Source organism: Pseudomonas sp. dw_612, from assembly GCF_018449725.1.
In the GTDB taxonomy this organism is placed as follows: Bacteria; Pseudomonadota; Gammaproteobacteria; order Pseudomonadales; family Pseudomonadaceae; genus Aquipseudomonas.
In genome coordinates, this window is the sequence record NZ_JAAVVC010000024.1 from 1 (window position 1) to 113586 (window position 113586).

The 113586-nt window shown below is 57.5% G+C and carries 113 protein-coding genes, 4 tRNA genes and 1 pseudogene; 83 read left to right on the top strand and 35 right to left on the bottom strand.

The window, feature by feature from the left end:
* Positions 1–87: 87 nt before the first annotated feature.
* The 50 genes from birA (at position 88) to bfr (ending at position 36666) form a co-directional block, all read left to right on the top strand.
* On the top strand, positions 88–1047 hold the full coding sequence (gene birA / locus HB680_RS27470) for a bifunctional biotin--[acetyl-CoA-carboxylase] ligase/biotin operon repressor BirA (RefSeq protein WP_213941520.1): 960 nt from the start codon (positions 88–90) through the stop codon (positions 1045–1047).
* The gene (locus HB680_RS27475) at positions 1037–1786 is read left to right on the top strand and encodes a pantothenate kinase (protein WP_213941521.1); all 750 of its coding nucleotides are present in this window, start codon (positions 1037–1039) and stop codon (positions 1784–1786) included. The genes birA and HB680_RS27475 overlap by 11 nt, the downstream gene beginning before the upstream one ends.
* A 7-nt stretch (positions 1787–1793) precedes the next feature.
* On the top strand, positions 1794–2234 hold the full coding sequence (locus tag HB680_RS27480; protein ID WP_213941522.1) for a hypothetical protein: 441 nt from the start codon (positions 1794–1796) through the stop codon (positions 2232–2234).
* A gap of 142 nt (positions 2235–2376) precedes the next feature.
* Positions 2377–2461, top strand: a tRNA-Tyr gene (locus HB680_RS27485).
* A gap of 24 nt (positions 2462–2485) precedes the next feature.
* Positions 2486–2559, top strand: a tRNA-Gly gene (locus HB680_RS27490).
* Positions 2560–2585: 26 nt separating this feature from the next.
* A tRNA-Thr gene (locus HB680_RS27495) sits at positions 2586–2661 on the top strand.
* Positions 2662–2746: 85 nt separating this feature from the next.
* The gene (gene tuf / locus HB680_RS27500) at positions 2747–3940 is read left to right on the top strand and encodes an elongation factor Tu (protein WP_019693885.1); all 1194 of its coding nucleotides are present in this window, start codon (positions 2747–2749) and stop codon (positions 3938–3940) included.
* A gap of 53 nt (positions 3941–3993) precedes the next feature.
* Positions 3994–4069 (top strand) — tRNA-Trp (locus tag HB680_RS27505).
* 45 nt (positions 4070–4114) lie between these two features.
* The gene (gene secE / locus HB680_RS27510) at positions 4115–4483 is read left to right on the top strand and encodes a preprotein translocase subunit SecE (RefSeq protein ID WP_008145488.1); all 369 of its coding nucleotides are present in this window, start codon (positions 4115–4117) and stop codon (positions 4481–4483) included.
* Between the two features lie 9 nt (positions 4484–4492).
* Positions 4493–5026, top strand: coding sequence for a transcription termination/antitermination protein NusG (nusG, locus tag HB680_RS27515; protein ID WP_054052239.1), 534 nt, complete (start codon positions 4493–4495; stop codon positions 5024–5026).
* 117 nt (positions 5027–5143) lie between these two features.
* Positions 5144–5575 (top strand): 50S ribosomal protein L11, encoded by a 432-nt coding sequence (rplK, locus tag HB680_RS27520; protein WP_003228756.1) that lies wholly within the window; start codon positions 5144–5146, stop codon positions 5573–5575.
* Entirely contained in the window at positions 5575–6270 is a 696-nt protein-coding gene (rplA, locus tag HB680_RS27525; RefSeq protein WP_007896626.1) for a 50S ribosomal protein L1, read from the top strand. The genes rplK and rplA overlap by 1 nt, the downstream gene beginning before the upstream one ends.
* Before the next feature lie 198 nt (positions 6271–6468).
* Positions 6469–6969 (top strand): 50S ribosomal protein L10, encoded by a 501-nt coding sequence (rplJ, locus tag HB680_RS27530; protein WP_028621539.1) that lies wholly within the window; start codon positions 6469–6471, stop codon positions 6967–6969.
* An 80-nt stretch (positions 6970–7049) separates the two neighbouring features.
* Entirely contained in the window at positions 7050–7415 is a 366-nt protein-coding gene (gene rplL / locus HB680_RS27535) for a 50S ribosomal protein L7/L12 (RefSeq protein WP_008145490.1), read from the top strand.
* 220 nt (positions 7416–7635) lie between these two features.
* Positions 7636–11709: a DNA-directed RNA polymerase subunit beta gene (gene rpoB, locus HB680_RS27540; protein WP_150658338.1), complete on the top strand. Its 4074-nt coding sequence runs from the start codon at positions 7636–7638 to the stop codon at positions 11707–11709.
* 64 nt (positions 11710–11773) lie between these two features.
* The gene (gene rpoC / locus HB680_RS27545) at positions 11774–15973 is read left to right on the top strand and encodes a DNA-directed RNA polymerase subunit beta' (protein ID WP_123509957.1); all 4200 of its coding nucleotides are present in this window, start codon (positions 11774–11776) and stop codon (positions 15971–15973) included.
* A gap of 216 nt (positions 15974–16189) precedes the next feature.
* Positions 16190–16561, top strand: coding sequence for a 30S ribosomal protein S12 (gene rpsL, locus HB680_RS27550; RefSeq protein WP_002555494.1), 372 nt, complete (start codon positions 16190–16192; stop codon positions 16559–16561).
* 118 nt (positions 16562–16679) lie between these two features.
* The gene (gene rpsG, locus HB680_RS27555) at positions 16680–17150 is read left to right on the top strand and encodes a 30S ribosomal protein S7 (protein WP_002555493.1); all 471 of its coding nucleotides are present in this window, start codon (positions 16680–16682) and stop codon (positions 17148–17150) included.
* 30 nt (positions 17151–17180) lie between these two features.
* Complete coding sequence (fusA, locus tag HB680_RS27560) at positions 17181–19286, top strand: elongation factor G (protein WP_064680057.1); 2106 nt, start codon at positions 17181–17183, stop codon at positions 19284–19286.
* A 31-nt stretch (positions 19287–19317) separates the two neighbouring features.
* A complete protein-coding gene (tuf, locus tag HB680_RS27565; protein WP_008145495.1) occupies positions 19318–20511 on the top strand; it encodes an elongation factor Tu in 1194 nt (397 codons plus the stop codon).
* 141 nt (positions 20512–20652) lie between these two features.
* Positions 20653–20964, top strand: coding sequence for a 30S ribosomal protein S10 (gene rpsJ, locus HB680_RS27570; RefSeq protein WP_003186070.1), 312 nt, complete (start codon positions 20653–20655; stop codon positions 20962–20964).
* Between the two features lie 80 nt (positions 20965–21044).
* Entirely contained in the window at positions 21045–21680 is a 636-nt protein-coding gene (rplC, locus tag HB680_RS27575) for a 50S ribosomal protein L3 (protein WP_003186059.1), read from the top strand.
* Between the two features lie 12 nt (positions 21681–21692).
* Entirely contained in the window at positions 21693–22295 is a 603-nt protein-coding gene (gene rplD / locus HB680_RS27580; protein WP_007896707.1) for a 50S ribosomal protein L4, read from the top strand.
* On the top strand, positions 22292–22591 hold the full coding sequence (gene rplW, locus HB680_RS27585) for a 50S ribosomal protein L23 (RefSeq protein WP_002555488.1): 300 nt from the start codon (positions 22292–22294) through the stop codon (positions 22589–22591). The genes rplD and rplW overlap by 4 nt, the downstream gene beginning before the upstream one ends.
* Before the next feature lie 14 nt (positions 22592–22605).
* Positions 22606–23430: a 50S ribosomal protein L2 gene (gene rplB, locus HB680_RS27590; RefSeq protein ID WP_003176423.1), complete on the top strand. Its 825-nt coding sequence runs from the start codon at positions 22606–22608 to the stop codon at positions 23428–23430.
* 16 nt (positions 23431–23446) lie between these two features.
* On the top strand, positions 23447–23722 hold the full coding sequence (gene rpsS / locus HB680_RS27595; protein WP_002555486.1) for a 30S ribosomal protein S19: 276 nt from the start codon (positions 23447–23449) through the stop codon (positions 23720–23722).
* A 13-nt stretch (positions 23723–23735) separates the two neighbouring features.
* On the top strand, positions 23736–24068 hold the full coding sequence (rplV, locus tag HB680_RS27600) for a 50S ribosomal protein L22 (protein ID WP_003103908.1): 333 nt from the start codon (positions 23736–23738) through the stop codon (positions 24066–24068).
* Positions 24069–24081: 13 nt separating this feature from the next.
* Positions 24082–24768 carry a 30S ribosomal protein S3 gene (rpsC, locus tag HB680_RS27605; RefSeq protein ID WP_003176422.1) on the top strand — a complete coding sequence of 229 codons (687 nt, stop codon included), beginning with the start codon at positions 24082–24084 and terminating at the stop codon, positions 24766–24768.
* A gap of 12 nt (positions 24769–24780) precedes the next feature.
* Positions 24781–25194, top strand: coding sequence for a 50S ribosomal protein L16 (rplP, locus tag HB680_RS27610; protein WP_008145497.1), 414 nt, complete (start codon positions 24781–24783; stop codon positions 25192–25194).
* On the top strand, positions 25194–25385 hold the full coding sequence (rpmC, locus tag HB680_RS27615; RefSeq protein ID WP_008030901.1) for a 50S ribosomal protein L29: 192 nt from the start codon (positions 25194–25196) through the stop codon (positions 25383–25385). The genes rplP and rpmC overlap by 1 nt, the downstream gene beginning before the upstream one ends.
* 2 nt (positions 25386–25387) lie before the next feature.
* Complete coding sequence (gene rpsQ / locus HB680_RS27620; RefSeq protein WP_003176419.1) at positions 25388–25654, top strand: 30S ribosomal protein S17; 267 nt, start codon at positions 25388–25390, stop codon at positions 25652–25654.
* Between the two features lie 23 nt (positions 25655–25677).
* Positions 25678–26046, top strand: a complete 369-nt coding sequence (rplN, locus tag HB680_RS27625) for a 50S ribosomal protein L14 (RefSeq protein ID WP_002555479.1) — start codon at positions 25678–25680, stop codon at positions 26044–26046.
* Between the two features lie 11 nt (positions 26047–26057).
* Complete coding sequence (rplX, locus tag HB680_RS27630) at positions 26058–26372, top strand: 50S ribosomal protein L24 (protein ID WP_003176416.1); 315 nt, start codon at positions 26058–26060, stop codon at positions 26370–26372.
* 20 nt (positions 26373–26392) lie between these two features.
* Positions 26393–26932: a 50S ribosomal protein L5 gene (gene rplE / locus HB680_RS27635; RefSeq protein WP_003176415.1), complete on the top strand. Its 540-nt coding sequence runs from the start codon at positions 26393–26395 to the stop codon at positions 26930–26932.
* A 13-nt stretch (positions 26933–26945) separates the two neighbouring features.
* Positions 26946–27251 (top strand): 30S ribosomal protein S14, encoded by a 306-nt coding sequence (rpsN, locus tag HB680_RS27640; protein WP_003176414.1) that lies wholly within the window; start codon positions 26946–26948, stop codon positions 27249–27251.
* Positions 27252–27460: 209 nt separating this feature from the next.
* Positions 27461–27853 carry a 30S ribosomal protein S8 gene (gene rpsH / locus HB680_RS27645; protein ID WP_003186040.1) on the top strand — a complete coding sequence of 131 codons (393 nt, stop codon included), beginning with the start codon at positions 27461–27463 and terminating at the stop codon, positions 27851–27853.
* A gap of 12 nt (positions 27854–27865) precedes the next feature.
* A complete protein-coding gene (gene rplF, locus HB680_RS27650) occupies positions 27866–28399 on the top strand; it encodes a 50S ribosomal protein L6 (protein WP_007896774.1) in 534 nt (177 codons plus the stop codon).
* Between the two features lie 10 nt (positions 28400–28409).
* A complete protein-coding gene (gene rplR / locus HB680_RS27655; RefSeq protein WP_003186037.1) occupies positions 28410–28760 on the top strand; it encodes a 50S ribosomal protein L18 in 351 nt (116 codons plus the stop codon).
* A gap of 3 nt (positions 28761–28763) precedes the next feature.
* Positions 28764–29264: a 30S ribosomal protein S5 gene (rpsE, locus tag HB680_RS27660; RefSeq protein ID WP_007943782.1), complete on the top strand. Its 501-nt coding sequence runs from the start codon at positions 28764–28766 to the stop codon at positions 29262–29264.
* 2 nt (positions 29265–29266) lie between these two features.
* On the top strand, positions 29267–29443 hold the full coding sequence (rpmD, locus tag HB680_RS27665) for a 50S ribosomal protein L30 (protein ID WP_003186033.1): 177 nt from the start codon (positions 29267–29269) through the stop codon (positions 29441–29443).
* A gap of 3 nt (positions 29444–29446) precedes the next feature.
* Positions 29447–29884 (top strand): 50S ribosomal protein L15, encoded by a 438-nt coding sequence (rplO, locus tag HB680_RS27670; RefSeq protein WP_007896782.1) that lies wholly within the window; start codon positions 29447–29449, stop codon positions 29882–29884.
* The gene (gene secY / locus HB680_RS27675; RefSeq protein ID WP_003228718.1) at positions 29885–31213 is read left to right on the top strand and encodes a preprotein translocase subunit SecY; all 1329 of its coding nucleotides are present in this window, start codon (positions 29885–29887) and stop codon (positions 31211–31213) included.
* A gap of 27 nt (positions 31214–31240) precedes the next feature.
* The gene (gene rpmJ / locus HB680_RS27680) at positions 31241–31357 is read left to right on the top strand and encodes a 50S ribosomal protein L36 (RefSeq protein ID WP_002555468.1); all 117 of its coding nucleotides are present in this window, start codon (positions 31241–31243) and stop codon (positions 31355–31357) included.
* Between the two features lie 130 nt (positions 31358–31487).
* Positions 31488–31844 (top strand): 30S ribosomal protein S13, encoded by a 357-nt coding sequence (gene rpsM / locus HB680_RS27685; RefSeq protein WP_003186020.1) that lies wholly within the window; start codon positions 31488–31490, stop codon positions 31842–31844.
* A 30-nt stretch (positions 31845–31874) separates the two neighbouring features.
* On the top strand, positions 31875–32264 hold the full coding sequence (gene rpsK, locus HB680_RS27690; protein WP_002555466.1) for a 30S ribosomal protein S11: 390 nt from the start codon (positions 31875–31877) through the stop codon (positions 32262–32264).
* Positions 32265–32282: 18 nt separating this feature from the next.
* Positions 32283–32903 carry a 30S ribosomal protein S4 gene (gene rpsD, locus HB680_RS27695; protein ID WP_003210056.1) on the top strand — a complete coding sequence of 207 codons (621 nt, stop codon included), beginning with the start codon at positions 32283–32285 and terminating at the stop codon, positions 32901–32903.
* 22 nt (positions 32904–32925) lie between these two features.
* On the top strand, positions 32926–33927 hold the full coding sequence (gene rpoA / locus HB680_RS27700; RefSeq protein ID WP_003186012.1) for a DNA-directed RNA polymerase subunit alpha: 1002 nt from the start codon (positions 32926–32928) through the stop codon (positions 33925–33927).
* 42 nt (positions 33928–33969) lie between these two features.
* Positions 33970–34356, top strand: coding sequence for a 50S ribosomal protein L17 (rplQ, locus tag HB680_RS27705; RefSeq protein ID WP_007896790.1), 387 nt, complete (start codon positions 33970–33972; stop codon positions 34354–34356).
* Positions 34357–34597: 241 nt separating this feature from the next.
* Positions 34598–36046, top strand: a complete 1449-nt coding sequence (locus HB680_RS27710) for a catalase (protein WP_213941523.1) — start codon at positions 34598–34600, stop codon at positions 36044–36046.
* Between the two features lie 155 nt (positions 36047–36201).
* On the top strand, positions 36202–36666 hold the full coding sequence (gene bfr / locus HB680_RS27715; RefSeq protein WP_007933692.1) for a bacterioferritin: 465 nt from the start codon (positions 36202–36204) through the stop codon (positions 36664–36666).
* 75 nt (positions 36667–36741) lie between these two features.
* Here bfr and uvrA read toward each other — a convergent pair whose 3' ends face one another.
* Positions 36742–39576, bottom strand: a complete 2835-nt coding sequence (uvrA, locus tag HB680_RS27720; RefSeq protein WP_213941524.1) for an excinuclease ABC subunit UvrA — start codon at positions 39574–39576, stop codon at positions 36742–36744.
* Between the two features lie 191 nt (positions 39577–39767).
* Between uvrA and HB680_RS27725 the strand changes: the two genes are divergently transcribed.
* Both HB680_RS27725 and HB680_RS27730 read left to right on the top strand, forming a co-directional pair.
* Complete coding sequence (locus tag HB680_RS27725) at positions 39768–41165, top strand: MFS transporter (protein WP_213941525.1); 1398 nt, start codon at positions 39768–39770, stop codon at positions 41163–41165.
* 9 nt (positions 41166–41174) lie between these two features.
* On the top strand, positions 41175–41705 hold the full coding sequence (locus tag HB680_RS27730) for a single-stranded DNA-binding protein (protein WP_213941526.1): 531 nt from the start codon (positions 41175–41177) through the stop codon (positions 41703–41705).
* A gap of 73 nt (positions 41706–41778) precedes the next feature.
* On the opposite strand, the gene HB680_RS27735 is transcribed toward HB680_RS27730, so the two are convergent.
* From HB680_RS27735 to HB680_RS27765, 7 genes are all read right to left on the bottom strand, one after another.
* Entirely contained in the window at positions 41779–43983 is a 2205-nt protein-coding gene (locus tag HB680_RS27735; RefSeq protein ID WP_213941527.1) for an OsmC domain/YcaO domain-containing protein, read from the bottom strand.
* A gap of 134 nt (positions 43984–44117) precedes the next feature.
* Entirely contained in the window at positions 44118–45275 is a 1158-nt protein-coding gene (locus HB680_RS27740; protein ID WP_213941528.1) for a glutathionylspermidine synthase family protein, read from the bottom strand.
* A 12-nt stretch (positions 45276–45287) separates the two neighbouring features.
* Positions 45288–46019, bottom strand: coding sequence for a DUF1190 domain-containing protein (locus HB680_RS27745; protein WP_213941529.1), 732 nt, complete (start codon positions 46017–46019; stop codon positions 45288–45290).
* A gap of 21 nt (positions 46020–46040) precedes the next feature.
* Entirely contained in the window at positions 46041–46469 is a 429-nt protein-coding gene (locus HB680_RS27750) for a DUF350 domain-containing protein (protein ID WP_213941530.1), read from the bottom strand.
* Positions 46470–46484: 15 nt separating this feature from the next.
* Positions 46485–47165: a DUF2491 family protein gene (locus HB680_RS27755; RefSeq protein WP_213941531.1), complete on the bottom strand. Its 681-nt coding sequence runs from the start codon at positions 47163–47165 to the stop codon at positions 46485–46487.
* Positions 47152–48186, bottom strand: coding sequence for an ion channel (locus HB680_RS27760; RefSeq protein ID WP_213941532.1), 1035 nt, complete (start codon positions 48184–48186; stop codon positions 47152–47154). Before HB680_RS27760 ends, HB680_RS27755 begins: the two co-directional genes overlap by 14 nt.
* A gap of 59 nt (positions 48187–48245) precedes the next feature.
* Complete coding sequence (locus tag HB680_RS27765; RefSeq protein ID WP_213941533.1) at positions 48246–48809, bottom strand: rhomboid family intramembrane serine protease; 564 nt, start codon at positions 48807–48809, stop codon at positions 48246–48248.
* 58 nt (positions 48810–48867) lie between these two features.
* Here HB680_RS27765 and HB680_RS33150 point away from each other — a divergent pair.
* A pseudogene (locus tag HB680_RS33150) lies at positions 48868–48966 on the top strand (metal ABC transporter ATP-binding protein); the annotation flags it as partial.
* A gap of 15 nt (positions 48967–48981) precedes the next feature.
* Here HB680_RS33150 and HB680_RS27770 read toward each other — a convergent pair.
* From HB680_RS27770 to HB680_RS27780, 3 genes are all read right to left on the bottom strand, one after another.
* Positions 48982–49680, bottom strand: a complete 699-nt coding sequence (locus tag HB680_RS27770; protein WP_213941534.1) for a PspA/IM30 family protein — start codon at positions 49678–49680, stop codon at positions 48982–48984.
* Positions 49681–49702: 22 nt separating this feature from the next.
* Positions 49703–50284, bottom strand: a complete 582-nt coding sequence (locus tag HB680_RS27775; protein ID WP_213941535.1) for a YjfI family protein — start codon at positions 50282–50284, stop codon at positions 49703–49705.
* A 308-nt stretch (positions 50285–50592) separates the two neighbouring features.
* On the bottom strand, positions 50593–51147 hold the full coding sequence (locus tag HB680_RS27780; protein WP_213941536.1) for a cysteine hydrolase family protein: 555 nt from the start codon (positions 51145–51147) through the stop codon (positions 50593–50595).
* A gap of 101 nt (positions 51148–51248) precedes the next feature.
* On the opposite strand from HB680_RS27780, the gene HB680_RS27785 reads away from it, so the two are divergent.
* From HB680_RS27785 to HB680_RS27795, 3 genes are all read left to right on the top strand, one after another.
* Positions 51249–52244, top strand: coding sequence for a GlxA family transcriptional regulator (locus HB680_RS27785; RefSeq protein WP_213941537.1), 996 nt, complete (start codon positions 51249–51251; stop codon positions 52242–52244).
* Positions 52245–52545: 301 nt separating this feature from the next.
* The gene (locus tag HB680_RS27790) at positions 52546–53655 is read left to right on the top strand and encodes a DUF3182 family protein (protein WP_213941538.1); all 1110 of its coding nucleotides are present in this window, start codon (positions 52546–52548) and stop codon (positions 53653–53655) included.
* A complete protein-coding gene (locus HB680_RS27795) occupies positions 53645–54403 on the top strand; it encodes an alpha/beta fold hydrolase (protein WP_213941539.1) in 759 nt (252 codons plus the stop codon). The genes HB680_RS27790 and HB680_RS27795 overlap by 11 nt, the downstream gene beginning before the upstream one ends.
* A gap of 99 nt (positions 54404–54502) precedes the next feature.
* On the opposite strand, the gene HB680_RS27800 is transcribed toward HB680_RS27795, so the two are convergent.
* The 5 genes from HB680_RS27800 to HB680_RS27820 form a co-directional block, all read right to left on the bottom strand.
* Positions 54503–55501 (bottom strand): lysylphosphatidylglycerol synthase domain-containing protein, encoded by a 999-nt coding sequence (locus HB680_RS27800; RefSeq protein ID WP_213941540.1) that lies wholly within the window; start codon positions 55499–55501, stop codon positions 54503–54505.
* On the bottom strand, positions 55488–56780 hold the full coding sequence (clsB, locus tag HB680_RS27805; RefSeq protein ID WP_213941541.1) for a cardiolipin synthase ClsB: 1293 nt from the start codon (positions 56778–56780) through the stop codon (positions 55488–55490). Before clsB ends, HB680_RS27800 begins: the two co-directional genes overlap by 14 nt.
* Positions 56777–57574 (bottom strand): endonuclease/exonuclease/phosphatase family protein, encoded by a 798-nt coding sequence (locus HB680_RS27810; protein ID WP_213941542.1) that lies wholly within the window; start codon positions 57572–57574, stop codon positions 56777–56779. Before HB680_RS27810 ends, clsB begins: the two co-directional genes overlap by 4 nt.
* The gene (locus HB680_RS27815) at positions 57571–58497 is read right to left on the bottom strand and encodes a DUF72 domain-containing protein (RefSeq protein WP_213941543.1); all 927 of its coding nucleotides are present in this window, start codon (positions 58495–58497) and stop codon (positions 57571–57573) included. The genes HB680_RS27810 and HB680_RS27815 overlap by 4 nt, the downstream gene beginning before the upstream one ends.
* A gap of 185 nt (positions 58498–58682) precedes the next feature.
* The gene (locus tag HB680_RS27820) at positions 58683–59885 is read right to left on the bottom strand and encodes an MFS transporter (protein ID WP_213941544.1); all 1203 of its coding nucleotides are present in this window, start codon (positions 59883–59885) and stop codon (positions 58683–58685) included.
* A gap of 479 nt (positions 59886–60364) precedes the next feature.
* On the opposite strand from HB680_RS27820, the gene HB680_RS27825 reads away from it, so the two are divergent.
* On the top strand, positions 60365–62485 hold the full coding sequence (locus HB680_RS27825) for a mechanosensitive ion channel family protein (protein WP_213941545.1): 2121 nt from the start codon (positions 60365–60367) through the stop codon (positions 62483–62485).
* Positions 62486–62591: 106 nt separating this feature from the next.
* On the opposite strand, the gene HB680_RS27830 is transcribed toward HB680_RS27825, so the two are convergent.
* Positions 62592–66908: a DEAD/DEAH box helicase gene (locus tag HB680_RS27830; protein WP_213941546.1), complete on the bottom strand. Its 4317-nt coding sequence runs from the start codon at positions 66906–66908 to the stop codon at positions 62592–62594.
* Between the two features lie 300 nt (positions 66909–67208).
* Here HB680_RS27830 and HB680_RS27835 point away from each other — a divergent pair, with 300 nt between their 5' ends.
* Both HB680_RS27835 and HB680_RS27840 read left to right on the top strand, forming a co-directional pair.
* Positions 67209–68093 carry a sugar nucleotide-binding protein gene (locus HB680_RS27835; RefSeq protein ID WP_213941547.1) on the top strand — a complete coding sequence of 295 codons (885 nt, stop codon included), beginning with the start codon at positions 67209–67211 and terminating at the stop codon, positions 68091–68093.
* Entirely contained in the window at positions 68086–69015 is a 930-nt protein-coding gene (locus tag HB680_RS27840) for an NAD-dependent epimerase/dehydratase family protein (RefSeq protein ID WP_213941548.1), read from the top strand. Before HB680_RS27835 ends, HB680_RS27840 begins: the two co-directional genes overlap by 8 nt.
* Positions 69016–69162: 147 nt before the next feature.
* On the opposite strand, the gene HB680_RS27845 is transcribed toward HB680_RS27840, so the two are convergent.
* From HB680_RS27845 to HB680_RS27865, 5 genes are all read right to left on the bottom strand, one after another.
* Positions 69163–69861, bottom strand: coding sequence for an OmpW family outer membrane protein (locus HB680_RS27845; protein WP_213941549.1), 699 nt, complete (start codon positions 69859–69861; stop codon positions 69163–69165).
* A gap of 233 nt (positions 69862–70094) precedes the next feature.
* On the bottom strand, positions 70095–70607 hold the full coding sequence (locus HB680_RS27850; RefSeq protein WP_213941550.1) for a DUF3299 domain-containing protein: 513 nt from the start codon (positions 70605–70607) through the stop codon (positions 70095–70097).
* An 11-nt stretch (positions 70608–70618) separates the two neighbouring features.
* Entirely contained in the window at positions 70619–71884 is a 1266-nt protein-coding gene (locus tag HB680_RS27855; protein WP_213941551.1) for an ABC transporter permease, read from the bottom strand.
* A 1-nt stretch (position 71885) separates the two neighbouring features.
* A complete protein-coding gene (locus tag HB680_RS27860) occupies positions 71886–72596 on the bottom strand; it encodes an ABC transporter ATP-binding protein (protein ID WP_123404426.1) in 711 nt (236 codons plus the stop codon).
* A gap of 139 nt (positions 72597–72735) precedes the next feature.
* On the bottom strand, positions 72736–73323 hold the full coding sequence (locus HB680_RS27865) for a DUF2796 domain-containing protein (protein WP_213941552.1): 588 nt from the start codon (positions 73321–73323) through the stop codon (positions 72736–72738).
* A 135-nt stretch (positions 73324–73458) separates the two neighbouring features.
* On the opposite strand from HB680_RS27865, the gene HB680_RS27870 reads away from it, so the two are divergent.
* Positions 73459–73809 (top strand): hypothetical protein, encoded by a 351-nt coding sequence (locus HB680_RS27870; RefSeq protein WP_213941553.1) that lies wholly within the window; start codon positions 73459–73461, stop codon positions 73807–73809.
* A gap of 120 nt (positions 73810–73929) precedes the next feature.
* Here HB680_RS27870 and trxA read toward each other — a convergent pair whose 3' ends face one another.
* From trxA to HB680_RS27885, 3 genes are all read right to left on the bottom strand, one after another.
* A complete protein-coding gene (gene trxA / locus HB680_RS27875) occupies positions 73930–74802 on the bottom strand; it encodes a thioredoxin (RefSeq protein WP_213941554.1) in 873 nt (290 codons plus the stop codon).
* A 137-nt stretch (positions 74803–74939) separates the two neighbouring features.
* A complete protein-coding gene (locus tag HB680_RS27880; protein ID WP_213941555.1) occupies positions 74940–75596 on the bottom strand; it encodes a 50S ribosomal protein L11 methyltransferase in 657 nt (218 codons plus the stop codon).
* A complete protein-coding gene (locus tag HB680_RS27885) occupies positions 75593–76057 on the bottom strand; it encodes a hypothetical protein (protein ID WP_213941556.1) in 465 nt (154 codons plus the stop codon). The genes HB680_RS27880 and HB680_RS27885 overlap by 4 nt, the downstream gene beginning before the upstream one ends.
* Before the next feature lie 117 nt (positions 76058–76174).
* Here HB680_RS27885 and nrdR point away from each other — a divergent pair, with 117 nt between their 5' ends.
* The 12 genes from nrdR (at position 76175) to HB680_RS27945 (ending at position 85100) form a co-directional block, all read left to right on the top strand.
* Positions 76175–76639 carry a transcriptional regulator NrdR gene (gene nrdR / locus HB680_RS27890; RefSeq protein WP_003228656.1) on the top strand — a complete coding sequence of 155 codons (465 nt, stop codon included), beginning with the start codon at positions 76175–76177 and terminating at the stop codon, positions 76637–76639.
* Positions 76636–77769, top strand: a complete 1134-nt coding sequence (gene ribD / locus HB680_RS27895) for a bifunctional diaminohydroxyphosphoribosylaminopyrimidine deaminase/5-amino-6-(5-phosphoribosylamino)uracil reductase RibD (RefSeq protein WP_213941557.1) — start codon at positions 76636–76638, stop codon at positions 77767–77769. Before nrdR ends, ribD begins: the two co-directional genes overlap by 4 nt.
* A 46-nt stretch (positions 77770–77815) precedes the next feature.
* Positions 77816–78493 (top strand): riboflavin synthase, encoded by a 678-nt coding sequence (locus HB680_RS27900; RefSeq protein ID WP_213941558.1) that lies wholly within the window; start codon positions 77816–77818, stop codon positions 78491–78493.
* 16 nt (positions 78494–78509) lie between these two features.
* Positions 78510–79601, top strand: a complete 1092-nt coding sequence (gene ribBA / locus HB680_RS27905) for a bifunctional 3,4-dihydroxy-2-butanone-4-phosphate synthase/GTP cyclohydrolase II (protein WP_054052341.1) — start codon at positions 78510–78512, stop codon at positions 79599–79601.
* A gap of 91 nt (positions 79602–79692) precedes the next feature.
* Positions 79693–80169, top strand: a complete 477-nt coding sequence (ribE, locus tag HB680_RS27910) for a 6,7-dimethyl-8-ribityllumazine synthase (RefSeq protein WP_003185938.1) — start codon at positions 79693–79695, stop codon at positions 80167–80169.
* Positions 80166–80666, top strand: a complete 501-nt coding sequence (nusB, locus tag HB680_RS27915) for a transcription antitermination factor NusB (protein WP_123509921.1) — start codon at positions 80166–80168, stop codon at positions 80664–80666. Before ribE ends, nusB begins: the two co-directional genes overlap by 4 nt.
* 18 nt (positions 80667–80684) lie before the next feature.
* Complete coding sequence (gene thiL / locus HB680_RS27920; RefSeq protein WP_213941559.1) at positions 80685–81650, top strand: thiamine-phosphate kinase; 966 nt, start codon at positions 80685–80687, stop codon at positions 81648–81650.
* Entirely contained in the window at positions 81647–82150 is a 504-nt protein-coding gene (locus tag HB680_RS27925; protein ID WP_213941560.1) for a phosphatidylglycerophosphatase A, read from the top strand. Before thiL ends, HB680_RS27925 begins: the two co-directional genes overlap by 4 nt.
* A 22-nt stretch (positions 82151–82172) precedes the next feature.
* Positions 82173–82907, top strand: coding sequence for a transporter substrate-binding domain-containing protein (locus HB680_RS27930; RefSeq protein WP_213941561.1), 735 nt, complete (start codon positions 82173–82175; stop codon positions 82905–82907).
* A 359-nt stretch (positions 82908–83266) separates the two neighbouring features.
* Positions 83267–83884, top strand: a complete 618-nt coding sequence (gene ribA / locus HB680_RS27935) for a GTP cyclohydrolase II (RefSeq protein WP_054052350.1) — start codon at positions 83267–83269, stop codon at positions 83882–83884.
* On the top strand, positions 83881–84300 hold the full coding sequence (locus tag HB680_RS27940; RefSeq protein WP_213941562.1) for an MFS transporter: 420 nt from the start codon (positions 83881–83883) through the stop codon (positions 84298–84300). The genes ribA and HB680_RS27940 overlap by 4 nt, the downstream gene beginning before the upstream one ends.
* The gene (locus HB680_RS27945; protein WP_213941563.1) at positions 84300–85100 is read left to right on the top strand and encodes a cobalamin-binding protein; all 801 of its coding nucleotides are present in this window, start codon (positions 84300–84302) and stop codon (positions 85098–85100) included. Before HB680_RS27940 ends, HB680_RS27945 begins: the two co-directional genes overlap by 1 nt.
* A gap of 109 nt (positions 85101–85209) precedes the next feature.
* Here the strand turns inward: HB680_RS27945 and HB680_RS27950 are convergent, their stop codons facing one another.
* From HB680_RS27950 to HB680_RS27965, 4 genes are all read right to left on the bottom strand, one after another.
* On the bottom strand, positions 85210–87093 hold the full coding sequence (locus tag HB680_RS27950; protein ID WP_213941564.1) for a TonB-dependent receptor: 1884 nt from the start codon (positions 87091–87093) through the stop codon (positions 85210–85212).
* Between the two features lie 157 nt (positions 87094–87250).
* Positions 87251–89149 (bottom strand): 1-deoxy-D-xylulose-5-phosphate synthase, encoded by a 1899-nt coding sequence (gene dxs / locus HB680_RS27955; protein WP_213941565.1) that lies wholly within the window; start codon positions 89147–89149, stop codon positions 87251–87253.
* 91 nt (positions 89150–89240) lie between these two features.
* Positions 89241–90128, bottom strand: coding sequence for a (2E,6E)-farnesyl diphosphate synthase (ispA, locus tag HB680_RS27960; RefSeq protein ID WP_213941566.1), 888 nt, complete (start codon positions 90126–90128; stop codon positions 89241–89243).
* On the bottom strand, positions 90125–90367 hold the full coding sequence (locus HB680_RS27965) for an exodeoxyribonuclease VII small subunit (protein WP_007894317.1): 243 nt from the start codon (positions 90365–90367) through the stop codon (positions 90125–90127). Before HB680_RS27965 ends, ispA begins: the two co-directional genes overlap by 4 nt.
* 519 nt (positions 90368–90886) lie before the next feature.
* On the opposite strand from HB680_RS27965, the gene HB680_RS27970 reads away from it, so the two are divergent.
* The 10 genes from HB680_RS27970 to HB680_RS28015 all read left to right on the top strand — a co-directional run bounded on the left by HB680_RS27970 (position 90887) and on the right by HB680_RS28015 (position 108186).
* Complete coding sequence (locus HB680_RS27970; RefSeq protein ID WP_213941567.1) at positions 90887–91678, top strand: DUF2135 domain-containing protein; 792 nt, start codon at positions 90887–90889, stop codon at positions 91676–91678.
* Positions 91679–91729: 51 nt separating this feature from the next.
* Positions 91730–93445 (top strand): DUF2138 domain-containing protein, encoded by a 1716-nt coding sequence (locus HB680_RS27975; RefSeq protein ID WP_213941568.1) that lies wholly within the window; start codon positions 91730–91732, stop codon positions 93443–93445.
* Positions 93446–93477: 32 nt separating this feature from the next.
* Positions 93478–94080, top strand: a complete 603-nt coding sequence (locus HB680_RS27980) for a DUF1175 family protein (protein WP_256735635.1) — start codon at positions 93478–93480, stop codon at positions 94078–94080.
* A complete protein-coding gene (locus tag HB680_RS27985) occupies positions 94077–98642 on the top strand; it encodes an alpha-2-macroglobulin (protein ID WP_213941570.1) in 4566 nt (1521 codons plus the stop codon). Before HB680_RS27980 ends, HB680_RS27985 begins: the two co-directional genes overlap by 4 nt.
* A 1-nt stretch (position 98643) precedes the next feature.
* Positions 98644–100263, top strand: coding sequence for a DUF2300 domain-containing protein (locus HB680_RS27990; RefSeq protein ID WP_213941571.1), 1620 nt, complete (start codon positions 98644–98646; stop codon positions 100261–100263).
* A gap of 3 nt (positions 100264–100266) precedes the next feature.
* Positions 100267–101076 (top strand): DUF2135 domain-containing protein, encoded by an 810-nt coding sequence (locus HB680_RS27995; RefSeq protein WP_213941572.1) that lies wholly within the window; start codon positions 100267–100269, stop codon positions 101074–101076.
* 1139 nt (positions 101077–102215) lie between these two features.
* Positions 102216–103517, top strand: a complete 1302-nt coding sequence (locus HB680_RS28000) for a DNA cytosine methyltransferase (RefSeq protein WP_213941573.1) — start codon at positions 102216–102218, stop codon at positions 103515–103517.
* 4 nt (positions 103518–103521) lie between these two features.
* Positions 103522–104679 carry a DNA (cytosine-5-)-methyltransferase gene (dcm, locus tag HB680_RS28005; protein WP_213941574.1) on the top strand — a complete coding sequence of 386 codons (1158 nt, stop codon included), beginning with the start codon at positions 103522–103524 and terminating at the stop codon, positions 104677–104679.
* 15 nt (positions 104680–104694) lie between these two features.
* On the top strand, positions 104695–106344 hold the full coding sequence (locus tag HB680_RS28010; RefSeq protein ID WP_213941575.1) for a hypothetical protein: 1650 nt from the start codon (positions 104695–104697) through the stop codon (positions 106342–106344).
* A 6-nt stretch (positions 106345–106350) separates the two neighbouring features.
* Positions 106351–108186 (top strand): DUF2357 domain-containing protein, encoded by a 1836-nt coding sequence (locus HB680_RS28015; RefSeq protein WP_213941576.1) that lies wholly within the window; start codon positions 106351–106353, stop codon positions 108184–108186.
* Positions 108187–108324: 138 nt separating this feature from the next.
* On the opposite strand, the gene HB680_RS28020 is transcribed toward HB680_RS28015, so the two are convergent.
* From HB680_RS28020 to HB680_RS28035, 4 genes are all read right to left on the bottom strand, one after another.
* Positions 108325–108666: a hypothetical protein gene (locus tag HB680_RS28020; protein WP_213941577.1), complete on the bottom strand. Its 342-nt coding sequence runs from the start codon at positions 108664–108666 to the stop codon at positions 108325–108327.
* Complete coding sequence (locus HB680_RS28025) at positions 108663–109052, bottom strand: phage holin family protein (protein WP_213941578.1); 390 nt, start codon at positions 109050–109052, stop codon at positions 108663–108665. Before HB680_RS28025 ends, HB680_RS28020 begins: the two co-directional genes overlap by 4 nt.
* 2 nt (positions 109053–109054) lie before the next feature.
* Positions 109055–109369, bottom strand: coding sequence for a YqjD family protein (locus HB680_RS28030; RefSeq protein WP_213941579.1), 315 nt, complete (start codon positions 109367–109369; stop codon positions 109055–109057).
* A gap of 1545 nt (positions 109370–110914) precedes the next feature.
* Complete coding sequence (locus HB680_RS28035) at positions 110915–111550, bottom strand: hypothetical protein (protein WP_213941580.1); 636 nt, start codon at positions 111548–111550, stop codon at positions 110915–110917.
* 123 nt (positions 111551–111673) lie between these two features.
* Between HB680_RS28035 and HB680_RS28040 the strand changes: the two genes are divergently transcribed.
* A complete protein-coding gene (locus HB680_RS28040; RefSeq protein ID WP_346657420.1) occupies positions 111674–112039 on the top strand; it encodes a helix-turn-helix transcriptional regulator in 366 nt (121 codons plus the stop codon).
* Here HB680_RS28040 and HB680_RS28045 read toward each other — a convergent pair.
* Together HB680_RS28045 and HB680_RS28050 are read right to left on the bottom strand one after the other, a co-directional pair.
* A complete protein-coding gene (locus HB680_RS28045; protein ID WP_213941581.1) occupies positions 112031–112222 on the bottom strand; it encodes a hypothetical protein in 192 nt (63 codons plus the stop codon). The genes HB680_RS28040 and HB680_RS28045 overlap by 9 nt on opposite strands.
* 68 nt (positions 112223–112290) lie before the next feature.
* Positions 112291–113259 carry a DUF932 domain-containing protein gene (locus tag HB680_RS28050; RefSeq protein WP_213941582.1) on the bottom strand — a complete coding sequence of 323 codons (969 nt, stop codon included), beginning with the start codon at positions 113257–113259 and terminating at the stop codon, positions 112291–112293.
* Positions 113260–113586 lie beyond the last annotated feature (327 nt).

Sequence of the window (113586 nt, forward strand, 5' to 3'; positions counted from 1 at the left end):
CCCGAAGAAAAATCCGCTCAATAGGGTTTCTATGCAACGGCTCGGCGCATGGCTATCATTCGGGCCTCATTGTGAGGCGAGACTTGCATGCTGACGTTGTTAAAGCTTCTCAAGGATGGCCGGTTCCATTCGGGTCAGGCCTTGGGCATCGCTCTGGGTATTAGTCGTAGCGCCGTATGGAAACAGCTCCAGCATCTAGAGGCTGAGCTGGGTTTATCAATCCATAAAGTGCGCGGACGCGGCTATCAATTGGCTGCCCCATTGACGCTGCTCGATCCTGTTGAAATAAGTGCCAAGTCGCCCGTTTGCGGCTGGCCTGTCCAGGTCTTCGATTCTATCGACTCTACCAACGCCGAAGCTCTGCGCGCCATCGAGCGAGGGCAGGCTGCGCCTTTTTTAGTAGTTGCAGAGCGGCAGACGGCTGGTCGCGGGCGGCGAGGTCGTAAATGGGTGAGTCCATTCGCGGAAAACATCTATTACAGCCTGGTGCTGCGCATTGAAGGTGGAATGCGGCAGTTGGAAGGCTTGAGTCTGGTCGTTGGCCTCGCCGTAATGCACGCCTTGCGAAAGCAAGGTGTTCCGGGTGTGGGGTTGAAGTGGCCTAACGATCTTCTTGTGGGGCAAAAAAAAATCGCCGGCATACTGCTCGAGCTGGTGGGTGATCCCGCAGACGTGTGCCACGTAGTGCTAGGTGTGGGAATCAATGTAAACATGCAGCTGGCTGATGAGGTTGATCAGGAGTGGACATCCATGCGGCTTGAGTCCGGCCAGGTATTTGATCGCAATCAGCTCGTGGCGGAGCTAGGGTTGGTGCTCCAGGCTTACTTGAATCGTCATCAGATCGATGGATTTGCTGCTATCCATGCGGAGTGGGAGCAAAACCATCTATGGCAGGGGCGCTCAGTGTCGTTGATTGCCGGCGTTAACCGGATAGATGGCGTTGTAATGGGTATCGATAGCCAGGGTGCCCTGCGCTTGAAGGTGGGTGATGTGGAAAAAATCTTTAGTGGTGGTGAGCTCAGTTTGAGGTTGCGTGATGATTCTTGAGCTCGACTGCGGAAACAGCTTTATCAAGTGGCGTGTGCTCGGTGCGGACGTCCGGTTGGTGGTCGCCGAAGGCGTGGTCGATTCGGATCTTGCGTTGCTGGAGAGTTTGAATCAGCTCGGTGGCTTGGCTCTCAAGCATTGTCGCCTGGTAAGCGTCAGAACTGGCGAAGAAACTGGCGCCCTGATTTCCCTTCTGTCTGACGCATTCGGGGTGTCTGTGACATGCGCGGCACCCGCTCGTGAAATATCCGGCGTGCGCAATGGCTACGAAGATTACGAAAGGCTCGGTCTCGATCGCTGGCTCGCGATGCTCGGTGGGTTTCATCTGGCTTCGGGAGCTTGTCTGGTGTTGGATTTCGGTACGGCGGTCACTGCTGACTTCATCGCTGGTGATGGAGAGCATCTGGGAGGATTCATTTGTCCGGGCATGCCTTTGATGCGCAATCAGTTACGCACTCACACCCGGCGAATCCGTTATGGGGATCTGGCGGCTGAGCGTGCTTTGGAAAGTCTTGTTCCTGGTCGGACAACTGTCGAGGCGGTTGAGAGAGGGTGTTCCTTGATGCTTCGAGGTTTTGTTCTGACCCAGCTCGAATTGGCGCGTAGGTACTGGGGGGAGGGTTTCACTGTATTCCTCACTGGTGGTGATGCGGACCTGGTTTCTGAGGTCGTGCCTGAGGCTAGAGTAGTCCCTGATCTGGTGTTTGTAGGTTTGGCTATGGCGTGTCCTTTGCCCTGAGGTTTTTATGCGTTGGTTGTTTCTGCTGCTGCTTGTGCTCAATGTGTTTTATTACGTGTGGCATCAACAAGAGGCGCCACTTCGTGCGAAAGACGTAACGCCTTTAAGTCTGTATCGAGGTTCCCAGCAGGATATTCGCTTGTTGAGCGAGGCGACTGACACCGCTCGTGACAAGGGAAAGCCTCTCCAGGCGGACAATGATTGTCTCTATGTCGGAGGTTTTGCTCGGCAGGACATCCAGCAGGCAGTTGAGCGTCGATTAAATAGCATGGATATCAAGGTTCAGTCGTTGCCGAAGGACTCCCCTGAATCTGGAGGATTTTGGGTTCGCGTGGCGCCCGAAAGCCGGCGTTCGCTGGATGACTCGAAGCTTCAAAACCTTTCCAAAGAATTCAATGAGTTAAAACATAAAATAATGCCGTGCCAGGGGGTTGCACCTGTCGAATAGTTTGCATAGAATGGCGCCCGCTTCGCAGTGAAGACCTTTAACGGTAAGCACTGCGAAACGAGGTCAACGCAGCTAACCTCAGGTTTTTAATGAGAAAATGCTTGACAGAAGGCTGGCATGATATAGAATGCCGGCTCGCTTAGGAGGGGTTCCCGAGCGGCCAAAGGGATCAGACTGTAAATCTGACGTCTACGACTTCGAAGGTTCGAATCCTTCCCCCTCCACCATTTTTAGCGAGAGCTGCAAGCTCCGCGGGTATAGTTTAGTGGTAGAACCTCAGCCTTCCAAGCTGATGATGCGGGTTCGATTCCCGCTACCCGCTCCAAGTTTGCAGGTCCTGCAAAGTGTTTTGCTCTTGTAGCTCAGTTGGTAGAGCACACCCTTGGTAAGGGTGAGGTCAGCGGTTCAAATCCGCTCAAGAGCTCCATATAACAAGGCAGATATGAAAATATCTGCCTTTGTTTTAATGGCTGATGTTACTTGCTCAATTCTTCTGCTGGGAGTTATTTTCGATGGCTAAGGAAAAGTTCGAACGTAATAAGCCGCACGTCAACGTGGGCACCATTGGTCACGTTGACCATGGCAAAACTACTTTGACCGCAGCCTTGACCCGCGTTTGCTCCGAAGTTTTCGGTTCGGCAAAGGTTGACTTCGACAAGATCGATAGCGCCCCAGAAGAAAAAGCTCGTGGCATCACCATCAACACCGCTCACGTTGAGTACGATTCGGCCGTGCGTCACTACGCACACGTTGACTGTCCAGGTCACGCCGACTACGTAAAAAACATGATTACCGGTGCTGCTCAGATGGATGGCGCGATCCTGGTTTGCTCGGCCGCTGATGGTCCGATGCCGCAAACCCGTGAGCACATCTTGCTCTCTCGCCAGGTTGGCGTTCCGTACATCGTTGTCTTCCTGAACAAGGCTGACATGGTTGATGATGCGGAGCTGCTCGAGCTGGTTGAGATGGAAGTGCGTGATCTTCTGAGTGCTTACGATTTCCCGGGTGATGATACTCCTATCATTATCGGTTCTGCGCTGATGGCGTTGAACGGTCAAGACGACAACGAGATGGGCACGACTGCCGTCAAGAAGTTGGTTGAGACTCTGGATAGCTACATTCCGCAGCCTGAGCGTGCTATTGACAAGCCGTTCCTGATGCCGATCGAGGATGTATTCTCGATCTCCGGTCGCGGTACCGTTGTGACTGGTCGTGTTGAGCGTGGCATTGTTCGCATTCAGGAAGAAGTTGAGATTGTTGGTCTTCGTGACACTGTCAAAACTACTTGCACTGGTGTTGAGATGTTTCGCAAGCTGCTCGACGAAGGTCGTGCTGGCGAGAACTGCGGTGTGCTGCTGCGCGGCACCAAGCGTGATGATGTTGAGCGTGGCCAGGTTCTGGTCAAGCCGGGCACTGTCAAGCCGCACACCAAGTTCACTGCAGAGGTTTACGTTCTGAGCAAGGAGGAGGGCGGTCGTCACACTCCGTTCTTTAAAGGCTACCGTCCACAGTTCTACTTCCGTACTACGGATGTGACCGGTAACTGCGAATTGCCAGAAGGCGTTGAAATGGTGATGCCGGGTGATAACGTTCAGATGACCGTTACCCTGATCAAAACCATCGCGATGGAAGATGGTCTTCGTTTCGCTATCCGTGAGGGCGGTCGTACCGTCGGCGCTGGTGTCGTAGCTAAAGTCATCGAGTAAGTTGTTGTAATGTCTTTTTCGGGCCGGCATAATGGTCGGCCTGATTTTGTTTTAGGTCAGTAGCTCAATTGGCAGAGCGACGGTCTCCAAAACCGTAGGTTGGGGGTTCGATTCCCTCCTGACCTGCCAGATTCACTTGGTGTGTCTGGCTTTCTTTTCACAGGATCTTCATAGATGACTCCTAAAGCTGAAGCTCAAGGCTCTCGCTTCGATCTGCTCAAGTGGCTAGTAGTAGTCGCTTTGGTGGTTGTTGGCGTTGTTGGCAATCAGTATTACTCTGCTTCGCCGATCCTGTACCGCGTACTAGCTTTGCTCGCCATTGCTGCTGTAGCTGCCTTTGTAGGCCTGCAAACAGTCAAGGGCAAGTCTTTCTTTGTACTGGTTAAGGAAGCTCGCACCGAGATTCGTAAAGTCGTATGGCCAACTCGCCAAGAAACCACGCAGACCACGTTGATTGTTGTGGCTGTTGTTCTGGTTATGGCGTTGCTGTTGTGGGGGCTTGATTCCCTGCTCGGCTGGCTTGTTTCCTTGATTGTCGGCTAAGGGTGTCCCGTGGCTAAGCGTTGGTACGTTGTGCATGCTTACTCCGGTTACGAGAAGCATGTCATGCGCTCGTTGTTAGAGCGCGTAAAGCTGGCTGGCATGGAAGATGGCTTCGGCGAAATTCTGGTTCCCACTGAAGAAGTGGTTGAAATGCGTAATGGCCAGAAACGCAAAAGCGAACGTAAATTCTTCCCAGGTTACGTGCTGGTCCAGATGGACATGAATGAGGGTACTTGGCACTTGGTCAAGGATACTCCTCGGGTGATGGGTTTTATCGGCGGTACCGCTGACAAGCCTGCGCCAATTACAGATAAAGAGGCAGAAGCGATTCTGCGTCGCGTTGCTGATGGTAGCGACAAGCCGAAGCCGAAGACTCTCTTCGAGCCGGGCGAGTCGGTTCGAGTCAATGACGGGCCGTTTGCTGATTTTACCGGCACGGTTGAAGAAGTTAACTACGAAAAGAGCCGGATCCAAGTGGCAGTGCTCATTTTCGGTCGCTCTACTCCGGTAGAGCTAGAGTTCAGCCAGGTCGAAAAGGTCTAGCTGAACAAGCATCCCAACCCCGCAGCCCTAGGCTGTGGGGTTTTGTCGTCACTGGGATAAACGCGCAAGTAACCGGGGAGCCTTTCGAGGCGTTCGAACCCGTAATTGGAGTGCCTCATGGCCAAGAAGATTACCGCTTACATCAAGCTGCAAGTGAAGGCCGCTCAGGCTAACCCAAGTCCACCTGTTGGTCCTGCTCTGGGTCAGCACGGCGTGAACATCATGGAATTCTGCAAGGCTTTCAACGCCCGTACTCAGGGTCTTGAAGCAGGTCTGCCGACTCCAGTGATCATCACTGTCTATAGCGACCGTAGCTTCACTTTCGAAACCAAATCCACACCTGCTTCGGTTCTGCTGAAGAAAGCTGCTGGTCTGACTAGCGGTTCGGCTCGTCCGAACACCGTCAAGGTTGGCACCGTTACCCGTGCTCAGCTGGAAGAAATCGCGAAAACCAAAAACGCGGATCTGACTGCAGCTGATATGGACGCGGCCGTGCGTACTATCGCCGGTTCTGCTCGTAGCATGGGCCTTAACGTGGAGGGTGTGTAATGGCTAAGTTGACCAAGCGTCAAAAGGCTATCGCCGGCAAAATCGAAGCAGGCAAGTCCTACAACTTTGTAGACGCTGCCGCTCTGCTGGCCGAGCTGTCGACCGTCAAGTTCAGCGAGTCGTTTGACGTTGCTGTAAACCTGGGTGTTGACCCGCGTAAATCCGACCAGGTTGTTCGTAGCGCTACTGTGCTGCCACACGGCACTGGCAAGACTGTTCGCGTTGCTGTGTTCACCCAGGGTCCAGCTGCTGAGGCCGCTCTGGCTGCCGGCGCTGACCGTGTAGGTATGGACGATCTGGCTGCCGAAATGAAAGGCGGCGACCTGAACTATGACGTAGTTATCGCATCCCCGGATGCAATGCGCGTTGTTGGTCAGTTGGGTCAGATCCTCGGTCCACGTGGCCTGATGCCTAACCCTAAAGTCGGCACCGTAACTCCAGACGTAGCTACCGCGGTTAAAAACGCCAAGGCTGGTCAGGTTCGTTATCGCACCGACAAAAACGGCATCATCCACACTTCCGTTGGCAAAGTCGGTTTCGACGCTGTCAAGCTGAAGGAAAACGTTGAAGCCCTGATCGCTGATCTGAAGCGTATCAAGCCAGCTTCCTCGAAAGGTATTTACGTCAAGCGCGTTACCCTGAGCACCACCATGGGCCCAGGTCTGGTCATCGACCAAGGCTCGCTCGACGCGTAAGACACAGGTTGGCGCAAGCGATTGCGCCAATTGAAAGATTGGGGTCCCTGCCTGGCGGGGGCTATCCAAGACCGTAGGCGGCGCAAGTCTTAAACCTCAAGCCTACGCAGATGGTGCTCCCGGTTCCTTACCGAATCAGACACCAAAACGACATCCGGCTCAGGTTGGATGAAACGGTAACAAGCAGGAGTTAAACCCGTGGCAATTAAACTCGAAGACAAGAAGGCCATCGTCGCTGAAGTCAACGAGGCTGCCAATGTTGCCCTGTCTGCTGTTGTGGCTGATGCCCGCGGCGTGACAGTAAGCGCTATGACCGGACTCCGTAAAGAGGCTCGTGAAGCTGGCGTTTACGTACGTGTTGTACGTAACACCCTGCTCAAGCGCGCCGTTGCTGGCACTCAATATGACGTGCTCAACGACGTGTTCACTGGCCCGACCTTGATTGCATTCTCCAAAGAACATCCGGGCGCTGCTGCTCGTATCTTCAAAGAGTTCGCAAAAGGTCAGGATAAGTTCGAGATCAAGGCAGCTGCGTTCGAGGGCAAGTTCCTCGCAGCTAATCAGATCGACGTACTGGCAAGTCTGCCGACCCGTGACGAAGCAATTTCTCAGCTGATGAGCGTGATTCAAGGCGCAACCAGCAAATTGGCTCGTACTCTGGCGGCCCTTCGCGACCAGAAAGAAGCTGCCGCAGCCTGAGGCTGAGCGACTCCTTTCAGCGTTTATTGTTTATTTCGATGGCCGCGTAGGCTGTCACCCCAATACAGGAATTTATAGTCATGTCTCTGACTAACGACCAAATCATCGAAGCAATCGGCGAAAAATCCGTTCTGGAAATCGTTGAGCTGATCAAGGCCATGGAAGAGAAGTTCGGCGTTTCCGCTGCCGCTGCTTCTGCTGGTCCAGCTGCTGTCGCTGCTGTTGTTGAAGAACAAACTGAATTCAACGTCATGCTGCTGGAAGCTGGCGAGAAGAAAGTTAACGTGATCAAGGCAGTACGTGAACTGACCGGTCTGGGCTTGAAAGAAGCCAAGGCTGTAGTTGACGGCGCTCCTGGCGTGGTTCTGGAAGCTGTTTCGAAAGACGCAGCTGACAAAGCCAAAGCCACTCTGGAAGAAGCAGGCGCTAAAGTCGAGCTGAAGTAAGCATCGACTTTGCGTCTCCAGCCCGAGCGTTAAGCGAAAGGCTGATGGCTGGTGGCTCTTGCCACCGGCCTTTTTCCGTTATTGGCAGCCGACTGGGTCGGTGCTGGTAACGAGCTGTAACCACCCGATGCGGTGGAGCAAACCATGGGGTTTGCACGATTTTCTGGCTGCTCCCGTCGGGAGGGGCCAAACAAGCAGGTGACCAAGCTGGGGAACGCTGATGGCTTACTCATATACTGAGAAAAAACGTATCCGCAAGGACTTTAGCAAGTTGCCGGACGTCATGGATGTGCCGTACCTCCTGGCCATCCAGCTGGATTCGTATCGTGAATTCTTGCAAGCGGGAGCGACTAAAGATCAGTTCCGCGACGTGGGCCTGCATGCGGCCTTCAAATCCGTTTTCCCGATCATCAGCTACTCCGGCAATGCTGCGCTGGAGTACGTCGGTTATCGCCTGGGCGAACCGGCATTTGATGTCAAAGAATGCGTATTGCGCGGTGTAACTTACGCCGTACCTTTGCGGGTAAAAGTGCGCCTGATCATTTTCGACAAAGAATCGTCGAACAAAGCGATCAAGGACATCAAAGAGCAAGAAGTCTACATGGGTGAAATCCCCCTGATGACTGAGAACGGTACCTTCGTAATCAACGGTACCGAGCGTGTAATCGTTTCCCAGCTGCACCGTTCCCCGGGCGTGTTCTTCGACCACGACCGTGGCAAGACGCACAGCTCCGGTAAACTGCTGTACTCCGCGCGCATCATTCCTTACCGCGGTTCGTGGTTGGACTTCGAGTTCGACCCGAAAGACTGCGTATTCGTGCGTATCGACCGTCGTCGCAAGCTGCCTGCATCGGTATTGCTGCGCGCGCTCGGTTATACCACTGAAGAAGTGCTGGACGCGTTCTACACCACCAACGTCTTCCACCTGAGCGGCGAAACCCTCAGTCTGGAACTGATTGCTTCGCGTCTGCGTGGTGAAATCGCTGTACTTGATATTCAGGACGAGAAGGGCAAGGTCATTGTTGAGGCTGGTCGCCGTATTACTGCGCGCCACATCAACCAGATCGAAAAAGCCGGTCTCAAAACCCTGGAAGTGCCTCTGGACTACGTCCTGGGCCGCACTACCGCCAAGGCCATCGTGCATCCGGCAACCGGCGAAATCCTGGCAGAGTGCAACACCGAGCTGAACACCGAGATTCTGGCGAAAATCGCCAAGTCGCAGGTTGTTCGCATCGAAACTCTGTACACCAACGATATCGACTGCGGTCCGTTCGTCTCCGACACTCTGAAGATCGACTCCACCAGCAACCAATTGGAAGCGCTGGTTGAGATCTATCGCATGATGCGTCCAGGCGAGCCGCCAACCAAAGACGCTGCCGAGACTCTGTTCAACAACCTGTTCTTCAGCCCTGAGCGCTATGACCTGTCTGCGGTCGGCCGGATGAAGTTCAACCGTCGTATCGGTCGTACCGAGATCGAAGGTTCGGGCGTGTTGTGCAAAGAAGACATCGTCGCGGTTCTGAAGACTCTGGTCGACATCCGTAACGGTAAAGGCATCGTCGATGACATCGATCACCTGGGTAACCGTCGTGTTCGCTGTGTAGGCGAGATGGCCGAGAACCAGTTCCGCGTTGGCCTGGTACGTGTTGAGCGTGCGGTCAAAGAGCGTCTGTCGATGGCTGAAAGCGAAGGCCTGATGCCGCAAGACCTGATCAACGCCAAGCCAGTGGCTGCGGCGGTGAAAGAATTCTTCGGTTCCAGCCAGCTTTCCCAGTTCATGGACCAGAACAACCCGTTGTCCGAGATTACCCACAAGCGTCGTGTGTCTGCACTCGGCCCTGGCGGTTTGACTCGTGAGCGTGCTGGTTTTGAAGTTCGTGACGTACACCCGACTCACTACGGTCGTGTATGCCCGATTGAAACGCCGGAAGGTCCGAACATCGGTCTGATCAACTCCCTGGCTGCCTATGCGCGCACCAACCAGTACGGCTTCCTCGAGAGCCCGTACCGTGTGGTGAAAGACGCCTTGGTTACCGACGAGATCGTGTTCCTGTCCGCCATCGAAGAAGCTGATCACGTGATCGCTCAGGCTTCGGCCACGATGAACGACAAGAAAATGCTGATCGACGAGCTGGTAGCTGTTCGTCACTTGAACGAGTTCACCGTCAAGGCGCCGGAAGACGTCACCTTGATGGACGTATCGCCGAAGCAGGTAGTTTCGGTTGCAGCGTCGCTGATCCCGTTCCTCGAGCACGATGACGCCAACCGTGCGTTGATGGGTTCGAACATGCAGCGTCAAGCTGTACCAACCCTGCGCGCCGACAAGCCGCTGGTCGGTACCGGCATGGAGCGTAACGTAGCTCGTGACTCCGGCGTTTGCGTCGTGGCTCGTCGTGGTGGCGTGATCGATTCCGTTGATGCCAGCCGTATCGTGGTTCGTGTTGCTGATGACGAAGTTGAAACCGGTGAAGCTGGTGTCGACATCTACAACCTGACCAAATACACCCGCTCCAACCAGAACACCTGCATTAACCAGCGTCCGCTGGTGCGTAAAGGTGATCGGGTTCAGCGCAGCGACATCATGGCCGATGGTCCGTCCACCGACATGGGTGAGCTGGCACTGGGTCAGAACATGCGCATCGCGTTCATGGCCTGGAACGGTTACAACTTCGAAGACTCCATCTGCCTGTCGGAACGAGTTGTTCAAGAAGATCGCTTCACCACGATCCACATTCAGGAACTGACCTGTGTGGCACGTGACACCAAGCTTGGGCCAGAGGAAATCACTGCAGACATCCCGAACGTGGGTGAAGCTGCACTGAACAAACTGGACGAAGCCGGTATCGTTTACGTAGGTGCTGAAGTTGGCGCTGGCGACATTCTGGTCGGTAAGGTCACTCCGAAAGGCGAGACTCAACTGACTCCAGAAGAGAAGCTGTTGCGTGCCATCTTCGGTGAAAAAGCCAGCGACGTTAAAGACACCTCCCTGCGCGTGCCTACCGGCACCAAGGGTACCGTCATCGACGTACAGGTCTTCACCCGTGACGGCGTTGAGCGTGATGCTCGTGCTCTGTCCATCGAGAAGACTCAACTCGACGAGATCCGCAAGGATCTGAACGAAGAGTTCCGTATCGTTGAAGGCGCAACTTTCGAACGTCTGCGTTCCGCTCTGGTCGGCCATAAAGCCGAAGGCGGCGCCGGCCTGAAGAAAGGTCAGGACATCACCGACGAAGTTCTCGACGGTCTTGAGCATGGTCAGTGGTTCAAACTGCGCATGACTGAAGATGCTCTGAACGAGCAGCTCGAGAAGGCCCAGGCCTACATCGTTGATCGTCGCCGTCTGCTGGACGACAAGTTCGAAGACAAGAAGCGCAAACTGCAGCAGGGCGATGACCTGGCTCCAGGCGTGCTGAAAATCGTCAAGGTTTACCTGGCAATCCGTCGCCGCATCCAGCCGGGCGACAAGATGGCCGGTCGTCACGGTAACAAAGGTGTGGTCTCCGTGATCATGCCGGTTGAAGACATGCCGCACGATGCCAATGGCACCCCGGTCGACGTCGTCCTCAACCCGTTGGGCGTACCTTCGCGTATGAACGTTGGTCAGATCCTTGAAACCCACCTCGGCCTCGCGGCCAAAGGTCTGGGCGAGAAGATCAACCGGATGATCGAAGAGCAGCGCAAAGTCGCTGAGCTTCGTAAATTCCTCGACGAGATCTACAACCAGATCGGCGGTCGTAACGAAGATCTGGATAGCTTCTCCGACCAGGAAATCCTGGATCTGGCGAAGAACCTGCGTGGCGGCGTTCCAATGGCCACTCCAGTGTTCGACGGCGCCAAGGAAAGCGAAATCAAGGCCATGCTGAAACTGGCAGACCTGCCAGAAAGCGGCCAGATGCAGCTGACCGACGGCCGTACCGGCAACAAGTTCGAGCGCCCGGTTACTGTTGGCTACATGTACATGCTGAAGCTGAACCACTTGGTAGACGACAAGATGCACGCTCGTTCTACCGGTTCGTACAGCCTGGTTACCCAGCAGCCGCTGGGTGGTAAGGCACAGTTCGGTGGTCAGCGTTTCGGGGAGATGGAGGTCTGGGCACTGGAAGCATACGGTGCCGCTTACACTCTGCAAGAAATGCTCACAGTGAAGTCGGACGATGTGAACGGCCGTACCAAGATGTACAAAAACATCGTGGATGGCGATCACCGTATGGAGCCGGGCATGCCCGAGTCTTTCAACGTGTTGATCAAGGAAATTCGTTCCCTCGGCATCGATATCGATCTGGAAACCGAATAACACGTGACGCGAATCGAGAGCGGGGCAGGATTGCCCGCTCTCTGCTCCGCCAGGAGGAAAGGCCTTGAAAGACCTACTGAATTTGCTGAAAAACCAGGGTCAAGTCGAAGAGTTCGACGCCATCCGTATTGGATTGGCATCGCCTGAGATGATCCGTTCGTGGTCGTTCGGTGAAGTTAAAAAGCCGGAAACCATCAACTACCGTACGTTCAAACCTGAGCGTGACGGCCTGTTCTGCGCCAAGATCTTTGGCCCGGTAAAGGATTACGAGTGCCTGTGCGGTAAGTACAAGCGCTTGAAGCACCGTGGCGTGATCTGCGAGAAGTGCGGCGTTGAAGTCGCGCTGGCCAAAGTTCGTCGTGAGCGCATGGCGCACATCGAACTGGCTTCGCCGGTTGCCCATATCTGGTTCCTGAAATCGCTGCCGTCGCGTATCGGTTTGCTGATGGACATGACCCTGCGTGATATCGAACGCGTTCTCTACTTCGAGAGCTATGTCGTTATCGATCCAGGCATGACCACCCTTGAAAAAGGTCAGCTGCTCAACGACGAGCAGTACTTCGAAGCGCTGGAAGAGTTCGGCGACGATTTCGATGCCCGCATGGGTGCCGAAGCTGTCCGCGAACTGCTGCACGCTATCGACCTGGAACACGAGATTGGCCGTCTGCGCGAAGAAATTCCGCAAACCAACTCCGAAACCAAAATCAAGAAGCTTTCCAAGCGTCTGAAGTTGATGGAAGCCTTCCAGGGTTCCGGCAACCTTCCAGAATGGATGGTGCTGACCGTTCTGCCGGTTCTGCCGCCAGATCTGCGTCCACTGGTCCCGCTGGATGGCGGTCGCTTCGCGACTTCCGACCTCAACGATCTGTATCGTCGAGTGATCAACCGTAACAACCGCTTGAAGCGTCTGCTCGATCTGTCCGCTCCGGACATCATCGTGCGCAACGAAAAGCGTATGTTGCAGGAAGCTGTCGATGCACTGCTCGACAACGGTCGTCGTGGCCGCGCTATCACCGGTTCGAACAAGCGTCCTCTGAAATCCCTGGCCGACATGATCAAGGGTAAGCAAGGTCGTTTCCGTCAGAACTTGCTCGGTAAGCGTGTTGACTACTCCGGTCGTTCGGTGATTACCGTAGGTCCGACCCTGCGTCTGCACCAGTGCGGTCTGCCGAAGAAAATGGCTCTCGAGCTGTTCAAGCCGTTCATTTTCGGCAAGCTGGAAATGCGTGGTCTCGCGACCACCATCAAAGCCGCCAAGAAAATGGTCGAGCGCGAACTGCCAGAGGTTTGGGACGTTCTCGCTGAAGTGATCCGTGAGCACCCGGTTCTCCTCAACCGTGCACCGACCCTTCACCGTCTGGGCATCCAGGCGTTTGAACCGGTACTGATCGAAGGTAAGGCTATCCAGCTGCACCCTCTGGTCTGTGCTGCGTACAACGCCGACTTCGACGGCGACCAAATGGCCGTGCACGTACCGCTGACACTGGAAGCCCAGTTGGAAGCGCGTGCGTTGATGATGTCGACCAACAACATTCTGTCGCCAGCCAACGGTGAGCCAATCATCGTTCCGTCGCAGGACGTTGTATTGGGTCTGTACTACATGACTCGTGAAGCGATCAACGCCAAGGGCGAAGGTCGTGTGTTCGCGGATCTGCAAGAAGTTGACCGTGTGTTCCGTGCCGGCGAAGCCGCACTGCACGCTAAAGTCAAAGTGCGGATCCACGAAACCGTCAACGATCGTGATGGTGGCAGCGTCAAGAACACCCGTATCGTCGACACCACTGTCGGCCGTGCGCTGTTGTTCCAGGTTGTTCCACCTGGCCTGTCGTACGACGTCGTTAACCAGCCGATGAAGAAAAAGGCGATCTCCAAGCTGATCAACCAGTGCTACCGCGTGGTTGGTTTGAAAGAGACCGTGATCTTCGCTGACCAGTTGATGTACACCGGTTTTGCCTATTCGACCATTTCCGGCGTTTCCATCGGTGTTAACGACTTCGTTATCCCGGATGAAAAAGCCCGCATCATCAATGCTGCTACTGATGAAGTGAAAGAGATCGAAAGTCAGTACGCCTCCGGCCTGGTAACCCAGGGCGAGAAGTACAACAAAGTGATCGACCTTTGGTCCAAGGCGAACGACGAAGTTTCCAAGGCGATGATGGCCAACCTCTCGAAAGAGAAAGTCATCGACCGTCATGGCGTCGAAGTCGACCAAGAGTCCTTCAACTCGATGTACATGATGGCCGACTCGGGCGCGCGGGGTTCTGCTGCGCAGATCCGTCAGCTCGCCGGTATGCGTGGCCTGATGGCCAAGCCGGACGGTTCCATCATCGAAACGCCGATTACTGCGAACTTCCGTGAAGGTTTGAGCGTACTTCAGTACTTCATCTCCACTCACGGTGCTCGTAAAGGTTTGGCGGATACCGCGTTGAAAACTGCGAACTCCGGTTACCTGACTCGTCGTCTGGTAGACGTGGCGCAGGATCTGGTTGTGACCGAGATCGATTGCGGCACCGAACACGGCCTGGTAATGACTCCGCACATTGAAGGCGGTGACGTTGTTGAGCCGCTGGGTGAGCGCGTATTGGGTCGAGTTATCGCCCGTGACGTGTTCAAGCCGGGTACCGAAGAAATCATCGTTCCTGCCGGCACATTGGTAGACGAGAAGTGGGTCGAGTTCATCGAGCTGAACAGCATCGACGAAGTGATCGTGCGTTCGCCGATCAGCTGCGAAACCCGCTACGGCATTTGCGCCAAGTGCTACGGCCGTGACTTGGCTCGTGGTCACCAGGTGAACATCGGTGAAGCGGTCGGCGTTATCGCTGCCCAGTCCATCGGTGAGCCGGGTACCCAGCTGACCATGCGTACGTTCCACATCGGTGGTGCGGCAAGCCGGACCTCCGCCGCTGACAGTGTTCAGGTGAAGAATGGCGGTACCGTCCGTCTGCACAACCTGAAGCACGTTGAGCGAGTGGATGGTTGCCTGGTTGCTGTGTCCCGTTCCGGTGAGCTGGCAATCGCTGATGACTTCGGTCGTGAACGCGAGCGTTACAAGCTGCCGTACGGTGCTGTGATTTCGGTTAAAGAGGGTGACAAGGTCGACGCTGGCGCAATCGTGGCCAAGTGGGATCCGCACACTCACCCAATCGTTACCGAAATGAAAGGTACCGTGACCTACGTGGGCATGGAAGAAGGCATCACGATCAAACGTCAGACTGACGAATTGACCGGTATGACCAACATTGAAGTACTCGACGCCAAAGACCGTCCAGCTGCCGGTAAGGACATCCGTCCTGCCGTTAAGATGGTCGGTGTCGATGGCAAGGATCTGCTGCTGCCAGGTACCGACGTACCGGCCCAGTACTTCCTGCCGGCCAACGCCCTGGTCGGTGTAGCGGATGGTGTGCAGGTTGCGATCGGTGATGTTATCGCCCGTATCCCGCAAGAAACTTCGAAAACCCGCGACATCACCGGTGGTCTGCCGCGTGTTGCCGACTTGTTCGAAGCCCGTCGTCCGAAAGAAGCCTCGATCCTGGCTGAAGTCAGCGGCACCATCGCGTTCGGTAAAGAGACCAAAGGCAAGCGCCGTCTGGTTATCACTCCGAACGACGGTACCGATCCGTACGAAGAGCTGATTCCGAAGTGGCGTCACCTGAACGTCTTCGAAGGCGAACAGGTAAACCGCGGCGAAGTTATCTCCGACGGCCCGAGCGATCCACACGACATCCTGCGTTTGCTGGGTGTGAGTGCGCTGGCCAAGTACATCGTGAACGAGATCCAGGACGTTTATCGTCTGCAAGGCGTGAAGATCAACGACAAGCACATCGAGACCATCCTGCGTCAGATGCTGCGTAAAGTTGAAATCGCTGAATCCGGCGACTCGACTTTCATCAAGGGCGACCAGATGGAGTTGACTCACGTTCTGGTAGAGAACGAGCGTCTGGCTGGCGACGAGAAATTCGTTTCCAAGTTCACTCGCGTGCTGTTGGGTATCACCAAGGCGTCGTTGTCCACCGAATCGTTCATCTCGGCGGCTTCCTTCCAGGAAACCACTCGCGTACTGACCGAAGCGGCGGTAACCGGCAAGCGCGATTACCTGCGCGGCCTGAAAGAAAACGTGGTCGTGGGTCGTCTGATCCCGGCCGGTACCGGTCTGGCTTATCACAGCGAGCGCAAGCGCCGCCGTGATGCTGACAAACCGTTGCGCGTAAGCGCCAGTGAAGTGGAAGCCGCACTGACCGAAGCATTGAACTCGAGCGGTAACTGAGTTCTGCAGTAAATAAGCGTGGGGCCCCGGCCTTTCCGTTCATCGAATCGAGACAATTTGTCGAGGTTGGATGAGTGGGGAGGTTGGGGCCTTGCCTTGACTGGGGGCAAGATCCTCTTTAGACTCTTGTACCCCTAAATTTGGCGGGAATTCGTTCCTGCCATTTTGCTTTTCTTGCAAGACAATAGCGTCGCAAGACAACAGTGGAGCTAGTAGATGGCAACTATCAACCAGCTGGTACGTCAGCCGCGTAAGCGTATCGTCGAGAAATCCGACGTGCCTGCGCTGCAGAACTGCCCGCAACGTCGTGGCGTATGCACCCGTGTGTATACCACCACGCCGAAAAAACCTAACTCGGCACTGCGTAAAGTATGCCGTGTGCGTCTGACCAACGGTTTCGAGGTTTCCTCGTACATCGGCGGTGAAGGCCACAACCTGCAAGAACACAGCGTGGTACTGATCCGCGGCGGTCGTGTAAAAGACTTGCCAGGTGTTCGTTACCACACCGTACGCGGTTCTTTGGATACTTCCGGCGTTAAAGGTCGTAACCAGGGTCGTTCGAAGTACGGTACCAAGAAGCCTAAGTAGTAGCGGCTTTTTGTAAAAACTGATTTTCTATTTTTCTGAGTCGATAAGAGTAAGGTCGGAGGCGTCCCGAAAGGGCACTGATTCCGAGCGAACCTGAAGACCGTTTGAGGGCTTATCCATGCCAAGAAGACGCGTAGCAGCCAAGCGCGAAGTGCTTGACGATCCAAAATACGGCAGCCAAATCCTGGCCAAGTTCATGAACCACGTTATGGAAAGCGGCAAGAAAGCCGTTGCCGAACGTATCGTTTATGGCGCGCTGGAAAAGGTTAAAGAACGCAAGAACAGCGACCCCCTGGAAATCTTCGAGAAAGCTCTCGACGCCATCGCTCCGCTGGTCGAAGTGAAGTCGCGCCGTGTAGGCGGTGCTACTTACCAGGTTCCGGTCGAAGTTCGCCCGTCCCGTCGTAACGCCCTGGCAATGCGCTGGTTGGTAGACTTCGCCCGCAAGCGCGGCGAGAAGTCTATGGCTCTGCGTTTGGCTGGCGAACTGTTGGACGCCGCTGAAGGTAAAGGTGCTGCAGTTAAGAAGCGTGAAGACGTGCACCGTATGGCTGAAGCCAACAAGGCTTTCTCGCACTACCGCTTCTAATTTTAGCGTCACTAATTTTGCGAGGGCTTTATGGCTCGTACAACACCGATTAACCGCTACCGTAACATCGGTATCGTTGCTCACGTGGATGCTGGTAAAACCACCACCACCGAGCGCGTCCTTTTTTACACTGGCAAAAGTCACAAAATGGGCGAGGTGCATGACGGCGCCGCGACCACAGACTGGATGGTGCAGGAGCAGGAGCGTGGTATTACCATTACTTCTGCTGCTATTACCGCCTTCTGGCAGGGTTCCGAGAAGCAGCACAAAGACCAATACCGTTTCAACGTCATCGACACCCCGGGCCACGTAGACTTCACTATTGAAGTTGAGCGTTCCCTGCGTGTTCTCGACGGCGCGGTCGTTGTGTTCTGTGGTACCTCGGGCGTTGAGCCTCAGTCGGAAACCGTATGGCGTCAAGCCAACAAGTACGGCGTTCCACGTCTTGTTTACGTAAACAAGATGGACCGTGCTGGTGCGAACTTCCTGCGCGTGATCGGTCAGATCAAGCAGCGTCTGGGTCACACCCCGGTGCCAATCCAGTTGGCAATCGGTTCCGAAGACAACTTCCAGGGTCAGATCGATCTGTTGGCCATGGAAGCTGTTTACTGGAACGATGCTGACAAAGGCATGGTTCCAGTTCGTAAGCCTATCCCTGCTGAATTGCAGGAACTGGCTGACGAGTGGCGCGGCAACATGGTTGAGGCTGCGGCCGAAGCCAGCGAAGAGCTGATGAACAAGTACCTCGAAGGTGAAGAACTCACCAACGCGGAAATCAAGGCTGCTCTGCGTCAGCGTACTATCGCTGGTGAGATCGTCCTGGCTGTTTGCGGTTCTTCCTTCAAGAACAAGGGCGTTCCCCTGGTTCTCGACGCCGTGATCGACTACCTGCCTGCTCCTACCGACATTCCTGCCATCAAGGGTACTGACCCGGATGACGAGACCAAGGAAATGGAGCGTCACGCAGACGACAGCGAGCCGTTCTCGGCTCTGGCGTTCAAGATCGCTACCGACCCATTCGTGGGTACCTTGACCTTCGTTCGAGTTTACTCGGGCGTGTTGGCCTCCGGCGACGGCGTGATCAACTCGGTTAAAGGCAAGAAAGAGCGCGTGGGCCGTATGGTGCAAATGCACGCAAACGCCCGTGAAGAAATCAAGGAAGTACGCGCTGGCGACATCGCGGCCTTGATCGGCATGAAGGACGTCACCACTGGTGAAACTTTGTGCAACGCTGATAAGCCAATCATCCTGGTTCGCATGGACTTCCCGGAGCCGGTTATTTCGGTTGCCGTAGAGCCTAAGACCAAGGATGACCAGGAAAAAATGGGTATCGCTCTGGGCAAGCTCGCTCAGGAAGATCCATCTTTCCGTGTCAAGACTGATGAAGAGACTGGTCAAACGATCATCTCTGGCATGGGCGAGTTGCACCTGGACATCCTGGTTGACCGGATGCGCCGTGAGTTCAACGTTGAAGCCAACATCGGTAAGCCTCAGGTTTCCTATCGTGAGCGCATCACGAAGAACTGTGAAATCGAAGGTAAGTTCGTTCGCCAGTCCGGCGGTCGTGGCCAGTTCGGTCACTGCTGGATTCGTTTTGCTCCTGCTGACGAAGGTCAGGAAGGTCTGCAATTCGTGAACGAAGTAGTAGGTGGTGTGGTTCCTAAGGAATACATCCCGGCTATCCAGAAGGGTATCGAAGAGCAGATGAAGAACGGCGTAGTTGCCGGCTATCCGCTGATCGGCCTGAAGGCTACCGTGTTTGATGGTTCCTACCACGACGTCGACTCCAACGAGATGGCGTTTAAGGTGGCTGCTTCCATGGCGACCAAGCAACTGGCCCAGAAGGGCGGTGGTGAGTTGCTCGAGCCGATCATGGCGGTAGAGGTTGTTACGCCTGAAGACTATATGGGTGACGTGATGGGCGACCTTAACCGTCGTCGCGGCATGATCCTGGGTATGGAAGACACGGTTTCCGGCAAAGTGATTCGCGCCGAGGTTCCGTTGGGTGAGATGTTCGGTTATGCGACCGACGTCCGTTCCATGTCCCAAGGTCGCGCAAGCTACTCTATGGAATTCAAAAAATACAATACGGCTCCGTCGCACATCGTCGAAACCGTTACCAAAAAACAAGGCTGATTCAGCCCCTTTAGGCTAGGAGTTAATTGTCGTGGCTAAAGAAAAATTTGACCGTACCCTCCCGCACGTCAACGTTGGCACCATCGGTCACGTCGACCACGGTAAAACCACGCTGACCGCTGCTCTGACTCGCGTCTGCTCCGAAGTTTTCGGTTCGGCTGTTGTTGCTTTCGATAAAATCGACAGCGCTCCAGAAGAAAAGGCTCGTGGTATCACCATCAACACTGCACACGTTGAATACAACTCGCTGATCCGTCACTACGCTCACGTTGACTGCCCAGGTCACGCTGACTATGTGAAGAACATGATCACCGGTGCTGCTCAAATGGACGGCGCTATCCTGGTTTGCTCGGCCGCTGATGGTCCGATGCCACAAACCCGTGAGCACATCCTGCTGTCCCGTCAGGTTGGCGTTCCGTACATCGTTGTCTTCCTGAACAAGGCTGACATGGTTGACGACGCTGAGCTGCTGGAACTGGTTGAGATGGAAGTGCGCGATCTGCTGAGCACTTACGACTTCCCAGGTGACGACACTCCGATCATCATCGGTTCGGCTCTGATGGCTCTGAACGGCCAAGACGACAACGAAATGGGCACCACTGCCGTTCGTAAACTGGTTGAGACTCTGGACAGCTACATCCCAGATCCAGTCCGTGTTATCGACAAGCCGTTCCTGATGCCAATCGAAGACGTATTCTCGATCTCCGGTCGCGGTACTGTTGTAACTGGTCGTATCGAGCGCGGTATCGTCAAGGTTCAGGATCCACTGGAAATCGTTGGTCTGCGTGACACTACCGTCACCACCTGCACCGGTGTTGAAATGTTCCGTAAGCTGCTCGACGAAGGTCGTGCTGGCGAGAACTGCGGCGTGCTGCTGCGTGGCACCAAGCGTGACGACGTTGAGCGTGGCCAGGTTCTGGTCAAGCCAGGTTCGGTTAAGCCGCACACTACCTTCGAAGCTGAAGTGTACGTGTTGAGCAAAGAAGAAGGCGGTCGCCACACTCCGTTCTTCAAAGGCTACCGTCCACAGTTCTACTTCCGGACCACTGACGTGACCGGTAACTGCGAGCTGCCGGAAGGCGTTGAAATGGTAATGCCGGGCGACAACATCAAAATGGTTGTCACCCTGATCAAAACCATCGCAATGGAAGATGGTCTGCGTTTCGCTATTCGTGAAGGCGGTCGTACCGTCGGCGCTGGCGTCGTAGCCAAAATCATCGCTTAATAAGTGATGACTTGAAAAAGCCCCCGCCTAGCGGGGGCTTTTTTATTGGGTTGACACTGTAGTAGCCCGTCTATAGAATTGCGCCTCCTTTTAACGGGCGTATTGCGCTCGCTGGGAATAGCAGCCGGAGTCTGAAATCCAATGCAAAATCAGCAAATCCGTATCAGGTTGAAGGCTTTTGACCATCGCCTGATCGACCAATCCACCCAGGAAATCGTGGAAACCGCGAAACGTACTGGTGCTCAAGTGCGTGGTCCAATTCCACTGCCTACCCGTAAAGAGCGGTTCACCGTTCTGGTATCCCCGCACGTCAACAAAGACGCGCGTGACCAGTACGAGATCCGCACTCATAAGCGCGTTCTGGACATCGTCCAGCCAACGGATAAAACCGTTGATGCTCTTATGAAGCTTGATCTTGCGGCCGGTGTGGAAGTGCAGATCAGCCTCGGCTAAGACTCGGTCTTAGTCGTGTAACGCTCTGAAATGGGCGGCCATAGCGGGTGAAAGCCCCGTACACTCATGAGGTTTACAACATGACTATTGGTGTAGTCGGTCGTAAATGCGGTATGACCCGTATTTTCACCGAAGAAGGTGTCTCCATTCCGGTCACGGTCATTGAGATCGAACCGAATCGCGTCACCCAGTTCAAAACTGAAGAGACCGATGGCTATCGTGCAGTGCAAGTCACTGTAGGCGAGCGTCGTGCTTCGCGTGTTACAGCTGCTCAAGCTGGCCACTTCGCTAAAGCGAACGTTGCCGCTGGTCGTACCGTAATGGAATTCCGCCTTGAAGAAGGCGAGTACCAGGCCGGCGATCTGATCAACGCTGAAATCTTCGCCGCTGGTCAACTGGTTGATGTAACCGGTCAGTCCAAGGGTAAAGGCTTCCAGGGTACGATCAAGCGTTGGAATTTCCGCGGGCAAGATAATACCCACGGTAACTCCGTGTCCCACCGCGTTCCAGGCTCTATCGGCCAGTGCCAGACTCCTGGTCGTGTATTCAAGGGCAAAAAAATGTCCGGTCATATGGGCGCTGAGCGCGTGACCGTGCAGTCCCTGGAAGTAGTGCGCGTGGACGCTGAACGCAATCTGTTGTTGGTCAAGGGTGCTGTTCCTGGCGCTACTGGCGGCAACTTGGTTGTACGTCCAGCAGCCAAGGCTCGCGGTTAAGGGGAAGCTGACATGCAATTAAATGTAAATGACGCTCAAGCGATCGAAGTTTCCGAACTGACATTTGGCGGCGAATTCAACGAGACGCTGGTTCACCAAGCAGTCGTGGCCTACATGGCCGGCGGCCGTCAAGGTAGCAAGCAGCAAAAGACCCGTTCCGACGTTCGTGGTGGCGGTAAGCGCCCTTGGCGTCAGAAAGGTACTGGCCGTGCTCGTGCCGGTACTATCCGTAGCCCAATCTGGCGTGGCGGCGGTACCACTTTCGCAGCTCGTCCTCAGGATCACACCCAGAAGCTGAACAAGAAGATGTATCGCGCAGCAATGCGTTCCATCCTTGCTGAGCTGGTGCGTACTGATCGTCTGGTTGTGGTTCAGGACTTCGCTGTTGATGCACCGAAGACCAAAGATCTGCTGAACAAACTGACCGGCATGGGCCTGACTGACGTCTTGATCGTGTCTGAAGTAGTTGATCAGAACCTGTACCTGGCTGCTCGTAACCTGCCACACGTTGATGTACGTGACGTTCAAGGTTCCGATCCAGTTAGTCTGATCGCATACGACAAGGTGTTGATCACCGTGTCGGCCGTGAAGAAATTCGAGGAGCTGCTGGGATGAACCAGGAACGCGTATTTAAAGTTCTGCTTGGCCCGCACGTTTCCGAAAAGGCTACGGTTCTGGCTGACAAGAAAGGCCAGTTCGTTTTCAAGGTTGCAACTGACGCAACCAAGCTGGAAATCAAGAAGGCCGTCGAAAGCCTGTTCAGCGTGAAAGTAGAGCGTGTTACTACCCTGAATGTTCTGGGTAAGAGCAAGCGCACTGCTCGCGGTCTGGGCAAGCGTAATGACTGGAAGAAGGCAGTTATCTCCCTTCAGCCAGGCCAAGATCTCGATTTCAGCAGCAGTGCTGAGTAAGGAAGGGGTGCATCATGGCAATCGTTAAATGCAAACCGACTTCCCCTGGCCGCCGTTTTGTGGTCAAGGTGGTCAACCAGGAGCTGCATAAAGGCGCTCCTCACGCACCGCTGCTCGAGAAAAAATCGAAGACTGGTGGTCGTAACAACAATGGTCGCATTACCACTCGTCACATCGGTGGTGGCCATAAGCAGCATTATCGTCTGGTCGATTTCCGTCGCAACGACAAAGATGGCATCTCTGCCACTGTCGAGCGCATTGAATACGATCCAAACCGTACTGCTCACATCGCTCTGCTGCTGTACGCAGATGGCGAGCGTCGCTACATCATCGCCCCTAAAGGCGTGAGTGCTGGTGACCAGCTGATCGCAGGTGCTTTGGCGCCGATCAAGCCGGGCAACGCTCTGCAACTGCGTAACATTCCAGTTGGTAGCACCGTACACGGCATCGAATTGAAGCCAGGTAAAGGCGCGCAAATCGCTCGTTCCGCTGGTGCTTCGGCTCAGCTGATCGCTCGTGAAGGTGTCTACGTGACCCTGCGTCTGCGTTCTGGTGAGATGCGTAAAGTGCTGGCTGAATGCCGCGCGACCCTGGGTGAAGTCTCGAACTCCGAGCACAGCCTGCGTTCGCTGGGTAAAGCTGGTGCCAAACGCTGGCGTGGCGTTCGCCCAACCGTTCGTGGTGTTGCCATGAACCCGGTTGACCACCCACATGGTGGTGGTGAAGGTCGTACCTCTGGTGGTCGTCATCCGGTATCGCCATGGGGCTTCCCGACTAAGGGCGCGAAGACTCGTGGTAATAAGCGTACCGACAAAATGATCGTCCGTCGTCGCAAGTAAATAGAGGGATACGACAGTGCCACGTTCTCTGAAAAAAGGTCCTTTTATTGATCTTCACCTACTGAAGAAGATCGAAGTGGCGGCGGAAAAGAACGATCGCAAACCAGTTAAGACCTGGTCGCGTCGTTCGATGATCCTGCCACAAATGGTCGGTTTGACCATTGCAGTGCATAACGGTCGTCAACATGTTCCAGTTCTCGTGAACGAAGACATGGTCGGCCACAAACTGGGCGAGTTTGCCGGTACCCGCACATATCGTGGGCACGTGGCAGACAAGAAAGCCAAGCGTTAAGGGGTAAGGAACGATGGAAGTAGCCGCTAAGTTGTCGGGCGCTCGAATCTCCGCCCAGAAAGCCCGCTTGGTCGCCGACCAGATCCGCGGGAAGAAGGTGGGCGAAGCGCTCAACCTGTTGGCTTTCAGCAGTAAGAAAGCCGCCGAGATCATGAAGAAAGTGCTGGAGTCGGCCGTAGCCAACGCCGAGCATAACGAAGGCGCAGACGTTGATGACCTTAAAGTCAGCACCGTTTTCGTCAACGAAGGGCGTTCGCTGAAGCGAATCATGCCACGTGCCAAAGGCCGTGCTGATCGCATCGTCAAGCGGTCTTGCCATATCACTGTCAAGGTTGCTGACAAGTAACGGAGTCGAAGAGATGGGTCAGAAAGTACATCCCATTGGCATTCGCCTGGGAATCGTCAAGGAGCACACCTCCGTCTGGTACGCAGACGGTCGGACTTATGCGGACTATTTGTTCGCTGATCTGAAGGTGCGCGAGTATCTCCAAGACAAACTAAAAAGCGCGTCCGTAAGCCGTATCGATATCCATCGTCCGGCCCAAACTGCACGTATCACCATCCACACTGCTCGTCCAGGTATCGTTATCGGGAAGAAAGGTGAAGATGTTGAGAAACTGCGTCAGGACCTGACCAAACAAATGGGTGTGCCTGTGCACATCAATATCGAAGAAATCCGCAAGCCGGAACTCGACGGTATGTTGGTTGCGCAGAGCGTAGCTCAGCAGCTGGAGCGTCGCGTAATGTTCCGTCGCGCTATGAAGCGCGCTGTACAGAACGCCATGCGCATTGGTGCCAAAGGCATCAAAATCCAAGTGAGCGGTCGTCTCGGCGGTGCTGAAATCGCACGTACTGAATGGTATCGCGAAGGTCGTGTGCCACTGCACACCCTGCGTGCCGACATCGACTATGCCAACTACGAAGCTCACACCACTTACGGTGTGATCGGTGTAAAGGTTTGGATCTTCAAAGGCGAAGTAATTGGTGGTCGCCAAGAAGAACTGAAACCACAAGCACCAGCGCCTCGTAAAAAAGCTGCTAAGTAAGGGGTACGCCAAATGTTGCAACCAAAGCGTACGAAGTTCCGCAAGCAGATGACAGGCCACAACCGTGGTCTGGCTCAGCGCGGTAGCAAAGTCAGCTTCGGCGAGTTCGCGCTGAAGTCTGTAGCTCGTGGTCGTCTCACCGCTCGTCAGATCGAGTCAGCACGTCGTGCTCTGACCCGTCACGTTAAGCGTGGCGGCAAGATCTGGATCCGTGTATTCCCGGACAAGCCTATCTCCAAAAAGCCACTCGAAGTTCGGATGGGTAAAGGTAAGGGTAGTGTGGAGTACTGGGTTGCCCAGATTCAGCCAGGCAAAGTCCTGTATGAAATCGAGGGCGTTACTGAAGAGCTGGCGCGTGAGGCTTTTGCCCTGGCTGCTGCAAAGCTGCCGCTCGCCACCGCTTTTGTTAAACGGACGGTGATGTGATGAAAGCGAATGAACTTCGTGAAAAAGACGCGCCGCAGCTTAACGAGCAACTGCTCGGCCTGCTGCGCGACCAGTTCAATCTGCGCATGCAGAAAGCAACTGGCCAGTTGGGGCAGTCTCACCTGCTCCGGCAAGTTAAGCGTGACATCGCTCGCGTGAAGACTGTGCTCAAACAGCAGGCAGGTAAGTAATCATGGCTGAAGCCGAAAAAACCGTCCGTACGCTGACTGGCCGTGTTGTCAGCGACAAAATGGACAAGACCATCACCGTTCTGATCGAGCGTCGCGTAAAGCACCCGATCTACGGTAAATACGTTAAGCGTTCGACTAAGCTGCACGCGCACGACGAAACCAATCAGTGCCACATCGGCGACAAAGTCACTATTCGTGAAACTCGTCCTTTGGCCAAGACTAAGTCTTGGGCGCTGGTTGATGTTCTCGAACGCGCTGTGGAAGTCTAAGGACTAGGGGTCGGAGAAATTATATGATTCAGACTCAATCCATGCTCGATGTGGCCGATAACAGCGGCGCACGCCGCGTTATGTGCATCAAGGTGCTGGGTGGCTCCCATCGTCGTTACGCTGGTATCGGTGACATCATCAAAGTTACCGTGAAGGAAGCAATTCCTCGCGGTAAAGTGAAAAAAGGCCAAGTGATGACTGCTGTTGTAGTCCGCACTCGTCACGGCGTACGTCGTGCTGATGGCTCCATTATCCGCTTTGATGGCAACGCTGCTGTTCTTCTGAACAACAAGCAAGAGCCGATCGGCACCCGTATCTTTGGGCCAGTGACCCGTGAACTTCGTACTGAGAAGTTCATGAAGATCGTCTCGCTCGCCCCAGAAGTGCTGTAAGGAGATCCGACATGCAAAAGATTCGTCGTGACGACGAGATCATCGTGATCGCCGGCAAAGACAAAGGTAAGCGCGGTAAGGTGCTTAAGGTTCTCGCTAATAACCGTCTGGTTATTGGTGGTCTGAACCTGGTTAAGCGTCATACCAAGCCTAACCCGATGTCGGGCGTACAAGGCGGTATCGTCGAAAAAGAAGCTCCACTGGACGCTTCTAACGTCGCCATTTTCAACGGCGAAACCAACAAGGCTGACCGCGTTGGTTTCAAAGTAGAAGACGGCAAGAAAATTCGTGTCTTCAAGTCGACCCAAAAAGCGGTTGATGCTTGAACACTGCTAGGTAGAAGACCATGGCACGACTAAAAGAGATTTACTGGAAGGAAATCGCACCGAAGCTTAAGGAAGAACTTAAGCTTTCGAACGTGATGGAAGTTCCACGCGTTACAAAGATCACCCTGAACATGGGTCTGGGCGAAGCGGTCGGTGACAAAAAAGTCATCGAGCACGCTGTTGCCGACCTGGAAAAGATCACCGGTCAGAAAGTCGTTGTGACTTACGCTCGGAAATCCATCGCTGGCTTTAAAGTCCGTGAAGGTTGGCCGATCGGCGTCAAAGTGACTCTGCGTCGTGAGCGTATGTACGAATTCCTGGATCGTCTGCTGTCGATCTCCCTGCCTCGGGTCCGCGACTTCCGCGGCCTGAATGCCAAGTCCTTCGATGGTCGTGGTAACTACAGCATGGGCGTTAAAGAGCAGATCATCTTCCCGGAAATCGATTACGACAAGATCGATGCTCTCCGCGGTCTGGACATTACCCTGACCACCACTGCCAAGAACGATGATGAAGGTCGCGCGTTGCTGCGTGCTTTCAAATTCCCGTTCCGCAACTGATTGGAGTAGGAAAATGGCCAAGATGAGCATGAAAAACCGCGAGCTGAAGCGTCAGCTCACGGTTGCCAAGTACGCCAAGAAGCGTGCAGCACTGAAAGCAATCATCGTTGATCTGAACGCAAGTCCAGAAGCACGTTGGGAAGCAACAGTAGCTCTGCAGAAGCAGCCACGTGACGCAAGCGCTTCGCGCATGCGTAACCGCTGCCGCCTGACCGGTCGTCCACACGGCGTTTACCGCAAGTTCGGCCTCGGCCGTAACAAACTGCGTGAAGCTGCAATGCGTGGTGACGTACCTGGTCTGGTTAAAGCCAGCTGGTAAGCACTATCGAAGTCTCGGTGCTCGGGATCGCAAGATCCTGACCGCCGGTGACCTTGAACTTGAATCAAGCCCCTATTGGGGCTTGATTCATTTGTGGGGTGTGTCTAGAATACCCGGCTCGCCTGAGCCCGTGCTTTTTCCGCATGGATGAGCTCGGCGACAAGTAGTAGCCGCAAGGCTAATTTTTTTGTATTAGGAGCGTCTAGCCCATGAGTATGCAGGACCCGTTAGCGGACATGCTAACTCGAATCCGTAATGCCCAGATGGCTGAAAAGTCCGTCGTAAGCATGCCATCTTCTACTTTGAAGGTAGCTGTTGCCAAAGTCCTGAAGGACGAAGGTTACATTGCGGGTTATCAGATCAGCAGCGAAATCAAGCCACTGCTGTCCATCGAGCTGAAGTACTTCGAAGGCCGTCCGGTCATCGAGGAAGTGAAGCGCGTTAGCCGTCCAGGCCTGCGTCAGTACAAGTCCGTCGATGATCTGCCAAAAGTTCGTGGCGGTCTCGGTGTGTCTATCGTCTCCACCAACAAAGGTGTGATGACGGATCGTGCTGCGCGCGCTGCCGGTGTCGGCGGCGAAGTTCTTTGCACTGTGTTCTAAGGGGGGATAAGCATGTCACGCGTCGCTAAGAACCCCGTTAAGCTGCCAGCCGGTGTCGAAGTAAAATTCGCAGGCCAACAGCTTTCGGTGAAGGGTGCCAAGGGCACTCTCGAACTGAACATCCATTCGTCCGTTGAGATCGTTGAAGAAGCTGGTGAGCTGCGTTTCGCTGCTCGCAATGGCGATCAACAAACTCGCGCAATGGCTGGTACCACTCGTGCGTTGGTAAACAACATGGTCCAAGGCGTAAGCCAAGGCTTCGAGCGCAAGCTCCAGCTGGTCGGTGTTGGTTACAAAGCGCAAGCAAAAGGCACAGTGCTGAACCTGGCTCTTGGCTTCTCGCACCCAGTGGATTATGAACTGCCGGAAGGCATCACCGCTGAGACTCCTAGCCAAACCGATATCCTGATCCGGGGTATCGATAAGCAGCTGGTAGGTCAAGTGGCCGCCGAGATCCGCGACTTCCGTCCACCAGAGCCGTACAAAGGCAAAGGTGTGCGCTACGCGGACGAAGTCGTCCGTCGTAAAGAAGCCAAGAAGAAGTAGGGCATAGCAAATGACCGACAAAAAAGTTACTCGACTGCGTCGCGCTCGCAAAGCACGCCTGAAAATGCACGAACTCGAAGTCGTGCGTCTCTGCGTGTTCCGCTCGTCGCAGCACATCTACGCCCAGGTCATTTCGGCCGACGGCAACAAAGTCCTGGCATCTGCCTCGACTTTGGATAAAGAACTGCGTGATGGCGCCACTGGCAACATCGACGCGGCCACTAAGGTTGGCCAGCTGGTCGCTACGCGTGCTAAAGCCGCTGGCGTCTCGCAGGTGGCTTTCGACCGCTCTGGCTTCAAGTACCACGGCCGCGTCAAGGCGCTGGCTGATGCTGCTCGTGAAGCTGGGCTGGAGTTCTAAGTTATGTCAAATAACGACCAAAAGCGCGACGAAGGCTACATTGAGAAGCTGGTTCAAGTTAACCGCGTAGCCAAAACCGTTAAAGGCGGCCGTATCTTCACTTTCACCGCGTTGACCGTGGTTGGTGATGGTAAAGGGCGTGTTGGCTTCGGCCGTGGCAAGTCACGTGAAGTGCCTGCTGCGATCCAGAAGGCAATGGAAGCTGCTCGTCGCAACATGATCCAAGTTGATCTGAACGGCACCACTCTGCAGTACGCAATGAAGTCCGGTCACGGCGCTTCGAAGGTGTACATGCAGCCTGCTTCTGAAGGTACCGGTATCATCGCTGGCGGCGCTATGCGTGCTGTCCTCGAAGTTGCTGGCGTTCAGAACGTTCTGGCCAAGTGCTACGGCTCGACTAACCCGGTAAACGTGGTTCACGCCACTTTCAAAGGTTTGAAAGCTATGCAATCTCCTGAATCTATTGCCGCCAAGCGTGGCAAAAGCGTCAAGGAGATCTTCTGATCATGGCTACCGTTAAAGTTACGCTGATCAAAAGCATGACCGGCCGCATCCCTAACCACAAACTGTGCGTTAAGGGTCTGGGTCTGCGTCGCATCGGTCACACTGTAGAAGTACTTGATACTCCCGAGAATCGCGGGATGATCAACAAGGCTTACTACATGCTGCGTGTCGAGGGTTAATCGATGAAACTCAATGATCTGAGTCCAGCGCCGGGTTCCCGTCGCGAAAAGCATCGTCCGGGCCGTGGTATCGGTAGTGGTTTGGGCAAGACTGGTGGCCGTGGCCACAAAGGTCAGTCCTCCCGCTCCGGTGGCACCATTGCTCCAGGCTTTGAAGGCGGTCAACAGCCGCTGCATCGTCGCCTGCCGAAATTCGGTTTCGTTTCCCTGAAAGCCATGGACCGTGCAGAAGTGCGTCTGTCCGAGCTGGCCAAAGTGGAAGGCGACATCGTCACCGTGCAGTCCCTGAAAGATGCCAACGTGATTAACGTCAACGTACAGCGTGTGAAAATCATGCTGTCCGGCGAAGTTACTCGCGCTGTCACCATCGGAAAGGGAATCGGCGCCACCAAAGGTGCGCGTGCGGCTATCGAAGCAGCTGGCGGCAAGTTCGAGGAATAAATGGCTAAGCAAGGTGCTCTCTCTGCGCTCGGCAAAGGCGGTATGTCTGAACTCTGGGCTCGTCTGCGTTTTCTGTTCCTGGCGATTATCGTCTACCGAATAGGCGCACACATCCCGGTTCCAGGTATCAACCCGGACCGACTCGCGGACCTGTTTCGACAGAATGAGGGGACCATTCTTAGCTTGTTCAACATGTTTTCCGGCGGCGCGCTGGAACGGATGAGCATCTTTGCACTGGGGATCATGCCGTACATTTCGGCATCGATCATCATGCAACTGATGACCGCCGTTAGCCCGCAGCTGGAACAGTTGAAGAAGGAAGGTGAAGCTGGCCGTCGCAAGATCAGCCAGTACACCCGCTACGGCACTGTCGTCCTCGCTCTCGTCCAGGCTATTGGCATGTCCATTGGTCTGGCAGGGCAGGGCGTTGCGTTCACTGGTGACTTTGGCTTCCATTTCGTCGCGGTATCCACTTTTGTGGCTGGTGCGATGTTCATGATGTGGCTGGGTGAGCAGATTACTGAGCGTGGTGTTGGCAACGGTATCTCGATGTTGATTTTTTCGGGTATCGTCGCCGGTCTTCCGAGAGCGATCGGGCAGTCTTTCGAGTCTGCACGTCAGGGTGATATCAATATTTTCGCCTTGGTTGCCATCGGTTTGCTGGCAGTAGCGATTATCGGTTTCGTGGTGTTCATTGAGCGTGGTCAGCGTCGTATTGCTGTTCACTACGCCAAGCGTCAGCAGGGCCGCAAGGTCTTCGCTGCGCAGACTAGCCACTTGCCGCTGAAGGTGAACATGGCCGGCGTTATTCCGGCCATTTTCGCGAGCAGCATTTTGCTGTTCCCGGCTTCGTTGGGTGCCTGGTTTGGTCAGTCTGAAGGTATGGGCTGGTTGCAGGACATCTCGCAGTCGATCGCTCCTGGTCAGCCGTTGAATATTCTGCTGTTTAGTGCAGGGATTATTTTCTTCTGCTTCTTCTATACGGCGTTGATGTTCAATCCGAAAGACGTAGCGGAAAACCTGAAGAAGTCCGGTGCCTTTATTCCGGGCATCCGTCCAGGCGAGCAGTCTGCGCGCTACATTGATGGCGTTCTGACTCGTTTGACCATGTTCGGTGCTCTTTACATGACGGCCGTGTGCCTGCTGCCCCAGTTCCTGGTGGTTGCGGCAAACGTACCGTTCTACCTTGGCGGGACCTCGTTGCTGATCGTCGTCGTGGTTGTGATGGACTTCATGTCCCAAGTACAATCGCACCTCGTTTCGCACCAGTACGAATCCCTGATGAAGAAAGCCAACCTGAAGGGTTACGGCAGCGGCATGTTGCGCTGAGTACCCATAAGGTTCGAGGAGTTGGTGATGAAAGTTCGTGCATCGGTGAAAAAGCTGTGCCGTAACTGCAAGATTATTCGCCGCGAAGGTGTTGTTCGAGTAATTTGCAGCGCGGAACCGCGTCACAAACAGCGCCAAGGCTGAGTGTGATTGTGCTTCAAGCCCGGCAGCTAGTGCGCTGCCGGGTTGATTATTTGTTATTACAGCGATATTATCTCGCGCCCTATTTCTTGGCTTCCGGGGCGTAGGTAGCTGTCAATTGGAGTCCCACTGAATGGCCCGTATTGCAGGCGTTAACATTCCAGATAACAAGCATACTGTTATCTCGCTGACCTACATCTATGGTGTTGGTCGCACTACTGCACAGAAGATTTGTGCAGTGACTGGGGTAAACCCAGCCGCAAAGATCAAAGATCTGAGCGACGAGCAGATTGAACAGCTGCGTGGCGAAGTGGCGAAGTTCACCACTGAAGGTGACCTGCGTCGCGAAATCAACATGAAAATCAAGCGTTTGATGGACCTCGGTTGCTATCGCGGTCTGCGTCATCGTCGTGGTCTTCCAGTGCGCGGTCAGCGTACCAAGACTAACGCGCGTACCCGTAAAGGTCCGCGTAAGCCGATCCGCAAGTAATCGCCCCAGCGAATCGACAGGAAATTAATCATGGCTAAACCTGCTGCTCGTCCTCGTAAAAAAGTTAAAAAGACAGTGGTTGATGGCATCGCCCACATCCACGCGTCGTTTAACAACACAATCGTGACCATCACCGACCGTCAAGGCAACGCTCTTTCCTGGGCTACCTCCGGTGGTTCGGGTTTCCGCGGTTCCCGCAAGTCCACGCCGTTTGCTGCTCAAGTAGCTGCTGAACGTGCTGGTCAAGCTGCGCTGGAATACGGTCTGAAAAACCTCGACGTTAACGTCAAAGGTCCAGGCCCAGGTCGTGAATCCGCAGTCCGCGCTTTGAACGGCTGTGGCTACAAGATCGCCAGCATCACCGACGTGACGCCAATCCCGCACAACGGGTGCCGTCCGCCGAAGAAGCGCCGCGTGTAATCCAGGAGATTGTAAAGAATGGCTCGTTACATTGGTCCAAAATGCAAACTCGCTCGTCGTGAAGGCACCGATCTCTTTCTGAAGAGCGGCGTGCGCGCGATCGAATCGAAGTGCAACATCGAAGCAGCACCTGGTATCCACGGCCAACGCCGCGGTCGCCAGTCCGATTACGGCACCCAACTGCGTGAAAAGCAGAAGGTCCGTCGTATCTACGGCGTTCTCGAGCGTCAATTCAGCGGCTACTACAAAGAAGCTGCTGGCAAGAAAGGTGCAACTGGCGAAAACCTGTTGCAACTGCTCGAATGCCGTCTGGACAACGTTGTATACCGTATGGGTTTTGGCTCTACTCGTGCCGAATCCCGTCAGCTGGTATCGCACAAATCCGTCAGCGTTAACGGTCAAACCGTAAACGTACCGTCGTACCAGGTTCGTGCTGGTGACGTGGTCGCGATTCGCGAGAAAGCAAAGAACCAACTTCGCATTGTCCAAGCTCTCGATCTGTGTGCCCAACGTGGCCGCGTAGAATGGGTAGAAGTAGACACTGAGAAGAAGTCGGGCGTTTTCAAGAACGTTCCTGCTCGCAGTGATCTGTCCGCCGACATCAACGAAAGCCTGATTGTCGAGCTCTACTCCAAGTAAGGGCTAGAAAATAGGTGCATCCATGCAGATTTCGGTAAATGAGTTCCTGACACCCCGCCATATTGATGTGCAGGTTGTCAGTCCAACCCGCGCCAAGATCACTCTCGAGCCTCTCGAGCGTGGTTTTGGCCACACCCTGGGCAACGCGCTGCGACGCATCCTGTTGTCCTCAATGCCCGGCTGTGCAGTAGTCGAGGCCGAGATTGACGGTGTGCTCCACGAGTACAGCGCCATCGAAGGTGTACAGGAAGACGTAATTGAAATCCTGTTGAACCTTAAAGGTCTGGCTATCAAGCTGCACGGCCGTGACGAAGTTACGCTGACCTTGTCGAAGAAGGGTTCGGGGGTGGTTACCGCTGCCGATATTCAGCTGGATCATGATGTCGAGATCGTTAACCCCGATCACGTAATCGCTAACCTGGCGTCTAACGGCGCCCTGAACATGAAGCTCACCGTAGCTCGTGGTCGTGGTTATGAACCGGCAGACTCGCGTCAGAGCGATGAAGACGAAAGCCGCAGCATTGGTCGCTTGCAGCTTGACTCTTCGTTCAGCCCGGTTCGCCGTATCGCATACGTGGTGGAAAACGCCCGTGTCGAACAGCGTACTAACCTGGACAAGCTGGTTATTGATCTGGAAACCAACGGTACCCTGGATCCTGAAGAGGCTATCCGCCGCGCTGCAACCATTCTGCAACAGCAGTTGGCTGCGTTCGTCGACCTCAAAGGTGACAGTGAGCCAGTGGTTGTTGAGCAGGAAGACGAGATCGATCCGATCCTGCTTCGCCCGGTTGACGATCTGGAACTGACTGTACGTTCGGCTAACTGCCTTAAGGCGGAAAACATCTACTACATCGGTGACCTGATTCAGCGTACCGAAGTAGAGCTGTTGAAGACTCCGAACCTTGGCAAGAAATCCTTGACTGAAATCAAGGACGTTCTGGCCTCCCGCGGTCTGTCCCTCGGCATGCGCCTCGACAACTGGCCGCCTGCAAGTCTTAAGAAGGACGACAAGGCGACTGCCTGATCGTCGTAATCACCGAACGTTGTGTTTGGTAAGGAATGAACCATGCGTCATCGTAAAAGTGGTCGTCACCTGAGCCGCACTAGCTCGCACCGCAAGGCCATGTTTCAAAACATGGCAGTGTCGCTGTTCGAGCACGAGCTGATCAAAACTACACTGCCGAAAGCTAAAGAACTGCGTCGCGTTGCTGAGCCGCTGATCACTTTGGCCAAGACAGACAGCCTGGCTAACCGCCGTCTGGCTTTCGACCGTACTCGTTCGAAAGCTATCGTTGGTAAGCTCTTCAACGACCTGGGCAAGCGTTACGCTACCCGTGAGGGTGGCTACCTGCGCATCCTCAAGTGCGGTTTCCGCACTGGCGACAACGCGCCTATGGCGTACGTCGAGTTGGTTGATCGTCCAGTTGGCGGTGAAGCTGTATCCGCTGAGTAAGACGTCAGTCTGAAACGAAGAACCGGGCCTAGTGCCCGGTTTTTTGTGCCTGTAAGAAACGCGCTGTTTATACAAGCTTCCCTGCGGTTGCTGCCGTCATGATGCGAACGGGATTCGTTGGTAGTATTTTTCTATTGATCTCTACAAATTAATGAATTTGTAGCCTTCCTGATCAATGGTCAATACTCCGTCCCAAGCCGATTAGCCGGCAGTTCCAAAACTGACAGAGGAAGAAGATCGCATGAGCCAAAATAAAACGCTTACGACCGCCAGTGGCGCTCCTGTCGCCGACAACCAGAATTCCCGCTCCGCCGGCCCTCGTGGCCCGCTGCTGCTCGACGATTTTCACTTGATCGAGAAGCTTGCCCACTTCAACCGTGAAAACATCCCTGAGCGCCGCGTACACGCCAAAGGTTCGGGTGCCTACGGTACGTTCACCGTGACGCGTGACATCGCCGAGTACACCAGCGCCAAGCTGTTTGAGTCCGTCGGCAAACAAACCCCAACATTCCTGCGATTCTCCACCGTCGGCGGCGAGCGCGGTTCGGCGGACACCGAGCGCGACCCACGTGGCTTTGCGCTGAAGTTCTATACCGAAGAAGGCAACTGGGACATCGTTGGCAACAACACGCCCGTGTTCTTCATTCGCGACCCATTGAAATTCCCTGACTTTATCCATACTCAAAAACGTCTGCCGCAAAGCAACCTGAAAAGCGCACAGATGATGTGGGACTTCTGGTCGCACTCTCCAGAGGCGCTGCACCAGGTCACTATTCTGTTCTCGGATCGCGGCATTCCTGACGGCTACCGTCACATGCACGGCTTCGGCAGCCACACCTACAGCCTGATCAACGCCACCGGCGAGCGTCACTGGGTGAAATGGCACTACAAGACCAAGCAGGGGATCAAGAACCTGGCTCCGGCAGATGCTGCACGCCTGGCGGGTACCGATCCGGATTACGCTCAGCGCGACTTGTTCGGTGCGATTGAGCGCGGTGACTTCCCGAAATGGCGCGTGTGCATTCAGGTCATGACCGAGGCCCAGGCCGCAGCGCATTACGAGAATCCGTTCGACGTGACCAAGACCTGGTCGCAGAAAGAGTTCCCGCTGATCGAAGTCGGTGAACTGGAACTCAACCGCAATCCACAAAACTACTTCGCTGAAGTGGAGCAAGCGGCATTTGGCCCGAGCAACATGGTCCCGGGTGTTGGCCTGTCGCCGGATCGCATGCTACAAGGCCGTGTGTTCGCTTACGCTGATGCCCACCGCTACCGTATCGGCACCAACCACCAGCAACTGCCAGTGAATGCGCCGCGCAACCCGGTCAATAACTACCAGCGCGACGGTTCCATGGCATTCGGCAGCAATGGTGGCGCGGCGCCGAACTACGAGCCAAACAGCTACGTGGAGTCGCCAAAACAGGCGCCGCGTTACGCCGAGCCTGCATTGGCGCTGAGCGGTGCGGCTGATCGTTACGATCACCGCGAAGATACCGACTACTACAGCCACGCCGGAGCGCTGTTCCGTTTGATGAGTGATGCGCAGAAAACTCTGCTGATCAACAACATTGCCGGCGCGATGGCCGGTGTTTCCGGTGATGTAGTTGATCGTCAGTTGCAGCACTTCTACAAAGCCGACCCGGCGTACGGAGAAGCAATCGCAAAGGCGTTGGGCGTACAGCTTAACTAAGTCTAAACGAGAAGCAGAACCGCCCTCATTTGGGCGGTTTTTGCGTTATTTAAACCACTTTTCTCAGAATATCTTCGCTTTTATCGCGCAATCGGCGTGACCAATCAGTCTCCTTGGTTCAAACTACAGACTTTCAAGCAGGGAGATGTAGGGCGATGCAAGGCCACCCAGACGTAATCGATTACCTCAACACGTTGCTGACCGGCGAACTGGCGGCGCGTGATCAATATTTCATCCATTCGCGGATGTACGAGGACTGGGGTTTCACCGAGCTCTACGAACGTATCAACCACGAAATGGAAGAAGAGGCGCAGCACGCTGACGCCCTGATGCGTCGGATCCTGATGCTCGAAGGCACGCCTCGCATGCGTCCGGACGACTTGGATGTGGGCACCACAGTGCCTGACATGCTCGCTGCCGACCTGCGACTGGAATACAAAGTCCGTGCCGCACTCTGCAAGGGCATTGAGCTCTGTGAGTTGCACAAGGACTACGTCAGCCGCGAGATCCTGCGCATCCAGCTGAACGACACCGAAGAAGATCACACCTACTGGCTGGAGAAGCAGTTGGGTCTGATCAAGTTGATCGGTCTGGAGAATTACCTGCAATCGCAGTTCTGATTCCCGGAAAAACCCCCTGATACAAAAAAGCCCCTGTCACCGACAAAGTGACAGGGGCTTTTTCATGGGCCTGAATCAGGCCTTGTCGCGAGCCAGCAGCGGCTTGAGGTAGAAGCCGGTGTGAGACTGCTTCATCTCCGACACTTCTTCCGGCGTACCGACGGCAATGATCTGCCCACCTTTAGAACCGCCTTCCGGTCCAAGATCCACCAACCAGTCGGCAGTCTTGATCACGTCCAGGTTGTGCTCGATCACCACCACGGTGTTGCCGTGGTCGCGCAGGCGATGCAGCACATCGAGCAATTGCTGGATATCCGCGAAGTGCAGGCCGGTGGTCGGCTCATCGAGGATGTACAGGGTCTTGCCGGTATCACGCTTGGACAGCTCACGGGACAGTTTCACCCGTTGGGCTTCACCGCCGGACAGCGTGGTCGCGGACTGGCCAAGCTTGATGTACGACAGGCCGACATCCATCAGCGTCTGGAGCTTGCGCGCCAAGGCCGGAACGGCGTCGAAGAACACTCGCGCTTCTTCGATCGTCATCTCGAGGGTTTCGTGGATGTTCTTGCCCTTGTACTTGATCTCCAGGGTTTCACGGTTGTAACGCTTGCTCTTGCATACGTCGCACGGGACATAGATGTCCGGCAGAAAGTGCATTTCTACCTTGATCAAGCCATCGCCCTGACACGCTTCGCAGCGTCCGCCCTTCACGTTGAAGGAGAAACGCCCCGGGCCGTAACCACGGGAGCGAGACTCAGGCACGCCGGCGAACAGTTCGCGGATCGGCGTGAACAGCCCGGTGTAAGTCGCCGGGTTGGAACGCGGCGTGCGACCGATCGGGCTCTGGTCAATGTCCACAACCTTGTCCAGATGCTCCAGGCCCTTGATGCTGTCGTGCGCGGCTGCTTCAAGTGTCGTGGCGCCATTGAGTGCCGTGGCGCTCAACGGGAACAGGGTGTTGTTGATGAGCGTCGACTTGCCTGAGCCCGACACGCCGGTCACGCAGGTCAGCAGGCCCAGCGGGATTTCCAGATCGACATTGCGCAAGTTGTTGCCGCGAGCACCCTTGAGCGACAGGGTCATCTTCTTGTTGCGCGGCGTACGTTTGGCCGGCACGGCAATCTTCACGCGGCCCGACAGGTACTTGCCGGTCAGCGAGTCCGGGTGCGCCATGACTTCGGCCGGCGTGCCTTCCGCAACGATATGTCCGCCGTGTATACCGGCACCAGGGCCGATATCCACGACGTAATCGGCCAGACGAATCGCATCTTCGTCGTGCTCGACCACAATCACCGTGTTGCCAATGTCGCGCAGGTGCTTGAGGGTGCCAAGCAAACGGTCATTGTCCCGCTGGTGCAAGCCGATCGACGGTTCATCGAGGATGTACAGAACGCCCACCAGGCCCGCACCGATCTGGCTGGCCAGGCGAATCCGCTGGGCCTCACCGCCGGACAAGGTGTCGGCACTGCGATCCAGCGACAAGTAGTCGAGACCGACGTTAACCAGGAACTGCAGACGCTCGCGGATTTCCTTGAGAATCTTGTCGGCAATTTCGCCGCGACGGCCGGTCAGCTTCAACACGCCGAAGTATTCGCAAGCATCGCCAATCGGCAGATTGGTCACCGCCGGCAACGTTTTCTCGCCCACCCAGACGTGCCGCGCTTCGCGACGCAGGCGCGTGCCACGGCAGTCCGGGCAAGGCTGGGTGCTGAGGAATTTCGCCAGTTCTTCGCGCACCGAGGCGGACTCGGTTTCGCGGTAGCGGCGTTCCAGGTTCGGCACGATGCCTTCGAACGGGTGCGAACGTTTGACGATGTCGCCCCGGTCGTTCAGGTACTTGAAGTCGACGTTCTGCGAACCGCTGCCGTGCAGGATGAATTTCTGCTGATCGGCCGGCAGGTCGTTGAACGGCACTTCCAGGCTGAACTTGTAATGGGACGCCAACGACCCGAGCATCTGGAAGTAATAAACGTTACGCCTGTCCCAGCCGCGTATCGCGCCTTCGGCCAGGGTCAGTTCGCCGTTTACCAATCGCTTGATGTCGAAGAACTGTTTAACGCCCAGGCCATCGCACGTCGGGCAGGCGCCGGCCGGGTTGTTGAAGGAGAACAGCTTGGGTTCCAGCTCGCTGATCGCGTGGCCGCAGATCGGGCAGGCAAAGCGGGCGGAGAAGATGATTTCTTCACCGGGCTCGTCGTCCATCGGCGCCACCAGCGCAATACCGTCCGCCAGTTTCAGCGCGGTTTCGAAGGATTCGGCCAGGCGCTGTTGCAGGTCGGCGCGAACCTTGAAGCGGTCGACCACCACATCGATCGAATGCTTCTTCTGTTTATCCAGCTTCGGCAACTCGTCCAGCTCGCAGAGCCGGCCGTTGACCCGCGCACGCACAAAACCCTGGGCGCGCAGTTCTTCGAAGACCGACAGGTGCTCGCCTTTACGCTCGCGAATCACCGGGGCCAGCAGCATCAACTTGCTGCCTTCCGGTTGCGCCATGACCAAATCGACCATCTGGCTAACGGTCTGGGCTTCCAGCGGAATGTCGTGATCCGGGCAGCGCGGAATACCGACGCGAGCGTAAAGCAGACGCAGGTAGTCGTAGATTTCGGTGATGGTACCGACCGTCGAGCGCGGGTTATGCGAGGTCGACTTCTGTTCGATGGAGATCGCTGGCGACAGGCCTTCGATGGTGTCGACGTCAGGCTTTTCCATCATCGACAGGAATTGCCGGGCGTAGGCCGACAGCGATTCGACATAGCGGCGCTGGCCTTCGGCGTACAGCGTGTCGAAGGCCAGGGAAGACTTGCCGGACCCGGACAGGCCGGTGATGACGATCAGTTTGTCCCGTGGCAGGGTCAGGTCGATGTTCTTCAGGTTGTGGGTTCGGGCCCCACGAATCAGGATCTTGTCCAAAGTGGCCTCGCTCGGCGGGCGTCGAAAACGTAGGAGTATACGGCCAAATACTGGATGGATGCACACTATCAAATGCAGGGGGCACAGGCTTACATGAAGACTGCGTCATCTATCCGCGTCATAGCGTCGCGATATACCCCGTCAATCGATGGGACTGGTAGAATCGCCGCCGGTTCACATGAGGTTTTTCCATGCACGATCCCCACAGCGAACGCATGAGTGGCAGTGAGACCCGCGCAGCAAGCGGTCTGGCCCTGGTGTTCGCCTTCCGTATGCTTGGCATGTTCATGGTGTTGCCGGTACTGGCGACCTACGGCATGGATCTGGCGGGAGCGACCCCGGCCCTTATCGGGCTGGCGATTGGCGCTTACGGCCTGACCCAGGCGCTTTTTCAGATTCCGTTCGGCTTCATTTCCGACCGTATCGGCCGGCGCCCGGTGATTTACCTGGGGCTGATCGTGTTCGCCCTCGGCAGCCTGCTGGCGGCCAATGCCGATTCGATCTGGGGCGTGATTGCCGGACGCGTCCTGCAAGGTGCCGGGGCGATTTCCGCGGCGGTCATGGCGTTGTTGTCGGACCTGACCCGCGAGCAACATCGGACCAAAGCCATGGCCATGATCGGCATGACGATCGGTCTGTCGTTCGCGGTTGCCATGGTAGTAGGGCCGCTGCTGACCCGCGCCTTCGGCTTGTCCGGTTTATTCCTTGCCACCGGCGGCATGGCGCTGTTCGGCATCGTGATCGTGATGTTCATGGTGCCGCGCGCCACCGGCCCGTTGCAGCACCGCGAATCCGGTGTGGCACGCCAGGCGCTGATCCCGACGCTCAAGCACCCGGATCTGCTGCGCCTGGATTTGGGCATTTTTGTGTTACATGCGATGTTGATGTCGAGCTTCGTCGCATTGCCCCTGGCCCTGGTCGAAAAAGCCGGGCTGCCCAAAGAGCAGCACTGGTGGGTCTACCTGACCGCGCTGCTGATTTCCTTCTTCGCCATGATCCCGTTCATCATCTATGGCGAGAAGCGACGCAAAATGAAACGAGTTTTGTTGGGCGCCGTCGCGACGCTGATGCTCACTGAGCTATTCTTCTGGCAGTTCGGCGACAGCTTGCGGGCTCTGGTGATCGGGACGGTGGTGTTCTTTACCGCGTTCAATCTGCTGGAAGCTTCGCTGCCGTCGCTGATCAGCAAGGTGTCACCGGCAGGCGGCAAAGGCACGGCGATGGGGGTTTATTCCACCAGCCAGTTCCTGGGTTCGGCGCTTGGTGGCATCCTCGGCGGCTGGCTTTTCCAGCATGGCGGTTTGTCGGTTGTGTTCCTTGGATGCGCCGGCCTGGCTGCACTTTGGCTAGCCTTTGCTGTTACCATGCGCGAACCTCCCTACGTGACGAGCCTGCGCTTGCCGTTGTCGGCCGAGGCGATCCGCGAAGCGGGTCTGGTCGAGCGCCTGAAGGCCGTTGTAGGGGTAACAGATGCGGTAGTCGTCGCAGACGAAGCGGCGATTTACATCAAATTGGACACAGAACTATTGGATCGCACCACCCTCGAGCGCCTGGTGAACAACCCGCCCGAGGCAGCGTGCGTAGCCTAGGAGAACGTTATGGCCCGTGGGGTTAACAAAGTCATATTGGTCGGTACTTGCGGCCAGGATCCCGAAGTTCGCTACTTGCCTAACGGTAACGCCGTGACCAACCTGAGTCTGGCGACCAGCGAACAATGGACCGACAAGCAAACCGGTCAGAAGGTCGAGAAGACCGAATGGCACCGTGTTTCGATGTTCGGCAAGGTTGCGGAAATCGCCGGCGAATACTTGCGTAAAGGTTCGCAGGTCTACATCGAAGGCAAGCTGCAAACCCGCGAGTGGGAAAAAGACGGTATCAAGCGTTACACCACTGAAATCGTGGTCGACATGCAAGGCACCATGCAACTGCTCGGCGGCCGTCCACAACAGGGCGACCAACAAGGCGGGGGCAATAACTACCAGCAGTCCGCTCCGACCCCACGTCAGCAGCAGGCTCCGCGTCCGCAGCAGTCGGCACCGCAGCAGTCGCGCCAGGCTCCGCCTCCACAGCAGGCCGCGCCGCAACCGGCTCCGGATTTCGACAGCTTTGATGACGATATCCCGTTCTGATTTGTAGCTTCTCAGAATCGTAAACAAAAAAAGCGAAGCCATTAACCTGGCTTCGCTTTTTTGTTGGCGCTGTTTATCGGGTTAAAGCAGCCACATTGGCCCGTGCCGAGTGCAGTTTCTTGTAGCTCTCGATCAACCGCAGGTGCCGGTCAAGGCCTTCCAATTTCAAGCTGGTCGGCGCCAAGCCATGGAAGTGCACGCTGCCGTCCACCGAACCAATCGCTGCATCCGTGCGCTCGTTGCCAAACATCCGGCGGAAATTGGCTTCGTAGTCTTCCAGTTCCAGGTCTTCGTCCAGTTTCATCTCCAGCACCACATTGACCGCCTGGTAGAACAAACCGCGCTCAACCGTGTTGTCGTTGTACTGCAGGAACATTTCCACCGCTTCTTTCGCCTCTTCATATTGCTGCAAGGCGAGGTAAATCAGCAGCTTCAGCTCCAGGATGGTCAGCTGACCCCACGCCGTATTGTCATCAAATTCGATGCCGATCAACGAGGTGATGTCGGTGTAGTCGTCCAGCTCACTTTCCACCAGACGCTCAACCAGCGCTTTCAGTTCGTCTTCGTCCAGGCGATGCAGGTTCAGGATGTCGGCGCGGAAGAACAGTGCCTTGTTGGTGTTATCCCAGATCAGATCGTCCGCGGGATAGATTTCCGAATAGTCCGGCACCAGGATGCGGCAGGCCTTCGCGCCGATGTGCTCGTAAACGGCCATGTACACTTCTTTGCCCATGCCTTCGAGAATGCCGAACAAGGTCGCGGCTTCCTCGGCGTTCGAGTTTTCACCCTGGCCGGAGAAGTCCCACTCGACGAATTCGTAATCCGATTTGGAGCTGAAGAAGCGCCACGACACCACGCCGCTGGAGTCGATGAAGTGCTCGACGAAGTTGTTCGGCTCGGTCACCGCATGGCCTTCAAACGTCGGCTGGGGCAGGTCGTTGAGGCCTTCGAAACTACGGCCCTGCAGCAATTCGGTGAGGCTGCGTTCAAGCGCCACTTCCAGGCTCGGGTGCGCGCCGAACGAGGCGAACACACCACCGGTACGCGGGTTCATCAACGTGACGCACATCACCGGGAATTCACCGCCCAGGGACGCATCCTTCACCAACACCGGGAAGCCTTGTTCTTCCAGCGCCTGAATCCCGGCGAGGATCCCGGGGTACTTCGCCAGTACTTCGGCGGGCACGTCCGGCAGTGCAAATTCGCCTTCGATGATTTCGCGTTTGACCGCGCGCTCGAAGATCTCCGACAGGCACTGGACCTGGGCTTCTTCCAGCGTGTTACCGGCGCTCATGCCGTTGCTCAGGAACAGGTTTTCGATCAGGTTGGACGGGAAATACACCACTTCGCCGTCCGACTGGCGCACGAACGGCAGCGAGCAGATGCCGCGTTCTTCATTGCCCGAGTTGGTGTCGATCAGGTGGGAACCACGCAACTCGCCGTCGCGGTTGTAAACCTTCAGGCAGTACGCGTCGAGAATTTCAGTCGGCAGCTCATCCTTGCGGCCAGGCTTGAACCAGCGTTCGTCCGGGTAATGCACAAACGGCGCGTTGGCGATGTCTTCGCCCCAGAACTGGTCGTTATAGAAGAAGTTGCAGTTGAGTCGCTCGATAAATTCGCCCAATGCCGACGCCAGTGCACCTTCTTTGGTCGCGCCCTTGCCATTGGTGAAACACATCGGCGAGTGCGCGTCGCGGATGTGCAGCGACCACACGTTGGGCACGATATTGCGCCACGAAGCGATTTCAATCTTCATGCCCAGGTCCGCCAGAATGGCCGACATGTTGGCGATAGTCTGCTCCAGCGGCAGGTCCTTGCCGGCAATAAAAGTGCTCGCCTCTGAACTGGAAGCAGGCATCAGCAACGCCTGGGCATCGGCGTCGAGGTTGTCTACTTCTTCGATTACAAACTCAGGCCCGGCTTGCACCACTTTCTTCACGGTGCAGCGGTCGATGGAACGCAGGATGCCCTGGCGATCCTTGTCGGAAATGTCCGCAGGCAGTTCGACCTGGATCTTGAAAATCTGGTTGTAGCGGTTTTCCGGATCAACAATGTTGTTCTGCGACAGGCGGATGTTTTCGGTGGGAATGCTGCGAGTGTCGCAGTACAACTTCACGAAATAAGCCGCGCACAACGCCGACGAAGCCAGGAAGTAATCGAACGGACCCGGTGCCGAGCCATCGCCCTTGTAGCGGATAGGTTGATCGGCCACCACCGTGAAGTCGTCGAACTTGGCTTCAAGTCGAAGGTTGTCGAGAAAGTTGACCTTGATTTCCATGGGGGATTACCAGAATAACGGCAGACGAATTGGCCGCCATTATCCGGCTTTTCAGCCGTATGTCTTGTCCGCAACCTGGTTTACACCCGTTTAACCCTAAAGCCCGATGCACGGCACCAGGCCTTTTTTGCAGGTCAATCCAGAATCAGGTGCGGCAAAAACCGGCTCGAATCCTTGGTGATCAAGCTGTTGTCTTCCCGCACGCCGATGCCGGCCGCCTGGTCGCCAATCACCCACGAGCCCACCAGTGTGAAGCTGTCGCCAAACCGGGGCAGGGGGGCAAATTCCTGAAGGATAAACGGCGCATCCGTGTAGGGCCCGTCCTCTTTCACGATCAGACCGTCGGCGGTTTGCAGCTCGATGTTGGCGCCTTCCCGGGAGAAGTAGGGCTTGCGCCCCCAGCCTTTCGGCACGGCTTTACTCGGGTCGGTGTCCACGTGTGCCGCCAGCAGGTTCGGATGACCTTTGTTGAATTCCCACAGCAGCGGCAGGATGCCTTTGTTGGAGATGATCGATTTCCAGGCCGGTTCGAAAAACTGCGTATCGCTCTGGGCGATCGCCGCGCCAAATGGCTCGTGGAAGATGAACTCCCAGGCATGCAACTTGAACAGGTGCGCAATCCATCGATCCTCCAGATCGACGAAACGTCCGTCGCTGGTCAGGCCGATGTCTTCGAGGTCGATGTGCCGCGATTCGATGCCGACCTTTTCCGCGATCAGCCGCAGATAGTCGGTGGTGCCTTTGTCTTCGACCGAGTCTTTCATCGAGGCGAAGTAGAACGGTTTCGTGAGTTGCAACTGGGCAAAGGCCTGGTGCAGCTTGGTGTCGATGCTGTTGAACTGGTCGGCATGCTTGGGCAGCAGACCGCGTTCGATGCATTGCTCCAACCAGCCCCACTGAAACGCCGCCGCTTCATACAAGCTGGTCGGCGTGTCGTAGTTGAGTTCCAGCAACTTGGCCGGTCCAGTGCCGTTGTAGGAGAAATCCATGCGCCCATACAGGTGCGGATGGCCTTCGAGCCATGAAGTGCGGACCAGGTCGAAGAACGGCGCGGGGATGCTCAGGCGCTCCAGCAATTCCTCGCTCTGCACCACGCGGGCCACCAGGTCCATGCACATGTGATGAAGCTCGGTGGTCGGGTCTTCCAGATCGTTTTCGATCTGCTTGAGCGTGAATTGGTAATACGCGCTCTCGTCCCAATAAGGTTCGTCGTCGATGGTGTGGAACAGAAAGCCGAGACTTTCGGCGGTCTGTTTCCAGTCATGACGCTCGGCGCAGAGGATTTTCTTCATGGCCCTGTTTCCTTAGCTGCTCGAACCGCCAGAACTCTTGCTCGATCCGCCCCAGCCGCTGCGAGCGCTGGCCTGGCTGCCGAAGCCGCCACGGGAAGTGGACGATGCAACGGACACCGACTTGCTGCGGGCGAGGGTGTCGGTGTAATTGCTACTGCTGCCGTACCGCGCCTGATTGGAGCGATTGAAGGTCGAACCGCTGGAGACCCGCTGGCTGAGCGTCGAGTTCGAGTAGCTGCCGCGATCGTCGCGGTAGCGATAGACCGGTTCGGAGTAGTAACTGCTGCGGTTGCCGCTCAGCATGTTGCCGATCAACAGCCCCGTCAGCAGGCTGCTGCCGGAAAATCCAGAATCACCGATGGCGCTCGCTTCCGACGCGGGCAGTTTGGCCTTGGCCGCGTCCACTTCGGATTGCGTCACTTCGCCATCGGCGTTCAGTTCGAAACCGCCGAGCTTGGGGATGAACTTGCCGGCGGAATCCTGTTGGCACCAGTCGGCGACAAAGTCGGCATCGCAATCGGCCTGGTTGTCGTACACCGGCGCAATGCTTCGATGCTGGACCATGGCCTTCATGTAGGCGTCGGAACAGACGTCGACCGGCAGCTTCTCATCGGCGCACTGCTGCACGGACTGGAAGTTGTACTTCTTGTGTATCTCGTAGGTTTTTTCCGTCGGCCCGCAGCCTGAGATCGCCATGGCGACCGACGCGGCCAGGGAGAGCTGAACGTACTTGCTTCGTTTCATCACAATCTCCGTTGCGCGCGATCAGTTCTGGGAAGGGGTCATGCACGCGGCGTTGAGCATGCCGACGCTGATGGCCACGGCTGCCACGTAGATGCCGGCAGCGATTTCACCGTTGCGGATACGCTCGGACGTGCCCTTGAGCACCAGGCTGGTCATCAGGAACGCCAGCAACTGGACGAACGCTGCGATCACGGCCCAGACCACGAAGTCGAGGATGTTGATCGAATAGGCAATCACGTTACTCGCAGGAATGGCGAAGCCCACGATGGCGCCACCCAGGGCAATCGCCGCCGCGACGTTGCCGGAGCGAATCAGTTCGAACTCCTTGTGCGGCGTGATGCGGGTGTAGATGAACTGGAACAGCGCGAACAGCACGGCGGCGCCGATGATGTACGTCACAAACCCGAGGACGGCGGCTTTGTTCAGGGAGATGGAGAGCGCTTCAAGCATGGGGAATCTTCCTTTTTAAATAGTGTTCAGGTCGGTGGTGTACAGCGAAATACCCAGGGACGTGCTCAGGCTGATGGTGCCTTCCGCGTCTTCCTCCACGGAAAACAGCAACAGCTCGCGGCGATCAGTCAGGCCGGTATCGCGGGCATACAGCATCGAACGGTGCGCGACGGTGTAGGACTCGTCCGGATTGCTCACGTGTTCGCTGAGCGGCACCAGCTCCGTCTGGCCATTCTCGGTGCCCCATTCACGGGTGTATTCGACGCCGTTGTGGGTGTAAGTCGGCATCCCGATCAGGCTTTGCGGGCCGGCCAGTCGGCGCAATTCCGCTTCGCTGGTGATGGTCACGTAGCTGAGGTAATTGAACAGGATCACTGACTCTACCTGCCCGGCGATGTCGCCGGTGGTGTGCACTTGCAGCCAGTAGTCTTCGTCGTTCATGTAATAGCGCGACAGCCAGGTCGACTGCCCCAGATCAACCGTGCCAACGCTCCAGATCTGTTGGGAGCCGGGGATGGTCACGACGGTTTTTTCGTCGAGCAGCAATTTCAGGGTGGTGTCGAACATCACACCCTTGCCCTGCGCCAGACCCAGCGGGCCGATCGCCGGCGGCGTGTTATTGGCTGTCCACTTCGAGTCGGAATGCGTGGCCGGGGCCGGGGCCTCAAGCCCCATCAACTGTTTAAACCATCCCATTGGTGATTTCCTTGAGGCGAGTGGAGGCGATGTAGAAGAGTTCGCCGCCCTCAATGCGCGTGGCGTTGGGCGGGTTGATCGAAGGTTGCTGCGCCCCTTTGGCGCGATAGCCGATGAGGGTGGCGTTGTGACGTTCTTTCATTCGTGCGTACAGCTCGCCGAAGGTGGCCACATAGGCTTCGGGCAGTTTCATCAGGTATTGCGTGGCGCCTTGGCCCACACACAGTAACTCGTTGATGACGACAGAGGAGCCCGGATCCTGTGACGCGCGCACCAGCATCTCGATGGCCATGCTGGACGTGCATTCCAGGCTGGGCGCGTAAGAGCTGGCGAGGGCGGCGATTTCGCTTTCATTGAAGTGCGCGACCACGTGGCCGCTCGGGCTCAGTTGATTGACCGCCAGCACGGTGGCCAGGGTCAGGTCGTCGGAATGGGTACGCACCAGCACGCGTTCGGCCCCCGGAACGCCGGCGCGTATCAACAGCGCGCTGGAGGACAGGCTTTCGCCCTTGATAAACGCGGCTTTGCCCGGCATAGGGTTTTCTTCAAGGTCGCAATCGCAAATGACGATCAGGTTGTCGTTGGAGGTTTCGTCCTCCAGCAGCAACTCAATCACGCGCTCGCTGGAGGAGCCTTCCCAGCCAATCAGCACCGTATGGCCGGTCTTGCCGGTGAAATCGCCTTTGCCCTTCATGCCTTTTCTCCATACATCGATGACGCTGCTGGTGGTTTTGCCGATGGCTGCCGTCAGCAGCGCAATGCCCCCGAGCATGACCCAGGTAGCCACGAAAATGCGCCCCGCCGAGGTCTGTGGCGCGAGATCGCCGTAGCCGACAGTGAGCGTGGTGGTGAGGTAGAAGTAAGTAAATGTGGCGGGGGCGGTGAGGTGTTGTTCGCCCAGAAGCACCAGGCCGAGATACGCCGTGCTCAGGTGGATGCCCAAGGCAATCGCCAGTCCTGCCCAGCCGAAACGGTGGAAGAACGTCGCGGCGTACACGCGTAATAAAAGAAAAATCGACATGGCGTCCCTGACTCCGTGGGAATACTCGTTCCAGGCAATGCGCGCGGCCCGAATCGGCGCTACCGGGCGGCATTAAACCTGTTGCGCGACGCCGAGAGAAGTACCTTGGCTGCAATAAATCCGGCGAAAGCCCCGGCGAGATGACCTTCGAAGGAAACGCCCTGGCGCGGCAAGAAGCCAAAGACCAGCCCGCCATATAACAGCGCGACGATAATCGCCGTGATCAGGTTGCCCCAACTGTGCTGAAACCAGGCGCGCGACAGGATGTATGCCCACAGCCCGAACACCCAGCCGCTGGCGCCGATGTGCATGCCGGAAAAACCGAACAGCCAGACCAGCAAGCCACCCAGCCCAATGATGATCGCACTGACGGCGATGAAACGATTGAGCCCGTCGACGATGACGAGCGTGCCGAGGATCAAAAAGGGAATCAGGTTGGCGCTCAGGTGCGCGAAGGACGCGTGTAGAAAAGGCGAAGTGAGGATGCCGGGCAATCCGTAGAGGGTTCTCGGGACCAGGCCAAAGGCAAGAAGGCTGTAGCCGCTGACGGCGTTGAGTACTTGCAGCGCGACCATGAAGATCGCCAGGCCGGCGATTGTCTTGAAACCCTTCAGGGCATCCATCCTTGACCTCGACTCGATAAAAAAGGGACGGCAACACATCAGCAAAGAGACTGCATAAATCCATGTGGGAGCGGGCTTGCTCGCGAAGGCGTCGTGTCAGGCAACATCAATGCTGAATGACACACCGCTTTCGCGAGCAAGCCCGCTCCCACAGGTCATGCGCAGGCTGGGTTTATTCGGCCGATTTTTGCTTCAGGCGTTCCAGGATCGCATTGGCGCTGCCCGCGTCCGGCGTGATGCCAGCTTCGCGCAGTTTGCGTTCCAGGTCGGTGCCGGTCGAAGCATCGGCCAGTTCATCCTGGGCTTCCAGTTCCGCCGCACGTTGCTGTTGTTTGGCTTGCAGGCGATTCAACGTACCGACAGCGGTTTCCAGCTTGCCGTTGGCACCGCCACTGGCGATCGAAGCGCTGACCTGGGCTTTCTGCACGCTTTCGCGGGCCTTGGCCATGTCCACTTGTTGGCGCAGGCTCTTGATACGGTTTTCGGCCTTGGTGATGTCTTTGCGCATGTTCTCCGCGTAACCGCCGAATTCGGTGGCTTGCTTTTGCTCGACATCGAGTTCGTTGGTCAGGGTCGAAATGGCTTCGGCCACTTCCAGTGCCAGGTCTTCACGGTTGGCCTGGATCGCGGCCATGGCCTTGGATTCCAGATCCTTGATCTTGGCGTTGTACTCGGCCACGCGATCGGCCGACAGTTTGTGCTTGGCCATGATGGTGACCAGCTCACGCTTGGCGTTGGCCAGGGCGCTGTCAGCATCGCGAATTTCCTGGTCGAGGATACGCAGGGCCTGTTGATCGACGATGGCTTCGCCGACTTCGCTGGCGCCGCCGCGTAGTGCGGTGAACAATTTGCTCCAGATGGACTGAGTCATTGGATATCCCCTATGCCTGAAATTAATGGAAGAACCGTTCAAAGGCTTCGCTGGCGCGCTGGACGTTGTCGACGAGGGTTTTGACCTCGGTCACCACGTTGGTCAGGCTGGAATCGGAGCTCAAGGCGCCGAACATGTTGTAGACGACCTGTCCGTTCGGCATCGACTCGATACCGATCGAGGACAGCGGGAACAGTTCGCGGCTACGCAGCACGGCGTCGTTGAAGGCTGGCACGTCCTTGATCGACTCGACGTCCACCAGCACGGTGTCGACAATGATTTGCTCGCCAACGACGGCGATGTAAATCGGCAAACCACCGAAGTCGTTCATTTCCAGCTTGATGCTGGATTCGGAGCCTTGAACGAGGGAGAGGGTGATGTCGTTGGAAACCACTTCATCAAGGGCCTGGAGGGCGCTGAAGAGGCGGTCGATGTTCCAGTTATTACCTGCGCTCATGTAATTCTCCGACATGAATGAGCCAGCCAGGATCGGTTGGCGAAGCTGTTTTTCCATCTGCTTGAGCAGGCTTCGATTTTCGGGAAGCACCCAAGTCTCGTGTTTCACATAACCGGCGGCACCCAGGCCCGCGCGCATCTGCTTCATGTAAAAGCTCGACGGTTTTTTCGCGGACGGTTTCGAGCGCTCTCCCTTGCGGCTTGCTGTATCGGTTACAGGCTCGTCAGGCGAGCCTGACGGAGAGCGGATTTTCATACTGGTGACTCCGTTGTGAAATCTCACGCGTGAGAAACACTACAGTGATTTTTTTCAGCGCTCAATAGCTCACGCGTGAGATTTTTACGAGCGGAAATACAAAAGCCCGCAGCGCGAGAACGCTGCGGGCCTTAATTACCTTCTGTAGGAGCTGCCGAAGGCTGCGATCTTTTGATTTTGATCTGGTTGAGGCAAAGCCGTTAGCGGCCAGCCGCAAGGAATTCGTCGGCGGATACCACGCTCGCATAAGCAAACCCCAGCGCCGACATGAACGCGGCGTGAACGTGGGCGGCCGGCACCGTGACACCGTTGAACTCCAGATCTCGTGTGGCGCAGGCGTCGTGGATCACCGTCACCGTGTAGCCAAGGTCGGCGGCGGCGCGGGTGATGCCATCGACGCACATGTGGCTCATGCTGCCGACGACCACCAGGTTTTCGATGCCTTGTTCGTCAAGGATGGCTTTCAGCTCGGTTTCGCGGAACGAGTTGACGAAGTGCTTGAGCACCACCGGTTCGTCGGCGCGGTTGAGGACTTTGGGGTGCAACTTCGCGCCTTCGGAACCCGGGGTGAAGAACGGCGCGGCGTCGGAGGTGAATTCGTGGCGGATATGCACCACCGGATCACCGGCCTCGCGGAAGGCTTTGATCAGGCGTACAGCCTGGTCCGCCGCTGCGTCGGCACCGACCAGCGGCCACTTGCCTTGGGGGAAGTAGTCGTTCTGGATATCGACTACGATGAGCGCTTGCTTGGCCATGGGTGTTTCCTCGAAGTGTGTGCGGGTGTGGAATGAAGTATTGACCCTGACCGACCCGCCGAGGATTGGCCGCACCGACAATAGAAGGGGGAAAACTGACAATGGGCGTAGAAAGGGCAGTCGCCGAACTGGGCGTGTTGATCTATCCCGGCGCGCAGATGGCGGCGGTGCATGGGTTGACGGACCTGTTCGGGGTCGCCAACCGGATCGCCGCCGAGCATCAGGCGGCGCAACTGCCGTTGCTGCGGATCAGTCATTGGCGCGGCGAGGGTGATCAGGCCCCCGAGCGGGTGTACGACAGTCATCCCGGCCCGGACGGCGGGTTAGTGGCGGTGATGATCCCGCCATCGATCGGCGGCTTTTCCGAAAGCCAGGCGCCCCAGGGTGTGATTCGCTGGATTCGCCAGCAACATGCCCAAGGCGCGACCCTGGGCGGTGTGTGCGTAGGCTCGATCCTGCTGGCGGAAAGCGGCTTGCTTGACGGTCGCAGCGCCACCACCCACTGGACCTCCGCCAAAACCTTTGCCGAACGTTACCCGGCGATCAAGCTCCTGGCCGATACGCCCATCATCGATGACGGCGACCTGATCACCACCGCCGGGCTGATGGCCTGGTCCGAGCTGGGTTTGCGCATGGTTGATCGTCTACTGGGGCCGAGCATCGCCAGTGGCACTGCGCGGTTTCTGGTGGTGGAGCACAGTGACAGCGCAAGCCAGTGCGGCAGCAACTTTGCGCCGATTCTCAGCCATGGCGACGGGTCGATTCTCAAGGTCCAGCATTGGCTGCAAAGCACCGGGGCGACCGACGTGTCCCTGACGGCCATGGCCGAACGGGCCGGGCTGGAAGAACGGACCTTCCTGCGCCGCTTCCGCGCGGCGACCGGGCTCAAACCCACCGAGTACTGCCAGCACCTGCGGGTCGGCAAGGCCCGGGAAATGCTCGAATTCACCAACGGCACCATCGACCACATTGCCTGGACCGTGGGCTATCAGGACCCGAGCGCGTTTCGCGCCACGTTCAAGAAAATCACCGGATTGGCGCCGAGTGATTATCGGGCGCGGTTTGGGGTGACGCCGCCTGTCGCCGTAGCGCGGTAGCGAATCCACTGAAAATCCCCTGTGGGAGCGGGCTTGCTCGCGAATGCGGTGTATCAGAGACATTGATGTTGGCTGACACTCCGCATTCGCGAGCAAGCCCGCTCCCACAGTAGGACGGTGCAAGTCTTCGGACCGTGCAAAATGCTCTAGTCTCGAAGTACGTCGTGCAGAATCAAACAGGCCTAACGCCATCAGGTTTTCAGCAACTACCTGATCTGAAAGCCATTTCTCTTCAGCGGCCGTTGGCCTGATCTCTGCACCCCTCAAGCCACACTCATCAGCGCAGATTGAAGGGGGATGCATGACCCCAACAAATCGCAAAAAACTGGTCGTCGCCCATTCCGTGCGAGCCGAAGCCCCGCTGCACGAAGTCGAAACCAATCGGGCGTTGGCCCGGTGGCTGGCGCAGATCCTCGGGCTCAAGTACGGCGGCAGTTTCGATCCTGAATTGCACAGTGGCCGTGACCTGTATCTGTTGCCGACCCAGACCCTGGTGGGCGTCGCTAACGCTCGGCAACTGGGGGTCAAAGGCCCGGAGGATTTGTGGGGCGGTTATGTCGACCACGATTTCATCTGCACCAAAGCCATCAGCCACGGTTTGCTCAATCGTCACGCCCATGCGCCGGAAGGCTGGTCGCCGTTGTTTTCCGAGCGCGTGCGCAGTGTCGTGCTCGACGGCCTCAGCGTATTTGCCCTGGAGGATGCGCGGCCAGCGGCGGAGCACTTGCTCTACAGCGGCCCGATCCGCCTCAAGCCGATTCACGCCTGTGCCGGGCGCGGTCAGGAAGTGATCAAAAGCCTCGACCAGTTCGACGCCATCCTCGCCCGCCCCGACGCCGAGCAGTTGTTCACTGAGGGCGTCGTGCTGGAGCAGGACCTCGACCAAGTAATTACCCACAGTGTCGGTCAAACGTTTATCGGCGACAAAGTGCTGAGTTACTGCGGTGATCAATACTTGACCGAAGACGGTCAGGGCGAGCAGGTTTATGGAGGTTCCAACCTGTTGGTGGTCCAGGGTTACTACGAGGATCTGCTGGAGCTGGAGCTGCCCGACGATGTGCGCCTGGCAATCCAGCAAGCCCAAGTGTTCGACAACGCGGCGGACGAGGCTTATCCGGGTTTCTACGCCTCGCGGCGCAATTACGACATCGCTCAGGGCCTGGACAGCAGCGGCAAACCCCGCAGTGGCGTGCTCGAACAATCCTGGCGCATGGGCGGCGCCAGCAGCGCTGAAGTCGCCGCGTTGCAAAGCTTTATCAACGACCCGGAGATGCGCGCGATTCGTGTGTCATCGGTGGAAACCTACATCGATCAGCCACTGCCGGCGGATGCCATCGAGGTGTACCGCGGCCCGGCGCAAGACAGTGACTTTCTTCTCAAGTACGTAACGGTCAAATCCTATGACGGCTAGAAGCGAAACCATTGAAATCGACATCGACGGCGAACAGATGACCGGGCATTTTCTCAGCCCCAAATCAAAAGTCCCGGGCGTGCTGTTCGTGCACGGCTGGGGCGGCAGTCAGGAGCGGGATCTGGAACGAGCCAAAGGCATCGCGGGATTGGGCTGTGTTTGTCTGACCTTCGACCTGCGTGGGCACACCGGCGGCACCGGCATTGCACTGTCCAAGGTCACCCGTGAAGACAACCTGCGGGACTTGCTGGCGGCGTACGATCGCTTGCTCGCCCATCCGGCCCTCGACACCTCGGCGATTGCGGTGGTCGGCACCAGTTATGGCGGGTATCTGGCGGCGATCCTCACCTCATTGCGCCCGGTGCGCTGGCTGGCGTTGCGGGTACCGGCGCTGTATCGCGACGAGCAATGGCACACGCCCAAGCGGGATCTGGACAAGGTGGATTTGCTCGACTACCGCAGCACGCTGGTGCATTCCGAGAACAATCGCGCGTTGCACGCCTGCGCGGCGTTTACCGGGGACGTGTTGCTGGTGGAGTCCGAGACGGATGACCACATCCCTCACGCCACGATCATGAGTTACCGCGCGGCGTGCCAGCAGACGCATTCCCTGACCCACCGCATCATCGACGGCGCCGACCACGCCTTGAGCGACCCCATATCACAGCAGGCCTACACCTCGATCCTAGTGGACTGGATCACGGAAATGGTGGTGGGGGAGCGGTTGAGCATTATTCAGTCATCGTGATTGCAGCAAGATCAAAAGATCGCAGCCTTCGGCAGCTCCTACAGGTGAACGCATTTCAATGTAGGAGCTGCCGAAGGCTGCGATCTTTTGATCTTGCTTTTAATCCCGAGGTTTCTTCGCAATCCGCAACGACTTGGCCTTGGCCTCCACCACCAGATACATCACCAGCGCAATCAACAACGGCAAGATGAAATAAATCGCCCGATACGCCAACAACCCCGCCACCAGACTGCCCCGCGACGCCTCATGTTGCAGCAGCGCCACGAACACCGCCTCCAGCACCCCAAGCCCCGCCGGGATGTGCGTAATGACCCCGGCAATCGCGCTGATCAACAACACCCCCAGCACCAACGGATAGTCCAGTTTGCTCGGCAACAGGGTAAAAATCACCGCCGCCATCAACGACCAGTTCAACGCACCGAGCGCCAGTTGCAGCAGCGCCATGCGTAGCGATGGCAGGTCGATTTCCACGCCGCGTATCGCCCATTCCCGGCGTTTGGAAAACCGGCACGCCGCCAGATACCCGGCACTGATCACCAGCAGCAACACCCCGACGCCTTGCAGTGCATCGCTGCTCAGCTTCCAGCCCGGTGGCATTCGGACCAGTCCGCTGCTGAAGATCGCGCCAGCGATCACCATGTAGCCGAACCAGTTCGTCGCGAGGCTCAGCCCTAGGATTTTCGCGATGTTGCTTTTGCTCACGCCCAGCCTTGAATACAGCCGATAACGCATGGCGATGCCGCCGACCCAGGCGCTCAGGTTGAGGTTGAAGGCGTAGCTGATGATCCCCACCGGCAGAATCTGTTTCCAAGTCAGGTCCTGGCGGATGTAGGTGCGGCCGATCAGATCGAAGCTGGCATAGACCAGGAAACTTACCAGAGTCACGCTCGCCGCAATGATCAGCGTGCGTACTTTGAAATCGGCCAGAGTGTCGAACACCTCGTTCCATTCAATGCGCTGGGCCAGCATCGTGAACAGCACGATCAGCGCCAGGAAAAACAGGATCGTCAGTGGTTTTTTCCAGCGGCTCCAACGGGCTTTTTTGGCTGGAACAGGGCTGTCGGCGTGGGCGGCCGGTTGTGCATCAGAGTGGCTCATGACGATCGCTCCCGGCCGGGTGAGTGAAGGGTTTCAGGCGCGGCTTGTGCGCCGGCAACCAACCGGCCCATGCCGGAAAATGGCGCAGGAAGTGGAACACCAGAAACCCGACGGTCATGTGCCAGACCCGACCGCGCGGGGACTTATCCGGGGACATGGCTTTGCAATGGTTGTTGCTCAGGTCTTCAAGGCGCTCAAACAGTTGGCGATTGAAGGTTCGGTCGCGGATCAACACATTGGCTTCCAGGTTCATCGACAGGCTCAGCGGATCGAGGTTGCTCGAGCCGACGGTGCTCCAGTCTTCATCCACCAACGCGACTTTGCCGTGCAGCGGTCGTTGGCTATATTCGTGAATCTGCACGCCGGACTTGAGCAGATAGTCATAGGTCATGCGTGCAGCCAGTTTGGCCACCAGCATGTCCGGTTGGCCTTGTAGAATCAGTCGCACCTCCACGCCACGGCGCGCCGCATTGCGGATCTCGCGCAGCAGCCGATAACCGGGAAAGAAGTAGGCGTTGGCGATGACGACGCGGCGCTGGGCGCTGCGCAGGACTTGGCGGTAAACCTCCTCGATGTCCGTGCGATGGTCGCCGTTGTCGCGGTACACCAGTCGAACCTGCCCATCATGATCACTGAAGGCCAATTCCGAACGTCGTTGCCGGCGGCGTTGCCACCAATACTTCGCCCGTGCCGGACGACCGCTTTGCAGCAGGGCGAAGTGATGAATGTCCGCCACCGCCGGGCCTTGCACTTCCACGGAATAATCCTGCTTGGCCTCGGGGCCGAAGTCGGCCAGATGGTCGGCGGAAAAGTTGATCCCGCCGAGGAACGCAATCGTGCCGTCGACCACCACAATCTTGCGGTGCAGGCGGCGGAACCAGTTCGTGCGGATACCCAGATGCTTGGGCGCCGGATCAAATATCTGGACGTGTACGCCGGCCTCATTCAATGCCGCGAGATAGCCGCTGCTCAACTCGCCGCAGCCAAAGCCGTCAAGGCTGGCGGTTACGCGCACGCCTCGCTGGGCGGCTTCAATCAGCACTTGCTGCAGCTCATTGCCGACCTTGTCTTCGAAAACAATGAAGGTTTCCAGGAGGATTTCGGTCTTGGCTTCGCGCATGGCCGCGAATACCCGCGGGAAATACGCTTCACCGTTTTCCAGCAACTCGACCCGGTTGTTTCCCTGCCAGGCGTATTCGACGTCAACCGCCGCGGGCTCGCCCATCGGTGGCGCGGCAATCTGTTCCACGGTGGTTTTCTCCATCGAGGGATGGCTCATAGCTCGATCTCCACCGAAAGCGGTGCGTGGTCAGAAAGGTGTGACCAGGGCCGCGCCGCCAACACCTGCGGACGGCTGGCCTTGAGGTTGCGCACGTAGATGCGGTCCAGGCGCAGCGCCGGCCAGCGCGCCGGAAACGTGCGCGCCGGTTTGCCATGGTGTTCGGCGAAGACTTCACGCAGGCCCGCAGGTTTTAGCAGCGCATCGGCGCGCTGGCGCCAGTCGTTGAAGTCTCCGGCGACGATCACCGGCGCATCGTCCGGCAACTCGGCGAGGCGGCGGGACAGCAACTTCAGTTGTTCAGTGCGATGAGCTTCATGCAACCCGAGATGGACGCAAATTGCGTGCACTTCCTGGCCGTCACCGGGCAGGCGCAGCACGCAATGCAGGATGCCGCGGTTCTCGTGACCGCTGATGGACACGTCGAGGTTGTCATGACGAATGATCTGGAATTTCGACAACAACGCATTGCCGTGGTCGCCCGCCGGGTACACCGCGTTGCGGCCGTAGGCGAACTGCGGCCACAGGGTGTCGGCGAGGAATTCGTATTGCGGCATCGTCGGCCAGTTGCTGTAGCGCTGGGGATGCTGCTCGTGGGTGCCGTGGACTTCCTGCAAAAACACCACGTCGGCGGACACGCTGCGCACTGCTTCACGCAACTCGGGCAGGATGAAGCGCCGGTTGAGTGCGGTGAACCCCTTGTGGGTATTGACCGTCAGCACGGTAAAGCGGCGCACGGCGGTGATGATGGTTTGCTGCTCGTCGGTGTTGCCGACCGGTTCAGAAATGCTCATGGCAGCACTCCTTCGGCAGCGGGCTCGCCGGGGCGGGTGGCGAGGTCTTTGTCGAGGTCGAAGCGCTCCAGCAGGCTGCGGGCGTCGAAGGGCGCGCGGACCTTGATGTCGTTATCGAAATAGCAGAAGACTTCGCGGGTTTTGCGCACCTTGGGTTTTTGCCGCGGCGCGATCAGATGTGGGTCCGTCGGTTGCTTGCCGTGGTTCCAGGCGTCAATCCGGTCGCCCCAGCGTTTCAGCGCCTCGGGCGTGTAGCCGCTGGCGTAGAGCTCTTCGGCGCCGTGCAGGCGCAGGTAGACAAAGTCGCTGGTGAGGTCTTCGCGGTACGGCCACTTACCGGCGGTGTCGGCGATCACCAGGGCGGTGTTGTACCGTCGTAGCAGGCGAGTGAAGGCGGGATCGACAAAACTTTCATGGCGAATTTCCACGGCGTGGCGCAACGGTTTTTTGCCGTGGGCCTTCAGGCTCGCGTGGCCATTCACATGGGCGTCGTGTTGGCGGGCGAGGGCGGCGGCCTGTTCGGTGTCGTGTGGCAATTGTTCGAGGAAGTGTTCAAACAGTTCGGCGTCGAACTTGAAGCTGGGCGGGAATTGCCAAAGGATCGGTCCGAGTTTTTCTTTCAGTTCCAGCACCCCGGAGGCAAAGAAATTCGCCAGGGGTTTATGGATGTCCCGCAGGCGCCTGATGTGGGTGATGAAACGCGGGGCTTTAACGCTGAAGACGAAGCCCCGTGGGGTTTCTTCGTACCACTGCAGATAGCGTTCAGGCCGTTGCAGGGCGTAGAACGATCCATTGATTTCGATGCTGTTGACCGCCCGCGAGGCGAATTGCAGTTCACGCTTCTGGGTCAGCCCCTTCGGGTAGAACCCCCCGCGCCACGGTGTATAGCGCCAGCCGGAAATACCGATATGAATCGCCGCCATGTGTCCTCCCGTCGAATGGCCCTCCATCTTTTGATGACTGTCGGGCAAACGGGAAAGTTTCGATGGGACTACGGACGGTCAACAGGTCACACATCACACCCGTAGGAGCTGCCGAAGGCTGCGATCTTTTGACTTTGATTTTTTAAGATCAAAAGATCGCAGCCTTCGGCAGCTCCTACAGGGGTTTAGTGACCGGCGACTACGCGGGTCGAGCTTTCGGCATACACCGGCCCAAGCCGATCAAGCCGTCCACTCCACAGGGTCAACGCAAGCGCCACCAACACCACCAGGCCACCAATCCACGCGGTATGGATCAACCCCATATTCGCCACGATCAAGCCACCGCCCCACGCACCCCCGGCAATCCCGAGGTTGAACGCCGCGATGTTCAGGCCCGAAGCCACGTCCACCGCATTCGGAGTGTGATGTTCGGCCTGACGCACCACATACACCTGCAGGCCCGGCACGTTGCCGAAGGCCACGGCGCCCCAGACCAGCACGGTCGCCAGGGCCAGCCATGGGTTACTGGCGGTGAAAGTCAGCACGAACAGCACGGCGGCGAGCAGGGCGAAGATGATTTTCAGCGCGCTGATCGGGCCGCGTTTGTCTGCCAGTTTGCCGCCCCAGATATTACCGACAGCCACCGAGATGCCGTAGACCAGCAGCACCAGGCTGACGGTGCTGGCGCTGAAGCCGGAGATGTCCTGAAGAATCGGTGCCAGGAACGTGAACGCGATAAACGAGCCGCCGTAACCGACCGCCGTCATGGCATACACCAGCAGCAGACGCGGTTGTTTGAGTACTTGCAGTTGTTCCAGCAACGAGGCGGGTTTGCTGTGGGTGATGTTTTTCGGCACGTAGAGCAGGCTGCCGATAAACGCGATCACACCCAACGCCGACACGGCGAGGAAGGTTTCACGCCAGCCGAAATGCTGACCGATAAATGTCCCCAGCGGCACGCCGGTAACCAATGCCACGGTCAGGCCGGTGAACATGATCGCAATCGCGCTGGCGGCTTTTTCCTTCGGTACCAGGCTGGTGGCGATGGTCGAGCCAATCGAGAAAAACACCCCGTGGGCCAGGCCGGTGACGATCCGCGCGATGATCAGCGATTCGTAGCTCGGGGCTTTCCAGGCCAGCAGGTTGCCGAGGGTGAACAGCACCATCAGCGACAACAGCAGCAATTTGCGCGGGACTTTGCCGGTGAGGGCGGTCAGCACTGGCGCGCCGATGGCCACGCCCAGGGCGTAGAGGCTGACCAGCAAACCGGCGGACGGCAGGCTGACCCCGAGGTCGGCGCCGATGGTGGGTAACAGGCCAACGATGACGAACTCGGTCGTCCCGATGGCGAAGGCGCTGAGGGTCAGCGCGAGCAAGGCAATGGGCATGACTGCAACTCCGGTGGTTTATTTGATAGAGCGCAGTGTCGGGGTTTGGGTTGTGCGGAAAAATAGGGGGATTGGCATTTGATATTTGCTTTGTGCGCAAAGATCAAGGGCCACCCCTCACCCCAGCCCTCTCCCCAGAGGGGAGAGGGGAAAGGGAGCAGATCTCTGTGCTCTTCAAAACCTGAGTTCGGCTCGGTATTTCAGGTCGATGTAGCTCCAAGTACAACTCGGTCGGCTCCCTCTCCCCTTTTGTGGAGAGGGCTGCGGGGGGAAAGGGAGCAGATCTCTGTGCTCTTCAAAACCTGAGTTCAGCTCGGTATTTCAGGTCGATGTAGCTCCAAGTACAACTCGGTCGGCTCCCTCTCCCCTCTGGGGAGAGGGCTGGGGTGAGGGGTGGCCCTTGATTTCACCCCAAAACCGAACTTGCCCGGCATTTGCCGATCAGTTCCTTACAGACCCTTCGCAAGGAGCTCCGCGTTTTGTTCAAGTTCAAGACTGCGATACTACTGGGGGCGTTGTTGATTCTGGGCAGCGGCGAGCTGGAAGCCGCCGCGCTGCCGGGCGTTCCCACCACCGCCGAGGCGCCGGCCGCGCCCGAACCACTGGTCCAGGGCGGCCTGCTCGGCGCCATCAGTTCCAGCATCGACGATGTGCAGGACAAGCTCGACCTCAACGAAAACCTGGTAGATGCCTGGCGGCTGCGGGCGGATCGGGCGGCCGACGAAGTCGACAAACTGGTCAACCAGCCTTCGGCGCGCTCCGGCTGGAGTGTGGCTGGCGATTTCCTGATGCTGTCCGGCGTCTGGCTCGGCACCTTCGCCTTGCTTACCGTACTCGGCGGGATTGCCGCCAAACGCCTGAGCCAGGGCCGTTGGCTAAGCACCCGCCAACGCAGTCAAGACCTGCTCGGCTACCTGCTGCCATACACGCTGCCGGCGATCGCCAGCCTGCCGTTGACCCTCTACGTCAGCCATTTTCTGCAAGCCTCGGCGGGGCGGGCGTTGGCGTTGTGTTTTGCCTACGCCACCAGCAGCGGCATTTTTTCCACCTCGATGCTGCTCTGCGTGATTGTCATGTTCAACACCGGCCACAAGCGCCCGGCGGTGCAGATCATCCGAGATTTCTGCCCCAGACCGTTGTTCCTGATCGGTTTCCTCGCGGCGCTCAGCGACGCATTGACCAGCCCGCAGATCGCCCGGCAACTGGGGGGCAATATCACCAGCAGCGTCGCGGTGTTTACCGGGCTGTTTGCCTCGATCATCTTCGGTTACCTGGTCATCCGTTTGAGACGCCCGGTGGCGCATCTGATCCGCAATCGCCCACTGGCCCAGCGCCTCAAACAACCGTCGCTGCAAGAGTCCCTGCGGATCTTTTCCGGGCTCTGGTACTGGCCGATTCTGCTGATGGTGATGGTCTCGGCGATCAACCTGATCGGCGTCGGCGAGGACAATCAAAAAGCCCTGCGTTGCGCGTTGTTCACCACGATCTTGCTGATCGCCACGGTGTTCCTGAGCACGATTTTCCAGCACCTGTTCAAATCCCGCAAAGCCGAAAGAATCCAGCGCAGCAGCGCCTACAAGGAACGCTTTCTCAGCCTGTTGCACGCCTTGCTGCGGATCGTCATGGCGGTGGCGTTCATTGAGATTCTCGGGCGAATCTGGGGCGTGTCGCTGTTTGAGTTTGCCGAGCAAAATTCCATCGGGCGGGCGATTGGCAATGCATTGAGCAGCATCGGTTTGATCTTCCTGGTGACGTGGCTGCTGTGGGTGGTGCTCGACACAGCGATCCAGGAAGCACTGAAACCACCGATCAGCAAACGCTCGGCACGTCAGCCGAGCACGCGGGTGAAAACCATCCTGCCGCTGCTGCGCAACGCGATCAAAATCATCCTGGTGGTGATCTGCGCGATTACGACCATGGCCAACCTCGGGATCAACGTCGCGCCACTGCTGGCCGGTGCCGGGGTGGTCGGCCTGGCCATCGGTTTCGGCTCCCAGCAACTGGTGCAGGACGTGATCACCGGGCTGTTCATCATCATTGAAGACACGCTGTCGATCGGCGACTGGGTGGTGCTCGACTCTGGCCACGCCGGCACCGTCGAGGGCCTGACCATCCGCACCTTGCGCCTGCGCGACGGCAAGGGTTTCGTGCATTCGGTGCCGTTCGGGCAGATCAAGGCTGTGACCAACCAATCGCGGCAATTCGCTTATGCGTTTTTCTCGGTGCAGTTCACCTATGACACGGATGTGGACAAGGCCATCGAGTTGATCCGCGAGGCCGGGGATTCGATCCGCGACGACGCGTTCCTCAAGTACAACCTGCAAGGGCCGCTGGATGTGTTTGGCGTCGACAAAATGGACCTCAACGGCGTGGTGCTGACGGCGCAGTTCCGCACGGTGTCGGGCGGGCAATATGCGGTGAGCCGGGCGTTTAACCAGCGGCTGAAAAAGCTTGTGGATAACAGTCCGTGGGTACACTTCGCGCAGACTTATCCACAGCAGGTACTGATGCCGCATCGGGTGGTAGAGGGTGCGGAAGAGGAGGGGCCCGCGCCGGAGAACTCGCCAGTGTTATTGCCAGAGCAGCCGCGTACCCAATGATGTGTGTTGTAGCTGCTGGCCCCTTCGCGAGCAAGCCCGCTCCCACATTGGAATGCGTTCCCCTGTGGGAGCGGGCTTGCTCGCGAAGGGGCCAGATGAATCACCATCAATGCCGGATCAGTTTGCTATGTAATTCAGCACTGGCCTGCTGATCCAACTCCAACCAAACCGCCTGCTTGCCCGCAATCTCCGCAGCCGCCGGCAACCCATCCCGATACACCAACCGATTACTCGCCAACCCCGGCACTTTCGTCCCCGGCAATAACGTTCCGGCCAGGTTCAGGGGATCGACCCCGCACACCGCCACCAGGCTCCCGTCATGGGGCCGGCGTCGCACTTCGCGCAGCAACGGGATCGCCTCGGGCAACGCAAATTGTTCCCCCGCCAAACCACTGACAAACCGCCCACCGCGAATCTCGCCCCGGGCCTCCAGCCGATGGAAGGTGCGGAGCAATTCACGCCAGCTCGGCAACCAGTCCGCCTCACGTTCCAGCAAACGCCAGAACACCACGCCGTAGCGACGCAGCAGGGTCATGGCGATGTGTTCGAGGGTGTCGCTCGGCGTCGGCGCCGGATGTTTGTTATCCATAACCGGTGCCGGTGGCCCGCGTCGCAATAATGCCCAACGCCCGGCATCGTCCATGCCGCCGACAAACGCCCCGCGCCCACGGCGACTGCTGCGTTGCTGGCGTTTGCTCGCCGGGGTGATCAGCGCCCGCAGACCGGCAAAACTGTCGGCGTTCACCAGTCCGGCGCCCACCAGTTCCTGCAAGGCGATTTCCAGTTCCGTGCGCAGCAGGTGGGCTTCGTGAATCAGTTCATCGAAAAACAACGCGCCGTGCCGGCTCAGCGCCTCGAAGACTTTTTGCGTCTTGGGCGAGAGTTCGCTGACTGGTGTTTGCTCGGTCAACCCGCTCCACAACCCGACCTGACTGCGCGGCAACAGCAGAATCGGCGTACTGCGCAGGGCCGTGCCCGTGCTTTTGTTGCGCGCGGTCAGGCGCGTCCACACCAGTTTTCCGCTGCGGCACAGGTCATCCAGCCAGCTCGGCGAATAGTCCTTGAGCCGCGCTGGCAGGAGGTCGCTGTCCCACGCCGATGCGGCGGCGGGGTAACCTTCGAATTGCGCGATGATCGACGGCAATACCGCGCTGCCCTGGCCTTGGGTGCCCGGGGACAGATGCTGCCAGTCGAACAGAAACCGCATGAAATCCTGCAACGCCACTGGCTCGATTTCCCGGCGCAGACGCTTGACTGTGTAGCGATGAATCCGCGCGAGCAGATGCCGTTCGCACCATTCTTCAACGGCAGCGCCCGGCGTGAATTGCCCGCGCAGCACATAGCCTTCGCGCTCCAGTTGCGCCAGGGCTTGAGTGACTTGAATCGCCGATAATCCCAGTGGTTCGGCAATCGCTTTGAATGGCAACGGACCAAACGCGCTAAGCCGCGCGCGAATCACTTCCAGCACTGCTTCATCGGTTTCCCAGGTTTCATCGAAACCCGGTAGCGCCTCCAGCGTCGGCAGCAAAATCGCCTGTGGATAAATTGCCCGCAGGCAGGTCAACCGCTCCAGCGCCAACCACAGGGATTGACCGTGATTGATCTGCAAACGGCTGGCGCGACCGCCCTCGGCAAGGGTATTCAACCAATCGAGCCAATGCGGATTGGCCTGGGCCTCGGCATCGCTGATGCACGCCAGGCTCATCAACGCTTCGTGCATTTCATCGACACGGGTGGGCGCGGGCCAGGCTTCATCGCGCACCGCTTGAATCGCCTCGGCATCCAGCGCGCCGAGGTCATCGGTGGATTGCGGATCGCTCCAGCGTCGGTTGAGCACCGCTTGGGTGCGGCGTTCTTCCAGTGGTGCATCGTCGAGAAAAGTGTAGGGCCGGGCGCTGAGGATTTCTGCCGCCAGCGGCGAGGGCGCCGGCAGGTCGCGGCTGATCAGGCGCACGTCGCCGCTTTCCATGCGCCGCAATAGCGCGAGCCAGCCTTCGGTGTCCATGGCTTCGTGCAGGCAATCGTCTAGGGTTTGTTCCACCAGCGGATGCTCCGGCACCTCCCGTTCGCCGGCGAGGTTTTCCACGCAGGCAATCTGATCGGGAAAGACGCTGGCGATCAGGTCTTCGCTTTTCATGCGCTGGATCTGCGGCGCGACTTTGCGTCCACCGGTGTAGCGCGGCAACGCCAACGCGACCCCGGCATTCCAGCGCCAACGCACGCCGAACAGCGGCGCTTCGAGCACCGCTTGAATCAGCAGGTGCTCGGCGCTGTTGCTGTGCAAGTAGCGCCAGACATCGTCGAGTTCAAAACTGTGGCTGGTGGACAGTGACAGGACGATCGCGTCCTCGCTGGCGGCGGCCTGCAATTCGAAGTTGAAGGTACGGCAGAACCGCTTGCGCAAGGCCAGGCCCCACGCACGGTTGATGCGGCTGCCGAACGGCGTGTGAATGATCAGTTGCGTGCCGCCGGACTCGTCGAAAAACCGCTCCATCAGCAGCATGTCCTGGGACGGCAGGGCGCCCAACGCCAGCCGCGCGCGGGCGAGGTAATCCACCAGTTGTTCGGCGCTGGCAAGGTTGAGTCCGAGGGTCTCGGTCAGCCAGTCGATGGCGGGTTGCAAGTTGCCGGGCGTAGCGCCGAGCAAGTTATCGAGTTGCGCTTGCAGACGCGCCACGGCAAACGAAAGTTCCGCGCTGCGCCCCGGCGCTTCGCCGAGCCAGAACGGTATGGTCGGCGGCTGGCCCTGAGCGTCCTCGACCCGGACCTTGCCGTTTTCGACCCGCAGGATGCGATAGGACGTATTGCCGAGCTGGAACACATCCCCGGCAATGCTTTCCACGGCGAAGTCTTCGTTGACGCTGCCAATGTTCAGTCCTTGAGGCTCCAGCAACACGCTGTAGTCGGCGTTGTCCGGGATGGTGCCGCCGCTGGTGACTGCCGTGAGTTTGGCGCCGCGTCGACCGCGCAGGGTTCTGCTTACGGCGTCCCGATGCAGATAAGCGCTGCGGATGCCCTGGCGCCCGTTGTAGCCCTCGGCAAGCATGTGCAGCAGTGCCTGATAGTGTTTTTCGTCGAGACTGGCGTAGGGCGAGGCCTGGCGGAACAGTTCCAGCAGCGCGTCTTCGTGCCATTCCTGGCAACTGACCTCGGCGATGATTTGCTGGGCGAGTACGTCCAATGGCGCGACCGGGATCAGCAGGGTGTCGAGTTCGCCCCGGCGTACGCAGTCGAGCAGCGCGGTGCATTCGATCAGATCGTCGCGGGTGGTGGCGAACAACCGACCTTTTGGCGTGCCGCCAACCTGGTGCCCGGAACGGCCGACCCGTTGCAGAAAACCGGCAATCGAGCGCGGCGAAGCAATCTGACAGACCAGATCGACATCGCCGATATCGATGCCCAATTCCAGCGAGGCGGTGGCGATCAGCACTTGCAGGTCGCCGCGCTTGAGCCGTTGTTCGGCGTCGAGGCGAAATTCCTTGGCCAGACTGCCGTGGTGTGCGGCCACGGCTTCTTTGCCGAGGCGCTCGCTCAGGTGCCGGCTCAGGCGTTCGGCCAGGCGCCGGGTGTTGACGAAAATCAGCGTGGTGCGGTGTTCGCGGGCGAGGGCGGCGAGGCGGTCGTAGACCAATTCCCAGACGTCGTTGGCCATCACGGCCGAGAGCGGCACCGGCGGTACTTCGATGCCCAGGTCCCGTGGGCGGGCGTGGCCGATGTCGATGATTTCGCATTCCCGATCCCGGCCGACGAGGAAGCGCGAAACGGCTTCGATGGGTTTTTGCGTGGCGGACAGGCCGATGCGCATCAGCGGTTGCGGACACAGCGCCTGCAACCGTTCCAGGCTCAAGGCCAAGTGGCTGCCGCGCTTGCTGGCGGCGATGGCATGGATTTCATCGACGATCACCGTGCGCGTGGTGCCGAGCATTTTTCGGCCGGAGTCGGAGCCGAGCAGCACGTAAAGGGATTCCGGGGTGGTCACCAGAATGTGCGGCGCGGTCCTGCGCATTGCCGAGCGGTCTTTTTGCGGGGTGTCGCCGGTGCGCACGGCGGTGTTGATCTGCAATTCGGGCAGGCCCATCACGCGCAATTGTTCGGTGATGCCGGCCAGCGGGTTTTGCAGGTTGATCTGGATGTCGTTGGACAGCGCTTTGAGCGGCGAGACGTAGACCACCAGGGTTTCGTCGGGCAACACGCCGTTATTTTCGAGGCCTTGGTGCACCAGTGCGTCGAGCACGGCGAGGAAGGCCGTCAGGGTTTTGCCGGAACCGGTGGGCGCGGCGATCAACGTCGAGCGATGCTGACGAATCAACGGCCACGCCCGGGCCTGGGCGGCGGTGACCGTCGGGAAGGTCTTGCTGAACCAGGCGCTGACGGCGGGGTGGAAGCCGGCCAGGGCACTGTCTGCGGGGATGGGCAGGTTCATGGGTTAATTTATGCGGGCGGGGTGGGGAAGATGCAAGTACCGCTTGGGATGTGTGTCGATGCTGAGGGCCTCTTCGCGGGCAAGCCTCGCTCCTACAGGGGATCGCGTGCTCTTGTAGGAGCGAGGCTTGCCCGCGAAGAGGCCATTAGCCGCAGCGCAAATCCAGGGGATCTACACTTTACGGATGACGGTTGCGCACTAAACCCGCAAAATGCAACGATTCCGGCATCTATCGACGACATTGCCCGCAGGCAGTGTCGATAAAACCATTGTTCCAATCAGACTGGGCCTGCTGACTCTATGCGAATGCGCCTTATGTTACTGGGCGGCGGAAATGCCCTTGGGCAGGCGCTGATTCGCCTCGGTGCGGAGGAAGACATCGGCTTCCTCGCCCCCCGCCCACCACAAGACGGCTGGGACGCCGCGAGCCTGACGCAACTGCTCGACGACACCCGTCCTGACGCGCTGATCAACCTCGCCTATTACTTTGACTGGTTCCAGGCGGAGGCCGTCAGCGAACAGCGTCTGGCCGGGCAGGAACGGGCGGTCGAACGTCTGGCTGAATTGTGCCAGCACCACAACATCGTGCTGCTGCAACCGTCGAGCTATCGGGTATTCGACGGCTCCCGGGCCACGGCCTACAGCGAAAAAGATGAGCCGGTGCCCTTGGGCCTGCGCGGTCAGGCCTTGTGGCGGATCGAGCAAAGCGTGCGCGCCACCTGCCCGCAACACGTGTTGTTACGATTCGGCTGGCTGCTCGACGACAGCCCCGATGGTACCCTCGGCCGGTTTCTCGCCCGGGCAGAAATGCCGGAAGAACTGCTGATGGCTGACGACCGTCGGGGTAATCCGACACCCGTGGATGATGCGGCCCGGGTGATCATCTCGGTGCTCAAGCAACTCGATTGTGCGGCGCCGCTGTGGGGCACCTATCATTACGCCGGGCATGAGGCGACGACGCCGCTGGCATTGGGGCAGGCAATCATCACCGAAGCACGCAACCTGCACGAACTGGCCATCGAAGCGCCGACCGCCCAGGCTCACGCCGCGCGGCCCGACGCTGCCGAAGAACCGCAACACGCGGTGCTGGCCTGCAAGAAAATTCTGCACACCTTCGGGATCAAGCCCCGCGCCTGGCGCGCAGCGCTCCCGGGCTTACTGGATAGGTTCTATCGCCATGGCTGACGGCCCAGTTTTAATCACCGGCGGCGCCGGTTTCATCGGTTCGCACCTCACCGATGCCTTGCTCGCCAAGGGTCATTCGGTGCGGATTCTCGATGACCTCTCCACCGGCAAACGCAGCAACCTGCCGCTGGACAACCCCAAGGTCGAGCTGATGGTCGGCGACGTCGCCGATGCGGCATTGGTCGCCCGGTCGATGGTCGGTTGCAGCGCCGTCGCGCACCTCGCCGCTGTCGCGTCGGTGCAGGCCTCGGTGGACGATCCGGTGAAAACGCACCAGAGCAACTTCATCGGCACCCTGAATGTCTGCGAGGCCATGCGCCAGGCTGGCGTGAAACGGGTGTTGTTCGCCTCCAGCGCGGCGGTCTACGGCAACAACGGCGAAGGCGAGTCGATCGACGAAGACACCGCCAAGGCACCGCTGACGCCTTACGCTTCGGACAAACTGGCTGGCGAGCATTACTTCGATTTCTACCGCCGCCAGCATGGCCTGGAACCGGCGGTGTTCCGCTTCTTCAACATCTTCGGCCCGCGCCAGGATCCCTCTTCGCCGTACTCCGGGGTGATCAGCATTTTCAGCGAACGCGCGCAGAAAGGCCTGCCGATCACCGTGTTCGGCGATGGCGAGCAGACGCGGGATTTTGTCTACGTTGAAGACCTGGTGGATTTGCTGGTGCAGGCGATCGAGAAACCGCAGATCGAAGTCGGCGCGGTGAATGTGGGTTGGAATCAGGCGACGACGCTCAAGCAGATGCTGGACGCGTTGACGCAAGTGGTGGGCGAGCTGCCGCCCATCACCTACGCCCCGGCGCGTTCTGGTGACATCCGTCATTCCCGGGCGAACAACCGGCGTTTGCTGGAGCGGTTTACTTATCCAGAACAGACGCCGATGAGCGTTGGCCTGGCGCGGTTGTTGGGACGCTGAGTTTTCCGCAGTCATGAAAAAGGCGCCTTTCGAGGCGCCTTTTTTGCTTCTGGATTTCTGTTGTTTGGGCTGATGTCTTCGCGAGCAGGCTCGCTCCCACAGGGGAATGCGACCAACTGTGGGAGCGAGCCTGCTCGCGAAGGGGCCTTAGAACTTGTAACCAAGCCCGACCATGTAGATGAATGGATCAACATCCACATTGACCCGGGCCCGAGTGCCCGGCGCCACGGCGTCGTTTTCCACGGTCGCGCGGGTGTCGATGTCGATGTAGCGCATCTGGGCGTTGATCATGATGTTGTCGGTGATCATGTAGTCGGCGCCAACCTGGAACGCCATGCCCCAGGAGTTTTTCGCCTTGAAGTTGCTGAAACCGTTGGCCTGGGCTTCGCTGCCGACGTGTTCGTCGTAGATCCAGGTGTAGTTGATGCCGGCGCCGACATACGGCTGGAACGCCGACTTGGCATCGAGCGGGTAGTACACGACGCTGAGGGTCGGCGGCAGGTGTTTCAGGGTGCCGAGTTTGCCGTTGGCCGCGCCCAGGGCGGTGCCTTTGATCTTCACGTCATGCTCGAACGGCGAGGCCGCGAGCAGCTCGATGCCCCAGTTGTTGGTGAGCATGTAGGCGAAGTTCAAACCCAGTTGCGTGTCGCTGCTCATCGTGGCTTTGCCACCCAGATTGGCACCCGACAACGGACCCTGATCAACCTTGACGCTGGAGCTGTCGGCTTTCGGGTTGACGGTGATCGCACCGGCGCGAACGATGATGTCGCCGGCCTCGTGGGCGTGGGCGAGCGGGGCTGCGAGCGCGAGGGCAAACAGCGAAGCGCTGAGCTTGGACTTGTTCATGGGGGCTCCAAAGGACGTTAAAAATGTTCGATGTCCAATGGTAAAGAGCCATCTGATACGGTCTTTTGATTCAGCTCAATGAAACAGTGATGGGCCTGTTTTTTGTGGAACCTTTGAGGGCCCCTTCGCGAGCAAGCCCGCTCCCACATTGGATCTGTGCATCAACAAAAATCCCCTGTGGGAGCGGGCTTGCTCGCGAAGACTATCGATCAAACAACACAGAACTCCCGGATTCACTCCGGCAATTCATACACATAAATCTTGTCCGCCTCCATCTGATACCCGGCATCCGCCAACTCGCTGGTCGACGCCTTGACCTGCAACGCCCCCTCGATCCAATACGGCTGATACAATTCATCCAGCTTCACACCGACTTCGCTTTTCACATGCACAATCTGGTTCGAGGGCGGTGGCGGCACGTGGATGCAGGCGCCGAAATACGGCACCAGCAAAAACTCCGTGGTGCGACCTTCTTCGCTCACTTCCAGCGGCACGATGTAACCCGGCAGGCGAATATTTTTGCCGTCGAGGCTTTTCACCACCGGCGCATTCGGCAGGTCTTGCTTGGCGGCGGGCGCCGACTCAAGGGTGCTGCTCATCTGCGACAGATCGTGCAGCGGCGTCATGTTCGGCACTTCGGCCGGGGCGTCCGGCGGGATCATTTCCGACCAGGTCAAATCCTTCGGCTCGGCCGCCCACAACGGCAGGGCGGCCAGCATCAACAGCGCGAGCAGAGCGCGGGGCATCTTCAACGTCCTCATAAACGGATCGACAGGCCATCGGCCAGTGATTGGCGATACGCGCGCCAGGCCGGCACGCTGCCCATCAGCAGCGCGGCGATCAGGATGCCACCGAGCAGCGTCCATTCATATTCGCTCGGCCACGACAGCGGCAGGTACAAACCGTAATTGGCCTGCACGTAACCCTGGGCAGCGGCGATGCACACGTACAGCAACCCCACGCCGGCAATCACCCCGGACAGCGCCAGGGCAAAGGCTTCCAGCACCAGCAGTGTCGCAATATGCCACGGCCGCGCGCCCACCGAACGCAGGATCGCCATCTCGCGCCGCCGTTCATTGAGGCTGGTGAGAATCGCCGTGAGCATGCCGATCAACCCGGTCAACACCACGAACAGCGAAACCACGAACAGGGCTTTTTCCGCCGTGCTCATCAAACTCCACAATTCCTGCAACGCCACGCCCGGCAGGATCGCCAGCATCGGTTCGCCACGGAATTCGTTGATTTCACGCTGCACGGCGAAGGTCGAAATCTTGCTGTTGAGGCCAAGCATGAACGCGGTGATCGCTTGCGGTGTCAGGTCCATGTTGCGCGCCTGATCGGCACTGATCCGGCCTTTGCCTTGGGCGGGCACGCCGTTGTGCCAGTCGATGTGAATCGCTTCCATGCCGCCGAGGCTGATGTGCAGCGTGCGGTCCACCGGGGTGCCGGTGCGTTTGAGAATACCGACCACGGTGAACGGCTTATCGTCGTGCTTGACCAGGCTGATGACCGCCACGCCGTGAGCCAGCACCAATTTGTCCCCGAGTTTGTAGTGCAGCGCGTCCGCCACTTCGGCGCCGAGCACCACTTCGAACGGGTCGGTGGCGAAGGCGCGGCCATCGGCCAATTCCAGGTGTTGCTGATGACCGTACTGGTAATGCTCGAAGTAGGCCTCGGTGGTGCCCATCACCCGATAGCCGCGATGGGAATCGCCGAGAGACATCGGGATTGCCCACTTCACTTTCGGGTTGTTGGCGAAGTGTTCGAAGCTGTCCCAGCGGATGTTGTTGGTGGCGTTGCCGATGCGGAACACCGAGTACAGCAACAGGTTCACTGAACCGGAACGGGCGCCGACGATCAGGTCGGTGCCGCTGATGGTGCTGGCGAAACTGGCTTTGGCTTCGGTGCGCACGCGTTCCACGGCCAGCAGCAGGCAGACCGACAAGGCAATGGCGAACGCGGTAAGGATCGCAGTGAAGCGGCGGTTAGCCAGGCTGGCCAGGGCTAGACGAAACAAATACATCTCAGACCTCGAACGGGGTGGCGGCGCGATTGAGCTCGGCCAGCGACAGGTTGCGGTCGAACAGCGGCGCGAGGCTCTGGTCATGGCTGACGAACAACAGGCTCGATCCGGCTTCGCGGCACTCGGCGAACAGCAGGCGAATAAAGTTTTCGCGAGCGTCGTAGTCCAGGGCCGAGGTCGGTTCGTCGGCAATCACCAGTTCCGGTTGGCCGATCAACGCCCGAGCGGCGGCGACCCGTTGTTGCTGGCCGATGGACAGCGAATCGGCGCGGCGGCTGAGGATGCTTTCATCCTTCAAACCCAGATGCGCGAGCAGGGTGGCGGCGGCTTGATCGACGCTGCCGTGGCGCTGTTTCGCCCGTTCGGCGCGTAATTTGGAAAAGTGGCAGGGCAATTCGACGTTTTCGCGCACGGAGAGAAACGGCAGCAAGTTGAACTGCTGGAAAATGTAGCCGGTGTGATCGACGCGAAAGCGGTCCCGGGCACCGGCGCCGAGTTCGGTCAGTTCCTGGCCGAGCAAACGGATGCTGCCGCGATCGGGCTTCTGCACACCGCCGAGCAGGCCGAGCAGGGTGGTCTTGCCACTGCCGCTGGGGCCCTTGAGGAACAGGGTTTCACCGGGTTCCAGGCGAAACGCCGGGATATCCAGCAGCGGCGGGTGACCGGGCCAACTGAAGCCCAGGTCGGACAGTTCGATGAGTGCTTGGGTCATTTAACCGATTTCACGAGTGTCGATGACCTGTAGGAGCTGACGAGTGAAACGAGGCTGCGATCTTTTGATCTTGATCTTTAAGGTCAAAAGATCGCAGCCTCGTTTCACTCGTCAGCTCCTACAGGGGATTTGTGGGGGATCAGAATTTCAGGGCAGCAGCCTTGGCCGTCACTTCAACACCTTGCTGGCCGCTCGGGCTGATCAGTTGTACCTGAATTTTCTGGGTCGCCGGGAAGGTGTTGAAGATCGTCGCCAGGTCCAGGGTTTTCAGCGCGCCGGGTGCCGAGCAACTGAATTGGTAGTGAGCGTGGATTTCGCTGTGGTCGTGGTGATGTTCGTGACCGTCCTTGTCCGCTTCGTCGTGGTCATCGTCATGATCGTCGGCGTCCGGTTTGTCGCCGAACAACGGGCTTTCGAGTTCCTGCGTCGCCACCTTGCAACCGGCGGCTTTCGGCAGGTTGAACAGCACCAGCGGGTTTTCCAGTTTCGCCCGGGCGGCGGCGACTTTGGCTTTGTCGGCGTCGGTGGTGGCGGCGTGTTCGAAGCCCACCAGGTTCATCGCCGGGCTTTCCAGCTCCAGTTCCAGGGTCTGGCCGTCCAGCGCTGCGTTCAAACGGCCGACGCCATGTTCATGGGCGCCGAGGCTGCCGTGTTCAGGTTCAGTGGCGGCATGGGCAACGGCCAACGGCAACAGGGCAAACGGCAGAGCGAGCAGCAGACGACGCATGGCGGGTCTCCGGAAAGTAAAGTGAAAGGTTTGTTATGTAATCTTATAACGAAAGTGCGGAGAGTTTGCCCGCCCGCTTGGCGTTGCACAAGACCCATGGGAGCATGCAGGTCAGAAATGTGCGGGAGCAGACTCATGTTGCGAATACGCGGAAGCATCGGCGACTGGCCGGTGGATTTGACCCTGGAGATGGACGACGGCGACTGGGCACGGCTCGGCGCGCAGTTGCAGGTCAGCAAAACCGAGGAGGCCAGCGCCCCGGCGGCCAAGCCGCTGAATCAGGATGATGCGCTGTGGCAAATCGCCAAAGACCTGCTGCGCAAGGCCGGGCAGTTGAGCGGTCCGGATTTGCTGGAACAACTGGAAGGGCTGACGGGAAGTGCGGCGTCGGGCAAGCGTTTGTTGGTGCGCTTGCGCCATTGTGCGGATGTGAAAGTGGTGAGCGGCGGGGATACGCCGCTGTACAGCTGGCGCGAGCCAGCGTAGGAGCTGCCGAAGGCTGCGATCTTTTGATCTTTCGGTTGTTTCAACACCGCAAAAACAAGATCAAAAGATCACAGCGTGCCGCAGCTCCTACGGAATCGGGTTCACATGGCCCGGATCCGGTTAGTACAGCGCGGCAAACAACTTGCGTCGGTAGGTGGTCACCAGCGGGTGATCGTTGCCCAGCAGTTCGAACACCTGCAGCAAGGTCTTGTGCGGCAAGCCTTCGCTGTAGCTGCGGTTGCGGATAAACAGCTTCAACAGCGAATCCAGCGCCGGCTCGTATTGCTGACGGGCCAGTTGCTGGATCGCCAGTTGATACACCGCTTCATCGTCCTGCGGATCTTTTGCCAGGCGTGCTTTCAAATCCGCCGCATCCGGCAAATCCTTGGCCTGGCCGAGGAACTGGATTTGCGCCTTGGCACCGGCCAGTGCAGCCTTGTGCTCATCGGTCTTGACCGCGTCGAGCACGGTTTGTGCTTCGCCCAGTTCGCCACGTTCGGTGAGGCAACGGGCATACAGGATCAGCGCTTTGGCGTTGGTGTTGTCTTCGCCCAGCAGCACTTTGAGGATGGCTTCGGCGTCGGCAAAACGGTTGTCGTCGAACAACGCCTGAGCCTGTTCGAACGGATCGGCAGCGGCCGGCGGCGGCATCTGTACATGGGGTTCCAGCATCGCGCGGACGGCGGATTCCGGTTGTGCACCGGCAAAACCGTCTACCGGTTGACCGTCCTTGAACAGCACCACGGTCGGCAGGCTGCGGATACCGAAGCGCGAAACGATGTCCGGCTCGACGTCGCAATTGACCTTGGCCAGCAGCAACTCGCCCTGATAGCTCTCGGCGATGGTTTGCAGCATCGGCATCAGCGCCTTGCACGGCGCACACCATTCGGCCCAGAAATCCACCAGCACCGGTTTGTGAAAAGAGTTCTCGATCACCGACTGGTCGAAATCGGCAGTCGTGGCGTCGAAGATGTACGGCGTTTCCTGACTCATGGGGGATCTCTTGGAAGCGTGAATACGCTCACTATAAGGGCTGGCGCAAAAGATCGCAGCCTTCGGCAGCTCCTACAGGATCGGGTTCACACACGGTCAATGTAGGAGCTGCCGAAGGCTGCGATCTTTTGGCGGCTTCATGGGCGCCGTGCATGGTAAAGGCTCACATGCCGAAACTCTTCAGGCTCGGCCAGATCGGGCAGGGTCATGGCCTCGAGCATTTCAATGCGCCGGTACAACGGATGACGAAAATCCCTCACGCGAGAATCCGCGACCAACGCTTCCCGGCCACGGCTCAAAAACTCATCGAGCAGCGGCAGATTCGCCCGGTCATACAGCACATCGGCGACGAGAATCAGATCAAACCGATCCGCCTCGGCGAAGAAATCCGTCGAATAATTGAGTTCTACGTCATTAAGCTGAGCATTCGCCCGACACGCGGCAATTGCCAACGGGTCCAGGTCACAGGCCACCACTTCCAGCGCCCCGGCCTTGACCGCCGCAATCCCCGCCACCCCGGAACCCGCGCCGAAATCCAGCACTCGCTTGCCTTTGACCCACTCAGGAAACTCCGCGAGATACCGCGCCACCGCCAGGCCACTGGCCCAGCAAAAACTCCAGTACGGCGGCTCATGCAGAATCCGACGGGTTTCTTCCGGGCTGAAGGCGCGGTCCATGTTGTCGCCGTCGATCAGCCAGAGTTTCAGGTCAGTGCCCGGTAACGCGCAGGCGACAAGTTGTGCGTCACCCAGCAGTTCACCCAACGCCTGTTGCAAGTCGAGCGGTTCAATCATGGGGCTTTGACGAATTGCAGCTGACCCAAAGCCTGGGTCGTCGGTTGGGTAATGGTTTGCGACGGCAGGTGCAAAATCAACTGGCCGGACTGGCTGGCGCGGCCGCGCAATTCAACCCGAGCGCCGACCGGGAAGGATTCCGGATTGAAACGCAGGTGAAACGGCAGAATCTGATTGGTGCCGATCAGACTGGAACTGGCCAGCAATTGTTGCGGGCGGGATTTATCGTCGATCACCAGCAACGCCAGTTCCACTTCGGCACCGGCGGGCACGCCTTGCAGGGTGCCGCTCAGTTCACGCTGATACGCCGGCAGCGGGCCGAGGTCAGCGGATTCCTTGGCTTTCTTCTGCGCCGCTTGTGGCGCCGGGCCCGGGGTCGGCGGCTGGGGCTTGGGCGCATCGCTGCCGCAGGCCACCAGCAGGCTTAAAACACTGAGCAGGACGAGCGGTCGAAAGGACATTTTTGGCTCCAGCAAGGTGACATCCATAATAGCTCGTCTGTATACCGCAAACCCTATGGCTTGTCTTGCCACGGGGATGCGCTACCATGGCCCTCCCTTTTTTTGTTGCCTGCCACCATGCACTGTCCCTTCTGCGGTGCCAACGACACCAAGGTCATCGACTCGCGTCTGGTCGCCGAGGGCGAACAGGTGCGCCGTCGGCGTGAATGCCTGGCCTGCGGCGAGCGTTTCACGACGTTCGAGACCGCCGAACTGGTGTTGCCGCGCCTGATCAAAACCGACGGCAGCCGCCAGCCGTTCGACGAAGAAAAACTGCGAGCCGGCATGCAGCGGGCGCTGGAGAAGCGTCCGGTGAGTGTCGAGCGCCTCGAATCGTCGCTGGTGCACATCAAACACAAACTGCGCGCCACCGGCGAGCGTGAGGTCAAATCCCTCGTGGTCGGTGAACTGGTGATGGCCGAGCTGCAAAAGCTCGACGAAGTCGCCTACATTCGTTTCGCCTCCGTGTATCGGCGCTTCCAGGACTTGAACGAGTTCCGCGAAGAGATCGATCGCCTGGCCCGTGAGCCGGTGAAAGAATGACCACCTCCGCAGAACTTGCCATCCTCGACGCCCATTACATGGCCCGTGCCCTGGAACTGGCGCGCAAAGGTCATTACACGACCCACCCCAACCCGCGCGTTGGCTGTGTGATCGTGAAGGACGGGCAGATTGTCGGTGAAGGCTGGCACGTGCGCACCGGCGAACCCCACGCCGAAGTCCACGCCTTGCGCGACGCTGGCGACAAGGCCCGGGGTGCCACGGCTTACGTGACCCTCGAACCGTGCAGCCACCACGGCCGCACACCGCCCTGCGCCGATGCGCTGGTAAATGCCGGCCTCGCCCGAGTCGTCGCGGCGATGCAGGACCCGAATCCGTCGGTTGCCGGTCGCGGCATGCAGCGTCTGGCCCAGGCCGGCATCGCCATCGAAAGCGGCGTGCTGGAAGGCGAAGCGCGCAAGCTCAACGAAGGTTTCCTGAAACGCATGGAACACGGCTTGCCGTTCGTGCGGGTCAAGTTGGCCATGAGCCTCGACGGTCGCACGGCGATGGAAAGCGGCGAAAGCCAATGGATCACCGGCCCGGCGGCCCGTTCGGCGGTACAACGCCTGCGTGCCCAGGCCAGCGTGGTGCTGACCGGCGCCGATACGGTGCTGGCGGACAACGCGCGTTTGACCGTGCGTGCCGCTGAACTGGGTCTGGACGCCGAGCAAACCGCCCTGGCCATGAGCCGTCCGCCGCTGCGGGTGCTGATCGACGGTCGCCTGCGCGTGCCGCTGGATGCGCCGTTCTTCAAGGCCGGCCCGGTGCTGGTCGCCACATGTATGGCGATTGAAGAACAGTACGCCAACGGCCCGGAATGCCTGATCGTGGCTGGCGACGAGGGTCTGGTGGACCTGCGCAAGTTGCTGGTCGAACTGGCCAGCCGTGGGGTCAACGAAGTGTTGGTCGAAGCGGGGCCGCGTCTGGCCGGGGCTTTCGCCCAGCAAGGTCTGGTGGACGAATTCCAGATCTTTATCGCCGGCAAGTTCCTCGGCTCCTCGGCCCGGCCATTGCTGGACTGGCCGCTGGCGCAGATGAAAGACGCGCCCGAGCTGAAAATCACCGAAATCCGCGCGGTTGGCGATGACTGGCGAGTCATCGCCATTCCTTCGCCAGCGGCGAGCGTATAATTCCCGGCCGCAGCCTAGCGACGGCTTTGTTCTCGAGGAGGACTCCATGTTTACCGGCATCATCGAATCCATCGGCAGTATTCGTGCATTGACCCCAAAAGGCGGAGATGTGCGGGTCTACGTAGAAACCGGCAAGCTCGACCTGAGCGACGTCAAACTGGGCGACAGCATCGCGGTCAACGGCGTGTGCCTGACCGCCGTCGAGCTGCCAGGCAACGGTTTTGCGGCGGACGTCAGCCGTGAAACCCTCGACTGCACCGCCATGAACGACCTGAAAAGCGGCAGCCCGGTCAACCTGGAAAAAGCCCTGACCCCGACCACACGTCTGGGCGGGCATCTGGTCAGCGGTCACGTCGATGGCGTGGGCGAAGTGGTTGCCCGCACCGAGAACGCCCGCGCGGTGGAATTCCGTATTCGCGCGCCGAAAGACCTTGCCAAGTACATCGCCCATAAAGGCTCGATCACCGTCGATGGCACCAGCCTGACCGTGAACGCAGTCGATGGCGCCGAGTTCTTGCTGACGATCATTCCCCACACCCTGAGCGAAACCATCATGGCGTCGTACCAGCCAGGTCGCCGGGTGAATCTGGAAGTGGACTTGCTGGCACGTTATCTGGAGCGCCTGTTGCTGGGCGATAAGGCCGCAGAGTCTGACTCTTCACAAAAGCCGTCCGGAAACATCACCGAAAGCTTTCTGGCCCAAAACGGCTACCTCAAATCCTGACTCAAGGGGGTGCCTTGTGGCGCTCAATAGCATCGAAGAACTGGTTGAAGACATCCGCCAAGGCAAGATGGTCATCCTCATGGATGACGAAGACCGCGAGAACGAAGGCGACCTGATCATGGCCGCCGAGTGCTGCCAGCCTGAACACATCAACTTCATGGCCAAGCACGCCCGTGGCCTGATTTGCATGCCGATGAGCCGTGAGCGCTGCGAACTGTTGAAGCTGCCGCTGATGGCACCGCGCAATGGTTCCGGTTTCGGCACCAAGTTCACCGTGTCGATCGAAGCCACCACCGGCGTGACCACCGGTATTTCCGCTGCCGACCGCGCCCGCACCGTACAGGCCGCTGCCGCCAAGGATGCCAAGGCTGAAGACATCGTCAGCCCCGGCCACATCTTCCCGCTGATGGCCCAACCCGGCGGCACCCTTGCGCGCGCCGGCCACACCGAAGCTGCTTGCGACCTGGCGCGCATGGCCGGTTTCGAGCCGAGCGGTGTGATCTGCGAAGTAATGAACGACGACGGCACCATGTCCCGCCGCGCCGAACTGGAAACCTTCGCCGCCGAACACAACATCAAGATCGGCACCATTGCCGACCTGATTCACTACCGGATGATCCACGAACGTACCGTTCAGCGGATTGCCGAGCAGCCGCTGGACAGCGAATTGGGCCAATTCAACCTGGTGACCTATCGTGATTCCGTGGAAGGCGACGTGCACATGGCCCTGACTCTGGGCACCGTGTGCGCCGAAGAACCGACCCTGGTCCGGGTGCATAACATGGACCCGCTGCGCGACTTGCTGATGGTCAAGCAACCGGGCCGCTGGAGCCTGCGCGCCGCCATGGCCGCGGTTGCCGAGGCCGGCAGCGGCGTGGTGTTGTTGCTCGGGCACCCGCTCGATGGCGATGTGCTGCTGGCACATATCCGTGAAACCGCGGAGCACATCCCGGCGAAAAAACCGACCACCTACAGCATCGTCGGTGCCGGTTCGCAGATCCTCCGGGACCTGGGCGTACGCAAAATGCGCCTGATGAGTGCGCCAATGAAATTTAATGCGATATCCGGTTTCGATCTGGAAGTTGTAGAATACGTGCCCTCCGAATAATGACCGGTTGTTTCCGGGCCTTGATTCGCGGTTAACACATCACTGAGGGGCGCGTAGAAAACGCGTCCCGGCTCTTTAAGAGATCTAACGAATGACCCTGAAGACCATCGAAGGTACCTTCATCGCCCCTAAAGGCCGCTACGCTTTGGTAGTAGGCCGTTTCAACAGCTTCGTCGTTGAAAGCCTGGTCAGCGGTGCAGTTGATGCCCTGGTTCGCCATGGCGTGAGCGAAAGCGACATCACCATCATCCGTGCGCCTGGCGCCTTCGAAATCCCGCTGGTTGCGCAGAAAGTCGCTCAGAAGGGCGAATACGCGGCAATCATCGCCCTGGGCGCGGTCATTCGTGGCGGTACTCCGCACTTCGAATACGTGGCGGGCGAATGCACCAAGGGCCTGGCCCAGGTGTCCATGGAGTTCGGCGTACCGGTCGCGTTCGGCGTCCTGACCGTTGATTCCATCGAGCAAGCCATCGAACGTTCCGGCACCAAGGCCGGCAACAAAGGTGCTGAAGCTGCCCTGTCCGCTCTGGAAATGGTCAGCCTGCTGGCGCAGTTGGAGGCCAAGTGATTAGCGACGACAGCGATCAGTTCAACCCGCGCGATCCAAAACCTGCGGATGCCGGCAAGCCATCGAAAAGCGTCAAGCGTCGCGAAGCCCGTCAGCTCGCGACTCAAGCGCTGTACCAATGGCACATGGCCAAGCAATCGCTGAACGAGATCGAAGCGCAGTTTCGGGTCGATAACGATTTCAGCGATGTCGATGCTGCCTACTTCCACGACATCCTGCACGGCGTTCCGGCTCACAAGCCCGAGATCGACGCTGCACTGTCGCCGTGCCTGGACATCACCATCGAAGAGCTCGACCCGGTTGAACTGGCGGTTCTGCGCCTGTCCACCTGGGAACTGCTCAAGCGCGTCGACGTGCCGTACCGCGTTGTGATCAACGAAGGTATCGAGCTGGCGAAAGTCTTCGGTTCCACCGACGGCCACAAGTTCGTCAACGGTGTACTCGACAAGCTGGCCCCGCGTCTACGTGAAGCTGAAGTGAAGGCGTTCAAGCGCTAATAAGCGCTTGTAGTTGCCATGGGCGAGTTTGAGCTGATCCGCAATTTCTTCGCCGCCGCGCCTTGTGCGCAGGGCGGCGAGGGCGTTGCCCTTGGGATCGGCGATGACTGCGCCTTGCTGGCTGTTCCTTTCGGGGAGCAGTTGGCGATTTCCACCGACACCTTGGTCGCCGGTGTGCATTTCGCAGATCCCTGCGACCCGTTTTTGCTCGGTCAGCGCTCGCTGGCTGTAGCGGTCAGTGACCTGGCCGCCATGGGCGCCACCCCCGTTGCCTTTACCCTTGCTCTGACTTTGCCGACGGTGACCGCCGATTGGCTGGATGCTTTCGCCCGTGGTTTGAATGTGATGGCGCAAGGCTGTGGCGTGGCGCTGGTGGGCGGCGACACCACCCGTGGGCCGCTGAGCCTGACCATGACCGTGTTTGGGCGGGTGCCGAGCGGTCAGGCGTTGACTCGCAGCGGCGCGCAGCCGGGGGACTTGCTGTGTGTTGGCGGGGAACTGGGCAATGCCGCTGGCGCCTTGCCGCTGGTGCTCGGTCAGCGCACCGCTGATAAAGCCATCGCCGATCCGCTGCTGCGCCATTACTGGTCGCCGCAACCGCAACTGGCCCTCGGTCAGGCGTTGCGCGGCAGGGCCACCTCGGCGCTGGATATCTCCGATGGCCTGCTCGCCGATTGCGGGCACATCGCGCTCGCGTCCAAGGTCGGCATTCAGGTTGAGCGGAGCAAGCTGCCCGTGTCGCAAGCCTTGGTGGCTTTTCTCGGTCAGTCGGGCGCTGAAGACGCCGCACTGAGCGGTGGCGATGATTATGTGCTGGCCTTCACCCTGCCACCCGTCGAATTGCCTCGGCTGCTGGTGGACGGCTGGCCGGTCCACGTGATCGGTCGCGTCGTGACGGGGCAGGGCGTTGTGCTGCTGGATGCCAATGGCCAGGACATCACCCCGCAAACCCGGGGCTATCAACATTTTCGGGAGACACCGTGACCGATCATCCCAAACAGACCCCGGCGGAATTCGTACCGCCTTCTGTCTGGCGTAATCCGTGGCATTTCCTCGCGTTCGGCTTCGGTTCCGGCACCTTGCCAAAGGCGCCGGGCACGTGGGGCTCGTTAGTTGCGCTACCCTTTATCCCGTTATGGCAGATGTTGCCCGACTGGGGTTACTGGCTGATGCTCGGCATCACCATGCTGTTCGGCTTCTGGCTGTGCGGCAAAGTGGCCGACGATTTACGGGTGCACGATCACGAAGGCATCGTCTGGGATGAGATGGTCGGGATGTGGATCACCCTGTGGCTGGTGCCGGAAGGCTGGTACTGGTTGTTGGCGGGGTTTCTGATGTTCCGGTTTTTCGACATTCTCAAACCGTGGCCGATTCGCTGGATCGACCGGCACGTGCATGGCGGTGTCGGGATTATGCTCGACGACGTCTTGGCCGGGGTCTTCGCCTGGCTGGCGATGCAGGGCCTGGTGCGGTTTTTCGCCTGAGTGGCGAAGCAGGGGACTCGGGATGGCTCGACGCGGGTTGATGGTGATTTTCGCGCTGTTTTGCTCGCTCGCTCAGGCGGGGGATGCTGCGACGACGCCGTCCGTGATTCATCTGGCCAGCGAAGACTGGGAAGACTACACCGCCGCTGACGGTCATGGCCTGGGTTGGGACGTGTTGCGCGCGGTCTTCGAGCCGGCCGGGGTCAAACTGGATATCCGCACCGAACCCTACACTCGCGCCGTCGGCCTGGCCCAGCGTGGCGAAGTGGACGCCTGCGTGGGCGCCTATCTCAACGACACCAGCGACGTGCTCTATCCGCACTGGAACTTCGACACCGATCACATCTATGCCCTGGGCCTGGCGAGCAACCCGCCACCGACCCCGGAAACCCTCGGCAACTATCGATTGGCCTGGGTGCGTGGCTACAAGTATCAGGATTACCTGCCCAACGTGCAGCGCTATAACGAGGTGGTACGGCGTACTGGCATCCTGTCGATGCTGACCCACAACCGCGCTGACTATTACATCGACGCGCTGACCGAGATCAATTTCGTGGTCGCCCGGGCCAAGGATCCATCGCAGTTTCGCCGCACGCACATCGCCGAATTGCCGCTGTACCTGTGCTTCGCCGACACCCCCAAGGCCCGCGCGCTGATGGCGTTGTTTGACCAGCGCATGGGGGTGCTGGTGAAAAACGGGCAGTTGAAACCGATCTTTGCGAAGTGGAAACAGCCTTATCCGTTTGATGCGAACTGAACACCGATCTATGGGTTGATGCTGAACCCTGTGGGAGCGAGCCTGCTCGCGAAAGCGGTTGTAGCAGCTGCCGAGGTACGAGGCTGCGTTCGGCTGCGCAGCAGTCGTGGAATCAGACACTGCGGTGATTCAGGAAGACCGCGTGCTCAGGTTTGACGACTGCTTCGCAGCCGAACGCAGCCTCGTACCTCGGCAGCCGAACGCAGCCTCGTACCTCGGCAGCTGCTACAGGGCTTAGAAGGCTCTGATCAAACTTTTTGATCGTTATGCTCCATAATTCAGCCTAAGCGTCTGAAGAAAGCTGCTGTTACAATGCCGCCTCTGCGAATCTCCAGTACTTATTGATCAGGAGCACACCGGTGCCTGTCGTTTTTGTCGCCGCTTCGAAGCTGCCAACGCCTTTTGCACAATTCACCATGCACGGCTTTCTCGATGAAGAGAACGGGCGCGAGCACGTCGTACTGAGCCTGGGTGATTTTGCTGACGGTGCCCCGGTTCTCGGCCGGTTGCACTCCGAATGCCTGACCGGCGATGCCTTGTTCAGCCAGCGTTGCGACTGCGGTTCGCAACTTGAAGCCGCGTTGCAGGCTATCGCCCGTGAAGGTCGTGGCGTGTTGCTGTACTTGCGTCAGGAAGGTCGTGGAATTGGCCTGCTGAACAAAATCCGCGCCTACGAATTGCAGGACGGCGGCGCCGACACCGTTGAAGCCAACGAGCGTCTGGGCTTTGCCGCCGACCAGCGTGACTACGCCATGTGCCTGCCGATGCTTCAGCACCTGGGTGTGAAATCCCTGCGCCTGATGACCAACAATCCACGCAAGGTCAAAGCCTTGACCGACATGGGCATCGTGGTCGCCGAGCGCGTGCCGCTGCACACCGGCCACAACCCGCACAACAAACTCTACCTGGCGACCAAGGCCAGCAAGCTCGACCACATGATGGGCAACGAGCACCAGGGCGAGGCCGACCGGGCGTGACCCGCGGTCAGGTGCGGCGGCGACTGTCCGTCAACTGGTGGCAATACCTGGCGCTGGCCCTGGTGCCGCTGTTCGTGATCAACGGCGTGTTCGGCCAGAGCGAGGCGATCCTGCCGGTGCTGGCGATGCCACTGTTTATCGCCGGTGTGGCCTCGATGTTCGTCAGCCTGAAGTTTTTCAGCGGCTACAAACATGCACTGATCGCCACCCAGAAAGCCCTCGACACCCCTGAAGAACCCGCCGCCTGGATTGCCCTTGCCGCCAAGCGCCGCGCGGCGTTTCTCGCGGCCGGCCTGCCGGCGTGGATCGGTGCATTGGCGGTGTTCGTCGGCCTCGAAGCCGTGCCGCTGGTATTGCTGGCGCTGTCGACCGCGGTGCTGTTCTACCTCTACCGTATCCCGCGTCAACTCGGCTGATGCTGCGTCATTGGCTGGCGGTTTTGCTGCTGGCCGTCAGCGGCTCGGTGTATGCGGTCGAGCGCGTTGTCAGTCTCGCGCCGTCGCTTACCGAAATCGTTGTAGAGCTGGGTTCCGCCGACTTACTGGTCGGGGTACTGGATGCTGGTGAGCGTCCTGCTGAACTCAAGGATCTTCCTTCCGTTGGCCGCTATGGTCAGTTGGACATGGAACGCTTGCTCAGCCTCAAACCCGATCTGCTGTTGCTCTGGCCCGGCAGCGTTGGCCCCGCCCAGCGTGAACAACTCAAGCGCCTGAACATTCCCACCTATGTCGCTGACCCCCACAACCTCAAACAACTCACGGCGCAGATTGAAGCAATTGCCACGCAGCTCGGCCGACCGGATCGGGGCGTAACGCTGGCGGCTGACTTGCGCCAAAAACTGGATGACCTGCGCCAGCGCTATCGCCGGGACACGTCATTGCAGGTGTTCTATCAAGTCTGGGATCGGCCGCTGTACACCGTGGGCGGCGGGCAGATCATCAGCGATGCGCTTGAAGTGTGCGGCGCGCGCAATGTGTTTGCCGACCTGACGCTGCCGGCGCCGCAGGTTAGCGTCGAGGCCGTGCTGCAGCGCAATCCCGAGGTGATTCTGGCCAGTGATCAGGCGCAGTTGGAGGCGTGGAAAGCCTGGCCGCAGGTGACGGCAGTGGCTCGCGGGCAATTGTTGTTGGTGACGGATAAAGGGCTGGAGCGGCCGAGTGGGCAGATGATTGAGGCGACGGCCAGGTTGTGTCAGTTGATTGCACCAAACCGTTGAGACCTTCGCGAGCAAGCTCGCTCCCACACTGGATCTGTGAACGACACAAATCCCCTGTGGGAGCGGGCTTGCTCGCGAAGAGGCCTGCTCAAACACCGATAATTCTGGATCAGAGTTCAGGCGTCCACGTCACCCCAAACATCCACGCCCGACCTTCCTCGCGATACCCATACTGACTGCCGTCAAAACTGTACAGCGCCCGACTGTAGCCCTTGTCCAGCAGGTTATCGACCTTCAGCTCCAGCTTCACTTCCCGATTCAACGCCCAACTGCTGCGCAATCCGAGCAAGGCGTAGCCGCCCAGCGGCTGCAGATTCTTCTCATCGTCATAGCTGCTGCTGACCGCTTGCCAACTGGCCCCCAGCCCCAGCCGATCAAACTGCCGATCCAGATCCAGGCTCAAGGTGCGTCGCGCCCGCCGGGCCAAGGTGTGGCCGCTGTCGCGATCTCGCGGGTCGATGATTGCCACGCCGAGGTTGCTCTGCCAGCCGAACACTTCCTGTTTCAGCGCCGCTTCGAAACCGTTGATACGGGCCGAGGCGACGTTTTGCGGGCGGTCGTTGCTGCCGACGATAATCGCGTCTTCCAGATCGGTGCGGTACAGCGACGCTTCCAATCGGCTGCTGTCGGTCAACTGGCTGCGCCATTGCAGCTCGTAGCTTTTCGAGGTTTCAGGCTTGAGGTCCGGATTGCTGAAATCCGGGTAATACAGATCGTTGAAGGTTGGCGCGCGGAAGCCTTCGCTGTAGGTCAGCAGCACGTCGTTGTCCGGGTTCAGCGGCAAGGTGAAGGTGCCGCTCCAACTGTTCTGGCCGCCGAATTGTTGGTTCTGGTCGCGGCGCAGGCCCAGTTCCGTGGAGAAACTGTCTGCCTGGTAGCGATGCTGAATGAAAACCGCGCGGTTCCAGCGACTGTCTTCGTCGAACGCTGTGCTGCTGTTGATCCGGTCTTCGTACCAGTCGCCGCCGACGATCAGGCTGTTGCGCTCGTTGAGTGTCAGGTCGTTCTGCCAATTCACCGAATCGCGGTAGGTGTTGAACACACTGCGCTCGTCGCTGAGCTTGTCGAGGGTCTTCTCGCGGTTTTCGCTGTGGCCGAATTCGACGCGGGTTTTCCACGCGTCGTTGATGCGCGCGTCGATGTAACTGCTGACGCTGCTGACATCGAAATCACTGTAGGGCTGCTGCTGGACCGATTCGAAGGTGTCCATGTCGAAGCGGCCGAACGGATTGTCGAACTCGCTTTTACCATGGCTATCCAGCATGTTCGCGCCGATTTCGATATCATCGGTGAGGGCATGACTCAGGCTCAAACTCATCGATTTGTTGCGGTACTCATCGTGATCGCCGTCGCTGGGATACGACTCGTGGGTGCGATTGTTCCCGGCGGTTTCATCCAGGCTGGCGCCGAGATTGAAACGGGTTTTCTCATCACCACCGGACAATCCGAGGCTGCGCTCCCACGTCTGGTTGCTGCCAAACCCTATATGCAGGCGCGGTTGCAGGCCTTGTTCGCCGCCGCGACGGGTGAAAATCTGGATCACCCCGCCAATCGCATCGCTGCCATAAATCACCGACCGGGAGCCGCGCAACACTTCCACGCGCTCGACCTGTTCGATGTTGATGTGTTGCAGGTTGCTGTCGCCGGACGTGGTGCTGCCGATGCGCTGACCGTCCACCAGCACCAGGCTCTGGGCCGACTTGGTGCCGCGAATGTAAATCCCCGGCAAACTGCCACGCCCACCGGTTTGCCCGACTTGCACACCCGGTACACGACGCAACAGGTCGGTGACGCTGCTCGGTTGCAGGCGGTCGATGTCTTCGCGGGTGAACACGGTGTTGGCGGCGCTGCTGTCGTTGCGCGCTTCGACCTGGCGGTTGGCGCTGATGAGTACGTCGGGGAGCTTGAGGGCTTGGTCGCGTTCGAAGGTGTCGGCCAAGAGTTGACTGGCTGGCAGCAAGCTCAGGGTCAGGGCGAGGCGGGGGAGATTCATGGGCAGTCCATCGGCAATCTGAGGCGAACAAACATTTGAAGGGAGCACAAAACCAATGTGGGAGCGGGCTTGCTCGCGAAAGCGGTGGGTCAGTCAACATCTCAGTCGACTGACAGTCCGCTTTCGCGAGCAAGCCCGCTCCCACAGGGTTTTGCGTTTAGATATTCAGCAGTTGCAGACGCTCACGCACCGACGCTTCGATCCCTGCTTCATCCAAACCACATTCGGCCAGCATTTGCGCAGGCTTCGCGTGTTCGACATAACTGTCCGGCAAGCCCAGGTGCAGCATCGACTTGAGGATGTTTTCGCGAGCGAGGAACTCGCTGACCGCGCCACCGGCGCCGCCCATGATCGCGTTCTCTTCGATGGTCACCAGCAGCTCATGGTTGCCAGCGATTTCACGAACCAGCTCTTCATCGAGCGGTTTGACAAAGCGCATATCGACCACGGTCGCATCCAGCGTTTCGGCGACTTTCAGCGCCTCGGCCAGTTGCACGCCGAACACCAGCAGGGCTACTTTGTTGCCCTGGCGGCGAATTACGCCTTTGCCGATTTCGATCGGTTGCAGGTCTTTCTCGATGGTCGCGTTCGGGCCGTTGCCGCGCGGGTAACGCACCGCCGCCGGGCCGTTGTACAGGTGGCCGGTGGTGAGCATTTTGCGCAGTTCGTTTTCGTCGCTCGGGGTCATCACCAGCATGCCGGGGATGCAACGCAGGAACGACAGGTCGAAACTGCCGGCGTGGGTCGGGCCGTCTTCGCCCACCAGGCCGGCGCGGTCGATGGCGAACAGCACGTCGAGGTTTTGCACCGCGACGTCATGGATCAGTTGGTCGTAGCCGCGTTGCAGGAATGTCGAATAGATCGCCACCACCGGTTTCGCGCCTTCACAGGCCATGCCCGCCGCGAAGGTGACAGCGTGCTGCTCGGCAATCGCCACGTCAAAGTAGCGCAGCGGGAAACGCTCGCTGAACGCTACCAGGTCCGAGCCTTCCTTCATCGCCGGGGTGATCCCGACCAGGCGCGGATCGGCAGCCGCCATGTCGCACAGCCATTCACCGAACACACCGGAATACTTCGGCCCGCCGGATTTCTTCGGCGCAGCGGCCGGCGCATCCACCGGTTCGAGTTTGGTGATGGCGTGGTAACCGATCGGGTCGACTTCCGCCGGGGCGAAGCCTTTGCCTTTTTTGGTGACCACATGCAGGAATTGCGGGCCTTTCAGATCGCGCATGTTGCGCAGGGTGGCGATCAGGGTTGGCAGGTCGTGGCCATCGATCGGGCCGATGTAGTTCCAGCCCAGCTCTTCGAACAACGTGCCCGGGACCAGCATGCCCTTGGCGTATTCTTCGGTACGCCGGGCGATTTCCCAGGCGCCGGGCAGGCGCGACAGAACCTTTTTGCTGCCTTCGCGCATGCTCGCGTAAGTGCGGCTGGACAGGATCTTCGCCAGGTAATTCGACAAACCACCGACGTTGCGCGAGATCGACATGTCGTTGTCGTTGAGGATCACCAACATGTTGGCGTTCACTTCTGGCGCGTGGTTCAGCGCTTCGAAAGCCATGCCGGCAGTCAATGCGCCGTCGCCGATCACCGCGATCGCCTTGCGATCACTGTTTTGCAGGCGGGCGGCAATCGCCATGCCCAGCGCCGCGCTGATCGAAGTGCTGGAGTGACCGACGCCAAAGGTGTCGTACTCGCTCTCGGAACGACGCGGGAAGGCTGCGACGCCGTCCTTCTGGCGCAGGGTGCCCATGCGCTCGCGACGGCCGGTGAGGATTTTGTGCGGATAGGCCTGATGACCCACGTCCCACACCAGCCGGTCGTCCGGGGTGTCGAAGACGTAATGCAACGCGATGGTCAGCTCGATGACGCCCAGGCCGGCACCGAAATGCCCGCCGGTCTGACCGACCGTGTAGAGCAATTCCAGGCGCAATTCATCGGCCAGGGTTTCCAGCTCGGCTTCGCCTAACCGGCGCAGGCCGTCCGGCGTGTTGGCACGGTCGAGCAGGGGCGTGGTCGGGCGCTTGCGGGGAATCTCATGAAACGTCGTGGGCATCAGGCGAATCGTTATAGGTATAGAAGAGGCGGCAGTTTACCTGATGCATCGGCCCCTGCCCACGCGTTGCTCTTTTTTGGCGGATACGCTGTCAGCTACGCCGTTCGACGATATAGCGGGCCAGATCACGCAATGGCTCGGCGGCCGCGTCAAACGGTCGCAGCGCATGCAGAGCCTGATCGCGCAGTTCCAGGGCGTAGGCCTTGGCCGCATCGAGGCCGAGCAGGGCCGGGTAGGTCGGCTTGTCCCGAGCAATATCGGCGCCCTGGCGTTTGCCGAGGGTTTCGGTATCGCTTTCGACGTCGAGAATGTCGTCCTGGACCTGGAACGCCAGGCCGATGGCCTGGGCATAGGTCTGCAAGGACTTCAGCTCATCTTTCTCGGCGCGACCACTGGCCAGGGCGCCGAGTTTGACGCTGACCTCGATCAACGCGCCGGTCTTGTGCCGATGCATGTATTCGAGGGCTTTTTGATCCAGCTTCAAGCCAACCGAGCCGAGGTCGATGGCTTGGCCGCCGACCATGCCCGCCGGGCCTGCGGCCAACGCCAGGGCACTGACCATTTGCAGGCGAATGTCGGCGTCCGAGGTGCTCAGGCGCGGGTCGAGCAGGGCGCTGAAGGCCAGGCTCTGCAAGCCGTCACCCGCGAGGATCGCGCAGGCTTCATCGAATTTCTTGTGGGTGGTCGGCTGGCCGCGACGCAGATCGTCGTCGTCCATGGCCGGCAAATCGTCGTGCACCAGGGAGTAGGCGTGGATCAACTCCACGGCACACGCCGCGCCGTTGGCCTGCTCAGCCTTGCCACCCAACGCTTCGCACGCGGCGTAGGCCAGCAGCGGGCGCACACGCTTGCCGCCATTCATCACGCTGTAGCGCATGGCGTCATAGAGGCGAGCGAGTTCGGGGCTCGGCGGGGTGAACAGGGTGTCCAGTGCAGCGTTGACCCGGGCCTGGCTGGTCGCCGAATACGCTGCGATCATTCTGGCTGATCCGCGTCGAAGGGTTCCTCGGCCAGCTCGCCATCACGCTCGAGCAGCACTTGAACCTTTTGCTCAGCCTGAGCCAGCGCTGCCTGGCAATCGCGGGTCAGACCGATGCCTTGCTCGAAAGCCGTCAGCGAATCTTCCAGCGACAACTCGCCGTTCTCCAGTCGCTCCACCAGCGTTTGCAGGTCAGCGAGGGATTGTTCGAAATCCAGTGCAGCTTTTTTGCGGGCCATGGCGGCTATTTCCGGTTGACGTTAAACCGGCGCGACACTAGCAGACATGGGGGTTATGGGCAAATGAGGCGGGGGTTTTTGCCTCTGTTGCGGCAGCACCTGTTTCAGCTTCGACGCACCTTTGTAGCAACTGGCGAAGCCTGCGTTCGGCAGCGCAGCGGTCGTCAACCCTGTTTGTACGGTACACCTGATGTACCGTGCGTTCCGATTTCACGACTGCTGCGCAGTCGAACGCAGGCTACGCCAGCTGCTACAGGTTGGAGTGCAAATCAGCTCAGTGGCCTATTCGGCTCATTTCGTGAGCCGAATAACCGCTCTATTCGGCTCACGCCCAACAATCACCGTGATTTCCACCACAAATAAACATGTATCTGATTGTTAAAAAACTGCCGAATGGCTAACCTTCGCGCCTTCTACGACCCAATAGTCACGGGTCTTTCTGACGAAACGCAGTTTTTGCATCTGTAACGCGCCGAGGATCGGGCGCAAGGTTTCGTTGTGCATGGCAGGAGGCGTCACATGCGTTGTTTTCTTTCATTGCTGACGATGCTGGTCTGGGCCACCGCTGCCTGGGCCGAGCCGACGGCCGAGCTGTCAGAGCCGGTGGGCGGCTGGCGCTATAACGGCTTGCTCGATCGCAGTGAAAACCCTCAAGTCGCCTATCCCACACCGCCCATCGACCGGGGCGTGCAGCGCAATCGCACGATGATCGAAGGCCAGCTCAAGGCTATCGGTACCCAGCGCGGGCCGCACACGTTGGCGGTCAACGGCAATCCACTGAACTTGTACACCGACGACGAAGGGCGTTTCGCCCGGCCGTATGCATTTGGCGCCGGTTCCAACAGCGTCGAAGTGCGCAGTGCCGAGGGCAAATCCCTCAAGCGCATTCAATTCTATGAAGCCAACAGCCTGCGCACCCCGGCGCGGATTCGCGTCGTGCTGGGTTGGGACGATCCGAAAGCCGAGCTCGATTTGCACATCATCACTCCGGACGGCCAGCACGCGTTTTTCGCCCATACGGCGTTGACCAACGGCGGCGGTCTGGACCCGGACGGCGTCGATGGTCCCGGCCCGGAAATGTTCACCATGACTGCGCCGATGCATGGCACCTATCTGGTTTACGTGAACTATTGGGGCAACTTCGGCAGCGAAGGCTATAACTTCGATGAGACCAGCAACCAGAACGAGGTCATCACCTCGCAAATCAACCTGGTGCTCAACGAAAACACTGTCGACGAAAAACGCGAGACCTTCATCGTGCCCCTACGGGCCATCGGTGACCTGTTGCTGGTCAAGACTTTCAACTATTAAGCATCCCGCTCCACGGATGAACTGCTGAGCTTTGGGAACATGAGCGTGAACATGAGCAATAACACTGTTTCCCCGCCGACCGCTGACGCAACGGCTGCAAAAAAACCACGGCGCTGGCCGGCCGTGCTGATCGGGCTGTGCCTGGTGGCCGGCGTCGCGGGCGGGTTGGGCTGGTTCATGCACAAACCCAAGGTGCCGCTGGCGGCGCTGGCCAGTGACAAGCTGGGCATGGGCCGCCCGGACGGTCTGCTGGAAACCAACTCCCTGAGCCAATTGCCCAAGGACTTGCTGGCGGTGCCGTTCCTCAAGGAAACCCTGACCGAAGATTTTGTCTTCTATTACGAAGCCCACGCAGATCGTCTCGGCTTGATCGGCAGCTTGCGCCGGATCGTCTATGAACATGACCTCAAGCTGCAGGACAGCCTGATCGAGCAGCTTTTCGATCAACCGGCGGATGTCGCGCTGTGGCGTGGGGCGGACGGTCGTCTGAAAGACTTTTTGTTGGTGATGGATCGCGGTGGCCTGGCCAAGCTGCTGGAGCCATTGGCCAAAGTGGCGCTGGATGATACGCAACTGACTCAGGTCGGCTCGGTGAAAGTCGGTGCCGATGACGTGGCGCTTTATCAACTGACCTACAACGCCACCAAAGCGCTGCTGTTCGCTTCCCATGGCGACAAACTGGTGGTGCTGTCGAACCCGGCCAAGCTGTACGAAGGTGGCCATGGTCCGGTCGATGAGCCAGGCATGGTCTCGACTCAGTCGCTCGAAGCACTGCTCGGGGGGCAAAAACTGTTCCCCGAAGCCTTCGGCCTGCAACCCCGTGCGCTGGAAGTGAAGCAACGGCTGTCGGTTAACTCCAGTGTGTTGGCCATGGGTTATCAGCGCTTCATCCCGAACTTCGCCGGCCTGCGTTTCGACATGGACGACAAAGGCTGGCACAGCTTCCTCGCCATGGATGAACTGGATAACCAACCGGACTTCGATTTCAAACCGATCTGGCAAGCCATGCCGATGGGCGCCAGCGCCTGCGTGGCCTTGCCGCTCGCTGCCGAGCAACAGAAACCGTTGCTGGTCAAACTCGGCGCCGAAGAAAAAGTCGCCCAGGCCCTGACCGAACACATGGCCGGCGCGGCGGGCCTGTGCTGGTACGCCGATTCGCGGCTGTACACGCCGCTGCTGGTGGCCAGCCTGAATGACAGTGACAGCGCCAAACTCGACGGTGACTTGGGCAACCTGTTCGGCTCGATGGTCGGCGCCTATGAAGGCAATGTCGAAGAGCACGCATTCCCGGTGGTCGAGAAGCAGGAAGGCGAAAGCCACCAATGGCAGCGTCAGGTCAGCTCCAACTTCGGCCCTTATAAAGCCAAGGATGCCGAGAACCCGGACGCGATCACCGGCAAGGCGTTCATGAAAGTCAGCCTGGCCCGCCACGGTTCGACGCTGCTGTTCTCCCTCGATGACAAACTCGTCGACAAAGCCCTCGGCACCCTCGACAAACGTTTCCCACCGATGACCGACGTGGTGCCGAAAGACCTGCTGATGCCGATCTACTTCGGCCCGGATTCCATGGCGCAGCTGATGCAGCAGGAAACCCTCGACAGCCTGCCCCAGGATATGGAGCCGGTGTTTTACAACGCCGCGCAAACCTACCTGATCCCGAAACTGCGCAAGCTCGGCGGTTACGGCAAGTACGCGCTGACCCTGCCAAAAGGCAGCGAGCCCGACGGCCACTGGCAATGGCTGCCGCTGGAGTGGAAAGCCCTGTGACAGCCCTTATCCGAGGCCTCGGCCTGCTGGCGATGCTGCTGGGCAGTCGGGTGTTTGCCACCGAAGCCGCGCCGCTGGATGCGCAGCAATCCCAGGTGTTCCGCGCCTGGTTCGTGCGCATCGCCCAGGAACAACTGACCCAAGGCCCGAGCCCGCGCTGGTTTCAGCAGGACTGCGCGGGCCTGGTGCGTTTCGCCGCCAACGAAGCGCTGAAAGTCCATGACGACAAATGGCTGCGCAGCAATGGCTTGTCCAACCGCTACCTGCCGCCGGAACTGCAACTGAGCGAGGCCCAGCGCGGTCTCGCCCAGCAATGGCAGCAGGGCGGCGGCAAGGTCGGGCCGTACGTCAACGCGATCAAATTGATTCAGTTCAACAGCCATCTGATCAGCCGCGACGTGTCCCAGGCACGGCCCGGCGACCTGATGTTTTTCGATCAGGGCGACGACCAGCACCTGATGATCTGGATGGGCCGCTACATCGCCTATCACACCGGCACCACCACCCCCACTGACAACGGCATGCGATCCGCGAGCCTGCAGCAACTCATGACATGGAAGGACACCCGATGGATACCCGACGCAGCCAACCCCAACTTCATCGGCGTCTATCGACTGAACTTTCTCTCCCAATGATCGGTGCCCGCATGCTGCGTTTACTGCCTCTGCTGTTGGTTTTAGGGCTGCCATTTTCGGCGGTCAACGCTGAAGACACGGTTCAGCCAAGCGACTACACGCCGGTGGCCGGTGAAAGCTTTTTCCTGCTGGCCGACAGCAGTTTCGCCGCCGACGAACAGGCGATGGTGCGCCTCGAAGCGCCGGGCCGCGACTATCGTCGGTTCCGCATGGAGCCTTACGGCGGTGCTGACATCCGCGTGTACCGCATCGACAAACCGCTGGATTTCCTCAAGCGCCAGAAGAACCTGCATCGCGTGGTCAGCGACGGCCAGTTCAAGGGTGAAGGCCTGTCGAACACCCTCGCGTACCTGTGGGACAACTGGTATCGCAAATCCCGTCGGGTGATGCAGCGGGCCTTTTCCTACGAGTCTCGAAAACAAGTCACCGAGGAAGTGCCGGAGCTGAAAATGGGCACCGCGATTGCCGCGCCAACGCCCTACGACGCTCAGCCGCAATTCGCGCTGATTCCGGGTTTGCCGGTGGTCAGCCAATTCCGTTATCCACTGTGGGAAGCCAAACCGATCCAGCCGCCCGCCGGCGTGAATCTGGCCGGCTCGTCCAGTGAGTTCGTCAGCGTCGCACCGGGCAACGTGTACATCCCGTTGGGCCACCTGAAACCAGGCCTGTACCTGGTGGAAGCGTTGATCGGCAAGTACCGCGCGACCACCATGGTCTTCGTTTCCAACACCGTGGCCGTGAGCAAGATTGCCGGTGATGAATTGCTGGTGTGGGCCGCGCGCAAACACGAAGGCAGTTCGGTGCCAAAAGTGAATGTGCTGTGGACCGATGGCCTGGGCGTGATGAGCAGCGGTGCGACCGATGCCGATGGTTTGCTGCGCCTGAAACACGTCAGCCCCGAGCGTTCGTTCGTGATCGGCGAAGACGAAGAGGGCGGGGTGTTTGTCTCCGAGAACTTCTATTACGACAGCGAGATCTACGACACCAAACTCTATGCGTTCACCGACCGGCCGCTGTACCGGCCGGGGGACTGGGTGTCGCTGAAAATCGTTGGTCGCGAGTTCAAGAACGCCCGGGATTCCGTGGCGCCGACCGCTGCCGACGTCAACGTGACCGTGCTCGATGCCACCGGCACCGCGCTGCAATCGCTGGCGCTGAAGCTGGATTCCAAGTCCGGTACCCAAGGCCGTTTCCAGTTGCCGGACAACGCGGTCGCGGGCGGCTATGAATTGCGTTTCAGCTACAAGGATCAGGCCTACAGCAGCGCCTTCCGCGTCGCTGAATACATCAAGCCGCACTTCGAAATCTCGCTGAACCTGGCCAAACAGGATTACCGCACTGGCGAACCGGTGAAGGGCAGCCTGGTGCTGCTGTACCCGGACGGCAAACCGGTGGCCGACGCCAAATTGACCCTGAGCCTGCGCGCCCAGCAATTGTCGATGGTCGATAACGAGCTGCAATACCTCGGGCAGTTCCCGATTGAGCTGACCAGCACCGAATTGACCACCGACGCCAAGGGTAACGCGACCCTCGACCTGCCGGCTGCCGACAAACCGAGCCGCTACATGCTCACCGTGTTCGCCAGCGATGGCGCGGCGTATCGGGTCAAGACCACCAAGGAAATCCTGATTGATCGCGGCGCCGCGAGCTTCAGCCTTCGCGCACCGCAACGTTTTAGCGCGGTGGGCGACAAGGTTGCGTTCAGCTACTTGAATGAAGGCGGCAGCGAGCAGAGTAAAGCCGTCACCCCGAGCAGCTACAGCTGGGTGCGCCTGGAAGACCAGACCACCGGCGACGGCAAACTCACCGCGAAAGACAAAGGCTTCAGCCTCGCGTTCGAGCGTCCGGGCACCTACAACCTGACGTTGAAGGATGACCATGGCCGCGTGGTTGGCGCGGCTGGTCATTCGGTCACCGGCGAAGGCGTCAAAGCCGTGCCGGGCACCGTGGAAATCGTCCTCGACAAAGCCGAGTACAAGGCTGGCGACGAAGCCATGGCGTTGATCACTTTCCCGGAGCCGATCAGCGATGCGCTGCTGTCCCTGGAGCGTGACAAGGTCGAGGCCACGGCGCTGCTGTCCAAGGGCGCTGACTGGCTGAAGATGGAAAAGCTCAGCGACACCCAATACCGCGCGCGCATTGCGGTGAAGGACACTTTCGCGCCGAACCTGACCTTCTCCGTGCTCTACACCAAGGGCGGTCAGTACAGCTTTCAGAACGCCGGCATCAAGGTGATCACGCCGCAAATCGACGTGGCGATTGCCACGGACAAAGAGTCGTATCAGCCGGGCGATACCGTGTCGGTTGACCTGTCCACCCAGTTCGCCGGCAAGCCGATTCCGGCGCACCTGACGGTCAGCGTCGTGGATGAAATGATCTACGCGCTGCAACCGGAAGTCGCGCCGACCATCGACCAGTTCTTCTATCACCCGCGCCGTAACAACGTGCGCACCAGCGCCAGCCTGTCGTTCATCAGCTACGACGTGGCATTGCCGGGCAGCCCCGGCGCGCCGGGCAAAGCCAACCGCAGCGAGCGGGGCGTGAAAGTGCTGGAGCGGCCGCGTCGTGAAGACGTCGACACCGCCGCATGGCAGCCGGAATTGATCACCGATGCCAACGGCAAAACCCGCTTCACCTTCAAGATGCCGGACTCGCTGACGCGCTGGCGCATCACTGCGCGGGCGATCGCCGATGACGGCCAAGTCGGGCAGAAGAAGCAATTCGTGCGCTCGGAAAAACCGCTGTATCTGAAGTGGAGCGGCCCGACTAAATTCCGCACTGGCGACAAACCAGCGCTCGGCGTGTTTGCCTTCAGCCAGGCCGAAAAACCGGTCAAGGCTGAGCTGGTGATCCAGTACGGCGGCGCCGAGCAACGTGTGCCGGTGACCCTGAGCAACGGCATCAACTACATCGCCCTGCCGACGTTCGCGCTCGGCAGTGGTGATTGGACCGCCGAACTGGTGCAGGACGGTAAAACCGCGGATGCCCTGGCCGTGCGCCTGACCGCGACCGGCGAAGGCTGGCAAGTGACCCAGAGCCAAGTCGTGGACGCGGTCAGCGGCGATACAGCGCTGACCCTACCGGCGGACGCGACGGATATTCGTCTGCGTCTGGATGACAGCCCGCAAGCGCTGTTCCGTTCGGCCCTCGATGATTTGCTGAGCTATCCGTACGGTGGCGTCGAGCAGACGGCCAGCCGTTTGCTGCCGCTGAGCATTGCTTATCCAACGTTGGCGTCGAACCCGCAAATCCGCGATCGCTTGCGCCTGATCATGCAAAACAGCCGTCTGCGCCTAGTGCAAATGGCCGGGCCGTCGGCGAGTTTCACCTGGTGGGGCATGGACGGCGAGCCGGACGCGTTCCTCACTGCTTATGCCTACTACGCCGACTGGTACGCCAGCAAAGCGCTGGAACTGAGCCTGCCGCCGGAGCATTGGCAGCGGGTGTTGGAGGTCTATTCCAAGCAAGCGAAGAACACGCCGTTGCTGCAACGGGCGCTGATCCTGTCGTTCGCCAAGCAGATGCAATTGCCGGTGAACACCTTGCTCAGCGGTTTGATGGATGACCTGGCGAAGGCCGGCGACGGCAACGCGGCGAACCTGATGGACGATGGCGAAGACAGCCTGGTCATGAGCGATCCGGATTCGGCGTTGGGTCTGGCGGCGGCGCGTGCGCTGACGGCATCCCTTGCGCGTCAGTCCAAAGTCACGCTGCCTGACGCGTTCAATCGTCAATTGCCGGATGCGCAACAACGTCTGGCCGTGAGTTCGCAGCCGTTTGCCGAAGCGTTGAACCTGTCGCTACAAGCCTTCGATCAGGCTCATGCGCAACAGTTGTTGCAACGTCTGCTGCCACAGCAATCGACCCTCGAACGTGCGTTGGCCCTGAGCTGGTTGCAACGCAGCATCGAGCAGGCGTCGCCGACCATCGCCCTGGCACCGGGTGAAGGCTGGAAGAAACGCTATGGTGATACCGGCGAGATGTACTGGACGTGGCAGGGCGCGACGCCGATCCCGGCCGCATTGTCGCTGACCGGGACCCAGGAACGTCCGTTGCGCGCCGCGTTGAGCTACCAGACCAAGCAACCGGCCATCGATCCAATGGCCGTGACCATCACCCGTCGCCTGTCGCGTCTGGTGCCGGGTGACGAAGCGTTCGAATTCAAACTTGAAGCGGTCGGCACCAAGCCATTGTCCAGCGACAGCCTGTACCTCGACGAAGTGATCATCACCAGCAAAGCCGCGAAACCGCTGCGCTACGGCATGATCGAAGTGCCGCTGCCGCCGGGCGCCGATGTCGAGCGCACCACGTGGGGCATCAAGTTGATGGGCAAGGCGGGCACCGAACCGACGGCGCTGGAGAAGGCGCGTTTCGAACCGGGACAGATGGCTTACGCGATTCCGGTGGATGCGTTGAGCGGCGAACTGCGCGTGCGGCATCTGGTGCGCTTCTCGCAAAAGGGCCAGTTCAACTTGCCGCCGGTGCGTTTCACTCAAGTCTATGCGCCACAGCATCAGGCCCAGGAACAGAAGCCGGCGCTCGGCCAGGTCACGGTCAACTGACATGAAGCGGCCGCTGGTCTGGCTGCTGCTGTGTTTGCTCCCTGCGCTGGCGACAGCGCAGGACGAACCGCTGCGGCTGGGTTTCAAGGGCGAATTGCTGTCGTTGAGCCGGACTCAGGTGATTTCCCGCGAGCCGTTGCCTTCAGATCTGCAGACGCCACTAGGGAGTTTGTGGAAGTTGTTTGTCTACGGCTGGTTGGTGGATACCGGCGCGCGAGAACCTGCGTATGAATGTCGCGGGCAGTCGAAGGAAGAAGTTTATTGCTGCACGGCTGGCGGAAAAATTGGGCGTGATCAGGCGTTGGTGAAGTCCTGCGGGTTGTACTTTGAGCCTGCGCGGCTGGGCATTGCCGGGGCTGATTGGCGCCAGTATTGGCAGGCACGGCAGGCGCCGGAGTGGTTGCTGAACCTGCCGTCGTTGCAGCCGTCGACGCGGGTTTCGGTCGCTGAATTGTTGAAAGTGCTGGCTGTGATGCCGGCGCAGGATCAGGCCCGGCGCGTGTTGCTTGATGTAGTGCTGAATGCCGCTGACGGCAATGTCGTCGGTGAACTCGGCGGTCGGTTGCGGGTGAAAACCTGGAGCTGGCTAGGGGATCAGGACCCTGAGTCACGTCAGGGTGGGTTTGCCGGATGGACGACGGATGGCACGCCGATCTGGGCCGGAGGGCGCGGGACCAGTCAGATGGTTTTGCGCAATTACGGCGGGGCGCTGGCTTCGGTGTTGCCGGTGGAATGGCCATTGGATGCGGGGCGTTGTGTCGAGGTAGGGCTGTTTTCGCGTTATCCGATTGGGCGCGTGCTGGCGGGGGATCGGTTGGTTGGATCGGGTCCGTTGCAGGGCGACTATCGCGTTGAATTCGCCAATGGCAATCAACTGGATATCCACAGCAACGGCGAGTTGTTTTTGGTGGGCGACAAATTGGTTGCCCGTCTGGACCGCGAAGAATACGTCGCCCGAGTCCTGCAACGGGAAGCCAAAGCCGAACCTTTAGAGGCTGCCAAGGCTCTGGCCGTCGCTATCCGCACCTATCTTCTACAAAACGCCTCCCGTAACGGTGACTGCCTGAGCATCGACGACAGCAGCAACCGTCAGCGCGTCGCCCCGCGCCCGGCCACCGCCGAATCGCGGAACATCGCCGCGTGGACCAGCGACCTGGTCCTGGCCGGCAGCACCGTCACCTACCACTCCGACCAACCCGGCCCGGACAAACTCTCTTGGCAACAAGCCGTCGAACAAGCCAACGCCGGCCAACGCTACGACGCCATCCTGCTGCACGCCTACCCGCGCGCCAGCCTCAGCCGCTGGGACAACCCGGTCGCCTCCTGCGAGGCGCTGCCCGCCGCGCAAGACTGGCTGCAAACCCAACGCCGCGGCTGGCGCCAACGCCTCGAAAACGAAGTCGGCTACAACGAAGTCAACACCTTCGCCGTCTGCCGCCTCGCCTTCGGCCGCCCCTACGTCGACCGCGAACGCCAGCGCATCTACGTGCGTGGCGTGCTGTCGCTACAGGATCGCCTCGACCTGACCCACGAATACCTGCACCTGGCCTTCGAAGCACACCCGAACGGCCAGGATGAAACCTACATCGAAGGGCTCGCCCGTCACCTCTTGCTGGAATAGGCCATGAAACTCCGTTATCCACAGGTCTTCCTGTTCCTTTGTACCTTTTGCGCACTGCCGACGACCTTCGCCGCTGCTGTCGACCTCGATACCCCCGTGGGTGGTTGGCGAACCGGTGCCGTTGAAGGCGAAGGCGAAAACTACCGCCAGCCCGTCAACTACCCCGCGTCCTCGGTCAACACCCCGGCAGGCCAGGCCAACACCGCACGCATCAGCGGCCAGATCAAAGCCACGCCCAAGTCGGGCGAGCCTGGCCGATTGATCGTCAACGGCATCAGCATGCCGCTGAAAATCGACGCCGCCGGACGCTTTGATCGGCCGTATTCGTTTCCCAACGGTAGTAACAGTGTGGAAGTCCGTAGCCCGGATGGTCAGCAGCGGCACCGCACGCAGTTTCTTCATACCAGTGGTGGGGCCACGCCGGCCAAGTTGCGGGTGTTGCTGTCGTGGGATAGCGACAACACGGATCTGGATTTGCACCTGGTTACGCCGGATGGGGCGCATATCTGGTACGGCGATCGTGTCGCACCCAACGGCGCGGCGCTGGATGTTGACGTGACCACGGGGTATGGCCCGGAGATCTTCTCCATGCCGGCACCGATCAAAGGGCAGTACCTGGTTTATGTGAACTACTTCGGGGGTGGGTATCGGAGTGATGAGGACGGGCAGGAAGATGCGGTCCAGGCGCTGACGACTGCGCAGGTGACGGTGATTACGGAGGAAGGGACGCCTAACGAGAAGATGGAGACTTTTCTGGTGCCGATGCGGGCGGTGGGGGAGTTGACGTTGGTTAAGGGGTTTAGTTATCCGTGACGGGGATTGTGCAAGCAGCTCTTGCACAATTGAATTGGGCAGCAGCTTGCTGCCCAATTGCTTGAATGACGGTAGACAGGTTAGGTCAGCAGGCTGCTGACCAATTTCGGAACGTTCAGGCGTTTTCTGAGACTGAGGCTGAACAGTCGAGATCATCCAGATTCACTTTTACTCGCTGAGGCACTGCGAGCCGTTCCGTAACCACCCTCACAAGCGCCACCTCTTCCTCGATGGACGACTTTTTTACTGGCGAACGCTGACTTGAGCCTTCTTCGGCCGGGGGCTTGGTGGGGGCGATGATGAACTACCTCCGATAATGACTTTTTTCCAGACATTAAAAAGCCGGCTTGTGGGCGGCGTTGTTTTGTAGTTTTGCCCAGTGTTTATTGAGGTATGTAGAGGGTTTTTAGTTTTGTCCCCCCATTTGTCCCCCCATGTTTAAAGTTCGTGCCTTAGAAATCGAGTAAATGTTCAGGGGGTGGATACATTCTGCGGAAGCCCTGTTGGAGATTTTTACCTAGGCAATGTAGGGGTTCCGGATCATTCAAGACGAGTTTACTAAACTGCGTCTCTACAATACGTGTGCCAGGGGCATTCGTAGTATTCAGCGTCCCTTGATGCGCGCCTGCCAAGCTGCGCTGAGAAGCTTCATGGGCGACAATCGGCTGTATTCCTATCTGCTGTATATTGATACAGTACTATTTGGTCGCTACTCAAGCTCGCATGGTTGCTTCTGTTGTCCTTACCCTTGCAAGCCCCTTCCCTGTGATGAGGTAGAGCGTGAGGCGCCGAGTAGAGCCCTGAGTGCCATTTTTAGGCATGTGAGCAGAAAAAGTGCTATCTCAAATTTTGAGTAGCTACCTAGTAGGTGCATGTCATGTTACATTACATACATCACGTGCAGCTAGGTTAGCAAGAAGGTAGGTATGTCAGTAGGTCAGAGTGGGCGAGTGGTTATCGAGCTAGACCCCGCGATTAAACGAGAACTGTATTCGCTATTAGCGAAGAATGGTATGACGTTGAAGGATTGGTTTCTTTCTCAAGCGGCAAGTTATATCGAAACGGGAGGGCAATTCAAACTAGAGTTGTCCCACAGTACAAAACATGAGAAAGATCTGCGTTGAGCAGGGGGGCGTAGAGTGCTTTTCGAGGTCATAGAGAACCAGCAGTTACATTTGAGCGGAATTCCGTTTCCTACTAGCGGAGGATTTGAGCGGTTTGAGTTGATCAAAAAGCAGTCGATCATTCGGAGAACTGTGAGTCTGCGCTCAGGTGAGGAGAGGGTTTCTGATATATCCTTACCTTCAGGGTTGGTCGTTTCAGAAAACTTAGCTGATTCGTATGACTTGGCATGGCTTCAGTCGAAGTCAAAACCTGTAGCTATAAATTCAAGCAATAATAAAACTATTCGAGCTGCTGACCTATTTTGCGGTTGCGGAGGACTTTCTGTCGGGTTGAGGGAAGCTGCTAGAGCGCTAGAAACTGAAGTGGAATTTGTATTTGCCTCGGATATCAATGAGGCGGCTCTTTCGGTTTATCAGCAAAATATTTCTCCCTTTTTTTCCTCAAGTCTTCCAATCGAAAGCTATATTGATGGGGATTTGGGGGCTAAAGTTACTAGCGCTGAAAAAGTGTTGATAGATAAAATTGGTAGGATTGATTTTGTTTTTGCAGGCCCTCCATGTCAGGGGCACTCAGATCTTAATAATCATACGCGCAGAGATGATCCGAAGAATCAGCTGGTTCTTAGGGTTGCAAGATTTGCAGAATTGTTTCGTCCAAAGTTTTTAGTTATAGAAAATGTTCCTGGCATAAAGCATGACCGTCTAGGATCGTTGCTAGAAGCAAAAAAAGCGTTAAGTGTATTAGGTTATAGCTTAGATGAAACCTTGATGAGGGCCGAAAAGTTTGGTGTGCCTCAAGCTAGAAAACGATTTTTCTTAGTTGCTGTTCTTGATGGAGAAAGCGATCTTTCGTCTTTAGATATGTCCCATGAAGGTCAATCGAGAGATGTTGCTTGGGCGATAACTGACCTGTTGGGTACTTCCGAGACTGATGTTTTTGACACGTCAGCAGTTCACTCTCAGGAAAATAAGCGAAGAATTAAGTTCCTTTTTGAGCATGGCCTCTATGATTTGCCCAATTCAGAGCGCCCGTCTTGTCATAGAGACAAAAAGCACTCGTATACATCCGTGTATGGACGAATGCATTGGAATAAACCGTCCCAAACAATAACTACCGGATTTGGTTCGGTAGGGCAGGGGAGATTTGTTCATCCACTTAAAGAAAGAACCTTGACTCCTCATGAGGCAGCAAGGATTCAATTTTTTCCAGATTTTTTTGAATTTGGGGATTTTGGGCGGAGGCAGTTACAGTTGCTAATCGGTAACGCAGTCCCGTCTAAACTTGCATATGTGCTTGCTCTCCATCAGTTAAGGTAATCAAATGAAGGCTGTAAGTTTGTTCTCTGGTATCGGGGGCATCGAGGTTGGCCTCGCAAAGCACGGTTTTGAAACAAGCTTGTTTTGCGAGATAGACCCTTTAGCGAGGAGTGTACTCAGAAAAAACTTTCCTGATGCAGAGGTCCATGACGATATTCTCTCGTTGGAAAATTTGCCGGACGCGGATATTGTTACCGCAGGGTTTCCGTGTCAGGACTTAAGTCAGGCGGGGGGGAAGAAAGGTATTTCTGGAGCAAAGTCAGGGCTCGTTACTACACTTTTTTCTTTAATTGAAAAACGATCGCTAAAAGATAGGCCTGAGTGGATATTAATCGAAAATGTACCCTACATGCTTCGATTGAATCGCGGTCAAGCGATGAACTTTGTTACGTCTGAATTGACGCGACTGGGTTACAGCTGGGCTTACCGTGTAGTGGATGCCAGGTGCTTTGGACTTCCTCAACGTCGCGCCCGAGTAGTTCTTTTGGCATCAAAGAGTGCCAAACCTTGGAATGTTCTTTTTGCCGATAACTATCCTGAGCCTGATATGGATGGGAAACCATCAGTTATCGAAGGTGCGGATGCATTTGGTTTTTACTGGACAGAAGGATTGCGGGGTGTAGGTTGGGTTCGCGAGGGGGTGCCTCCTATAAAGTGCGGTAGTACTCTTGGTATTGCTTCTCCCCCCGCAGTTTGGTTTCCATCCGATGATTATGTAGGAACCCTAGATATTAAAGACGCGGAAAGATTGCAGGGTTTTCCTGAGGGATGGACGGATTTTTCTGCGCATGGAACTGAAGGTAGAGCGAGTTTTAGGTGGCGCTTAATAGGCAACGCAGTCTCAACAAAAGTCTCCGAGTGGGTAGGCGGAAATATTATCAAGCATGAAGCCGTAGAGGTTCGATCTGCACCGCTAGATCGAAAGAAAGCTTGGCCAAATGCTGCTTTTGGTAATGCGGATGGTGTTTACTCGGCAGATGTAAGTAAGTGGGCGAGTCGGAGCGAAGCGCTCAAATTGTCCTCTTTCTTGAAGTTTGATTTAAAGCCACTGTCCAGGCGGGCCACAGAAGGATTTTTGGAGCGTGCAAGGAGATGTACGAATGTGGTTTATTCAGAGGCGTTTTTAGTGTCGCTTCAGAAGCACTCTAATACTTTTTTGTAAATTAAAGGGACTGTTATGCTTGCAAAAATTAATGCGCTTTTTTCAGAGCTTCTAGAAACTTATAACAGCATATCGAACACTAGCACTTCAAAGTACCTTGGTATTAGGGATTTGCTTGCTGATACGCTAGATTTAGAACCTGAAGGAGTTTATATAACAGGTGCAAAAAAGCGCATTAGTAACCTAGATACTAGGTTGGCACAAGGGAATCAACGCAATCAACATACACCCTTAGGCGTCGCGTTCATCAATATTTCATCTGAGGGGAAAACTCGGGATGAAACAATAGATGCGGCTAGATCTAGCTTTACTACTACTGTTCGAAAATTTGTCAGCGGAGAAGAGCGAGGGACAATCTTTGATGGAGTACTCGGATTCATTCAAGTAGATGACGAAGATGTTGTCGTTCCCTTGGTTTTTTTGTACTCGCAGAACTGTAACTTTGCCGAAAAGATTAAAGATACTATCCCGGATTTTAATTCCCATAGTCAGCTGATCAATAAAATAACAGCCCCGGGAGTGGTAGCAAGTGTTGTTTCATCGACAGCACCCAACCCAGTCAGTCAGGCAGTCTCCGCTGTCCTAGATACATCTTTGATAACCTTATGCTCAAGTGCGCTAAGTAATGCGGGGATGAAAATTCCGGAAGGAGTTTTGTCTCGTTTCGTAGCTTCTTTGTTGGTCAAGCGCTTTGTTATTTTGGCTGGCCTCTCTGGAAGTGGTAAAACTAAGTTGGCGATAGCTTTTGCTGAGTGGATCAAGGAGTTTGATGAGCAGCTTAAGGTCGTATCGGTTGGTGCAGACTGGAATGGTACTGAAAGTGTTTTTGGATATAGAGATGCGCTTGACCCCAATCGCTTCGTTAAACCAGTTTCCGGAATTCTCGATATTGTCATTAAGGCAGAAGACGATCCGTCCAGACCTTATTTTTTAATTCTCGATGAGATGAATTTGTCTCATGTTGAACGCTATTTTTCAGACTTTCTATCTGCTATGGAATCTGACTGTGAAATTAATTTACATACTGCTGAAGATGCGATTGATGGGGTTCCTCCATCTATTGAGCTTCCCAAGAATTTGTTCATTATAGGGACGGTTAATGTTGATGAAACAACCTATATGTTCTCGCCAAAGGTCCTTGATCGAGCGAATGTAATTGAATTCACAGTTGAGGAATCTGATTTAAAAGATTTTCTTGGTGCTCCGTCTAGAATCAATATGCAAGCGATAGTTGGGCTAGGTATGCAATATCAGTCAGCGATTGTAGAGTCTGCCAAAAGAGCAGATATAGATTTGATAAATTTACCTAGTGATATTGCTGATGGTTCAATCGTTCAACAGCAAATTACAGAAATGCTGCTGCAAGGGTTTCGATTGCTAAAGCCAATTGGAGCGGAATTCGGATTCCGTACTGCCATTGAAGTTATTCGGTTTACATATTTTCATGCTCAATTGGTGGGCAGTGGGTGGGATGTAAAGGATTCATTTGATGCCCAGATGGTTCAAAAGTTAATGCCGAAGCTTCATGGTTCTGAAAGACGCCTGCGACCCGTGCTCGATGCTCTTGAAGAGCTTTGTAATACTTCAGGTTTGAAGTTGTCTGGAGAAAAAGTTTCTCGGATGCAGGGTCGATTGAGAGATGGATTTACTAGTTTTCTTGAGTGAAAATTCATGGCGAATAGTGCGGATCTTGAATTTAAAGATATTGCTGGAGAGGTGTTGGGGCATATAAGTATCTTTGCTCCTTCAAATTTAATTGATGGCATTGTAGAGGTTAGCTCCATCGATGCGGAGCAGTATTTTGAAGAGCCCGTTCAAATTTACGAAGCCGCTCAATACGAGTATCAGCTGTTATCTCGTATTCCCGGCTGTACAGTCAGAACGGCGTGCGGTGTTGTCGGCTTAAAAGCTAGCCAAATTCCAACCCTGATCGGATGTGGAGTAATTGATACCGGGAGTTATGTTGGACGATTAGAATTAGAGTTGATTTCTGCTGCTGGGGATTTACTTTCGTCTATCGCATTGGAGGTCAGGTCTAGAAAAATAGGATACAGAGACGATTTTCGAGAGATGGCCGAGTCAATTGCTAATCATTCAATAGAACTTCTGTTTGATATTCGTTCCCCAACTACATTTAAGCAAAAGCATGTAGATGATTACTCAAGTAGTGGTTGTTATCAAAAGATTCTTTTTTTGAAAGGGACGCTAGCATCAAAGCGTTTTAAGGATGCCCTGTCTTTTGTTATTTCAAGGCCGAATGAGGTTCTGAAAAAAGAAAGAGTTTTTAGGAGTATACGGCAAGGTGTTAAGCCTACGTCAAAAAGTTTGCGAGAGATAGCTTCAGCAGTTAGGCGAACTGGCGTGGCTGATAATCACCCTATCAAAGAGTATGTTAATTCGCTACCTGACGCTTTGACTTATTCATCGCGGGTTTTGTCGCAAGATACGCCGGAAAATCAGTTTGTTAAGTTTGTTTTGGAGAGTTTCTTAACTTATTTATCCTCGATAGATAGAGGTATTTCAGGTTTGGCTGGTGAGCAATATGCTCGTATATCTGCTGATGTTAAGATTCTTATCAAGCAGCTAGAGACTGCATTGTGCGATCGATTGTTTGCAAGGGTTTCTAAGATGTCTAGTATTCCCTTTTCTAGCCAAGTATTGCAGCGTCGAGAAGGGTATCGAGAGATTTTAAATGTATGGCTTCGATTTGATCTTGCGATGCAGCTTTCCTGGTCTTCAGGTATGGATATTTTTCATGCGGGACAGAAAAATGTCGCTCTTTTGTACGAGTATTGGGTGTTTTTTGAATTGGTATCTCTTCTTAAAAGATTCTGCTCGTTTGGGGACGAGATTTTATCAAATGTCTTTGAGATGAGTAAAGATCAACTTTCTCTCAGGCTAAAGCAGGGGAGGAATATATCCTTTAAAGGCTCTGCTGTATTTGGGGCGGAATCTTTGTCTGTGCGGTTTGATTATAATCGTAGTTTTCCATATACAGACTCGCCTATCGCTTCAGGCTCTTGGAGCAGAACGATGAGGCCAGATTACTCACTGAGTTTTTGGCCTGTAAACGAAAGCGAAAATGAGTCGGAAGCCAATGGCACAATGGTTCGGCTTCATTTTGACGCTAAGTATCGTGTCGATGCATATGAAAAAATATTTAGCCGTGATGCTTTTGTTTCTGAAGATGCAGGTCATAACGAGTATGATGAGGGGGCAAAGGATAATTCAAATCGAAAAACATATAAGCGTGATGATCTTCTAAAGATGCATGCTTATAGAGATGCTATAAAAAGAAGTTTTGGTGCTTATGTTTTATATCCAGGGTCGCTTAACTATAATTTACAAGGCTATCATGAGGTACTGCCTGGAGTAGGCGCGTTTGTGATGCGCCCAGGAATGGATTCAAAATACCTTACTGAGTTTTTTAATGATTTACTCGGTCACCTGACAAACTCCACCTCTAGGCTTGATGTGGCAGTTTATACTGCAAAAATATATCATTGATATAGCGTGTAGTAGCGTGCCATTATAAGGTTCGATAAGTCAGCCCGGTTTTTCAGTGGGATCTCTTGCTACCTCCATTAATACATTGTGATCGTTAAAGGCGCTTTAATACCGAGCTCGCGCCCTCTAATGACAACTCTAGTGTTTACGTGATGATCCTTGCATGACCAACTTGATCAAGGGGCCCAGTGTGGTGCCCAGGCGTACCAGTCGCGTCAGGCTGCTTACGCCGCCACTCTTGGCACCCTTGCCGGTCAGAAAACCCAGCAGGATTACGGCAGCCACGCCCCAGAGCGGGGCATGCTTGATCCCGAATCCGCCCTGAAGGTTTTGTGTCATCCCGCGTACCCGTTGCAAGGGTTGCAGGAGTTGCGCGGATTCCTGGCGAATTTCCTGGCGATGCATTTCCATGCGCAGTCGAATCAGTGCCTTGCGCATTTCCGTGCGCGAGCTGTTGTGAGGCAGTTCAGGCAGGCTCATGGCAACAGACGCTCCCGATCGTTGGCCAGTTCTTCCAAGGTGCCATGGAAGGGCGAGGACTCATCGAAAATCGCCGCCCTCAGACGCATCCCACAGAAAATGCAGGCGAGGATATAGAACACGCAAAGCCCGATAATGGCGGGTAGGCGATAGGTGTCCCAAAACAGGATCATCACCAGCGTCGACAACCCCACCAGCAACAGCAAGGCAAATACCAGCGCGAGGCCCGCAAAGAGCAAAAGGCTAACGGTGCGGGCTTTTTGTTCCTGCAATTCTATGCCGAACAGCTCGACGTGGCTGTGCAGCAACCCAAGAAATGCGGCACCCAGGCGCCGTGGTGAGGAGTTTGGTCCCGTCGCGGACGGGCCGGATTCGCCGATCGCCATAATCAGCGCCGGGTTGCCAGCAGACCAATAAGGAAACCCACGCCGGCCGCGATACCGACCGATTGCCATGGGTTGCTCTGCACATAGTCTTCGGTTGCGGTAACAGCGGCTTTGCCGCGTTCACGCAAGGAGTCTTCGGTTAGTTTCAAGGTTTCCCGTGCACGCAGCAAACTCTCGTGGATCTGTTCGCGCAACTCATCAGCCTGATCGCCCGCCAGAGTCGCCGTGTGTTCCAGCAGCCGTTCGGTGTCGCTGACGAGTGTCTGAAAATCGTTCATCAGGATTTCTTTAGCCCCTTCTGCTGTCTTACTGACCATGACTATGTCCGAAGTTGTTGGTGTGAATTTTTTGAGTACGGACCTTGAATGAAGGTTCAACGAATTTTCTCGATTCACATACCAAATTGTCGAATCGGTCCGTGATGGTCCCTTGTCGTTGGAGTCAGCTCAACAACTAGTTTTTTCTCTGTGCGCACTTACTCGTGAACGCACCGTAGCGATCACCTGAGGTGATAAAATTGCTTGCATGGGGGAAAGGGGGCGAATGGACTACCTTGCGACAAGCCGGTCACCACTCCCTGTTAATTTCATGCGGCTGCCAAGCGCCTGAATTCCCGTGTCGACCGATATTTTAAGGCACTATGCGGATACTCTCGCTGCAATACTCTAAGGCTCTCGCCATTCCGTAGCATCAAATCCCGGTCGAGCTAGGCCATTTGTGTCGCGCAAGTAAGCTTCTACCGAAGTCACTTTGCATGACTCAGACAGATATACACTGATGCGAAAGCAGCTGTAGTCTACTCATACCTACCCTCAGATCCGTCTGCGCTCGGCCGATATGGAGTAACCGGTGAAACGGAATTCATGACTGATTTGAAGTGAGAGCGATGAAATGGCAAGAGACAACTTTACCCCTGCAACCAAGAGCGCACTGGCGCGAAATGTCCACTTCCGATGCGTGTACCCGGGATGTCCGGTAGTCACTCATGCCTCCACCCCACATGGGGATAACGTCAATTTAGGCCACGCTGCGCATATTTCAGCCGCTGCTCAAGGGGGACCTCGGTTTGACGACGAGTTGACTCCCGCGCAACGCAGAGCTTATGAGAACGGTGCGTGGCTCTGTGCCAATCACGCGAAGCTGGTAGACGATGATGAGTTGACGTTCCCTCGTGAAACCATGAGGGGGTGGCAACGTAAAATGGAAGAGAGCGCGAGAGCCGCTGTTTATGGGGCACCGATGAATGCTAACTTCGACTTTTCCGAAATATGCAGCAAGCTGGAGCTATTCCTTAAGGCTTGCAGGAAAGCAACATTCAGTGTTTATCGGGAACCCAAATACATCCAAGTGCCCCGAGAATGTGTAACCGCCATGCAGGAGCTGATCAGGCAATGCCCCAAAGACCATTGGAGGCCAGTACATCAGTGGCATTCACTGCATCCAATCACGCACGCTATTCAAGTACGAGCCGTTAATGCGGTTCGGCGGATCTTCCACGAGGTAACTGATTACAACAAATGGTACAGCGATGGCTACACATACGTGATACTTGGCGCAGCCAACACTTGGAGCCTCACTCCTGCTGAGGAAATCACGCGCGTAAATCAAACGGCTGCTATCGTTTGTGAGGCGCTATTAGAGTTCACCGAATGCATTGGCCATCTTAACGAGTATGCAGCTGGCAGAAGGCATCCAGGCAACATCATGTAGTAAATTTTCAACATCGCGCCTTATGTAGTTGGTCAGAAAGTAAAGTAGTGTGTTTTGCCTTTGCACCATCACACACTTCAAGGGCATGCTAATGCGTGATGAACCAAGCATTAGCATGCCCTTGATGTATCAGCGCATCTTTGAATAATATTCTACTTAAAGTATTTTTTGTTTAAACCCAAAAGTATCATGTGTTTGTCGAAGCATAATGGGATACTTTGACAGCTCCCGCCTGCATTTTTGACGTCATGTTCTTCTACTGTTGGAAGGTATTTAGGCAAATCTTCATCTTCTATTTCTGTGTCATCAATTGAGCAATTAAAGCTGGCAGTCGGCATGCAAACCACATCGGGTAGAGTCTTGGTTAGTCCAGCGTTTTTAGATTTTTCAGCGGCTGCGAAGTGTTTCCCTCCAAATCCCGGCCCTACTCCACTTTTATACGACACTGGATTACCCTGAGTGTCCGTTCCCAAATACCAACCGAAGGTGTAGTGATAACTTCCCGCTGGCGCATTTCCCGCAAAACTTCCCGAGTTTGAACAAACTGCTTGGTCATCACACATAGCATTTTGCTGGCTGCTGATGCTCTCTACACGCATCTGACCTTCTTTGTCCGTGTAGATGTTGTTAATTCGGACGGGGGTGTTTGGAACGCGGCAATCCCATTCTTTCAACCCATAGTACTGATCTATCCGAATTAGAGAGCACGCTGCTACATCGTCTTGAGCTTGTACCGCGCTGCCAAGAATCATCAAAAAAGGGAGTAGGACAAGCGTTGAGCGTTTCATGGGGGCCTTCCTTGCAAAGTTAAAAATGAGCGAAGTCTTGATGCGCATCCGAGGGGTTTGCCTCGTCTCAGGGACTCGCTGGGGGCGAGGCTCACCCCAATACTACCAAAACGGTAGTATCGAGTGAAAGACAAGCAATCACGATGCCGTTTTATTAAATGGATTGTGTGCATGTCAGTCTTGGGAAAGCGCATAAAGCAGGCCCGCGTGCAGGCAGGCTTATCGCAGGAGCGGTTAGGTTTGGATGCTGGTTTGGATGAGATGTCTGCGAGTACTCGCATGAATCGCTATGAGCTGGGAAAGCGGGTTCCAGCTCCTGACTTTGTCGAGCGTTTGAGCAAGGTGCTCAACGTACCGGCAGCATTTTTTTATGCCGTTGAGGATGATGAGGCAGAATTGCTGGTCAAGTTTCATAAGCTTCATGAGTTGGGACGTGTGGAGCTAATGAGTCGGCTGGATGAGTTGCTTGTCGCCAAGCCCTCAGACTAATTTTGTAAGTGCCGGGTCGCCGGCCTTTCTTGCTATAACTTCAAATATTAGGCATGAGACCACCACGGCGATCAGCAATGGCCAAAAGCGCGCCAGGATGATCACAAGCAAAACGGCCAAGACACAGCTCGCCAGTATTCCGAAAAACAGAAAAAGTAGACCGATAAAGCGTATTACATTCATCTTGATTTCCTTCAGGCATAAAGCTGCTTGAGCGGAGAGTGCTCAAGCAGCTGTGGTGGACAAGAACGTTAGGCTACCAATCGAAGAGCTGAGTCGAGGGCGCGTTGTTTGATTGTCGCACCCTGACCGAACCAGGCTGAATCTACCCGGTACTCCGAGCTCCTGGCCCTGCGCTCGTGATCAACGTATTCAGTCACGGCGTTCAACAGACCCCATGCGGTGCCACGAGCCGATTCCAGGTCAGACCCCCGGCCTTTTCCTTGGTATAGGCTTTGCACCTTTTCCATTGCCCGTTTATTTGGCAGCACTTCGGGGATGGGGTCCCCAGAGCCGGTGTCGCACAGTACTTCCATGAAAAAGCCCATAGCCTCATGCCACTGTACTTTGCGTGCGGCGAGCATGTTCATTCGGTACATGAATTCGTCCCATTGCGAGACGGCGATGCCCAATTGTTTCTTCACTGTCTGTGGAACAAAACGTGTGCTGTGTGGGACCTTGATGGCGTGTGTGGCTCCATCCAATGCAACCGCCAGTGTGTTGTTGCAAACCACGCGAATGCTGGTAGGTGTTGCCGTGGTGGCGAGCGTGCCGTCGCAAGAGGTTGCCAGTAGTAGATAGCCGTTTACTTGATCGTTTCCTTTCAGAGTGCTCGTATGCCCTGTCCTGGCGAGAGCCCAGAATTTGCGGCCTCCTTTCAATACACCTGCCGTTTCCAACTCATACCCTGATACCTCAGTGAGATCTCGGTAGAACTCCAGCACTTCGCCAGGCTGGACCACTTGATAACGACTGGAAACCACCGACAACGGAGATTTTGTGTCGGAACGATAAAGGACTTTCTGCTCTGAAAAGGAGTGAATCGTGCTCAGGTGTCCGACGGCATCGGCTTTGAAATGTACGGGGCTTTCCTCGATCTGCCAGCTCATCCCGGCTTCTCGCTGCCATATCTCCAGAGGTTGCTTCGGCGAAAGACTGGAGCCCAAGCCGTGCCAAGGTGTTGCACCGCTGTACGCCATTTGTTCGATAAGGTGTGTCATGCAATGTCCTTAAAGTTATTGCCACAGCTCATCCTCCATACAGACTCATAGGGGCGACGGTGGCGTATTTTTTAACGGGATGTGGAAACGTTATGGAGCTGGTGAGACTTAGGGCCCAGCCCTTATTTAACGGTGTCTGGCGAGGTTCAAGCAGCTTTGGCAGGCAATGGGAGATAGCGTGTTTTGAACGCTGTTATTTGCGTTGGTAAAGCTGGCAGCTTCCCTAGAAAGTGCGTGAAGGAAAGCTCCAGCGAACCCGGTGAATGGGCAGTTTCTGCTCAGCTTAGATTTCACGTCCTTTCCGTCAGCGATAGCCCGCAACGTGGC

Bases quoted from the DNA above. Each gene is read 5' to 3' on its own strand.
- birA (WP_213941520.1), top strand. From the start codon at position 88: ATGCTGACGTTGTTAAAGCTTCTCAAGGATGGCCGGTTCCATTCGGGT.
- HB680_RS27475 (WP_213941521.1), top strand. From the start codon at position 1,037: ATGATTCTTGAGCTCGACTGCGGAAACAGCTTTATCAAGTGGCGTGTG.
- HB680_RS27480 (WP_213941522.1), top strand. From the start codon at position 1,794: ATGCGTTGGTTGTTTCTGCTGCTGCTTGTGCTCAATGTGTTTTATTAC.
- tuf (WP_019693885.1), top strand. From the start codon at position 2,747: ATGGCTAAGGAAAAGTTCGAACGTAATAAGCCGCACGTCAACGTGGGC.
- secE (WP_008145488.1), top strand. From the start codon at position 4,115: ATGACTCCTAAAGCTGAAGCTCAAGGCTCTCGCTTCGATCTGCTCAAG.
- rplK (WP_003228756.1), top strand. From the start codon at position 5,144: ATGGCCAAGAAGATTACCGCTTACATCAAGCTGCAAGTGAAGGCCGCT.
- rplA (WP_007896626.1), top strand. From the start codon at position 5,575: ATGGCTAAGTTGACCAAGCGTCAAAAGGCTATCGCCGGCAAAATCGAA.
- rplL (WP_008145490.1), top strand. From the start codon at position 7,050: ATGTCTCTGACTAACGACCAAATCATCGAAGCAATCGGCGAAAAATCC.
- rpoB (WP_150658338.1), top strand. From the start codon at position 7,636: ATGGCTTACTCATATACTGAGAAAAAACGTATCCGCAAGGACTTTAGC.
- rpsL (WP_002555494.1), top strand. From the start codon at position 16,190: ATGGCAACTATCAACCAGCTGGTACGTCAGCCGCGTAAGCGTATCGTC.
- rpsG (WP_002555493.1), top strand. From the start codon at position 16,680: ATGCCAAGAAGACGCGTAGCAGCCAAGCGCGAAGTGCTTGACGATCCA.
- fusA (WP_064680057.1), top strand. From the start codon at position 17,181: ATGGCTCGTACAACACCGATTAACCGCTACCGTAACATCGGTATCGTT.
- rpsJ (WP_003186070.1), top strand. From the start codon at position 20,653: ATGCAAAATCAGCAAATCCGTATCAGGTTGAAGGCTTTTGACCATCGC.
- rplC (WP_003186059.1), top strand. From the start codon at position 21,045: ATGACTATTGGTGTAGTCGGTCGTAAATGCGGTATGACCCGTATTTTC.
- rplD (WP_007896707.1), top strand. From the start codon at position 21,693: ATGCAATTAAATGTAAATGACGCTCAAGCGATCGAAGTTTCCGAACTG.
- rplW (WP_002555488.1), top strand. From the start codon at position 22,292: ATGAACCAGGAACGCGTATTTAAAGTTCTGCTTGGCCCGCACGTTTCC.
- rplB (WP_003176423.1), top strand. From the start codon at position 22,606: ATGGCAATCGTTAAATGCAAACCGACTTCCCCTGGCCGCCGTTTTGTG.
- rplV (WP_003103908.1), top strand. From the start codon at position 23,736: ATGGAAGTAGCCGCTAAGTTGTCGGGCGCTCGAATCTCCGCCCAGAAA.
- rpsC (WP_003176422.1), top strand. From the start codon at position 24,082: ATGGGTCAGAAAGTACATCCCATTGGCATTCGCCTGGGAATCGTCAAG.
- rplP (WP_008145497.1), top strand. From the start codon at position 24,781: ATGTTGCAACCAAAGCGTACGAAGTTCCGCAAGCAGATGACAGGCCAC.
- rpmC (WP_008030901.1), top strand. From the start codon at position 25,194: ATGAAAGCGAATGAACTTCGTGAAAAAGACGCGCCGCAGCTTAACGAG.
- rpsQ (WP_003176419.1), top strand. From the start codon at position 25,388: ATGGCTGAAGCCGAAAAAACCGTCCGTACGCTGACTGGCCGTGTTGTC.
- rplN (WP_002555479.1), top strand. From the start codon at position 25,678: ATGATTCAGACTCAATCCATGCTCGATGTGGCCGATAACAGCGGCGCA.
- rplX (WP_003176416.1), top strand. From the start codon at position 26,058: ATGCAAAAGATTCGTCGTGACGACGAGATCATCGTGATCGCCGGCAAA.
- rplE (WP_003176415.1), top strand. From the start codon at position 26,393: ATGGCACGACTAAAAGAGATTTACTGGAAGGAAATCGCACCGAAGCTT.
- rpsN (WP_003176414.1), top strand. From the start codon at position 26,946: ATGGCCAAGATGAGCATGAAAAACCGCGAGCTGAAGCGTCAGCTCACG.
- rpsH (WP_003186040.1), top strand. From the start codon at position 27,461: ATGAGTATGCAGGACCCGTTAGCGGACATGCTAACTCGAATCCGTAAT.
- rplF (WP_007896774.1), top strand. From the start codon at position 27,866: ATGTCACGCGTCGCTAAGAACCCCGTTAAGCTGCCAGCCGGTGTCGAA.
- rplR (WP_003186037.1), top strand. From the start codon at position 28,410: ATGACCGACAAAAAAGTTACTCGACTGCGTCGCGCTCGCAAAGCACGC.
- rpsE (WP_007943782.1), top strand. From the start codon at position 28,764: ATGTCAAATAACGACCAAAAGCGCGACGAAGGCTACATTGAGAAGCTG.
- rpmD (WP_003186033.1), top strand. From the start codon at position 29,267: ATGGCTACCGTTAAAGTTACGCTGATCAAAAGCATGACCGGCCGCATC.
- rplO (WP_007896782.1), top strand. From the start codon at position 29,447: ATGAAACTCAATGATCTGAGTCCAGCGCCGGGTTCCCGTCGCGAAAAG.
- secY (WP_003228718.1), top strand. From the start codon at position 29,885: ATGGCTAAGCAAGGTGCTCTCTCTGCGCTCGGCAAAGGCGGTATGTCT.
- rpmJ (WP_002555468.1), top strand. From the start codon at position 31,241: ATGAAAGTTCGTGCATCGGTGAAAAAGCTGTGCCGTAACTGCAAGATT.
- rpsM (WP_003186020.1), top strand. From the start codon at position 31,488: ATGGCCCGTATTGCAGGCGTTAACATTCCAGATAACAAGCATACTGTT.
- rpsK (WP_002555466.1), top strand. From the start codon at position 31,875: ATGGCTAAACCTGCTGCTCGTCCTCGTAAAAAAGTTAAAAAGACAGTG.
- rpsD (WP_003210056.1), top strand. From the start codon at position 32,283: ATGGCTCGTTACATTGGTCCAAAATGCAAACTCGCTCGTCGTGAAGGC.
- rpoA (WP_003186012.1), top strand. From the start codon at position 32,926: ATGCAGATTTCGGTAAATGAGTTCCTGACACCCCGCCATATTGATGTG.
- rplQ (WP_007896790.1), top strand. From the start codon at position 33,970: ATGCGTCATCGTAAAAGTGGTCGTCACCTGAGCCGCACTAGCTCGCAC.
- HB680_RS27710 (WP_213941523.1), top strand. From the start codon at position 34,598: ATGAGCCAAAATAAAACGCTTACGACCGCCAGTGGCGCTCCTGTCGCC.
- bfr (WP_007933692.1), top strand. From the start codon at position 36,202: ATGCAAGGCCACCCAGACGTAATCGATTACCTCAACACGTTGCTGACC.
- HB680_RS27725 (WP_213941525.1), top strand. From the start codon at position 39,768: ATGCACGATCCCCACAGCGAACGCATGAGTGGCAGTGAGACCCGCGCA.
- HB680_RS27730 (WP_213941526.1), top strand. From the start codon at position 41,175: ATGGCCCGTGGGGTTAACAAAGTCATATTGGTCGGTACTTGCGGCCAG.
- HB680_RS27735 (WP_213941527.1), bottom strand. From the start codon at position 43,983: ATGGAAATCAAGGTCAACTTTCTCGACAACCTTCGACTTGAAGCCAAG.
- HB680_RS27740 (WP_213941528.1), bottom strand. From the start codon at position 45,275: ATGAAGAAAATCCTCTGCGCCGAGCGTCATGACTGGAAACAGACCGCC.
- HB680_RS27745 (WP_213941529.1), bottom strand. From the start codon at position 46,019: ATGAAACGAAGCAAGTACGTTCAGCTCTCCCTGGCCGCGTCGGTCGCC.
- HB680_RS27750 (WP_213941530.1), bottom strand. From the start codon at position 46,469: ATGCTTGAAGCGCTCTCCATCTCCCTGAACAAAGCCGCCGTCCTCGGG.
- HB680_RS27755 (WP_213941531.1), bottom strand. From the start codon at position 47,165: ATGGGATGGTTTAAACAGTTGATGGGGCTTGAGGCCCCGGCCCCGGCC.
- HB680_RS27760 (WP_213941532.1), bottom strand. From the start codon at position 48,186: ATGTCGATTTTTCTTTTATTACGCGTGTACGCCGCGACGTTCTTCCAC.
- HB680_RS27765 (WP_213941533.1), bottom strand. From the start codon at position 48,809: ATGGATGCCCTGAAGGGTTTCAAGACAATCGCCGGCCTGGCGATCTTC.
- HB680_RS27770 (WP_213941534.1), bottom strand. From the start codon at position 49,680: ATGACTCAGTCCATCTGGAGCAAATTGTTCACCGCACTACGCGGCGGC.
- HB680_RS27775 (WP_213941535.1), bottom strand. From the start codon at position 50,284: ATGAAGCAGATGCGCGCGGGCCTGGGTGCCGCCGGTTATGTGAAACAC.
- HB680_RS27780 (WP_213941536.1), bottom strand. From the start codon at position 51,147: ATGGCCAAGCAAGCGCTCATCGTAGTCGATATCCAGAACGACTACTTC.
- HB680_RS27785 (WP_213941537.1), top strand. From the start codon at position 51,249: ATGGGCGTAGAAAGGGCAGTCGCCGAACTGGGCGTGTTGATCTATCCC.
- HB680_RS27790 (WP_213941538.1), top strand. From the start codon at position 52,546: ATGACCCCAACAAATCGCAAAAAACTGGTCGTCGCCCATTCCGTGCGA.
- HB680_RS27795 (WP_213941539.1), top strand. From the start codon at position 53,645: ATGACGGCTAGAAGCGAAACCATTGAAATCGACATCGACGGCGAACAG.
- HB680_RS27800 (WP_213941540.1), bottom strand. From the start codon at position 55,501: ATGAGCCACTCTGATGCACAACCGGCCGCCCACGCCGACAGCCCTGTT.
- clsB (WP_213941541.1), bottom strand. From the start codon at position 56,780: ATGAGCCATCCCTCGATGGAGAAAACCACCGTGGAACAGATTGCCGCG.
- HB680_RS27810 (WP_213941542.1), bottom strand. From the start codon at position 57,574: ATGAGCATTTCTGAACCGGTCGGCAACACCGACGAGCAGCAAACCATC.
- HB680_RS27815 (WP_213941543.1), bottom strand. From the start codon at position 58,497: ATGGCGGCGATTCATATCGGTATTTCCGGCTGGCGCTATACACCGTGG.
- HB680_RS27820 (WP_213941544.1), bottom strand. From the start codon at position 59,885: ATGCCCATTGCCTTGCTCGCGCTGACCCTCAGCGCCTTCGCCATCGGG.
- HB680_RS27830 (WP_213941546.1), bottom strand. From the start codon at position 66,908: ATGAACCTGCCCATCCCCGCAGACAGTGCCCTGGCCGGCTTCCACCCC.
- HB680_RS27835 (WP_213941547.1), top strand. From the start codon at position 67,209: ATGCGAATGCGCCTTATGTTACTGGGCGGCGGAAATGCCCTTGGGCAG.
- HB680_RS27840 (WP_213941548.1), top strand. From the start codon at position 68,086: ATGGCTGACGGCCCAGTTTTAATCACCGGCGGCGCCGGTTTCATCGGT.
- HB680_RS27845 (WP_213941549.1), bottom strand. From the start codon at position 69,861: ATGAACAAGTCCAAGCTCAGCGCTTCGCTGTTTGCCCTCGCGCTCGCA.
- HB680_RS27850 (WP_213941550.1), bottom strand. From the start codon at position 70,607: ATGCCCCGCGCTCTGCTCGCGCTGTTGATGCTGGCCGCCCTGCCGTTG.
- HB680_RS27855 (WP_213941551.1), bottom strand. From the start codon at position 71,884: ATGTATTTGTTTCGTCTAGCCCTGGCCAGCCTGGCTAACCGCCGCTTC.
- HB680_RS27860 (WP_123404426.1), bottom strand. From the start codon at position 72,596: ATGACCCAAGCACTCATCGAACTGTCCGACCTGGGCTTCAGTTGGCCC.
- HB680_RS27865 (WP_213941552.1), bottom strand. From the start codon at position 73,323: ATGCGTCGTCTGCTGCTCGCTCTGCCGTTTGCCCTGTTGCCGTTGGCC.
- HB680_RS27870 (WP_213941553.1), top strand. From the start codon at position 73,459: ATGTTGCGAATACGCGGAAGCATCGGCGACTGGCCGGTGGATTTGACC.
- trxA (WP_213941554.1), bottom strand. From the start codon at position 74,802: ATGAGTCAGGAAACGCCGTACATCTTCGACGCCACGACTGCCGATTTC.
- HB680_RS27880 (WP_213941555.1), bottom strand. From the start codon at position 75,596: ATGATTGAACCGCTCGACTTGCAACAGGCGTTGGGTGAACTGCTGGGT.
- HB680_RS27885 (WP_213941556.1), bottom strand. From the start codon at position 76,057: ATGTCCTTTCGACCGCTCGTCCTGCTCAGTGTTTTAAGCCTGCTGGTG.
- nrdR (WP_003228656.1), top strand. From the start codon at position 76,175: ATGCACTGTCCCTTCTGCGGTGCCAACGACACCAAGGTCATCGACTCG.
- ribD (WP_213941557.1), top strand. From the start codon at position 76,636: ATGACCACCTCCGCAGAACTTGCCATCCTCGACGCCCATTACATGGCC.
- HB680_RS27900 (WP_213941558.1), top strand. From the start codon at position 77,816: ATGTTTACCGGCATCATCGAATCCATCGGCAGTATTCGTGCATTGACC.
- ribE (WP_003185938.1), top strand. From the start codon at position 79,693: ATGACCCTGAAGACCATCGAAGGTACCTTCATCGCCCCTAAAGGCCGC.
- thiL (WP_213941559.1), top strand. From the start codon at position 80,685: ATGGGCGAGTTTGAGCTGATCCGCAATTTCTTCGCCGCCGCGCCTTGT.
- HB680_RS27930 (WP_213941561.1), top strand. From the start codon at position 82,173: ATGGCTCGACGCGGGTTGATGGTGATTTTCGCGCTGTTTTGCTCGCTC.
- HB680_RS27945 (WP_213941563.1), top strand. From the start codon at position 84,300: ATGCTGCGTCATTGGCTGGCGGTTTTGCTGCTGGCCGTCAGCGGCTCG.
- HB680_RS27950 (WP_213941564.1), bottom strand. From the start codon at position 87,093: ATGAATCTCCCCCGCCTCGCCCTGACCCTGAGCTTGCTGCCAGCCAGT.
- dxs (WP_213941565.1), bottom strand. From the start codon at position 89,149: ATGCCCACGACGTTTCATGAGATTCCCCGCAAGCGCCCGACCACGCCC.
- ispA (WP_213941566.1), bottom strand. From the start codon at position 90,128: ATGATCGCAGCGTATTCGGCGACCAGCCAGGCCCGGGTCAACGCTGCA.
- HB680_RS27965 (WP_007894317.1), bottom strand. From the start codon at position 90,367: ATGGCCCGCAAAAAAGCTGCACTGGATTTCGAACAATCCCTCGCTGAC.
- HB680_RS27970 (WP_213941567.1), top strand. From the start codon at position 90,887: ATGCGTTGTTTTCTTTCATTGCTGACGATGCTGGTCTGGGCCACCGCT.
- HB680_RS27975 (WP_213941568.1), top strand. From the start codon at position 91,730: ATGAGCAATAACACTGTTTCCCCGCCGACCGCTGACGCAACGGCTGCA.
- HB680_RS27980 (WP_256735635.1), top strand. From the start codon at position 93,478: ATGCTGCTGGGCAGTCGGGTGTTTGCCACCGAAGCCGCGCCGCTGGAT.
- HB680_RS27985 (WP_213941570.1), top strand. From the start codon at position 94,077: ATGATCGGTGCCCGCATGCTGCGTTTACTGCCTCTGCTGTTGGTTTTA.
- HB680_RS27990 (WP_213941571.1), top strand. From the start codon at position 98,644: ATGAAGCGGCCGCTGGTCTGGCTGCTGCTGTGTTTGCTCCCTGCGCTG.
- HB680_RS27995 (WP_213941572.1), top strand. From the start codon at position 100,267: ATGAAACTCCGTTATCCACAGGTCTTCCTGTTCCTTTGTACCTTTTGC.
- dcm (WP_213941574.1), top strand. From the start codon at position 103,522: ATGAAGGCTGTAAGTTTGTTCTCTGGTATCGGGGGCATCGAGGTTGGC.
- HB680_RS28010 (WP_213941575.1), top strand. From the start codon at position 104,695: ATGCTTGCAAAAATTAATGCGCTTTTTTCAGAGCTTCTAGAAACTTAT.
- HB680_RS28015 (WP_213941576.1), top strand. From the start codon at position 106,351: ATGGCGAATAGTGCGGATCTTGAATTTAAAGATATTGCTGGAGAGGTG.
- HB680_RS28020 (WP_213941577.1), bottom strand. From the start codon at position 108,666: ATGAGCCTGCCTGAACTGCCTCACAACAGCTCGCGCACGGAAATGCGC.
- HB680_RS28025 (WP_213941578.1), bottom strand. From the start codon at position 109,052: ATGGCGATCGGCGAATCCGGCCCGTCCGCGACGGGACCAAACTCCTCA.
- HB680_RS28030 (WP_213941579.1), bottom strand. From the start codon at position 109,369: ATGGTCAGTAAGACAGCAGAAGGGGCTAAAGAAATCCTGATGAACGAT.
- HB680_RS28035 (WP_213941580.1), bottom strand. From the start codon at position 111,550: ATGAAACGCTCAACGCTTGTCCTACTCCCTTTTTTGATGATTCTTGGC.
- HB680_RS28045 (WP_213941581.1), bottom strand. From the start codon at position 112,222: ATGAATGTAATACGCTTTATCGGTCTACTTTTTCTGTTTTTCGGAATA.
- HB680_RS28050 (WP_213941582.1), bottom strand. From the start codon at position 113,259: ATGACACACCTTATCGAACAAATGGCGTACAGCGGTGCAACACCTTGG.